104 protein-coding genes, 20 tRNA genes, 2 rRNA genes, 1 riboswitch and 2 other annotated features (2 of these 129 cut by a window edge) are annotated in these 115,343 nt (G+C 42.3%); of the genes, 90 read left to right on the top strand and 36 right to left on the bottom strand.

Translation table 11 applies throughout. From position 1 onward, the window contains the following. The 22 genes from ACR42H_RS22645 to ACR42H_RS22540 form a co-directional block, all read left to right on the top strand. A 23S ribosomal RNA gene (locus ACR42H_RS22645) occupies window positions 1-1,416 on the top strand; it begins 1,520 nt to the left of the window's first position. Window positions 1,417-1,668: 252 nt separating this feature from the next. Beyond that, window positions 1,669-1,785: ribosomal RNA gene (gene rrf / locus ACR42H_RS22640) — 5S ribosomal RNA — on the top strand. A gap of 9 nt (window positions 1,786-1,794) precedes the next feature. Further along, window positions 1,795-1,870: transfer RNA gene (locus tag ACR42H_RS22635), tRNA-Val, on the top strand. Between the two features lie 20 nt (window positions 1,871-1,890). After that, window positions 1,891-1,966: transfer RNA gene (locus ACR42H_RS22630), tRNA-Thr, on the top strand. A 57-nt stretch (window positions 1,967-2,023) separates the two neighbouring features. Next, a tRNA-Lys gene (locus ACR42H_RS22625) sits at window positions 2,024-2,099 on the top strand. A gap of 15 nt (window positions 2,100-2,114) precedes the next feature. Continuing rightward, window positions 2,115-2,199: transfer RNA gene (locus tag ACR42H_RS22620), tRNA-Leu, on the top strand. 8 nt (window positions 2,200-2,207) lie between these two features. Beyond that, a tRNA-Gly gene (locus tag ACR42H_RS22615) sits at window positions 2,208-2,282 on the top strand. 6 nt (window positions 2,283-2,288) lie between these two features. Beyond that, a tRNA-Leu gene (locus tag ACR42H_RS22610) sits at window positions 2,289-2,377 on the top strand. 15 nt (window positions 2,378-2,392) lie between these two features. Continuing rightward, window positions 2,393-2,469, top strand: a tRNA-Arg gene (locus tag ACR42H_RS22605). 7 nt (window positions 2,470-2,476) lie between these two features. Then, a tRNA-Pro gene (locus ACR42H_RS22600) sits at window positions 2,477-2,553 on the top strand. 9 nt (window positions 2,554-2,562) lie between these two features. After that, window positions 2,563-2,638, top strand: a tRNA-Ala gene (locus tag ACR42H_RS22595). 18 nt (window positions 2,639-2,656) lie between these two features. Further along, window positions 2,657-2,733, top strand: a tRNA-Met gene (locus ACR42H_RS22590). A 17-nt stretch (window positions 2,734-2,750) separates the two neighbouring features. Continuing rightward, a tRNA-Ile gene (locus ACR42H_RS22585) sits at window positions 2,751-2,827 on the top strand. A gap of 13 nt (window positions 2,828-2,840) precedes the next feature. Next, window positions 2,841-2,933, top strand: a tRNA-Ser gene (locus ACR42H_RS22580). A gap of 12 nt (window positions 2,934-2,945) precedes the next feature. Continuing rightward, window positions 2,946-3,019, top strand: a tRNA-Met gene (locus ACR42H_RS22575). Window positions 3,020-3,022: 3 nt separating this feature from the next. Beyond that, window positions 3,023-3,099, top strand: a tRNA-Asp gene (locus tag ACR42H_RS22570). A 24-nt stretch (window positions 3,100-3,123) separates the two neighbouring features. Next, window positions 3,124-3,199: transfer RNA gene (locus ACR42H_RS22565), tRNA-Phe, on the top strand. A gap of 14 nt (window positions 3,200-3,213) precedes the next feature. Then, a tRNA-Gly gene (locus ACR42H_RS22560) sits at window positions 3,214-3,287 on the top strand. Between the two features lie 4 nt (window positions 3,288-3,291). Then, a tRNA-Ile gene (locus ACR42H_RS22555) sits at window positions 3,292-3,368 on the top strand. A 14-nt stretch (window positions 3,369-3,382) separates the two neighbouring features. After that, a tRNA-Asn gene (locus tag ACR42H_RS22550) sits at window positions 3,383-3,457 on the top strand. A gap of 5 nt (window positions 3,458-3,462) precedes the next feature. Continuing rightward, window positions 3,463-3,553 (top strand) — tRNA-Ser (locus ACR42H_RS22545). Window positions 3,554-3,560: 7 nt separating this feature from the next. After that, window positions 3,561-3,632 (top strand) — tRNA-Glu (locus ACR42H_RS22540). Window positions 3,633-3,719: 87 nt separating this feature from the next. On the opposite strand, the gene ACR42H_RS22535 is transcribed toward ACR42H_RS22540, so the two are convergent. Further along, the gene (locus tag ACR42H_RS22535; protein ID WP_113885583.1) at window positions 3,720-3,917 is read right to left on the bottom strand and encodes a hypothetical protein; all 198 of its coding nucleotides are present in this window, start codon (window positions 3,915-3,917) and stop codon (window positions 3,720-3,722) included. A gap of 223 nt (window positions 3,918-4,140) precedes the next feature. Here ACR42H_RS22535 and glgB point away from each other — a divergent pair, with 223 nt between their 5' ends. From glgB to ACR42H_RS22505, 6 genes are all read left to right on the top strand, one after another. Continuing rightward, on the top strand, window positions 4,141-6,087 hold the full coding sequence (gene glgB, locus ACR42H_RS22530) for a 1,4-alpha-glucan branching enzyme (protein WP_436373353.1): 1,947 nt from the start codon (window positions 4,141-4,143) through the stop codon (window positions 6,085-6,087). After that, complete coding sequence (locus ACR42H_RS22525) at window positions 6,029-7,174, top strand: glucose-1-phosphate adenylyltransferase (protein WP_436373351.1); 1,146 nt, start codon at window positions 6,029-6,031, stop codon at window positions 7,172-7,174. Before glgB ends, ACR42H_RS22525 begins: the two co-directional genes overlap by 59 nt. 54 nt (window positions 7,175-7,228) lie before the next feature. Then, a complete protein-coding gene (locus tag ACR42H_RS22520; protein WP_113885580.1) occupies window positions 7,229-8,257 on the top strand; it encodes a sugar phosphate nucleotidyltransferase in 1,029 nt (342 codons plus the stop codon). Continuing rightward, a complete protein-coding gene (gene glgA, locus ACR42H_RS22515; RefSeq protein ID WP_436373349.1) occupies window positions 8,254-9,705 on the top strand; it encodes a glycogen synthase GlgA in 1,452 nt (483 codons plus the stop codon). The genes ACR42H_RS22520 and glgA overlap by 4 nt, the downstream gene beginning before the upstream one ends. Continuing rightward, window positions 9,695-12,109 carry a glycogen/starch/alpha-glucan phosphorylase gene (locus ACR42H_RS22510; RefSeq protein ID WP_436373347.1) on the top strand — a complete coding sequence of 805 codons (2,415 nt, stop codon included), beginning with the start codon at window positions 9,695-9,697 and terminating at the stop codon, window positions 12,107-12,109. Before glgA ends, ACR42H_RS22510 begins: the two co-directional genes overlap by 11 nt. Before the next feature lie 65 nt (window positions 12,110-12,174). Continuing rightward, complete coding sequence (locus ACR42H_RS22505; protein WP_436373345.1) at window positions 12,175-12,333, top strand: hypothetical protein; 159 nt, start codon at window positions 12,175-12,177, stop codon at window positions 12,331-12,333. 240 nt (window positions 12,334-12,573) lie between these two features. Here the strand turns inward: ACR42H_RS22505 and ACR42H_RS22500 are convergent, their stop codons facing one another. Further along, complete coding sequence (locus tag ACR42H_RS22500; RefSeq protein ID WP_113885577.1) at window positions 12,574-13,422, bottom strand: dimethylarginine dimethylaminohydrolase family protein; 849 nt, start codon at window positions 13,420-13,422, stop codon at window positions 12,574-12,576. Window positions 13,423-13,576: 154 nt separating this feature from the next. Between ACR42H_RS22500 and ACR42H_RS22495 the strand changes: the two genes are divergently transcribed. Then, window positions 13,577-13,789, top strand: a complete 213-nt coding sequence (locus tag ACR42H_RS22495) for a hypothetical protein (protein WP_436373343.1) — start codon at window positions 13,577-13,579, stop codon at window positions 13,787-13,789. 67 nt (window positions 13,790-13,856) lie between these two features. Here ACR42H_RS22495 and ACR42H_RS22490 read toward each other — a convergent pair whose 3' ends face one another. The 3 genes from ACR42H_RS22490 to ACR42H_RS22480 are packed head-to-tail and all read right to left on the bottom strand — an operon-like array spanning window position 13,857 to window position 15,839. Then, a complete protein-coding gene (locus ACR42H_RS22490) occupies window positions 13,857-14,612 on the bottom strand; it encodes a TraR/DksA C4-type zinc finger protein (RefSeq protein ID WP_436373341.1) in 756 nt (251 codons plus the stop codon). A gap of 48 nt (window positions 14,613-14,660) precedes the next feature. Further along, entirely contained in the window at window positions 14,661-14,867 is a 207-nt protein-coding gene (locus ACR42H_RS22485; RefSeq protein ID WP_113885574.1) for a hypothetical protein, read from the bottom strand. A gap of 39 nt (window positions 14,868-14,906) precedes the next feature. Then, entirely contained in the window at window positions 14,907-15,839 is a 933-nt protein-coding gene (locus tag ACR42H_RS22480) for a 1,4-dihydroxy-2-naphthoate polyprenyltransferase (RefSeq protein WP_113885573.1), read from the bottom strand. A 407-nt stretch (window positions 15,840-16,246) separates the two neighbouring features. Here ACR42H_RS22480 and ACR42H_RS22475 point away from each other — a divergent pair, with 407 nt between their 5' ends. The 6 genes from ACR42H_RS22475 (at window position 16,247) to menC (ending at window position 23,815) form a co-directional block, all read left to right on the top strand. Beyond that, complete coding sequence (locus ACR42H_RS22475; RefSeq protein WP_113885572.1) at window positions 16,247-17,653, top strand: isochorismate synthase; 1,407 nt, start codon at window positions 16,247-16,249, stop codon at window positions 17,651-17,653. Then, window positions 17,650-19,395, top strand: a complete 1,746-nt coding sequence (gene menD, locus ACR42H_RS22470) for a 2-succinyl-5-enolpyruvyl-6-hydroxy-3-cyclohexene-1-carboxylic-acid synthase (protein ID WP_436373338.1) — start codon at window positions 17,650-17,652, stop codon at window positions 19,393-19,395. Before ACR42H_RS22475 ends, menD begins: the two co-directional genes overlap by 4 nt. Before the next feature lie 6 nt (window positions 19,396-19,401). Beyond that, the gene (gene menH / locus ACR42H_RS22465) at window positions 19,402-20,241 is read left to right on the top strand and encodes a 2-succinyl-6-hydroxy-2,4-cyclohexadiene-1-carboxylate synthase (RefSeq protein WP_436373336.1); all 840 of its coding nucleotides are present in this window, start codon (window positions 19,402-19,404) and stop codon (window positions 20,239-20,241) included. Window positions 20,242-20,316: 75 nt separating this feature from the next. Beyond that, window positions 20,317-21,138: a 1,4-dihydroxy-2-naphthoyl-CoA synthase gene (menB, locus tag ACR42H_RS22460; protein WP_113885570.1), complete on the top strand. Its 822-nt coding sequence runs from the start codon at window positions 20,317-20,319 to the stop codon at window positions 21,136-21,138. Window positions 21,139-21,219: 81 nt separating this feature from the next. Next, complete coding sequence (locus ACR42H_RS22455; RefSeq protein WP_436373334.1) at window positions 21,220-22,707, top strand: o-succinylbenzoate--CoA ligase; 1,488 nt, start codon at window positions 21,220-21,222, stop codon at window positions 22,705-22,707. A gap of 1 nt (window position 22,708) precedes the next feature. Then, window positions 22,709-23,815: an o-succinylbenzoate synthase gene (menC, locus tag ACR42H_RS22450; RefSeq protein WP_436373332.1), complete on the top strand. Its 1,107-nt coding sequence runs from the start codon at window positions 22,709-22,711 to the stop codon at window positions 23,813-23,815. Window positions 23,816-24,192: 377 nt separating this feature from the next. Here the strand turns inward: menC and ACR42H_RS22445 are convergent, their stop codons facing one another. From ACR42H_RS22445 to ACR42H_RS22430, 4 genes are all read right to left on the bottom strand, one after another. Beyond that, window positions 24,193-24,351, bottom strand: a complete 159-nt coding sequence (locus ACR42H_RS22445) for a DUF1540 domain-containing protein (RefSeq protein ID WP_113885567.1) — start codon at window positions 24,349-24,351, stop codon at window positions 24,193-24,195. A 139-nt stretch (window positions 24,352-24,490) separates the two neighbouring features. Further along, window positions 24,491-25,519: a cytochrome d ubiquinol oxidase subunit II gene (locus ACR42H_RS22440; protein WP_436373330.1), complete on the bottom strand. Its 1,029-nt coding sequence runs from the start codon at window positions 25,517-25,519 to the stop codon at window positions 24,491-24,493. A 13-nt stretch (window positions 25,520-25,532) separates the two neighbouring features. Next, complete coding sequence (locus ACR42H_RS22435) at window positions 25,533-26,894, bottom strand: cytochrome ubiquinol oxidase subunit I (RefSeq protein ID WP_436373328.1); 1,362 nt, start codon at window positions 26,892-26,894, stop codon at window positions 25,533-25,535. A 133-nt stretch (window positions 26,895-27,027) separates the two neighbouring features. Beyond that, entirely contained in the window at window positions 27,028-28,068 is a 1,041-nt protein-coding gene (locus tag ACR42H_RS22430) for a metal ABC transporter solute-binding protein, Zn/Mn family (protein WP_113885564.1), read from the bottom strand. A gap of 325 nt (window positions 28,069-28,393) precedes the next feature. On the opposite strand from ACR42H_RS22430, the gene ACR42H_RS22425 reads away from it, so the two are divergent. Further along, window positions 28,394-28,957, top strand: coding sequence for a beta-class carbonic anhydrase (locus ACR42H_RS22425; RefSeq protein WP_113885584.1), 564 nt, complete (start codon window positions 28,394-28,396; stop codon window positions 28,955-28,957). Here the strand turns inward: ACR42H_RS22425 and yidD are convergent. Beyond that, the gene (gene yidD / locus ACR42H_RS22420; RefSeq protein ID WP_113885563.1) at window positions 28,954-29,193 is read right to left on the bottom strand and encodes a membrane protein insertion efficiency factor YidD; all 240 of its coding nucleotides are present in this window, start codon (window positions 29,191-29,193) and stop codon (window positions 28,954-28,956) included. The genes ACR42H_RS22425 and yidD overlap by 4 nt on opposite strands. A gap of 141 nt (window positions 29,194-29,334) precedes the next feature. On the opposite strand from yidD, the gene ACR42H_RS22415 reads away from it, so the two are divergent. Further along, complete coding sequence (locus tag ACR42H_RS22415) at window positions 29,335-29,808, top strand: S-ribosylhomocysteine lyase (RefSeq protein ID WP_113885562.1); 474 nt, start codon at window positions 29,335-29,337, stop codon at window positions 29,806-29,808. 71 nt (window positions 29,809-29,879) lie between these two features. Here ACR42H_RS22415 and cls read toward each other — a convergent pair whose 3' ends face one another. Both cls and ytzI read right to left on the bottom strand, forming a co-directional pair. Continuing rightward, window positions 29,880-31,328, bottom strand: a complete 1,449-nt coding sequence (cls, locus tag ACR42H_RS22410; RefSeq protein ID WP_436373325.1) for a cardiolipin synthase — start codon at window positions 31,326-31,328, stop codon at window positions 29,880-29,882. 90 nt (window positions 31,329-31,418) lie between these two features. Beyond that, entirely contained in the window at window positions 31,419-31,601 is a 183-nt protein-coding gene (gene ytzI, locus ACR42H_RS22405) for a YtzI protein (protein WP_113885560.1), read from the bottom strand. 127 nt (window positions 31,602-31,728) lie between these two features. Between ytzI and ACR42H_RS22400 the strand changes: the two genes are divergently transcribed. Then, window positions 31,729-32,166: a Dps family protein gene (locus ACR42H_RS22400; RefSeq protein ID WP_113885559.1), complete on the top strand. Its 438-nt coding sequence runs from the start codon at window positions 31,729-31,731 to the stop codon at window positions 32,164-32,166. A gap of 198 nt (window positions 32,167-32,364) precedes the next feature. Here ACR42H_RS22400 and ACR42H_RS22395 read toward each other — a convergent pair whose 3' ends face one another. Further along, entirely contained in the window at window positions 32,365-32,622 is a 258-nt protein-coding gene (locus tag ACR42H_RS22395) for a DUF6154 family protein (protein ID WP_035330414.1), read from the bottom strand. A 276-nt stretch (window positions 32,623-32,898) separates the two neighbouring features. On the opposite strand from ACR42H_RS22395, the gene ACR42H_RS22390 reads away from it, so the two are divergent. Next, window positions 32,899-33,228, top strand: coding sequence for a hydrolase (locus tag ACR42H_RS22390; protein WP_436373322.1), 330 nt, complete (start codon window positions 32,899-32,901; stop codon window positions 33,226-33,228). Window positions 33,229-33,348: 120 nt separating this feature from the next. On the opposite strand, the gene ACR42H_RS22385 is transcribed toward ACR42H_RS22390, so the two are convergent. Further along, window positions 33,349-34,227 carry a DUF6612 family protein gene (locus tag ACR42H_RS22385; RefSeq protein ID WP_436373320.1) on the bottom strand — a complete coding sequence of 293 codons (879 nt, stop codon included), beginning with the start codon at window positions 34,225-34,227 and terminating at the stop codon, window positions 33,349-33,351. 154 nt (window positions 34,228-34,381) lie between these two features. On the opposite strand from ACR42H_RS22385, the gene ytkD reads away from it, so the two are divergent. Continuing rightward, window positions 34,382-34,849, top strand: a complete 468-nt coding sequence (gene ytkD / locus ACR42H_RS22380; RefSeq protein WP_113885556.1) for an RNA deprotection pyrophosphohydrolase — start codon at window positions 34,382-34,384, stop codon at window positions 34,847-34,849. A 27-nt stretch (window positions 34,850-34,876) separates the two neighbouring features. Here ytkD and ACR42H_RS22375 read toward each other — a convergent pair whose 3' ends face one another. The 3 genes from ACR42H_RS22375 to ACR42H_RS22365 are packed head-to-tail and all read right to left on the bottom strand — an operon-like array spanning window position 34,877 to window position 37,473. Beyond that, on the bottom strand, window positions 34,877-35,686 hold the full coding sequence (locus tag ACR42H_RS22375) for an ABC transporter permease (RefSeq protein ID WP_436373317.1): 810 nt from the start codon (window positions 35,684-35,686) through the stop codon (window positions 34,877-34,879). Then, the gene (locus ACR42H_RS22370; RefSeq protein ID WP_113885555.1) at window positions 35,664-36,443 is read right to left on the bottom strand and encodes an ABC transporter ATP-binding protein; all 780 of its coding nucleotides are present in this window, start codon (window positions 36,441-36,443) and stop codon (window positions 35,664-35,666) included. The genes ACR42H_RS22375 and ACR42H_RS22370 overlap by 23 nt, the downstream gene beginning before the upstream one ends. 34 nt (window positions 36,444-36,477) lie before the next feature. After that, window positions 36,478-37,473: an ABC transporter substrate-binding protein gene (locus tag ACR42H_RS22365; protein ID WP_436373315.1), complete on the bottom strand. Its 996-nt coding sequence runs from the start codon at window positions 37,471-37,473 to the stop codon at window positions 36,478-36,480. A gap of 166 nt (window positions 37,474-37,639) precedes the next feature. On the opposite strand from ACR42H_RS22365, the gene ACR42H_RS22360 reads away from it, so the two are divergent. Together ACR42H_RS22360 and ACR42H_RS22355 are read left to right on the top strand one after the other, a co-directional pair. Next, a complete protein-coding gene (locus ACR42H_RS22360; protein WP_436373313.1) occupies window positions 37,640-38,425 on the top strand; it encodes an alpha/beta hydrolase family protein in 786 nt (261 codons plus the stop codon). A gap of 79 nt (window positions 38,426-38,504) precedes the next feature. After that, window positions 38,505-38,747: a DUF2584 domain-containing protein gene (locus ACR42H_RS22355; protein WP_019383007.1), complete on the top strand. Its 243-nt coding sequence runs from the start codon at window positions 38,505-38,507 to the stop codon at window positions 38,745-38,747. A gap of 267 nt (window positions 38,748-39,014) precedes the next feature. Here ACR42H_RS22355 and pckA read toward each other — a convergent pair whose 3' ends face one another. Continuing rightward, window positions 39,015-40,601: a phosphoenolpyruvate carboxykinase (ATP) gene (gene pckA, locus ACR42H_RS22350; protein ID WP_113885552.1), complete on the bottom strand. Its 1,587-nt coding sequence runs from the start codon at window positions 40,599-40,601 to the stop codon at window positions 39,015-39,017. Window positions 40,602-40,820: 219 nt separating this feature from the next. Between pckA and ACR42H_RS22345 the strand changes: the two genes are divergently transcribed. The 3 genes from ACR42H_RS22345 (at window position 40,821) to asnB (ending at window position 45,138) form a co-directional block, all read left to right on the top strand. Next, on the top strand, window positions 40,821-41,195 hold the full coding sequence (locus tag ACR42H_RS22345; protein ID WP_436373310.1) for a thiol-disulfide oxidoreductase DCC family protein: 375 nt from the start codon (window positions 40,821-40,823) through the stop codon (window positions 41,193-41,195). A gap of 105 nt (window positions 41,196-41,300) precedes the next feature. Further along, window positions 41,301-41,417, top strand: a riboswitch (SAM riboswitch). 325 nt (window positions 41,418-41,742) lie between these two features. After that, window positions 41,743-42,936, top strand: a complete 1,194-nt coding sequence (gene metK, locus ACR42H_RS22340) for a methionine adenosyltransferase (protein WP_113885550.1) — start codon at window positions 41,743-41,745, stop codon at window positions 42,934-42,936. 297 nt (window positions 42,937-43,233) lie between these two features. Further along, the gene (gene asnB, locus ACR42H_RS22335; RefSeq protein ID WP_113885549.1) at window positions 43,234-45,138 is read left to right on the top strand and encodes an asparagine synthase (glutamine-hydrolyzing); all 1,905 of its coding nucleotides are present in this window, start codon (window positions 43,234-43,236) and stop codon (window positions 45,136-45,138) included. Window positions 45,139-45,327: 189 nt separating this feature from the next. On the opposite strand, the gene ACR42H_RS22330 is transcribed toward asnB, so the two are convergent. Next, window positions 45,328-46,176, bottom strand: a complete 849-nt coding sequence (locus tag ACR42H_RS22330; RefSeq protein ID WP_113882523.1) for a C39 family peptidase — start codon at window positions 46,174-46,176, stop codon at window positions 45,328-45,330. An 81-nt stretch (window positions 46,177-46,257) separates the two neighbouring features. Further along, on the bottom strand, window positions 46,258-46,779 hold the full coding sequence (locus tag ACR42H_RS22325; protein ID WP_113882524.1) for a gamma carbonic anhydrase: 522 nt from the start codon (window positions 46,777-46,779) through the stop codon (window positions 46,258-46,260). Between the two features lie 178 nt (window positions 46,780-46,957). Between ACR42H_RS22325 and ACR42H_RS22320 the strand changes: the two genes are divergently transcribed. Together ACR42H_RS22320 and ACR42H_RS22315 are read left to right on the top strand one after the other, a co-directional pair. After that, window positions 46,958-47,761, top strand: a complete 804-nt coding sequence (locus tag ACR42H_RS22320; RefSeq protein WP_113882525.1) for an alpha/beta hydrolase — start codon at window positions 46,958-46,960, stop codon at window positions 47,759-47,761. Between the two features lie 82 nt (window positions 47,762-47,843). After that, on the top strand, window positions 47,844-48,938 hold the full coding sequence (locus ACR42H_RS22315; RefSeq protein ID WP_113882526.1) for a tetraprenyl-beta-curcumene synthase family protein: 1,095 nt from the start codon (window positions 47,844-47,846) through the stop codon (window positions 48,936-48,938). Between the two features lie 27 nt (window positions 48,939-48,965). Here the strand turns inward: ACR42H_RS22315 and ACR42H_RS22310 are convergent, their stop codons facing one another. Together ACR42H_RS22310 and ACR42H_RS22305 are read right to left on the bottom strand one after the other, a co-directional pair. After that, window positions 48,966-49,538, bottom strand: coding sequence for a class I SAM-dependent methyltransferase (locus ACR42H_RS22310; RefSeq protein WP_113882527.1), 573 nt, complete (start codon window positions 49,536-49,538; stop codon window positions 48,966-48,968). Further along, window positions 49,535-50,503, bottom strand: coding sequence for a TIGR01212 family radical SAM protein (locus tag ACR42H_RS22305; protein WP_113882528.1), 969 nt, complete (start codon window positions 50,501-50,503; stop codon window positions 49,535-49,537). Before ACR42H_RS22305 ends, ACR42H_RS22310 begins: the two co-directional genes overlap by 4 nt. Before the next feature lie 204 nt (window positions 50,504-50,707). Here ACR42H_RS22305 and ACR42H_RS22300 point away from each other — a divergent pair, with 204 nt between their 5' ends. The 3 genes from ACR42H_RS22300 (at window position 50,708) to ACR42H_RS22290 (ending at window position 52,839) form a co-directional block, all read left to right on the top strand. Beyond that, complete coding sequence (locus tag ACR42H_RS22300) at window positions 50,708-50,971, top strand: YtzC family protein (protein WP_009333375.1); 264 nt, start codon at window positions 50,708-50,710, stop codon at window positions 50,969-50,971. A gap of 14 nt (window positions 50,972-50,985) precedes the next feature. Continuing rightward, on the top strand, window positions 50,986-51,168 hold the full coding sequence (locus ACR42H_RS22295; RefSeq protein WP_009333374.1) for a hypothetical protein: 183 nt from the start codon (window positions 50,986-50,988) through the stop codon (window positions 51,166-51,168). Window positions 51,169-51,657: 489 nt separating this feature from the next. After that, on the top strand, window positions 51,658-52,839 hold the full coding sequence (locus ACR42H_RS22290) for an MDR family MFS transporter (protein ID WP_113882529.1): 1,182 nt from the start codon (window positions 51,658-51,660) through the stop codon (window positions 52,837-52,839). Between the two features lie 48 nt (window positions 52,840-52,887). Here ACR42H_RS22290 and ACR42H_RS22285 read toward each other — a convergent pair whose 3' ends face one another. Next, window positions 52,888-53,238, bottom strand: a complete 351-nt coding sequence (locus ACR42H_RS22285) for a hypothetical protein (RefSeq protein ID WP_113882530.1) — start codon at window positions 53,236-53,238, stop codon at window positions 52,888-52,890. Between the two features lie 144 nt (window positions 53,239-53,382). Between ACR42H_RS22285 and ACR42H_RS22280 the strand changes: the two genes are divergently transcribed. The 6 genes from ACR42H_RS22280 to ACR42H_RS22255 all read left to right on the top strand — a co-directional run bounded on the left by ACR42H_RS22280 (window position 53,383) and on the right by ACR42H_RS22255 (window position 61,220). Next, window positions 53,383-54,744, top strand: coding sequence for a sigma-54 interaction domain-containing protein (locus ACR42H_RS22280; protein WP_113882531.1), 1,362 nt, complete (start codon window positions 53,383-53,385; stop codon window positions 54,742-54,744). Between the two features lie 490 nt (window positions 54,745-55,234). Beyond that, the gene (locus tag ACR42H_RS22275; RefSeq protein ID WP_113882532.1) at window positions 55,235-56,554 is read left to right on the top strand and encodes a GntP family permease; all 1,320 of its coding nucleotides are present in this window, start codon (window positions 55,235-55,237) and stop codon (window positions 56,552-56,554) included. A 57-nt stretch (window positions 56,555-56,611) separates the two neighbouring features. Next, complete coding sequence (locus ACR42H_RS22270) at window positions 56,612-57,388, top strand: 3-hydroxybutyrate dehydrogenase (RefSeq protein WP_113882533.1); 777 nt, start codon at window positions 56,612-56,614, stop codon at window positions 57,386-57,388. 110 nt (window positions 57,389-57,498) lie between these two features. After that, window positions 57,499-57,722, top strand: a binding site (T-box leader). A gap of 328 nt (window positions 57,723-58,050) precedes the next feature. Next, complete coding sequence (gene leuS, locus ACR42H_RS22265) at window positions 58,051-60,468, top strand: leucine--tRNA ligase (protein WP_113882534.1); 2,418 nt, start codon at window positions 58,051-58,053, stop codon at window positions 60,466-60,468. Between the two features lie 163 nt (window positions 60,469-60,631). After that, the gene (locus ACR42H_RS22260) at window positions 60,632-60,937 is read left to right on the top strand and encodes a rhodanese-like domain-containing protein (RefSeq protein ID WP_436377045.1); all 306 of its coding nucleotides are present in this window, start codon (window positions 60,632-60,634) and stop codon (window positions 60,935-60,937) included. Between the two features lie 100 nt (window positions 60,938-61,037). Beyond that, window positions 61,038-61,220, top strand: a complete 183-nt coding sequence (locus ACR42H_RS22255; protein ID WP_009333366.1) for a sporulation protein Cse60 — start codon at window positions 61,038-61,040, stop codon at window positions 61,218-61,220. 27 nt (window positions 61,221-61,247) lie between these two features. Here ACR42H_RS22255 and ACR42H_RS22250 read toward each other — a convergent pair whose 3' ends face one another. Further along, entirely contained in the window at window positions 61,248-62,516 is a 1,269-nt protein-coding gene (locus ACR42H_RS22250) for an NAD(P)/FAD-dependent oxidoreductase (protein WP_436373299.1), read from the bottom strand. Between the two features lie 396 nt (window positions 62,517-62,912). Here ACR42H_RS22250 and ACR42H_RS22245 point away from each other — a divergent pair, with 396 nt between their 5' ends. Both ACR42H_RS22245 and ACR42H_RS22240 read left to right on the top strand, forming a co-directional pair. Further along, entirely contained in the window at window positions 62,913-64,529 is a 1,617-nt protein-coding gene (locus ACR42H_RS22245) for a putative polysaccharide biosynthesis protein (protein WP_436373297.1), read from the top strand. A 315-nt stretch (window positions 64,530-64,844) separates the two neighbouring features. Further along, on the top strand, window positions 64,845-65,564 hold the full coding sequence (locus ACR42H_RS22240) for a pseudouridine synthase (RefSeq protein ID WP_436373295.1): 720 nt from the start codon (window positions 64,845-64,847) through the stop codon (window positions 65,562-65,564). 64 nt (window positions 65,565-65,628) lie between these two features. Here ACR42H_RS22240 and ACR42H_RS22235 read toward each other — a convergent pair whose 3' ends face one another. After that, window positions 65,629-65,850: a DeoR family transcriptional regulator gene (locus ACR42H_RS22235; protein ID WP_026041817.1), complete on the bottom strand. Its 222-nt coding sequence runs from the start codon at window positions 65,848-65,850 to the stop codon at window positions 65,629-65,631. Window positions 65,851-66,308: 458 nt separating this feature from the next. On the opposite strand from ACR42H_RS22235, the gene ACR42H_RS22230 reads away from it, so the two are divergent. From ACR42H_RS22230 to dat, 5 genes are all read left to right on the top strand, one after another. Beyond that, window positions 66,309-67,583, top strand: a complete 1,275-nt coding sequence (locus ACR42H_RS22230) for a M48 family metallopeptidase (protein WP_436373293.1) — start codon at window positions 66,309-66,311, stop codon at window positions 67,581-67,583. 107 nt (window positions 67,584-67,690) lie between these two features. After that, a complete protein-coding gene (locus tag ACR42H_RS22225; protein ID WP_113882539.1) occupies window positions 67,691-68,407 on the top strand; it encodes an ABC transporter ATP-binding protein in 717 nt (238 codons plus the stop codon). Continuing rightward, the gene (locus tag ACR42H_RS22220; RefSeq protein ID WP_436373291.1) at window positions 68,361-69,575 is read left to right on the top strand and encodes an ABC transporter permease; all 1,215 of its coding nucleotides are present in this window, start codon (window positions 68,361-68,363) and stop codon (window positions 69,573-69,575) included. Before ACR42H_RS22225 ends, ACR42H_RS22220 begins: the two co-directional genes overlap by 47 nt. Before the next feature lie 102 nt (window positions 69,576-69,677). Then, the gene (gene pepV / locus ACR42H_RS22215) at window positions 69,678-71,096 is read left to right on the top strand and encodes a dipeptidase PepV (RefSeq protein ID WP_113882541.1); all 1,419 of its coding nucleotides are present in this window, start codon (window positions 69,678-69,680) and stop codon (window positions 71,094-71,096) included. Between the two features lie 88 nt (window positions 71,097-71,184). Next, entirely contained in the window at window positions 71,185-72,054 is an 870-nt protein-coding gene (dat, locus tag ACR42H_RS22210) for a D-amino-acid transaminase (RefSeq protein WP_436373288.1), read from the top strand. A gap of 56 nt (window positions 72,055-72,110) precedes the next feature. Here dat and cysK read toward each other — a convergent pair whose 3' ends face one another. After that, entirely contained in the window at window positions 72,111-73,043 is a 933-nt protein-coding gene (gene cysK, locus ACR42H_RS22205) for a cysteine synthase A (protein WP_436373286.1), read from the bottom strand. Between the two features lie 254 nt (window positions 73,044-73,297). On the opposite strand from cysK, the gene thpR reads away from it, so the two are divergent. The 5 genes from thpR to ACR42H_RS22180 all read left to right on the top strand — a co-directional run bounded on the left by thpR (window position 73,298) and on the right by ACR42H_RS22180 (window position 79,670). After that, complete coding sequence (gene thpR, locus ACR42H_RS22200; protein WP_113882544.1) at window positions 73,298-73,876, top strand: RNA 2',3'-cyclic phosphodiesterase; 579 nt, start codon at window positions 73,298-73,300, stop codon at window positions 73,874-73,876. 274 nt (window positions 73,877-74,150) lie between these two features. Continuing rightward, the gene (locus ACR42H_RS22195) at window positions 74,151-75,128 is read left to right on the top strand and encodes an NERD domain-containing protein (RefSeq protein ID WP_436373284.1); all 978 of its coding nucleotides are present in this window, start codon (window positions 74,151-74,153) and stop codon (window positions 75,126-75,128) included. Then, on the top strand, window positions 75,118-76,107 hold the full coding sequence (locus tag ACR42H_RS22190; RefSeq protein WP_113882546.1) for a diacylglycerol/lipid kinase family protein: 990 nt from the start codon (window positions 75,118-75,120) through the stop codon (window positions 76,105-76,107). The genes ACR42H_RS22195 and ACR42H_RS22190 overlap by 11 nt, the downstream gene beginning before the upstream one ends. Before the next feature lie 59 nt (window positions 76,108-76,166). Then, window positions 76,167-78,317, top strand: a complete 2,151-nt coding sequence (pulA, locus tag ACR42H_RS22185; protein WP_436373282.1) for a type I pullulanase — start codon at window positions 76,167-76,169, stop codon at window positions 78,315-78,317. A 579-nt stretch (window positions 78,318-78,896) separates the two neighbouring features. Continuing rightward, window positions 78,897-79,670, top strand: coding sequence for a phosphotransferase (locus ACR42H_RS22180; RefSeq protein ID WP_436373280.1), 774 nt, complete (start codon window positions 78,897-78,899; stop codon window positions 79,668-79,670). 3 nt (window positions 79,671-79,673) lie between these two features. On the opposite strand, the gene ACR42H_RS22175 is transcribed toward ACR42H_RS22180, so the two are convergent. Beyond that, window positions 79,674-79,952 carry a YtzH-like family protein gene (locus ACR42H_RS22175; protein ID WP_009333350.1) on the bottom strand — a complete coding sequence of 93 codons (279 nt, stop codon included), beginning with the start codon at window positions 79,950-79,952 and terminating at the stop codon, window positions 79,674-79,676. A gap of 234 nt (window positions 79,953-80,186) precedes the next feature. Here ACR42H_RS22175 and trmB point away from each other — a divergent pair, with 234 nt between their 5' ends. Then, on the top strand, window positions 80,187-80,825 hold the full coding sequence (trmB, locus tag ACR42H_RS22170) for a tRNA (guanosine(46)-N7)-methyltransferase TrmB (RefSeq protein WP_436373278.1): 639 nt from the start codon (window positions 80,187-80,189) through the stop codon (window positions 80,823-80,825). A 166-nt stretch (window positions 80,826-80,991) separates the two neighbouring features. Further along, the gene (locus tag ACR42H_RS22165) at window positions 80,992-81,834 is read left to right on the top strand and encodes a YtnP family quorum-quenching lactonase (RefSeq protein WP_113882550.1); all 843 of its coding nucleotides are present in this window, start codon (window positions 80,992-80,994) and stop codon (window positions 81,832-81,834) included. A gap of 216 nt (window positions 81,835-82,050) precedes the next feature. Here the strand turns inward: ACR42H_RS22165 and ACR42H_RS22160 are convergent, their stop codons facing one another. Then, the gene (locus tag ACR42H_RS22160; protein ID WP_113882551.1) at window positions 82,051-82,365 is read right to left on the bottom strand and encodes a PepSY domain-containing protein; all 315 of its coding nucleotides are present in this window, start codon (window positions 82,363-82,365) and stop codon (window positions 82,051-82,053) included. Between the two features lie 234 nt (window positions 82,366-82,599). Here ACR42H_RS22160 and ACR42H_RS22155 point away from each other — a divergent pair, with 234 nt between their 5' ends. Further along, window positions 82,600-83,673, top strand: coding sequence for a M42 family metallopeptidase (locus ACR42H_RS22155; protein WP_436373276.1), 1,074 nt, complete (start codon window positions 82,600-82,602; stop codon window positions 83,671-83,673). 54 nt (window positions 83,674-83,727) lie between these two features. Further along, on the top strand, window positions 83,728-84,240 hold the full coding sequence (locus ACR42H_RS22150) for a DUF84 family protein (RefSeq protein WP_113882553.1): 513 nt from the start codon (window positions 83,728-83,730) through the stop codon (window positions 84,238-84,240). A gap of 22 nt (window positions 84,241-84,262) precedes the next feature. Here ACR42H_RS22150 and ACR42H_RS22145 read toward each other — a convergent pair whose 3' ends face one another. Next, window positions 84,263-84,709, bottom strand: coding sequence for a YtoQ family protein (locus ACR42H_RS22145; RefSeq protein ID WP_009333344.1), 447 nt, complete (start codon window positions 84,707-84,709; stop codon window positions 84,263-84,265). Window positions 84,710-84,871: 162 nt separating this feature from the next. Here ACR42H_RS22145 and ACR42H_RS22140 point away from each other — a divergent pair, with 162 nt between their 5' ends. From ACR42H_RS22140 to murC, 8 genes are all read left to right on the top strand, one after another. Beyond that, on the top strand, window positions 84,872-85,384 hold the full coding sequence (locus ACR42H_RS22140) for a hypothetical protein (protein WP_113882554.1): 513 nt from the start codon (window positions 84,872-84,874) through the stop codon (window positions 85,382-85,384). 178 nt (window positions 85,385-85,562) lie between these two features. Beyond that, the gene (locus ACR42H_RS22135) at window positions 85,563-86,585 is read left to right on the top strand and encodes a PTS transporter subunit IIC (protein ID WP_113882555.1); all 1,023 of its coding nucleotides are present in this window, start codon (window positions 85,563-85,565) and stop codon (window positions 86,583-86,585) included. After that, window positions 86,582-86,899, top strand: coding sequence for a thioredoxin family protein (locus ACR42H_RS22130; protein WP_243856048.1), 318 nt, complete (start codon window positions 86,582-86,584; stop codon window positions 86,897-86,899). Before ACR42H_RS22135 ends, ACR42H_RS22130 begins: the two co-directional genes overlap by 4 nt. 188 nt (window positions 86,900-87,087) lie before the next feature. After that, window positions 87,088-87,888 carry a DUF1444 domain-containing protein gene (locus ACR42H_RS22125; RefSeq protein WP_436373272.1) on the top strand — a complete coding sequence of 267 codons (801 nt, stop codon included), beginning with the start codon at window positions 87,088-87,090 and terminating at the stop codon, window positions 87,886-87,888. A 335-nt stretch (window positions 87,889-88,223) separates the two neighbouring features. Further along, a complete protein-coding gene (locus tag ACR42H_RS22120; protein ID WP_436373270.1) occupies window positions 88,224-91,343 on the top strand; it encodes a DNA translocase FtsK in 3,120 nt (1,039 codons plus the stop codon). Window positions 91,344-91,509: 166 nt separating this feature from the next. After that, complete coding sequence (locus ACR42H_RS22115) at window positions 91,510-92,607, top strand: nicotinate phosphoribosyltransferase (protein ID WP_113882559.1); 1,098 nt, start codon at window positions 91,510-91,512, stop codon at window positions 92,605-92,607. Window positions 92,608-92,644: 37 nt separating this feature from the next. Beyond that, window positions 92,645-93,298 carry a hypothetical protein gene (locus ACR42H_RS22110; RefSeq protein WP_113882560.1) on the top strand — a complete coding sequence of 218 codons (654 nt, stop codon included), beginning with the start codon at window positions 92,645-92,647 and terminating at the stop codon, window positions 93,296-93,298. A 201-nt stretch (window positions 93,299-93,499) separates the two neighbouring features. Continuing rightward, entirely contained in the window at window positions 93,500-94,795 is a 1,296-nt protein-coding gene (gene murC, locus ACR42H_RS22105) for a UDP-N-acetylmuramate--L-alanine ligase (protein ID WP_113882561.1), read from the top strand. Between the two features lie 127 nt (window positions 94,796-94,922). On the opposite strand, the gene ACR42H_RS22100 is transcribed toward murC, so the two are convergent. Further along, a complete protein-coding gene (locus tag ACR42H_RS22100; RefSeq protein WP_113882562.1) occupies window positions 94,923-96,038 on the bottom strand; it encodes an aminopeptidase in 1,116 nt (371 codons plus the stop codon). Window positions 96,039-96,265: 227 nt separating this feature from the next. Here ACR42H_RS22100 and ACR42H_RS22095 point away from each other — a divergent pair, with 227 nt between their 5' ends. The 3 genes from ACR42H_RS22095 (at window position 96,266) to ytxJ (ending at window position 97,704) form a co-directional block, all read left to right on the top strand. After that, window positions 96,266-96,751 (top strand): DUF948 domain-containing protein, encoded by a 486-nt coding sequence (locus tag ACR42H_RS22095; protein ID WP_113882563.1) that lies wholly within the window; start codon window positions 96,266-96,268, stop codon window positions 96,749-96,751. A gap of 21 nt (window positions 96,752-96,772) precedes the next feature. Beyond that, window positions 96,773-97,276 carry a YtxH domain-containing protein gene (locus tag ACR42H_RS22090; RefSeq protein ID WP_113882564.1) on the top strand — a complete coding sequence of 168 codons (504 nt, stop codon included), beginning with the start codon at window positions 96,773-96,775 and terminating at the stop codon, window positions 97,274-97,276. Between the two features lie 98 nt (window positions 97,277-97,374). After that, complete coding sequence (gene ytxJ, locus ACR42H_RS22085; RefSeq protein ID WP_113882565.1) at window positions 97,375-97,704, top strand: bacillithiol system redox-active protein YtxJ; 330 nt, start codon at window positions 97,375-97,377, stop codon at window positions 97,702-97,704. A 493-nt stretch (window positions 97,705-98,197) separates the two neighbouring features. On the opposite strand, the gene pilM is transcribed toward ytxJ, so the two are convergent. Continuing rightward, window positions 98,198-100,375 (bottom strand): pilus assembly protein PilM, encoded by a 2,178-nt coding sequence (gene pilM / locus ACR42H_RS22080; protein WP_436373266.1) that lies wholly within the window; start codon window positions 100,373-100,375, stop codon window positions 98,198-98,200. 279 nt (window positions 100,376-100,654) lie between these two features. Here pilM and ACR42H_RS22075 point away from each other — a divergent pair, with 279 nt between their 5' ends. From ACR42H_RS22075 to motS, 4 genes are all read left to right on the top strand, one after another. Beyond that, window positions 100,655-101,731: a bifunctional 3-deoxy-7-phosphoheptulonate synthase/chorismate mutase gene (locus tag ACR42H_RS22075; protein ID WP_113882851.1), complete on the top strand. Its 1,077-nt coding sequence runs from the start codon at window positions 100,655-100,657 to the stop codon at window positions 101,729-101,731. Between the two features lie 251 nt (window positions 101,732-101,982). Then, entirely contained in the window at window positions 101,983-102,981 is a 999-nt protein-coding gene (ccpA, locus tag ACR42H_RS22070) for a catabolite control protein A (RefSeq protein WP_113882567.1), read from the top strand. A gap of 143 nt (window positions 102,982-103,124) precedes the next feature. Then, complete coding sequence (gene motP, locus ACR42H_RS22065; RefSeq protein WP_113882568.1) at window positions 103,125-103,943, top strand: flagellar motor protein MotP; 819 nt, start codon at window positions 103,125-103,127, stop codon at window positions 103,941-103,943. Then, window positions 103,933-104,670 carry a flagellar motor protein MotS gene (gene motS / locus ACR42H_RS22060; protein ID WP_436373263.1) on the top strand — a complete coding sequence of 246 codons (738 nt, stop codon included), beginning with the start codon at window positions 103,933-103,935 and terminating at the stop codon, window positions 104,668-104,670. The genes motP and motS overlap by 11 nt, the downstream gene beginning before the upstream one ends. 84 nt (window positions 104,671-104,754) lie before the next feature. Here the strand turns inward: motS and ACR42H_RS22055 are convergent, their stop codons facing one another. From ACR42H_RS22055 to ACR42H_RS22045, 3 genes are all read right to left on the bottom strand, one after another. Continuing rightward, complete coding sequence (locus tag ACR42H_RS22055) at window positions 104,755-105,927, bottom strand: acetoin utilization protein AcuC (protein WP_113882570.1); 1,173 nt, start codon at window positions 105,925-105,927, stop codon at window positions 104,755-104,757. After that, complete coding sequence (locus ACR42H_RS22050; RefSeq protein WP_436373260.1) at window positions 105,924-106,571, bottom strand: acetoin utilization AcuB family protein; 648 nt, start codon at window positions 106,569-106,571, stop codon at window positions 105,924-105,926. Before ACR42H_RS22050 ends, ACR42H_RS22055 begins: the two co-directional genes overlap by 4 nt. Window positions 106,572-106,681: 110 nt before the next feature. Continuing rightward, entirely contained in the window at window positions 106,682-107,314 is a 633-nt protein-coding gene (locus ACR42H_RS22045; protein ID WP_436373258.1) for a GNAT family N-acetyltransferase, read from the bottom strand. 222 nt (window positions 107,315-107,536) lie between these two features. Here ACR42H_RS22045 and acsA point away from each other — a divergent pair, with 222 nt between their 5' ends. Further along, window positions 107,537-109,255 carry an acetate--CoA ligase gene (gene acsA, locus ACR42H_RS22040; RefSeq protein WP_113882573.1) on the top strand — a complete coding sequence of 573 codons (1,719 nt, stop codon included), beginning with the start codon at window positions 107,537-107,539 and terminating at the stop codon, window positions 109,253-109,255. 171 nt (window positions 109,256-109,426) lie between these two features. Here acsA and ACR42H_RS22035 read toward each other — a convergent pair whose 3' ends face one another. Continuing rightward, window positions 109,427-112,309: a transglycosylase domain-containing protein gene (locus ACR42H_RS22035; RefSeq protein WP_436373256.1), complete on the bottom strand. Its 2,883-nt coding sequence runs from the start codon at window positions 112,307-112,309 to the stop codon at window positions 109,427-109,429. A gap of 158 nt (window positions 112,310-112,467) precedes the next feature. Further along, window positions 112,468-112,693: a binding site (T-box leader), on the top strand. 77 nt (window positions 112,694-112,770) lie between these two features. Here ACR42H_RS22035 and tyrS point away from each other — a divergent pair. Further along, a complete protein-coding gene (tyrS, locus tag ACR42H_RS22030; protein WP_436373254.1) occupies window positions 112,771-114,030 on the top strand; it encodes a tyrosine--tRNA ligase in 1,260 nt (419 codons plus the stop codon). A 95-nt stretch (window positions 114,031-114,125) separates the two neighbouring features. Here the strand turns inward: tyrS and rpsD are convergent, their stop codons facing one another. Then, window positions 114,126-114,728, bottom strand: a complete 603-nt coding sequence (gene rpsD, locus ACR42H_RS22025) for a 30S ribosomal protein S4 (RefSeq protein WP_009333317.1) — start codon at window positions 114,726-114,728, stop codon at window positions 114,126-114,128. 587 nt (window positions 114,729-115,315) lie between these two features. On the opposite strand from rpsD, the gene ACR42H_RS22020 reads away from it, so the two are divergent. Beyond that, window positions 115,316-115,343: the 5' portion of a sensor domain-containing diguanylate cyclase gene (locus ACR42H_RS22020; protein ID WP_113882576.1), read on the top strand. Its footprint extends 1,841 nt past the window's final position; only the first 28 of its 1,869 coding nucleotides appear in the window; the start codon lies at window positions 115,316-115,318; its stop codon lies off the right edge, out of view.

Raw genomic sequence — 115,343 nt, 5'->3', positions numbered from 1 at the left:
CAAGCAGTTAGGCCGGTAACGAGGCAAATCCCGTTACCACATAGGCTGAGCTGTGACGGCGAGGGAAATTTAGTACCGAAGTTCCTGATTCCACACTGCCAAGAAAAGCCTCTAGCGAGGGAAAAGGTGCCCGTACCGCAAACCGACACAGGTAGGCGAGGAGAGAATCCTAAGGTGAGCGAGAGAACTCTCGTTAAGGAACTCGGCAAAATGACCCCGTAACTTCGGGAGAAGGGGTGCTCATTAGGGTGAATAGCCCTGATGAGCCGCAGTGAATAGGCCCAGGCGACTGTTTAGCAAAAACACAGGTCTCTGCGAAGCCGCAAGGCGAAGTATAGGGGCTGACGCCTGCCCGGTGCTGGAAGGTTAAGAGGAGAGGTTAGCGCAAGCGAAGCTTTGAATCGAAGCCCCAGTAAACGGCGGCCGTAACTATAACGGTCCTAAGGTAGCGAAATTCCTTGTCGGGTAAGTTCCGACCCGCACGAAAGGCGTAACGATCTGGGCACTGTCTCAACGAGAGACTCGGTGAAATTATAGTACCTGTGAAGATGCAGGTTACCCGCGACAGGACGGAAAGACCCCGTGGAGCTTTACTGTAGCCTGATATTGAATTTTGGTACAGCTTGTACAGGATAGGTAGGAGCCTGAGAAGCCGGAGCGCTAGCTTCGGTGGAGGCGTCGGTGGGATACTACCCTGGCTGTATTGAAATTCTAACCCGCGCCCCTTATCGGGGCGGGAGACAGTGTCAGGTGGGCAGTTTGACTGGGGCGGTCGCCTCCTAAAAAGTAACGGAGGCGCCCAAAGGTTCCCTCAGAATGGTTGGAAATCATTCGCAGAGTGTAAAGGCACAAGGGAGCTTGACTGCGAGACCTACAAGTCGAGCAGGGACGAAAGTCGGGCTTAGTGATCCGGTGGTTCCGCATGGAAGGGCCATCGCTCAACGGATAAAAGCTACCCCGGGGATAACAGGCTTATCTCCCCCAAGAGTCCACATCGACGGGGAGGTTTGGCACCTCGATGTCGGCTCATCGCATCCTGGGGCTGTAGTCGGTCCCAAGGGTTGGGCTGTTCGCCCATTAAAGCGGTACGCGAGCTGGGTTCAGAACGTCGTGAGACAGTTCGGTCCCTATCCGTCGTGGGCGCAGGAAATTTGAGAGGAGCTGTCCTTAGTACGAGAGGACCGGGATGGACGCACCGCTGGTGTACCAGTTGTCTTGCCAAAGGCATCGCTGGGTAGCTATGTGCGGAAGGGATAAGTGCTGAAAGCATCTAAGCATGAAGCCCCCCTCGAGATGAGATTTCCCATAGCGTCAAGCTAGTAAGATCCCTGAAAGATGATCAGGTTGATAGGTCAGAGGTGGAAGCGTGGCGACATGTGGAGCTGACTGATACTAATCGATCGAGGACTTAACCAAAACGAAAAGCGGAGGCGACTGTTCAACTTCGAGAGACGTTGGAGAGCCGGCCATTCAAATCCTGGTTTTGGGATTTGGAGGGACGGATCGAAACGGCCGAGAAGTTAGGAGCCGAAGCTAGACAAGTCATTGGTGAATACTCGGCAAATGCTTCTTCATACATTATCTAGTTTTGAGGGAATGAAAAATATGAAATTTCCTCTTGAAAAATCTTAAAAAGACGGTATAATAAAACTTGTCTTTGAAAAATAGTCTGGTGGCGATAGCGAGAAGGTCACACCCGTTCCCATACCGAACACGGAAGTTAAGCTTCTCAGCGCCAATGGTAGTTAGGGGCTGTCCCCTTGTGAGAGTAGGACGCTGCCGGGCGTTAATAATGGAGGATTAGCTCAGCTGGGAGAGCATCTGCCTTACAAGCAGAGGGTCGGCGGTTCGATCCCGTCATCCTCCACCATTAATTTAAATGTACAAGCTGCCGGTGTAGCTCAATTGGTAGAGCAACTGACTTGTAATCAGTAGGTTGGGGGTTCAAGTCCTCTCGCCGGCACCACTTCAATTCTTTTAGAAAATAAAGCCATTCAAGCTTTAGGAAGTCTCATAAAAGTATGAGCCATTAGCTCAGTCGGTAGAGCATCTGACTTTTAATCAGAGGGTCGAAGGTTCGAGTCCTTCATGGCTCACCATTTTAATTTCATATTGCGGGTGTGGCGGAATTGGCAGACGCACCAGACTTAGGATCTGGCGCCGCAAGGCGTGGGGGTTCGACTCCCTTCACCCGCACCATTCTTTATGCGGAAGTAGTTCAGTGGTAGAACATCACCTTGCCAAGGTGGGGGTCGCGGGTTCGAATCCCGTCTTCCGCTCCATTTATTGCCGGGGTGGCGGAACTGGCAGACGCACAGGACTTAAAATCCTGCGGTAGGTGACTACCGTACCGGTTCGATTCCGGTCCTCGGCACCAGTAGAATTTAATAATGCGCCCGTAGCTCAATTGGATAGAGCGTTTGACTACGGATCAAAAGGTTAGGGGTTCGACTCCTCTCGGGCGCGCCATTATATACGGGGAGTAGCTCAGCTTGGTAGAGCACTTGGTTTGGGACCAAGGGGTCGCAGGTTCGAATCCTGTCTTCCCGACCATTTAATACTGGGGCCTTAGCTCAGCTGGGAGAGCGCCTGCTTTGCACGCAGGAGGTCAGCGGTTCGATCCCGCTAGGCTCCACCATGAATATTTTAACATTTCGGCGGTGTAGCTCAGCTGGCTAGAGCGTACGGTTCATACCCGTGAGGTCGGGGGTTCGATCCCCTCCGCCGCTACCATTTCATTCATCGATGCTGGACCTTTAGCTCAGCTGGTTAGAGCAGACGGCTCATAACCGTCCGGTCGTAGGTTCGAGTCCTACAAGGTCCACCATTTTCATTTATACGGAGGAATACCCAAGTCCGGCTGAAGGGATCGGTCTTGAAAACCGACAGGCGGGTCAAACCGCGCAGGGGTTCGAATCCCCTTTCCTCCTCCATAATATTATTGTCGCGGGGTGGAGCAGTCCGGTAGCTCGTCGGGCTCATAACCCGAAGGTCGCAGGTTCAAATCCTGCCCCCGCAATCTGGTCCGGTAGTTCAGTTGGTTAGAATGCCTGCCTGTCACGCAGGAGGTCGCGGGTTCGAGTCCCGTCCGGACCGCCATTTCTACAAAAAAATTAATAATATGGCTCAGTAGCTCAGTCGGTAGAGCAAAGGACTGAAAATCCTTGTGTCGGCGGTTCGATTCCGTCCTGAGCCACCATTTTAGAACCCTATGCGGGTGTAGTTTAGTGGTAAAACCTCAGCCTTCCAAGCTGATGATGAGGGTTCGATTCCCTTCACCCGCTCCAAAATGGGCCTATAGCTCAGCTGGTTAGAGCGCACGCCTGATAAGCGTGAGGTCGATGGTTCGAGTCCATTTAGGCCCACCATTTTATATTATTGTTCCGCAGTAGCTCAGTGGTAGAGCATTCGGCTGTTAACCGAACGGTCGTAGGTTCGAATCCTACCTGCGGAGCCATATATGGGGAAGTACTCAAGTGGCTGAAGAGGCGCCCCTGCTAAGGGTGTAGGTCGGGTAACCGGCGCGAGGGTTCAAATCCCTCCTTCTCCGCCATATTATTGGCCCCTTGGTCAAGCGGTTAAGACACCGCCCTTTCACGGCGGTAACACGGGTTCGAATCCCGTAGGGGTCATACAAAAAAGCTGTCAACAATTTGTTGGCAGCTTTTTTGTTGTCTTTTCTGTTCCAGCTTACCCTCGGTTAGTTGCTTCTCTGTTTTTTAATCAAACATCTCTTCTTCCTTACTTAATTTATTGCCCGGGTTATTCAAATCAATTTCAGAAGATATCCCCGTATAAGGGCCTCTAAACATATCCCCTATGGCCATAATCTTGCCATCCGGTGCTTCAAATAATGGAATTCTTATTTCATTTTTTGATGCCTCGTTTAATAAAAACTCCTCTTCTTTATTGCTCAAAATATTATTCTCCTTTCATTTTTTGCTTGCATACTTTGTTTTATCTTGTCTAAGTTTACCGGAGATTATGTCGAAGGCTGTTAAATTGGGCAGAATGCTATCAGTTTTTAGCGGGATTTGAATGTTGTTGTCACAAAATTAAAAAAACTTTTACAAGGATTTTTCTCACCTTCCACGAATATAACAGGAAAGTCAAAAGAAACGACACTGGGTGGGGAGAAGGATGGTAGTGGATACTTTGGTTCCAACCGATTATCAGCTGCATTTGTTCCATGAAGGGACATATTATGAGAGTCACCAGTTATTTGGTGCACATGTAGTTTCAAATGGTGGAGAAGTGATTACCCGTTTTTGCGTGTGGGCACCGAACGCCGAAATTATCAGATTAGTCGGTGATTTTAATGATTGGAATGGAGAAGGCTATACCTTACATAGAGTGAATAATGAAGGTGTCTGGTTTATTCAGCTGGATGGAAACATGGAAGGTGCCTTGTATAAGTATGAAATTGAAACAAAGAAAGGGGATGTGATACTAAAGGCTGATCCTTATAGCTTTTTTTCAGAAGTAAGGCCCAATACAGCATCTAAAGTATATTCGCTGGACGGATATCAGTGGAATGACAGCAAATGGATGCAAAAAAAAGAAACGAAGCCTATTTATACTGAGCCTGCAGTCATTTATGAAGTCCATCTGGGTTCGTGGAAGCAAAAAGAGTCTGGAAGTCTGTATACATACAGGGAGCTTGCAGATGAACTCATTCCTTATGTGGTGGAGCATGGGTTTACGCACATAGAATTGCTTCCTCTAATTGAGCATCCGCTCGACGCTTCCTGGGGCTATCAGGGAACAGGTTATTACTCTGTTACAAGCCGTTATGGCAGCCCGCATGATTTTATGTATTTTGTTGATCAGTGCCATCAGCAGGGTGTTGGGGTCATTCTGGACTGGGTACCGGGGCACTTCTGCAAAGATGCCCACGGTCTTTACCAGTTTGATGGTTCGTATTTGTATGAGTATGAAACAGAAGGCGACAGAGAGAACAGAGTATGGGGGACTGCTAATTTTGACCTCAGCAAAAATGAAGTGCAAAGCTTTCTTATTTCCAACGCTGTTTTTTGGATGGAAAAATATCATATTGATGGCTTCCGGGTTGATGCGGTGGCTAATATCATCTATTGGACTAACCGGGATGGAAAGACAGAAAATCCATTCGGCACCCGTTTTCTGCAAAATTTAAATAAAGTTGTTTCTCAATATGACTCCTCCTTTCTTATGATGGCAGAGGATTCAACAGACTGGCCGCAAGTGACTGCACCAGTCCATTATGGGGGGCTGGGTTTTCATTACAAGTGGAATATGGGCTGGATGAATGACGTTCTTACATATATGGAAACAGCACCTGAGAGGCGATCTGATGTTCATGGAAAGATGACGTTTTCGCTTTTGTATGCTTTTACAGAAAACTTTGTACTGCCTTTTTCACATGATGAAGTTGTCCATGGGAAAAAATCACTGCTTGATAAAATGCCGGGAGATTACTGGCAAAAATTTGCGCAATTCAGGCTCCTGCTTGGCTACATGATTGCCCACCCCGGCAAAAAGCTTCTTTTCATGGGGAGCGAACTTGGGCAGTTTTCCGAATGGAAAGACAAAGAACAGCTTGATTGGCATCTGCTTGATTACGAGATGCATAAAAAAGCAAATGATTATGTGAAAGAATTAATAAAGATTTATAAACGTTCAAAGGCTCTTTTTGAGCTTGATCACCTTCAGGATGGCTTTGAATGGATTGATTGTCATAATGCAGACCAATCCATCTTTTCTTTTATCAGAAAAGGCTCAAAAGTGGATGATTTTCATGTGATTGTCTGCAATTTCACACCTGCTTACTACCCTAATTATCGTATTGGGATTCCAAAGGCGGGGTCTTATAGGGAAATACTCAACAGTGATAAGGATAGCTTTGGAGGATCAAATTGCACCAATAAGAGGGTCCTCAAGACTGAGGAAAAAGAGTTTCATGGCAAGCCGTTCAGTTTGGAAATGTCTGTTCCGCCATTTGGCATTTCAATCTTACGCCCTGTAAAACATCGGAAGGAGAGGAAGGAAAATGGGAAAGAAAAAGTGCGTCGCAATGTTATTAGCAGGAGGGAAAGGGAGCAGGCTTAGTTCTCTGACAAAAAGTCTTGCGAAACCCGCAGTTCCGTTTGGAGGGAAATACCGGATTATTGATTTTACATTGAGCAATTGCACTAATTCCGGTATTGATACAGTAGGTGTTCTTACCCAATATCAGCCGCTGGTTCTGAATTCGTATATTGGCATAGGAAGCGCATGGGATCTTGATAGAAAGAACGGCGGTGTGACAGTGCTGCCCCCTTACAGCGAATCATCGGAAGTCAAGTGGTATACAGGAACAGCGAGTGCCATTTATCAGAACCTCAATTATCTAAAGCAATATGATCCAGAATATGTCCTGATTTTATCCGGTGATCATATTTATAAGATGAATTATGAGCTGATGCTGAATTATCATATTGAAAAAGGCGCCGATGCCACTATTTCTGTAATTGAAGTGCCTTGGCCGGAGGCAAGCAGGTTCGGAATCATGAACACGGATAAGGAGATGCGGGTCGCAGAATTTGAGGAAAAACCAGCATATCCCAAAAATAATTTGGCCTCTATGGGAATATATATTTTTAATTGGTCTGTTTTAAAGGAATATCTGGAAATGGATGACCGCAATCCGGAATCAAGTCATGATTTTGGCAAGGATATCATTCCATTAATGCTTGACGAAAATAAAAAGCTGTTCGCATACCCGTTCAATGGCTACTGGAAGGATGTCGGTACAGTCAAGAGCCTGTGGGAGGCAAATATGGATTTATTGGATGATGAATGCGAGCTGAATCTATTTGATCATGATTGGAGGATCTATTCAGTGAATCCGAATCATCCTCCACAGTATATTTCAACTCAAGCAGAGGTTGCGGAGTCTTTAATAAATGAAGGCTGCACAATTGAAGGGGAAGTTGAAAAGTCAGTGCTATTTCAAGGGGTTCTGGTTGGGAAGAATACTGTGATCCGTGAATCGGTCATCATGCCTGATGCTGTAATTGGTGAAAATGTCTATATTGAAAAGGCGATTGTGCCAAGCGGAATGAACATACCTGATGGCGTTGTGATTAGTGCTTCCGAAGAAGATGATGAAATTATTCTGATAACACAGGAAATGATACAGGGAATTTGTTCTTAATTCACAGCCTGGATGCCAAAACGGCGCCTGGCCAATAAAACGGGAGGTAATGTCATGAAGAAGAGAATGCTTGGTGTGATAGACGCAACAACCTACCATGAAGATTTAGAGGAATTGACAGTACACAGGTCGCTCGCAGCTGTTCCGTTTGCAGGCCGCTATAGGCTAATCGATTTTGTTCTCTCCAATATGGTCAACTCGGATATTGAAAGTGTTGCCATATTTCCGAAGTATCAATATCGCTCTTTAATGGATCATCTTGGTTCGGGGAAAAACTGGGACCTAAATAGAAAAAGGGATGGGCTATTCTTTTTCCCATCTCCTTTGCTGGATAGTCCAAGTAAAGGTATTGGATCTTTCAATCACTTTGCTGCTAATTTGGATTATTTTTATCGCAGTAAACAGGAGTATGCATTGATCTCAAACTGTTTTACCGTTTTTAATATGGATTTCAGGCCTGTTCTAGATAGACATATTATGACCGGTTGTGATATTACAGTTGTTCGGCAGGATGGGCGCTCCCTTGAAATGTACCTTGTAAAAACTTCGCTGCTCGTTAGCTTAATAGAGAATAGAAACGAAACTGGATACACATGCATGAGTGATGTCGTTACAGACATCCATCATTCCTACACGATATGCAATTATGAATATGACGGTTTGGCCGTCATGATTGATTCCATTGAAAATTACTTTGCTGCCAGCATGGGGCTATTGGAACCAGAAGCATGGAATAATATTTTTCTGCGCAGCCAGCCGATTTATACAAAAGTAAAAGATGAACCGCCAACCCGTTATATGAAAGGTGCAAGCGCAAAGAATTCGATGATTGCGAATGGATGTATGATTGAAGGGACAGTTGAGAACAGCATTATCTCCCGCGGGGTGAAAATTGGCAAAGGTTCAGTCGTGAAAAACTGCATGATTATGCAAAAAACCCAAATTGGAGAAAACTGTGTTTTAGACTCCGTTATTTTAGATAAAGATGTTAAGGTAGAATCCGGTGCCAGGATTGAGGGAAGACATGAAATGCCTCTGGTTATTCGCAAAGGTACCGTACAAGGAGCGCTGATGAACTCGTGAAAGTATTGTTTGCTGTTTCTGAATGTGTTCCATTCGTTAAATCCGGAGGTCTTGCCGACGTAGCCGGTTCTCTTCCAAAAGAACTTGCAAAGCAGGGGACTGACGTACGGGTTATTCTTCCTAAGTATGGTTCCATATCAGATGATTTAAAAAAGAAAATGTCTAAAAAGTGCGAGTTTACAGTTCAAGTAGGCTGGAGAAACCAGTTTTGCGGAATTGAAGAACTTGAGCATCAGGGAATCGTATTCTATTTTGTTGATAATGAATACTACTACAACCGTGAAAAATTATACGGGTATTATGATGATGGAGAGAGGTTTGCCTATTTTAACCGGGCCGTGCTGGATGCTCTTCAGTATATTGATTTCTACCCGGATGTCATTCACAGCCATGATTGGCATACTGGGATAATTCCTTTTCTGCTTAGGGTTGAGTATCGTTCGAAAAAGGGGTATGAGTTCATTCGGACAGTCTTCACCATTCATAATCTTCAGTTTCAGGGAATCATGCCGGGGAGTGCTTTAGGGGATCTATTAGGGCTTGACTATAGCCACTTTCATCCAGATAAGCTTGAATTCTTCGGAAATATCAATTTTATGAAGGGCGGACTTGTTGCTGCTGATAAAATTACAACAGTCAGCCCTACTTATAAAAATGAAATTCAAACGAAATATTACGGAGAGAAACTGCATGATTTGCTGAAGCGCAGAGCTTATGATTTGGAAGGAATCTTAAATGGGATTGATGATGAGTTTTATAATCCTGAGAAGGATCCATTTATAAAAGAGAACTATGCCGTTGAAAAGCTTCAGATTAAAAAAGAGAATAAGATGCATCTTCAGAAAAAATTCAGCCTGCCGGTAAAGGAAGAGGTTCCTCTTATAGCCATGGTTACAAGGCTGACAAAACAAAAGGGCCTGGATCTAGTTAAATGTGTGCTCCATGAGCTTATGCAGGATGATATACAAGTTCTTGTTTTGGGAACTGGGGATCCTGAGTTTGAGCAATTTTTCAGGGAGATGGAAGCGGGGTACCCAGATAAGTGCAAAGCATTTATTGGGTTTGATGAGGGGCTTGCACATGAATTCTATGCAGGATCCGATTTATTCTTAATGCCTTCACAATTTGAGCCCTGCGGTTTAGGGCAGATGATCGCAATGAGGTATGGATCCATTCCCATCGTCAGGGAAACAGGCGGATTAAATGATACTGTTCATTCTTATAATGAATACACAGGAGAAGGCAACGGCTTTTCCTTCAGCCATTTTAATGCCCATGATATGCTGTACACTATTAGAAGAGCAATAAGCTTTTACGGTGACAGCAAAGTATGGGAGCAAATTATGAAAAATGCAATGGGAATGGATTATAGCTGGGCGCAATCTGCTTTCAAATACAATCAGCTATATGCAGGCCTTGTTTCAAGGAGTGAAAGCCATGTTTTCTGATCGTGATGAGTTCAAAGAGGAATTCCTGAAGAAACTGGAGATGTCCTGCGGTAAAAGCTTTGGTGAAAGCACAGAAAGAGATCATTACTTCACGCTCGGAAATATGATCAGGGAACATGTGAGCACAGAGTGGATTAATACAAATGAGCGGTACCGCATCGACCGTGAAAAGCAGGTGTATTACTTATCCATCGAGTTTTTATTAGGGCGCCTGCTTCATCATAATCTGATAAACCTGGGAATTGAGCAGGTTGTCAAGGAAGGTCTGGCAGATCTGGGAATTGACTTGAACCGCCTTGAAGAAATCGAGGCAGATGCAGGGCTTGGAAACGGCGGGCTGGGACGTCTGGCAGCTTGCTTTATGGATTCACTGGCATCCTTGAATCTTCCCGGCCATGGCTGCGGAATTCGTTATAAGCATGGACTATTTGAGCAGAAAATTGTGGATGGCTATCAGGTGGAGCTTCCGGAGCAGTGGCTGCGGAACGGTCATGTCTGGGAAGTAAGAAAAGCAGACCTGGCAATTGAAGTTCCTTTTTGGGGCAAAGTCGAAACGGCAGAGGACGACGGCAGGCTTGTTTTCCGCCATGTGAATGCTGAGACGATTTCGGCTGTTCCTTACGATATGCCTGTCGCTGGATATAAAACAGATACCATTAACACTCTTAGGCTTTGGAATGCTGAACCCTCTCCTTATCCTGTAAATCATGATATTTTAAAATATAAACGGGAAACCGAATCTGTTTCGGAGTTCCTATATCCTGATGATACCCATGATGAAGGGAAGATTCTAAGGCTGAAGCAGCAATACTTTCTGGTTTCGGCCAGTATCCGTTCCATTGTGCGTTCCTATCGAAAGCAGCATAATAGTTTAAGAGACTTCCATGAGTTTGTGAGCATTCATATTAATGATACACATCCGGTCCTTGCGATTCCTGAACTTATGAGAATCCTGCTGGATGAAGAAGGAATGGGCTGGGAGGAAGCCTGGGACATTACCGTCCGGACGATTGCCTATACGAATCATACAACTCTTTCGGAGGCGTTGGAGAAATGGCCTGTCCGCATTTTCCAGCCTTTGCTTCCGCGGATTTATATGATAGTTAATGAAATCAATGAGCGCTTTTGCCGCGAACTTTGGGACAGATATCCGGGTGACTGGAAGCGGATTGAGGATATGGCGATCATCGCACATGACCAGGTTAAGATGGCCCACCTTGCCCTTGTCGGCAGCTCCAGTGTAAATGGTGTTGCCGCACTTCATACAGAAATCTTAAAGAATCGGGAAATGAATCAGTTTTATGGAATCTTTCCTGAGAAGTTTAATAATAAAACTAATGGGATCACACATAGAAGATGGCTCCTGAAAGCCAATCCGCTTTTGTCCGATCTTATTAATGAGGGCATTGGGGCTGGCTGGATTCGGGAACCGGAAAAGCTTCACGAACTGGCAGTTTATAAGAATGATAGAGTTTTCCTTGATCAGCTGCATCAGGTTAAACAATTGAACAAGGAAAGATTGGCGAAGCGCATTCAGGAGCAGCAGGGCATTGTGGTTGATACGTCTTCCATTTTTGACATTCAGGTTAAGCGTCTGCATGCTTATAAACGCCAGCTGTTAAATATTCTTCATGTTATGCATTTATATAATAGGCTGAAGGAAGACTCCAATTTCCGCATGCACCCGCGGACATTTATTTTTGGGGCAAAAGCTTCGCCAGGCTATTACTATGCAAAGAAAATCATTAAATTAATTAATACCGTCGCTGCAAAGATAAACAATGACCCGCAGACAAGAGATATTCTTAAGGTTATCTTCCTGGAAAATTACCGGGTTTCACTGGCGGAGGAAATTTTTCCGGCTGCGGATATCAGTGAGCAAATTTCAACGGCAAGCAAGGAAGCTTCCGGTACAGGCAATATGAAATTCATGATGAATGGCGCTTTGACAGTGGGCACGCTGGATGGAGCCAATATTGAGATAAAAGAAAAAGCAGGAGATGACAATATTTTTATCTTTGGCCTAACGGCAGATGAGGTTCTCAGCTATTACCAAAATGGCGGATATAATTCCAGAGAGTATTATCATCATGATAAGCGAATCCGCCAGGTTGCCGACCAGCTCGTGAATGGATATTTCCCGGATGCCGATGATGAATTCGAGCCCATTTTTGACTCACTCCTGATGGAAAATGACCAATACTTTGTGTTGAGAGATTTTGCTTCCTATGTCAATATCCAGAAAGAAGCTGGGAAAGCATATGAGGATCGGGAACATTGGCTGAAAATGAGCTTAATGAACATTGCCGGTTCAGGATATTTTTCTAGCGACCGAACAATCAGCGAATATGCAAGGGAAATCTGGAAAATCAAGCCCGCTGGCGTTGAGATGATTAATAAGTAAAAAGGAGAACAGCCCTTCAATGAGAAGAGGCTGTTTTTTGTTAATTAGTGCAAATAACGCCCAAAATGAAGGTGCTTAAGAGAAAATGGGAGTTAATCAGGAGGAATACAGCCCAAAATGAAAGTGCACGAGAGAAAATAGGAGTAAACAATGGGAATAACGCCCAAAATGAAGGTGCTCAAGAGAAAATGGGAGTTAATCAGGGGGAATACCGCCCAAAATGAAAGTGCACAAGAGAAAATAGGGGTAAACAATGGGAATAGCGCCCAAAATGAAGGTGCTCAAGAAAATCAGGAGTTAGTCAGCGGGAATAACGTCTAAAATAAAGGTACTTAAGAGAAACTGGGAGTTAATCACGAGACTAACTCCCAAACAGCAGATGTCAAGAGAAAACAGTAGTTATTCACAAAAAGGCGGTTTCTAAGAGAGTTTATCAATTATTCCGTTTCATTGAGGCAGGAGATCTACCCTTTACTGCGCCTAACCGGCATCGTGCAGCAGCGGAAGGCACCTCCGGATTTAATGATTTCAGTAATGTCTACCTCAATGACTTCATAGCCCCTGGACCTGAGCTCTTTATTGACATTCTTATTAATCGGAAGACTGAAGATTTTTTTATTGCCGATAGAAAGGACGTTGGTTCCGAGCGTGAATTGCTCCTCTTCCGATACTTTTATTAAATCATAGCGTGATTCCAGCATTTTGATTTTTTCCCCGTGGATCTCTCCTGGAAAGATAAGAGCTTCCTCCGGTGAAATAATATTGAATACACAATCAAGATGCAGATATGTATCAGTGAAAGGAATGGATACGACATCATAATCGGTCATAAGGCTGCGAAGATGCTCGATCGCTTCTTCGTGGGTACGGCTGCTAACTCCAGCATATATGGTTTGGCCATCGATCAGGACGTCTCCTCCCTCTATGCGGTCTCCCGTAAGATTGTAAAAAGGGACCTGGTTTACTTCCAGCCATTGTTTCAGAACATTTTCTTCTCCTTGCCGAATATCTGCCGCCATTTCAGCAACATATACCTTTTCTCCAAGTGTAAATCCGATATCACGGGTAAAAACCTGCTCAGGATATTTTTCAAGCGAGGGCAGCAAAACCACATTGATTCCCTGATCCTTTAATGCACTGACAAAATGTCTGTGCTGTTTCATGGCTGCGTCTATATTAATTCCTTCTTTTTCATAATGCTTTTGTGTTTCATTAATGGTATCTACAATCGTCATGTACTTCGGTTCACATAACACTACTTGTTCAAGTTTGTCATATTCTGAAAAGCATGCAGCTTTTATTTGTCCAGACATTGTGATCCTCCCAGCGATATATTCTTAAGATAATATTGCCTATGAGAAGCGGTTTTACTCCGTAAAGTGCAAATATTAACAAAAATTCCCACTACAAAAAAGGTTTAAAAACCCTGATAATGAAATCATTAGATATAAAGGGGGTAGCTGTTAAATGTACCAAATCGAGAAAGGATCAATGGAAGAAGTTTTGCTGCATCTTCAAAATATTGGACTGCAACTAAATGTATTCGAGAAAACAAATGATTCTATTCCGGTGAAAAATTATAAAGAACTGCTGGAATTCAGCATCTCCATTGCCCGCCGCACAAACGATGTTTCTGATACGATTGATGAGATTATCCAGGATATGGAATCCAAACTATAAATATATACAAGGGTATCTTATTTTGCCATTTGACATAAAAAAGCGATGCAGCTGCATCGCTTTTACTTTAATCCTTATCTTCATCCACATAGCCGTCAGTCTCATGATAAGGCACATCACCATAAGGTGCTTCGATATCATTCTCATCCAGCATCGCTTCATACTCTTCCTGTTTCTTGGAAGGATAGACTTTTCTCTCCTTGCCTTCAAGGTCATTTCCGATAAACGTCTCATAATCTTCTGTAAACCCTTCGTCATCATGCCCTTCATTATAAAGGGAGTTATAATCTTCATAGTCGCCTCTTAGGTCAGAGGGTGTCTCAGAAGTGCCAAAACGGGCAACTTCCTGGAAGCTGTCTTCGTTATCCACGACTTCTCTGAATTGATGATGCTGAAAGGTATTCCCATGCGCAGGCTCAAGTACATCTTCTTCGACAGGACGGTCTCCGGGCACGTTTTGCTCTGGACTATGTTCCTTGCAGTAAAGGGTTGCTGGAATCACTTCAAGCCGCTCATATTGAATTTCGGAACCGCACTCTTTGCATTTGCCGTATGAACCATCTTCAATTGCCTGCAGAGCTGCATTTACTTTATTCAGTTCAGAGTCATGATGTTCTTCTAAAGCAAAATCCTTTTCACGCTCATAAAGTTCAGAACCCATATCGGCTGGGTGGTTGTCATAAAGAGATAGCTCTCCTACTGTGTCTCTGGCACTTGCACCTTCCAGGCTTCCTTCTTTATTGCCCTGAAGCTGGGATTCCAATGATTTTTTTTCATCATTCAATTCTTTTTTCAAACGGCTGATTTGTTCATTGGTCAACATATTATGTCACATCCTTGGATTTGATAAATTTTATAAAAAGGCCTCTGATTAAGTCTTGCCCAAAATTAAGCCGAGCTCTGCCGTTCTTGCTCTGCCGAGTTTTAAAAATCTTAGTCCATATGGGTTTAGTATGGACGTAGTTGGCAAAATCATAACGGAAGAAAAAATTTTAGGGTCAAGCATCTTCCTTAAATAAAAAATACCCGTTAAGAATGGGATGAAACCAAGAGGGTGATTTCTGCTGTTTTTTTCCAAACAAAAAACCCCTGCTATAAAAGCAGAGGTTCCTTTGAATTATAAAAGATATCCGATAAACAAGCCTACTGATAAAAGAAAGCCAAAGATTGTATTTGTCTGGGCAGTGGCTTTCATTGCAGGCATCATTTGCATAGGCAGTGTTTTTCCAATGAACCCTTTCGTTGCTTTAATGGCCTTAGGTGCACTTAGAACAACGATAGCAAGCCATGGTGTTATGATGTTCATGGCGATTAATATGAAAACCCATGCATACGAAACGATGAACATTGCGGCAAGGAGCTTGATTGCTCCTTTTTTTCCTAAAAGAATTGCCAATGTTTTGCGGCCGAATTCCTTGTCGCCCTCCAGGTCTCTGATATTATTGGCCAGCAGAATGGCGCCAACAAGAATCAAAATTGGGAAGGAAACTAAAACACTTGTTGCTGTTACGGTTCCTGCCTGAATATAAAAAGAAATTAGGATAATTAGCATTCCCATGAAAAAACCTGCAAATAATTCACCAAAAGGTGTGTACGCTATCGGAAGAGGACCGCCTGTATATAAATATCCAACTGCCATGGAGGCCAGTCCAATTGCTGCAATCCACCAGCTTGTGTTCATGCAGATATAGAATCCAAGCAATATCGAAATTCCATAAAGGCCAAAAGCCAGGTTCAGAACCGTTTTTGGCTTGATTCCTTCCCGGACAATAGCTCCCCCAATTCCGACAGAGTCTTCCGTATCAAGCCCTCTTTTAAAGTCATAGTATTCGTTAAACATATTAGTGGCAGCCTGAATCAGCAGGCTTGCTGCCAGCATAGCAAAAAACAGGCCAAAATTTATTTCAGTAAGTTCCATTGCAAGAGCTGTTCCAAGCAGAACCGGCACAAAGGCAGCGGTAAGAGTATGTGGCCTGGTCAGCTGCCACCAGACCCTCCAGTTCTTTGAGTTGGAAGCAGGCGGAAAATTTGTCTGTGCTTGTGGTTGCATGATAACTCTCCCCTTATTTATCTATTCTGTAATGATATCATTAATTGCATCATTCAAACTTGTTTATTTTAACCGATTACCAGGGTATTGTCAAAGTACGGCTATATACCAAACAACTTAAGTTTAGGTAAATAATCCAAGAGTGTCAACGGATTATAGCCGTAAACAGAACCGGTATTTTCCATGAATAAAGGAAACTTAAAGCAGCACTTCCCGAAGTTAACTGTGCTAAATGCTCAATTGAGTTCAATTCATATTATAGATGCCTAAAGTAAGCTATAATATAATAAGGATGCAAAATGGAATGACGTGATTGACATCATTGACATTCCCTGAATCACAGGTGTATCTTAGAATAAGTTTAAAGTAGGATAACGGCAATATAAGCTGTTATTGGAGGGATTTTTTTGGTTACGATACAAGATACGGAACTAAAAGAAGGGATCCAAGAGGCAATTGAGAGGGCCAAAGCCTTATCAAAGCCTGTTTTAGTGAGCGAAGTTCAAAAAATAAATCATATAGACCCCCTTTCTTTTTATGCGGCAGGAAAGAGCCGTTTTTTTGGTGAACGCTTTTTCTGGAAGGATCCTTCTGGAGAAACTTATATAATCGGGCTTGGGATTTGCAAGCAAATCCAGTCAGATCAAAGTACCGGCAGATTTAATCGCGTTGAAAATGAATGGAAGCGTTTTATTAATAACAGCATTATTTTTAACCCTTATGATAAAAATGCTACAGGGCCCGTGATGTTTGGCGGCTTTTCTTTCGATCCGCTAAAGAAGAAAACAAAACTTTGGTCGAAGTATTCTGATTCCCTTTTTCATGTGCCGACTTATATGTACAGTGAAATGAATGGACAGGCCTTTTTAACAACAAATGTTGTCTGCACTCAGCATGACGGTGATACTCTTTTTGAAAAGATAGTGGCCGAACGGGGCATGATAATGGCTTCAATCAGCGATTTTCATCCTGAGAATTCAAACACTCTTCAGGAAGAAGCAGATATAAATCCGGAAAAATGGATGGAGACAGTAGATGCGGTTGTAGATGTACTTAAATCAGGATCATTAAAAAAGGTCGTGCTGGCCCGGGAGTCCAGGCTTATCTATGAAAAGCCGATTGAGATTGAAAGAGTACTCTGGAACCTGATGGAAATGCAGAGGGAAAGCTTTATTTTTGCTTTTGAATCGAACGGTGACTGCTTTATTGGAGCCTCTCCTGAACGGCTTATAAAGAAATATGGAGAAAATGTTTTTACAACTTGTCTGGCAGGTTCCATACCAAGAGGCAAAACAGCAGAAGATGATCATATCCTGGGCGATACTTTATTGCATGATCAGAAAAATTTAACCGAACATCAATATGTGGTTGATATGATTAAGGAGGCAATGGAGGAATCCTGCTTAGAAGTTGAATTGCCGGATGAGCCGCAGCTGATGAAGATGAGAGATATTCAGCACCTGTATACTCCTGTGAGAGGAAAAACCAAGGGAGATGCTTCCCTTCTAGCTTTAGTTGACCGTCTGCATCCGACTCCTGCTCTTGGAGGTCTTCCTAAAAGAGAAGCTGTGGAAAAAATAAGAGAAGCAGAAGAACTGGACCGGGGCTTTTATGCTGCTCCATTAGGATGGATGGACTTCAGAGGAAATGGCGAATATGCTGTTGCAATCAGATCTGGTCTTATTCAGGGAAATGAAGCATCCTTATTCGCAGGCTGCGGAGTGGTGCAGGATTCAAATGCCGAAAGCGAGTATCAGGAAACAAAAATTAAATTCCGGCCAATGCTTACGGCTCTTGGGGGTTATGAAAAGTGAATCATCAGGAAGCTTTAACTTCATATATAGCCGCATTTGTGGCTGAATTAGTAAAAAGCGGGGTGGAGGATGTCGTGGTCAGTCCCGGCTCCCGTTCTACCCCAATGGCTATGGTAATGGCAGAGCATCCGGAGCTTCGTGTACATATCCATGTGGACGAGCGCTCGGCTGCCTTTTTTGCGTTGGGGATTGCTAAGGCATCCCAAAGACCAGCTGCTTTGCTGTGTACATCTGGAACGGCTGCAGCCAATTACTATCCTGCCATTGTGGAAGCCCGGTATTCCAGAGTGCCCCTAATCGTGCTTACTGCGGACCGGCCTCATGAACTTAGGGATGTTGGTGCTCCACAGGCGATCGATCAGATCCATTTGTATGGAAAAAATGTAAAATGGTTTGTTGAGATGGCTCCTCCTGAGAATACAGCAGAAATGCTTCGTTATGCCCGCACAGTTTGCGCAAGAGCAGCTTCTGCTGCCCAGAGCTCACCAGCAGGTCCGGTTCATCTTAACTTTCCTTTCCGTGAGCCTTTAGTACCGCAGCTTGACCGCAATGATTTATTTGAGCTGAGTGAGCGCACCGAAGGTTATGTGAATATCCATAGTGGCCAGATTGGTTTGCCTAATGAAGAGTACAAGGAAATGGCACAGATATTAAACTCTGCACAAAAAGGGATTATTGTCTGCGGTCCTTTGGAGAAAGCTGACTTCCCTGCAGCCGTGATTAAGCTGGCGGAAAAGCTGAACTATCCAATCATTGCAGATCCATTATCCCAGCTAAGAAGCGGGCTTCACGAAGGAAGCTTCATTATTGATGCATATGATAGCTTTTTGAAAAATGAGGATGCAAAAAAGGCGCTCAAGCCGGATGTCATTATACGCTTTGGTGCTATGCCTGTATCGAAGCCGTTGACCATTTTTATGAAAGAAAACAGCACTGCCCGACAAATTATTGTTGATGGAGGCGGCGGATGGCGGGACCCTTCACTGCTTTCGACCGAAATGATGCATTCTGATGAGCTTCTATTCTGCGAGTCTGTCACGTCATATTTAAACACTCCAGAGAATGATGAGTACATTGCTTTATGGAGAAAAATCAATGATCTTACCCGATCAAGGCTTGCGGATATTAATGAAGTGGGTGAATTGAGCGAGGGGAAATTATTTTTCCAGCTGGCGGAATGGCTGCCGGAAGGCTCTACCCTATTTGTAGGAAATAGTATGCCTATACGGGATCTGGATACATTCTTCCATTATAATCAAAAGAGCATTAGAATAATGGCCAACAGGGGAGCAAATGGCATTGATGGCACCGTATCAACTGCTCTTGGTGCTGGTATGGCATCACAGCCGCTGTATCTAGTGCTTGGTGATTTAACCTTTTTCCATGACTTAAATGGCTTAATTGCCTCTAAGCAGTATGGGATAGATATCAATATATTGCTGATTAATAATAATGGAGGCGGAATCTTCTCATTCCTGCCGCAGGCAAATCACCCCAGAAATTTTGAAAAACTGTTTGGAACACCTCTTGATCTGGATTTCAGCCATGCCATTAAAATGTTTGGCGGTCATTATGATTTAATCTCAGATTGGGATCATTTTATTTCCGCCTTCCAACAGAGTATGGACAGATCAGGAATAAAGGTAATGGAAATTACGACAAATCGGGACAGGAATTTAACCGAGCATCGAGAATTGTGGGAATCTGTTTCCCGGGAAATAAGTCGATTGCTGGAAGGGTGAATGCCGATGAAATATGTCATTAATGGAGTTCGATATCATGTCGATACATGGGGAACGGGATTTCCGCTTCTGCTTCTCCATGGCTTCACAGGAAATAGTGAAGGATGGAAAGAATTCGCTCCCTTCTGGAAGAATCATTCGAAGACAATAGCTTTGGACATCATCGGCCATGGTAAGTCTGCATCACCACCTGATATTGGCCATTATCAAATAGAAGAGTCGGCCGCAGTGATTAACAGTCTACTAGAAAAGATGGGAATCGGGAAGATCGATGTTCTTGGATATTCTATGGGAGGGCGCCTTGCGCTAACTTTTGCGGTTAATTATCCTGAAAAGGTCCGCACGCTGATTTTGGAAAGTGCATCTCCAGGTCTTAGAACGGAATCGGAAAGGTATGAAAGAAGGATTCAGGATGAAACATTGTCTAAAAGAATCCGGAAGGAAGGCATTAAAAATTTTGTTGACTATTGGGAGAACATTCCTTTATTTCAAAGCCAAAATAGTCTTCCAGCAAAAATTCGAACCAGAATAAGAAGCCAGCGTTTGGCCAATTCCATTGATGGTCTGGCAAACAGCCTGAATGGCATGGGCACTGGCGTGCAGCCATCCTGGTGGGATGAGCTTGCACATCTCGAAATGCCAGTCCTTCTAGTTACCGGAAACCTGGATCAAAAATTCTGCAGAATTGCGGAAGAAATGTCAAAAATTTTGCCAAATGTCCAGTGGAAGACCGCTGAAGATGCTGGACATGCAATTCATGTGGAGAAACCTGAATTATTTGGTACAATAGTAAGTGGGTTTTTGTCGCAGACAGGGGAGAATAATACAAATGGCAGCAAAGATTGAGGAATGATGTCATTTGCTGCTGCAAATCTGTGCGGCAATTAACGCTTTCTAATACATATTAAGGAGGATTCATGTATGTCAGCTGTTGAATGGGTTGCAGGAAAACAGTACGAAGAAATCATTTATGAAACATACAATGGAATTGCGAAAATTACGATTAACAGACCGCAAGTCCACAATGCCTTTACTCCAAGAACGGTAATGGAATTAATTGATGCATTTGCGTTCGCGCGCGATGATGAAAATGTAGGTGTTATTGTCCTGACGGGTGCCGGAGACAAGGCATTTTGTTCAGGCGGGGACCAATCTGTCAGAGGACATGGCGGATATGTAGGCGACGACCAGATCCCTCGTTTAAATGTACTGGATCTGCAGCGCCTGATCCGTGTCATTCCTAAGCCGGTTATTGCAATGGTAAAAGGCTATGCGATTGGTGGAGGACATGTCCTTCATATCGTATGTGACTTAACGATTGCAGCAGATAACGCTGTATTCGGACAAACTGGACCTAAAGTAGGAAGCTTCGATGCAGGTTATGGTTCAGGATATCTTGCAAGAATCGTAGGTCATAAGAAAGCACGCGAAATTTGGTATCTGTGCCGCCAGTACGGGGCTCAGGAAGCTTTGGATATGGGGCTTGTCAATACAGTGGTACCGCTTGAGAAGGTGGAAGAAGAAACAATTAAGTGGTGTGAAGAAATTCTTGAGAAGAGCCCGACGGCTATCCGCTTCTTGAAGGCTGCCTTCAATGCCGATACAGATGGACTTGCAGGAATCCAGCAATTCGCCGGGGATGCAACGCTTCTATACTATACAACGGAAGAAGCAAAAGAAGGCCGTGACGCATTTAAAGAAAAGCGCAAGCCTGACTTCGGCCAATTCCCGCGTTTCCCTTGATTGAATATTAATTTTTTCAGCTTGATGGCTTGCCATCAGGCTGTTTTTATATGAAAAATCGCATGAAATGAGGAGTATATAATGGAAGCGCAAATAGTTCCTAATTTTCTTCAAAAGCGGGCTTTTTTAACCCCGGATCGCCCTGCCCTTTCCTTTTTGGGGAAAACCTATACATTTACTGAAGTATATGAGCGTGCATACACGATAGCAGGGCAGCTGCAGGCAGCTGGATGCGTGAGAGGACAGTTTGCAGGTGTCCTTCTCCGAAATCATGAAGACACTGTTTTTATTCTTTTGGCCCTGCAGCTGCTCGATGTAAAAGCCGTCATATTAAATAACAGGCTGACTGCTGAGGAATTGATTTGGCAAATGAATGATTCGAAGTCCGCTTTCTTTTTAACCGAGAATACTTTTAATGAGGTAACCCAAAAAGTTGTAAATTCTTTAGGGGAAATTTCGGCTATCTATAAAGAAGATCTATTCAGGAGAGATCCTGATGGGCCGTCAGTAGTAGATGAAATAAGTCTTGATGAGGTTTGTACGGTCATGTATACATCCGGTACAACCGGCAACCCGAAAGGTGTTCTGCAAACATACGGAAATCATTGGTGGAGTGCAGTGGGCTCTGCATTGAACTTAGGTTTGAATGAAAACGACAGCTGGCTGTGTGCTGTCCCGATTTTTCATATTAGCGGCTATTCCATTTTAATGCGAAGCATTATCTACGGCATGAAAATGGTTCTTTTTGAATTTTTCCATGAAGAAAAAGCCATTGAAGCCATTTCCATCGAAAAAGTGACCATTATGTCTGTTGTAAGTACGATGCTCACCAGGATCGCAGATGAACTTAAAGATGAAAAGCTGCCTGTGTATTTCAGATGTATGTTATTAGGGGGAGGGCCTGCAGCGAAATCTCTTCTTGAAGATTGCAGAGAGAAGGGAATTCCTGTATACCAGACTTACGGAATGACAGAAACTTCGTCCCAGATTGTTACACTGGCTCCGGAATACAGTCTCAGCAAATTGGGTTCGGCCGGCAAGCCTTTATTTCCTTCCCAGCTGAAAGTTGCTGTTCCAAATGGAAAGCATGCTGACCCCGGAGAAGCGGGCGAAATTTTTGTGAAAGGTCCAAATGTAACAAAAGGGTATTTAAACCGAAAAGAGGAAACAGCGGAAAAACTAAAGGGTGGCTGGCTTTCAACTGGAGATATTGGATATGTGGATAAAGAAGGATTCTTATATGTGCTTGATCGGCGGTCAGATTTAATCATTTCAGGCGGTGAAAATATCTATCCGGCTGAAGTCGAGGGTGCGCTTGTTTCACACTCCCAAATATCGGATGCAGGGGTTATCGGCATGAAGGACGATGTTTGGGGTGAGGTGCCTGTCGCCTTTATTGCTGGAGACGAGAATCTGGATGAAAAAGAAGTGATGAAGTATTGCTCTGAGAAGCTGGCAAAGTATAAAGTACCTAAAAAACTTATCATCATTAATGAAATCCCCAGGAACGCTTCAAAAAAGATACTAAGAAGAAAACTTCGGGAGCTGCTTGAGGAAAGCGGGAATTAGCATGAATATTAAGACAATTACTTTATATAAAATCGCGATGCCTTTGAAAACACCTTTTTCCACGCATTTAGGGACAGTGAAGGATAGAGAAGGTATTATTATTGAGGTAATCGATCAGGAAGGACGGAAAGGCTACGGGGAAGGAGTCGCTTTTTCATCACCCTGGTATACGGAGGAAACGGTTGAAACGAGCTATCATATGCTAAAAGAATTCCTTATCCCAATAATGCGTAATGCGGATATAAAGCATCCTTCAGAAGCAGGACAGGTTTTTGACGCTTTCAGAAGGAATCAAATGGCGAAAGCATCACTTGAAACGGCATTATGGGACTTGGCAGCCAAAAAAGAGGATATTTCTCTATCAAAATATATAGGCGGCCAGCGGGAATTGATTCCATCCGGCGTGGTTGTTGGCGCTAAAACAAAGGAAGAAGCAATAAGGCAAATCGAATACTATCTGGAGAGCGGCTATCAAAGGGTCAAAATAAAGATCAGTCCCTCTAACGATTATGAATTGATTTCAGAAATCCGCCGCTTTTTCCCCGACCTTCCAATCATGGCAGATGCTAATTCAGCTTACTCATTGGACGATATTGAACATTTAAAAAGGCTAGATGATTTCGGGCTGCTGATGATTGAACAGCCGCTGGAATATGATGATATTGTTGATCATGCAAAGCTTCAGAAGGAGCTGAAAACGCCAATTTGCCTGGATGAGAGTATTGTCACCTTTAATGATGCCAGGAGAGCTGTCGAGCTGGGAAGCTGTAAAATCATCAACATTAAGATTGGCCGTGTTGGGGGTCTGGGAACAGCAAAGAAGATTCATGATTATTGCCTGGATAAAGGAATCCAAGTCTGGTGTGGAGGCATGCTGGAGTTCGGAATCTCCCGTGCACACAATATTGCTCTTGCCTCTATGAAGGGCTTTTCCATTCCCGGTGATATTTCAGCGTCGGGCAGGTATTGGGAAGAAGACATCATTCTGCCCGAAGTCACTGTGGAAAATGGGATGATAAAAGTTCCTGATAAACCGGGAATCGGTTATGAAATTAATGAAAAAAGGCTGAATGAAGTTTCCACCTCAAAAGAAAGCATTGCTTTATAAGTAAAAACCGCAGTTCTGCATTTGGCAGAATTGCGGTTTTCGTTATATTGCAAAAAAATAAGACGCATTATCAGCGCCCTTTATAATAAATTATTGTGTTATTTCGTCTTTAATAAATGAATCCTCTTTAATGGCAAAGGAGCTTAATCCAGCAGCAGCGGCAAAAGCAGCTCCAAGCAAAATAATGGTTGATAACATATGTATCACTCCTACAAGTTGTTGTTACTCTATACATTCCCGGTAGAAATCTTAATAAACTTGTTTTTATAAAAAACACAAAAGCGATGCATAAAATGCACCGCTTTTGCAGCATTTCGCCTAACTCAATTAAGTGCAAGACCAGCAATCCGATAACCCCCGGAAGGTGCTGTCACCTATTAAAGGTCATGAGGCTCGAACGTTTTGCAGTCTGTTTCTTTGCTGTTGTCTGCAGTTTCGCCAGTATGGCTGACTACATATATTTGATCTGCACTGCATCGGTTCCCATTTTTCCAGAAAGTGCAGTTGTTAACTTCACATAAAACGTCTTTTGCCATTTTCTAACACCCCTTACCAGAAAATTGTGACCACGTTGAAATTGAAAAATTTGCGGAGAATGTCACTTCTTTATTTTCTGCAGTGCTTTTTTGTTCAGTCATGGCATTTGCAGGAATATCATGCCGGGTCTTTGGTTTGTTATTGCCGCAGATATCGTTTGTCGTTCATGAAAAGGCTCCAAAAGTATACGAACCCGGGGAAAAGGATAAGGAATCCTGCAATATAGGTGGCAAATATGGCACGGAATGAGCTCGGATCTGTAAACGCAGAAGCAATAGTCACTTCAGGGTATACGATATAAGGAAGATGAGCTTTTCCATATACATAGCTGGCTGTTAGGTATTGGAGAGTTATGGCAATAACAGCCAATCTGGGAATACCCCTAACTCCTTTTTTGTTTATGGATGGAAGGAACAGTGCAAGTCCTCCTATCACAAACAAGCCAAGAGACAGCAAAAGCAAAGGCAAATCATCTATCATATTTTCATAAATCCAAAATGCTTCCCTTTTTAAAGTAAACATAATAAGGAATGCCATTATAATTGAAACTGGTCCAAGCATGATTGCATCCCTGCGGTACACTGTGTAAGCTTCCATTTCTTCCGAGGCTTTTGAGTAGTCGGCGAGAAGAAGGGAAGATAAAAACAATGTGCTGCTGATTGAAAAACCAATAAAAGCATATTCATTCGGGCTAGTAGAAAGATGGGCAAGGTCCAGAGATTGCCTGCCATCACTAAATTCAACAAAATCACCATGAGTGATGGGCAAAACGCTAATCAGCAATCCGGGGATAAGGATTCCGGATAGGCCTGAAATATAGGTGAGCGGCTTCCTGTATTCTTCGGCAATATTGGAAAACACCAGAAATGCACTGCGTATTGCCAGTAAGAGCAAAATGATGCTGCCCGGAATAAGAAGTACAGTTCCCAGTGTATAGGCAGCAGTCGGAAAGAGGCTGTAAACAGCGACTACAATGGCGACAATGAATGTATTCGTCACTTCCCAGGTAGGAGACAAATAACGATTAGCCACATTCGTCGCCTTAATTTTAGGCCGATTGAAGTAAATCATGGACCAGAAGCCGGCGCCAAAATCCATTGTTGCCATTACTGCATATATGAAGACGAATCCCCATAACACAGTTATGGCCAGTAATTCTTCAGCCATTGGATTCACTCCTTCAAGTATTTGATCCGTAAAGTGGAACGTTTTTCTGTTCAGCTCTATTAATATCTTCGATTACAGTGTTCTTTTTAAAGTAATAAAGCATAACAAAAACAACAGCCACTCCAAGCACTACATACACCAGGGCAAAAAGAATAAATAAAATTCCCAGGTTTTCAGCTGTTGTAACAGAATCAGCGGTAGACAGCACCCGGTAAATGGTCCAAGGCTGGCGTCCAGTACAGGCAAACACCCAGCCGAATTCTATTCCAAGAACTGCTAGCGGCCCTGAAGCAACAAATGCCCACATGAGGAACCGCGGAAAATGCTCTTTTTTCAGAAACTTATTCCATACGAAAGCAGTCAAGGATAAAAATATCAGCAATGAACCAATTCCGACCATCGCATTAAAAAGAGTGTGAACAAAAAGCGGAGGCCATTCTTCTTCCGGAAAATCATTCAGTCCCACTACAACGGTGTCAAAGCTGTTACCCGCCAAAAAGCTTAGTGCCCATGGAATTTCGATTCCCCACTTAACCCTCTGTGTTTCACGGTCTGTAAATCCGCCGATTGCAAGGGGGGCATAGGATTGTGTTTCAAACAGCCCCTCTGCTGCTGCAAGTTTTTCCGGCTGATACTCATGCAGATATTGAGCCGATTCATGGCCGTTTAAAGCTGTTAAAAATGAAAAAATTCCGCCGGCAATCAGGCTCAGCATAAGGGCTTTCTTATGAAAGTTATATACTCGTGTTCCAAATGGAGTTCTCAGCATTTTGAAAGCAGCAACTGACGCTACAACAAATGCGCCTGTTGTATAAGCTGATAGTGCCACATGGCCAGCTGTAACAATAAAACTTGGGTTAAAAAATGCAGCCCATGGATCCACATCGACAATTTCCCCATCGACAATCCTGAAGCCCTGTGGTGTTCCTTCAAATGCATGAACATTTGTTATCAGAACAGCAGAAGCGAAAGCGCCAAAAGCAACCAGTACAAGGCTTGATATACGCATCCATGGAGGAATTCTTTCGGCAGCATACACATAAATTGACATAAATAAAGCTTCAATAAAGAAAGCGTATATTTCAATCTGGAATGGCAAAGCCATCACCTTGCCGATAACCTCCATAAAACCAGGCCAGAGAAGGGAAAGCTGTGTTCCTGCTATGGTTCCTGTCGGAATTCCTACTCCAAGAAGCACTGCAAATGCCTTGGTCCACCTCTTGGCCATAATGACGTAATCATGATCCTTGGTTTTTTGGTAAAGAAGTTCCGCTGTCAGCATCATCAGCGGCAAGCCAACTCCAATCGTTGCAAAAATAATATGAAAGCCCATTGTCGTCCCAAATAAAGACCTCGCAATCAATAAATCACTCATTGCATTTTCATCCCTTCAATCTCTTCAATGGAAATAGTTTTTTTCAAAAACCGGACAACTATGTAAACTTTTCCTGAATTAGATATATTAAGGGAACGAAAAAAACCTCCCAATGAGGGAGGTTAGTGAGAACTTATTCAATTAGCGCTTTTTTCAATGAAGCCAGATTATCTTCCATAAGTGTAAAATATGTTTGATTTTCTGTTATATTTTCTTCTGTAAGGACCGATAAATTATGAAGCATTAACGGTTCTGCGCCGATTTCTTTTTGCAGAATTTCAGTCAGTCTTGAGCTGACATTCTGTTCAAAAAAGACGTATTTCAAGTCATGTTCTTTAGCTTCCGCAATGATTTTCTGCAGTTCTTTCTGAGTAGGCTCGCTGGAAGAATTTAAACCCGATACACTGATTTGATCTAAACCATATCGTTCTTCCCAATATCCATATGCTGCATGTGAAACAATGAATTCCTTATGCTCAGCATTTTGAACTGTCTGCTCAAAGTCATTATGGAGTTGGTCCAGCTCCTGGGCAAGCTCCAGATAATTCTGTTCAAACTGCTCCTTCTGCTCAGGCATCTGTTCAACTAAAGCATCTTTAATTGATTCAGCCAATTCTTTGGAGTATAAAGGATCCAGCCAAACATGGGGGTCGATATCTCCATGATTATGATCATGACCTTCTTCAGATTCTCCTTCATGTTCATGGCCATCTTCAGATTCAGCTCCGTGTTCATCAGCAGCATGTTCTTCTTCATGCTCAGCTTCATCAGCATGTTCTTCTTCTTCATGCGCAGGATCATGATTTTCATCTGAGTGAACAAACTCTATATTTTCTCCTGCTGCCACCATTTTAACTTTCTCATTTTTCAATGTTTCTTTTGCTTTTTCCACAAAGCCTTCAAGACCGAGTCCTATAAAAATAAAAAGATCAGAATCAGCCAGCTTCATCATATCTTTTTGTGATGGTTCAAAAGTATGTTCATCCGATCCGGGAGGATAGATGGTTTCCACTTCTATTGCTTCTCCTCCGATTCGTTCAGTAAAGTATTGAAGCGGATAAACTGTTGTATAAACTGTAGTTTTATTGCTGCTGTTATCCTCTGGCTTTTCATCTGTGCAGCCTGATAGAATAAGGATTAAGCCTAGCATAACTACTAAAAACTTCTTCTTCATTGTTTCTCCTCCTTTTTTAAAGCGTAGTTATTACGATTTAAAGCGCGGACTGTATTTTAAAAAATATTTATCTAGGGCAGTTAAGTGCCGAGTCAGCGTCCAAAATGATGAATAATACGTAATCATTACGATTTCCCTTAGTAATCTTACAAAATTTCCAGCCAAAAAGCAAGGATAAAAATTTGTTTGAAGCTTCTGCTTTATGTATCATAAATATAGAGGCCTGTTAAAGGTCATCATTAGTATTGACATCTTTTTGTCAAGTATTGCAGCATTTATGCCTGCTCAAAGTAAAGGAATACATAAAAGTCAGGGAGTGGAACAATTGAAACTTTTAGAAGAAATCTTAAACCATAACCAGCAGTTTGTTGAAGAAAAAAAGTATGAAGAGTTTGAAACAACGAAATTCCCTAATAAGAAAATGGTTATCTTGACTTGCATGGACACTCGTTTAGTGGAGCTTCTGCCAAAAGCGCTCAATGTAAGAAATGGTGATGTGAAAATTATCAAAAATGCGGGAGCTTTAGTAACACATCCGTTTGGAAGTATTATGAGGAGCATTTTAGTAGCTGTTTACCAGCTGCAGGCAAAAGAAGTGTTTGTTATTGGCCATCATGACTGCGGGATGAGCGGAATGAAGGCTGATGCAGTTGTCAGCAGCATGAAGGAGAGAGGCATTACGGAGGATGCATTGGACACGGTGACATACTCAGGAATCGCTGCAGAAGACTGGCTAAGAGGCTTTGAAAATGTAGAGGATAGTGTGTCCCATAGCGTCCATATGGTGAAAAAGCATCCATTGATGCCGGCAGATGTGCCTGTGCATGGGCTTGTTATTCATCCTGGCACAGGCAAGCTTGACCTGGTAGTGGACGGATACGAGGGTTAATTCTTTTTCTTTTTAGGCCATTCCTCAGGAACAAGGTCAACACCGCCCGGATGAAAGGGATGACATTTAAGGATCCGTTTTATAGTCAGCCATCCGCCCTTTAATGCGCCGAATCGCTTAACAGACTCCAGCCCATAATGGGAACATGTCGGATAAAACCGGCATGTTGGAGGCTTCAGCGGGGAAATCGCTATTTGATAGAAACGAAATATCGAAATCAATAATTTTTTAAACATGGCATTACCTTTCCTGGTTAAAACATATTTTCTTTTAAAATAACATATAATCGTGAAAACGTCATAATTTTCATATTAATTTGATGAATTTAGTCGGATATTGCGTTATAATAAAAGGAAAACTTTAGGGGAGTGTTTTAAATGCCTTCAGTAGAAAGTTTCGAATTGGACCACAATGCTGTTAAAGCTCCATACGTGAGGCACTGCGGTGTCCATAAAGTGGGAAGTGACGGATTAGTCAACAAGTTTGATATCCGTTTCTGTCAGCCAAATAAGCAGGCGATGAAGCCGGATGTCATTCACACACTTGAGCATCTGCTCGCTTTTAATATCCGTACACATGCAGAGAGATATGATCATTTTGATATTATTGATATTTCCCCGATGGGTTGCCAGACAGGCTATTATTTAGTGGTTAGCGGCGAGCCGTCAGTTGAAGAAATAATCGATCTGCTTGAAGCTACAATGCAAGATGCGGTTGAAATAACCGAGATTCCTGCTGCAAATGAGAAGCAATGCGGACAGGCAAAGCTTCATGACCTTGAAGGCGCAAAACGTCTTATGAGATTCTGGCTGAATCAATCGAAGGGTGAATTGAAACAGGTTTTTGCATAATGAAAACGGGCTGATTATTCAGCCCGTTTTTATAATAAGATAAGTATTTTGTACGTCGATAACTGCATTTCTTATAATATCGGCGATAAAAGTCTTGAAATGGATTCTTTTAATTTGATTTTTAAGGCTCTATTTCTGTAATCTTCTGCAGTCAGGTTAGTTGATAGCTGGACATCTTCCTGAAAGCTCTCAGTCAGTTCTTTCGAAACGTCCTCATCATATATAAAGGCATTTACCTCAAAATTCAGCCTGAAGCTTCTAACATCTATATTCGCGGTTCCAACCGATGAAACTTTCTCGTCAACAATCAAGGTTTTTGCATGGATGAAGCCATTTTCATATATATAGATGTTCGCATTAGCTTTTAACATTTCCCCTATATAGGAGTAGGTTGCCCAATAAACAAACATATGGTCAGGTTTGTTCGGTACCATAATGTTCACTTCCACCCCTGATAATGCAGCTATTTTCAACGCATCCAGAAGACTTGCGTCCGGAATGAAATAGGGAGTTTGGATATAAATAGATTTACGGGCCGATGAAATCATTTTTATATACCCATTTTTAATCTGTTCCCATTCCGAATCAGGACCGCTGGTAACAATTTGCATCCCTACACTATCGCGAGACTCGGCCAGCGGAAAATACTCAGGAGCATAGTAAATATCATGGCGATGCGAAGCCTGGTTCCAGTCGAGGATAAAGCGGGTCTGCAGGGAATGGACAGCACTCCCTCTAATTCTTAAATGAGTATCACGCCAATACCCAAACTTTGGATTTAGCCCGAGATATTCATCTCCGACATTAAACCCGCCAACATATCCAATTCGGCCGTCAATAATGGCAATCTTGCGATGGTTCCGGTAATTAATTCTCAAGTTGATAAAGTGCAGCCGGGAAGGGAAAAAGGCTTCAATTTCCCCTCCTGCCGCAATCAGCTCTTTAAACACCCTTTTATGCAGGCTTCTTGAGCCCAGTTCATCATAGAGAAGCCTTACTTTTACGCCTTCCCTTGCCTTTTCCGTCAAAAGATTGATTAAGCTTTTCCCCAGATTATCTCTCTTGAAGATATAATATTGGAGATGGATGTGATCGGCTGCATTTTTGATATCCTCCACAAGCGAATTGAACTTCTCTTTCCCATCTGTGAAAATCCTGACCTCGTTGTCCTGGGTCAATACCGAATCATTATTGACAAGATGCATATATATAAGATCCTTGGATTTTTTAATTATGTTATTTCGAAAATGGAAATCCTTTTCCTTGATTCCTTTGATTTGATTGTTCAGCAGTTCATCAATTCCAATTTTTTTGCGGTCTTCCCATTGGAACATCTTTCTTCTGGTTAAATTCTGCCCAAAGAAGAGGTACATGAAAAAACCAAGAAGAGGAATAAAGAATAAAACCATGAGCCATGCCCATGTGGCACCTGCATCTCTTCGCTCCAGAAAGATAACAAATACAGCCAGGATAATATTTAATACTAGAAATACTGTAAGCATCATGGAGTTTATATCCATCTCAATGTCCTCTCCACATATATATTATTTCCGTCCATTTAAAAGGAAAACCTCCGGCTATACGGAGGCTGTATATATAATAGCGTATGCTTATGAACGGTTTTGGTTATCCTCTTGTTCTTCTTTAGCCTCTTTTTGTCCCTGCTCACTGTCAGGAAGCGGATCAGCTGGGTCTACCGTATGCTTGAATTGGTAAGCTTTTGAAGTGGTAATGACGCTTAAAAGCAGTACCACGATCACAATGATAATCGATATGACTAATACCGTATACATGTTTCTCCCCCTTTTCTCTCAATATTTTACCATGAAAGCAGCTCTTTCATGAAAGATTTCGCTATGGCCAAGGTACAGGTTTGATTTTTGCTATTGTGGGTAATCTATTGTTGGGAGGATGATTTATATGAGTAAAGAATTAGTAAAAGCTGTTAACCAGCAAGTAGCAAACTGGACAGTTCTATATGTAAAGCTTCACAATTACCACTGGTATATTAAAGGGAAAAACTTTTTTACCCTTCATGCAAAATTTGAAGAACTTTATAATGAAGCCAACGTACATGTTGATGAACTGGCTGAGAGGATCCTGGCTCTTGAGGCCAAGCCGGTTGCGACTATGAAGGAAGTTCTAGAGACCAGTTCTCTCGAAGAAGCGACAGGAAAAGAAAATGAAGAACAGATGGTCCAATCTGTCGTTGATGACTTTGAAAAAATGGTGGACGAGCTTCAGGAAGCAATTGAGCTTGCAGACGAAGCCAAAGATGAAGGAACAGGCGACATGCTGATTGCAGTAAAGCAAAGCTTAAAGAAACATATTTGGATGCTAAAAGCATACCTTGGCTAATAAACAAAGACTGGCTGGAAAGCTGGTCTTTTTGTATGCAAAAAGAAATGGAGGTAGCACCTTCGTGACAAACCTAAACCGGGTGCTTCCTTTGTGCTTACCCCCTGCTTGTAGGCGATGGAGGTGGGCAATAAAACAAAAAGCGGCTTATCGCCGCCTTAAATAATATGGATAGATAATAATTCGGATATGTATAGTTTAGTGTATATTGCGGTGATGAATGATCGGGCTTCTGCGCTGGCCGTAATTCTCACTGGCAAATTTCCCTTTCAAGCTCTCAATCAGATAAAGCCCCATTAAATCATATAATTCCTGATTATCAAGATCCTTGATGATATTCAGCAGGTCTTCTCTGTCCATTTCTTCTAAGAAGGCAAAAGCGAGCATATCGATATCCTCTTCATCACCTGTCAGCTTATTCCTGTATAGTTCATATAGCTCATCAATCAGTTTCATGATAACACCTCCTTAAAAATTCTCCTGTTTTATTAGTATACTTAAATTAATACCCCTGATGCAGGAAAATATTCACCGCAGATAAATTGAGAAGCTGTTTCTCAATTATTTAACTTAGTATATGTAAGCTTATGAAGAATGATCGTAATTTCGTATAATTTTATCATAAAAGTGGGATACGATAACTATAGAAATGAAAAAGTAATGATATTTATGATAAAGCAGCCGGTGTTGAAGCTGCGTCCGCAGGAATGAACAAAAAAGGGGCTGACATGATTGGAAGGGAATAAAAAGACGTATTATGTAACGCTTGGTTCTGGGGAGATTTCACAAAGTGCCACTGGCTCAACATGGAATTTTAAAATAGAAGCAACAGATGATGAAATCATTGCCTTAAGAGAATATTTTGATCAGAACTATTCAACTGAGTGGCAGAATTTTTACAGAGCCCATGTTCCTTATGTTCAATACCACTATGACCGTGAAAATGATGCGTATGATGATACAATGAAGAAAATATATGGAATGATTTATGAACTTGGAGATGATGAAGCAAGAAAGCATATTGAAAGCATGGGGATCCTCACCGAAGAGGAACATAAATAAGAAAACGGAAGCGCCTTGCTCCCGACACCTCGGTGGGGCAATCTGGAAATCTCTTGAAGTGCCAAGTAATATATACTGTAGTATAAAAAAGCTGAGGCGGATGCCTCAGCTTTTCTAATTCTACATTTCCATTTCTACAGCTGTATCAAGAACTTCCTGCGGAACAGCAATAGCCTCAACCTTATTGTAGTTTGCGTATTGGCCGTTCATGTTCTGCTTCATGGAGATGGTCTGGCCTTCAGCCGTGATTTCCATTTCCATAATCATATTCAGCACACTTGGATAAAAATTTTCTTTATCAATTACGATTTCGTATTCCACGCCGTTAATTTTCATGTTATCAAGCATTTCTCCATTGGCGGCCAGTTCAGGCGGGAGTGTTTCTGCTGCTGTTTCCTTCACAAAGTCATTGAATTTTTCTCCATCGGCTTTCAATTTTAGGATATAGCTTTTTGCGTTCTGTTCAAACGTAAAGTCGTCCACGAACTCCTGCAATTTCTTTAGTTCTTCACCAGGATTCGTCTGCTGGCTGGACATTTGAAGCAAATCGTCCGACATTTCTTTAGGGAACTTCATCCACTGCTTACCGGCGGCGTCATAAAGGAACATGCCTTCTTCAGTAAAATAGCTTTCGATATCATATGACTCTTCTGTGCCGTCCATCGACATTGTCATCTTTTGGTAGAAGGCCATTGGATCTGTTGTAACATCCATGTCAATGACAGAATCGATATTCATATTTTCCCCTTCAGTGCCTGAACTCATTTCCTGGCTCATATCCATATTTACGGAGAAGCTTTTAAGCTCTTCTGAAGCCTCGGTTGATTTCGTTAAAACTTCCTCCAGTGTCAATTCTGAAGCTTCTTCTGCTTTGGTTTCTTCCTTGTCTGTGCCGCCATCAGATTCATTTACAGGTTTGGCTGTCTCACTGCATGCAGCCAGCATTAGAATCATTAAGAAACCAGTAAGGATTGCAAGGGACTTTTTCAAGGTATACACTCCTCTATTTGGGTTAGTCAGCTAATTTTACGGGGGAAAAAGGAAAAAGTTTCAAAAATATGTAATTCGATACTTTTGGCCCATTAGTTTTTAAATAAATAATTAACCTTTATAATGATATCAACAGAATTTTATTATCGAGTGAGGGAAAAGTATGGAAACCTTTTTGGATGCGAACGGCGGGGAAGTGAAATTTTCTTTTAATAAAAGAGCTTTTGGAACAGAGCCAAGACATGTTCTGGTCATTTGCCGCTATGGCGATCAATGGCTGCTGACGAATCATAAAAAGCGGGGGTGGGAATTTCCGGGCGGTAAGAGAGAACAGGGTGAGTCTCTTGATGAGGCAGCCAGAAGAGAGGTTTATGAGGAAACAGGAGCAGACCTAGAGAATTTACATTTTATTGGTGAATATGAAGTAAACTTGGGAACGGAGAGTTTTGTCAAAGCTATTTTTTTCGCAGAGGTGAAAAGCCTTAACAAAACGGATCAATATTTTGAAACAGACGGTCCCATCCTGACAGGGGGAAACCTGCTGGAAGACAGGTGGAACAGTCAATACAGTTTTATCATGAAGGATAAAGTGGTTGAAAGATGCCTCGAAAAAATCATGAAGGAAAAGTAAAAAACGGCAATGCACTGTGCCGTTTTTTTAAGATCCATTTTTAATCAGTTTTCGCTCGAGAAGTTCGACGAGCTGATACATCACTGTTGCAAAAACAGCAATTACCAGCAATGACAGCATGACAAGGGTGAAGTTGAATACTTGGAAGCCGTAAATAATCATGTATCCGAGACCTTTTGAGGATACGAGGAATTCGCCGACAATGACTCCGACCCATGATAGCCCGACATTCACCTTTAAAGTGGAGATGATGGTTGGGAATGACGCAGGCAAAATGGCTTCTCTGAAGATTTGAAAACGATTTGCCCCAAAGGTCTGAAGCACTTTAATATAATTGGGGTCTACTTCTTTGAAAGATGTATACACGACAATGGTTGTGATGATGATGGAAATAATCGCCCCCATGGCTACGATTGATGTAAAACTGGGGCCCAATGCGACGATTAATATCGGGCCAAGAGCAACCTTTGGCATTGAATTCAGAACAACCAAATAGGGATCCGCAATTTTTGATAGCCTCGGTGACCACCAGAGAATGGATGCAAGCAGTGTGCCTAAAAAAGTGCCCAAAATGAATCCAAATACGGTTTCTGACAACGTATAGCCTAAATCCACCATCAAGGTACCATCCTGGATTTTGGTTAAAAATAACCCCCATACTTTAGAAGGCGAACTGAAAATCAGCGGGTCAATCCATTGCTTTTGGCTTGCAAGCTCCCACCCTGAAAAAAACACGATAAAGATGACAGCCTGATAGAAGCGGACCCATTTTTTTTCACGGTTCAACGACTGGATATATTTCTGGTGGAGGAATTTAACGTTCTCCTGCGGGCTCAAGGGACTCCAGCTCCTTCCATATAGTTTGAAAAATTGCTGGATATGCTTCATGATTCCTTGCGTTAAAAGGGGTTTCATCTCTTAATTCTTTTGGTATTACAAACGTTTTATGAAGCTGTCCGGGCCTTGCGGAAAAGAGAAAAACACGATCACTCATGCTGATTGCCTCACCAATATCATGGGTAACCAGTATGGCTGTTTTACCGAATAATTTAAGCGTATTAGAGACCAAATCCTCAAGCTTCAGCTTGGTCTGATAATCTAATGCGGAAAAGGGTTCATCAAGCATGAGCAGCTTTGGTTCAGTTGCAAGCGTTCTTACAAGGGCAACACGCTGACGCATTCCGCCTGAAAGCTGCTTTGGAAATTGTGACTCTACACCTTTTAATCCCATCTCTTTAAGGAGCTGCAGTGCATAAGCTTTTTTGTCGGGAGTAAGGCTGTTCCCGATTTTCAGCCCCAGCAGGATATTTTCTTCAATCGTTTTCCAAGGAAAAAGATAATCCTGCTGCAGCATATAGCCCATCTCATTTTCTGCCGTTTCAACCTGCTTTCCTTCAAGTGTTACAGTGCCTTCTGTGGGTTCAAACAGGCCTGCAATGATGGAAAGCAAAGTTGTCTTGCCGCATCCGCTTGGGCCGAGAAAGGAAACAAATTCTCCTTCCTCCACTTCAAGCGAAATATCGGAGAGGGCCGTGACAGCAGAGGTTTTGGTAAAATAAGTGTGGTGGACAGCATCTACCTTTAGAAAATTCATGTCGGCCTCCTCTTTCGTTTATTTATTTATTTATTTATTTCATTACACCTTCAGCGATTTCTGTGTTGACAAGTGTGTCATGCTCTATGCGCTTAGGGAGCTCTCCTGCTTCGTCCATGATGTTTTGCAGGTTTTCCCATTCTTCAGTGTCCAGAATAGGATCTGTGGCAAATGACCCCTGACTCTTGTAGCGGTCCACTACCATTTCAATGACGTCGAGCTCAGTATTGTCAAAATAACCGTGAATGGCTTCAGCCGTCTCTTTCGCACTGTGTGTCTCAACCCATTGCTGAGCTTTATAGATTGCTCTTGTGAATTTCTCAACTGTCTCTTTATTTTCATCAATATAGCTTTGTTTCGTCATGAATGTGGTATATGGTACATGTCCGGATTCGGTTCCAAAAGAAGCAACAATATATCCTTTGCCTTCTTTTTCAAAGACACTTGCAGTAGGTTCAAACAGCTGAACAAACTCGCCTGTTCCTGAAGCGAAGGCCGGAGCGATATTGGCATAATCAATATTTTGAATCAAATCCATATCTGCGTGAGGATCAATTCCGTGTTTTTTCAAAACAAATTCGCCAACCATCTGCGGCATGCCGCCTTTACGCTGGCCAAGGAATGTTTTGCCTTTCAGCATATCCCAGGAAAAATTGTCGATTTTATTGCGGGAAACTAAAAATGTTCCGTCTGTCTGGGTTAGCTGTGCAAAGTTGATTACCGGGTCATTGGAGCCCTGTGCAGATACGTAAATCGATGTTTCAGAGCCAACAAGCGCCACATCAGCGCTGTCTGAAAGCAAGGCTGTCATCGTTTTATCCCCGCCTGCTGTAGTCGTGAGCTCTACTTCAAGCCCTTCTTCTTCAAAGAAACCTTTTTCAAGGGCTACATATTGCGGAGCATAGAAGATGGAACGTGTCACTTCGGCAATACGCACGTTTTGCATTTCATCCTTGCCGCAAGCGGCCAAAGGAACAATAAGTATCGCTGTAAGCAAAAGAAGTATGCTTACTTTCATCCATTTTTTCATAAGCCATAAGACCTCCCTTATGCTAAAAAAGTCAGATTTAAAAACCTAGGATATCGTATGAAAATCGAAAAAATGTGTGAATGCCCATGGAAACATTTTTAGGCGGAGGTCATGAAGCTCATACTATTAGTCGTATTCAGATTTACTTCAGGAGGGGGATGAGGACATGGAATTCCAAAATGGACAAATTATAAATAAACAGAGATTTCCTTCGCCAAATCCGGCAATCGAATTATCTGTTGTCACGTATCATGCAAATGGATTACATATAAAAGGCCTGCTGGCAGAGCCAAAGGGGGAGGAGCTGTATGATGGATTCCTATACCTGAGAGGTGGGATAAAAAATGTCGGAAAAGTAAGGCCTTCCCGGATTGTCCAGTTTGCCTGTGAAGGCTTTATTGTATTCGCGCCTTTTTACAGAGGCAATCAAGGGGGAGATGGAAATGAAGATTTTGCAGGGGAGGACAGACAGGACGCGTTTGCCGCTTTCACTCTTCTTCAAGAGCATGACCGGGTAAAAAGGGTCCATATATTTGGCTTTTCCCGCGGTGGTGTAATGGCATTGCTTACTGCAATCGAGTTTCCGGAAGCTGCGTCCATTGTAACATGGGGAGGGGTCAGTGATATGTTTCTCACTTATGTGGAGCGCAAGGATCTTCGGAGAATGATGAAACGTGTAATAGGCGGAACCCCGACAAAGTTTCCGGAACGGTATAAATATCGCACCCCGCTTTTTCGATTGGAGAAGCTGCAGGCGCCTGTCTTAATCATCCATGGAGAACAGGATCATAATGTTTCGGTGGAGCATTCCTATCGCCTGGAAAAAAGGCTCAAGTCTCTAAATAAAGAAGTAGGCAGCTGGTATTTCCCTGAATATACCCACTACTTTCCGCCAGCCGTGAACCGGAAGACGGTAGAGGATTTAAGTGCGTGGATGAAAAGCAAGGGGTAGATAAAATTAAGGACTTTCAGAGCGGAAAAAGGTGGGGTAAAATAGAGGTAAGGATATTAAGAATGAAGGAGAGATACCGATGGGTATGCCTTTAGAGCTGAACACAATGATCGTGACAAAGGGAAGGGAAAAAAGACTTGATGAAAATTTCTTTTCACTTGTCAAAGACGGATACAGATTATATCCGCTGGATATCCCGGTCGAGGTAAAAAGAACAATAGACGGTGACCTGAATGGTATGGGTGTCATCAGAAAAGTGGAATGGGAAAACAGCCAGACACTCATTACTTACCAGCTTGTTTCCCTAAACTCAACAAACTAAAAGAGCGCCTGGACGTAGTCCGGCGTTTTTTTGTTCAAAGCTTTTCTGCAGAGTACAAGTGTGAAGTGCTTTAAAATGAGGGAAAGAGAAAGAAGCCCGAAAGGAACTAATAGGTGTGAATAGTGCCGGTGGGTGAGGGCAAGGCATCGCAAAGGGAACTAATCGATCAACGACTATAAGTCTAGAAACTTATTCGTTCGAGCGGACTGAATTACACAATAAAATATCAAAAAGGAATTACCGCTTTGCGGCAATTCCTTTTCTGTATTATGCGATTGGTCCGCCTTTTTCTTCAATTTCAGAAGAAACGCTAGTGAATTTCTTGAAGTTTTCGCGGAATTTTGCAGCGAGTTCTTTTGCTTTTGCTTCATAAGCAGCCTGATCTGCCCATGTTTTATTTGGCTGAAGAACTTCGTCAGGCACACCCGTAACGTGCTGCGGAATTTCCAATCCGAAAATTTCGTCTTTGACTGTTTCAACGTTGTTTAGTTCGCCTTCAAGTGCCGCTTCCACCATAGCACGAGTGTAAGCAAGTTTCATGCGTTCACCGGCTCCGTACTCTCCGCCAGTCCACCCTGTGTTTACAAGGAAGACTTTTGCATTATGCTCATCGATCTTCTCGCCAAGCATTTCAGCATAACGGTTTGCAGGAAGCGGAAGGAAAGGTGATCCAAAACAAGTTGAGAACGTTGCCTGCGGTGAAGTAATGCCGCGCTCAGTTCCTGCAAGCTTGGAAGTATAGCCGCTTAAGAAATGGTACATTGCCTGCTCTTTTGACAGTTTAGAGATTGGAGGCAATACGCCAAATGCGTCAGCTGTTAAAAATACGATTGTATTAGGATGTCCGGCAATGCTTGGATCAACGATATTATCGATGGCCTGAAGCTGGTATGCCGCACGTGTATTTTCAGTTAAAGTGCTGTCATCGTAATCAGCAACCCGAGTTTCGCTGTTTACCACCACATTTTCCAATACAGCCCCAAAGCGGATAGCATCAAAAATTTGCGGTTCTTTCTCGCGGGATAAGTTAATGCATTTCGCATAGCAGCCGCCTTCGATATTGAAAACACCATTTGCCGACCAGCCATGCTCGTCATCCCCAATCAGCTTGCGGTTAGGGTCTGCAGATAAGGTTGTTTTCCCTGTTCCGGATAAGCCGAAGAATAAAGCGACATCTCCTTCACGACCAACGTTTGCGGAACAGTGCATCGGAAGAATCCCGTTTTCTGGAAGCATATAGTTCATCACAGAGAAAATGGATTTTTTCATTTCGCCTGCATATTCAGTACCGCCGATTAAAACAGTGCGGCGCTCGAATGAAATGATGATGAATGTTTCGGACTTTGTGCCGTCAACTGCAGGGTCAGCTTTGAAATTAGGAGCAGAAATGACTGTGAACTCTGCTTGATGATCCAATAGCTCGTCTTCTGCCGGACGAATGAATAATTGATGTGCGAAAAGATTGTGCCAGGCATATTCATTAATTACCTGGATTGGCATGCGGTGCTTTTTATCGGCACCTGCGAAGCCTTTGAAAACAAATACTTCTTCTTTTTCTTTTAAGTAGTTGATTACTTTATTATAAAGATTAGAGAATGCTTCTTCAGAGATAGGCTGGTTTACGCTGCCCCAGTCCATTTTATCTTTATTTGATGCTTCTTCAACAATGTATTTATCTTTAGGAGAACGTCCTGTATACTTTCCTGTAGTAGCGCGTACGGCACCAGTAGAGGTAAGGGACCCTTCATTGCGGTTTAAAACTTTTTCGACAAGCTGAGGAACGGATAATTGCACTTGAATGTTGCTGCCATTTAATAATTCGCTCAATTCGTTTGATATGCTTACAGAGTTCATCTGATGAATACCTTCCTTTTTCCCGATTTTTTTATGAAAGTGATTACATCTCGAAATTAGTATAACACATTAAAACGATTAGTCTATACTATTACGAAACTTTTTTATTCATGTTATAAAAATGTCATAATTGGACATGTAATCCCATTTTAATCAACTTATAACTGATATATGTTAATATAGAAGAAAGTGTTAATTTTAACATGGGACTGATCTAAAATGAAGACAATTGCCCTCTATGATGAAACTTGTTCTTTATGCAGGGAAACAAAGAAGATATTTAATAAACTTGATTGGCTGAATAAAGTGGAATGGATTTCTCTGCAGGAGTATGAAAAAATCCCGGATTCCCTCTCGTTTTCCAAGATTGACTTGCGCAGAGAGCTTCATATTATTACTCCGGCGGGTGGCTTGAAAAAGGGTTATTCTGCAGTAAGGAGACTGCTGTTCCTCTTTCCTGCCTCCTTTTTAATTAGCCTCCTTTTATATCTCCCAATGACGCCAATACTGGGCGATCCGGTATATAAATGGATTGCTAAAAACAGGCATAAATTTCTAAAGAAAAAATGTGACGACGGAAGCTGTTCGCTGTAAGCATGGATTATAATTTTCAATGCTGAAATTTTACTGTGAAAAATAATGAAAACTTGTTGACATGATTCGCTAAAATACGGTATGATTCAACCTTGAACGGATACTCTCTTATCCCGAGCTGGTGGAGGGACAGGCCCTATGAAACCCAGCAACCTGCTAAAAGGCAATAATCAGCAAAGGTGCTAACCTGACGCAAGGACGTAATTCCTTGAACGATAAGAGTGAAAGGCGCGAATCGATTTGCTTTCAACCTTTTCACTATTGAGAAGGTTTTTTATTTTGCACAGGCAATGGGATGAACGGCTTTTGGAATGTACTATTTATGTGAGTTTTTAGCAGCTTGCAGAGATGCATAAGAAAAAACGGATGCCTGGCTTTCTGGCCAGCAATGCCTATTTTTCTAATAAAAACTCCATGTTTATTTCATACTACTAAGGGAATGAGTTCCGTATCAAACAGAGATCCATGAAATGATAGGGTAAAGTTATTTTCCGCTTCCCCATTTCTTAATTCTCGCTCAATTTTCTATTTATAAGGAGGAAGCCAGATGTCAACAAAGCGTCGTTTGTTTACTTCTGAATCAGTTACTGAAGGTCATCCGGATAAAATCTGTGACCAAATTTCTGATGCAATCTTAGATGCGATTTTAGCTAAAGATGCGAATGCCCGTGTTGCTGCAGAGACTTCTGTAACAACTGGACTTGTATTAGTTGCAGGTGAAATCACAACATCTACATACGTAGATATTCCAAAAATCGTTCGTGAAACGGTAAAAGAAATCGGTTATACCCGTGCTAAATATGGTTTCGATTCCGAAACATGTGCAGTTTTAACTTCCATTGATGAGCAGTCAGCAGATATTGCAATGGGTGTTGACCAGGCCCTTGAAGCACGGGAAGGACAAATGAGCGATCAGGAGATTGAAGCAATCGGTGCAGGGGACCAGGGCTTAATGTTCGGTTTTGCCTGCAACGAAACGAAAGAGCTAATGCCTCTTCCGATTTCTTTAGCACATAAACTTTCCCGCCGCCTGACTGAAGTTCGTAAAGAAGAAATCCTTCCTTACCTTCGTCCGGACGGAAAAACTCAGGTAACGGTTGAGTATGATGAAAATGACAAGCCAATCCGCATTGACACAATCGTTATTTCTACTCAGCATCACCCTGAGATCAGCCTGGAGCAAATCCAGCGCAATCTTAAGGAACATGTTATTAATCCGGTTGTTCCAAAGGAATTAATTGATGAGAATACGAAATACTTCATTAACCCAACAGGACGTTTTGTAATCGGCGGACCTCAAGGGGATGCAGGCCTGACCGGCCGCAAAATCATTGTTGATACTTACGGCGGATATGCCCGTCATGGCGGAGGCGCGTTCTCCGGTAAGGATCCTACAAAGGTTGACCGCTCCGCTGCTTATGCTGCTCGTTATGTAGCGAAGAACCTTGTAGCAGCAGGTTTAGCAGAAAAAGTTGAAGTTCAGCTTGCTTATGCAATTGGTGTAGCACAGCCTGTGTCGATTTCAGTTGATACATTCGGAACAGGCAAAGTGGAAGAAGATGTACTAGTTGATCTAGTAAGAAAACATTTTGATCTTCGCCCTGCAGGAATTATTAACATGCTTGGACTTCGCCGCCCAATTTACAAGCAGACAGCTGCTTACGGACATTTCGGACGTACAGATGTTGATCTTCCTTGGGAGCGTACGGACAAAGCCGAAATCCTTCGTTCTGAAGCTTAATAAAAAGAAAGCGGGAGTTGCATTAATCAATGTAACTCCCGCTTTCTTTTTTGCGTCATTATACATAAAGGGTGTTTATTCACTTTTCGGTCTTTATGCTCTTTAGTCGTTTATAATTTTATGTTATCGTATAAACTTCGGATAATGGCTTAATTTTCCGCACATATTTTTTTTATTATCCACGTGCTAATTATAAATGATTAGTGGTAGTATTATAGGGTATGTTTTCTAAGGACAAAGGAGCCGTTAAGGCTGTATCTAAATATTGAGAATAGAATGGAGTAGGTGACGTACATAATGTGTGGCTTTATTGGTTGTGTACATGAAAAAGCACAAAATTACCGTGACGCAGATAAAGAACAATTTCAAAATATGAATGATATCATTACCCATCGGGGTCCGGATGATTCAGGATACTATTTTGATGATCATATTCAATTCGGCTTTCGCCGGTTGAGCATTATCGATATTGAAAGCGGACACCAGCCGCTGACTTACGAGAATGAGCGTTATTGGATTATCTTTAATGGTGAAATCTATAATTATGTGGAACTTCGTGAAGAACTTCTCAAAGCTGGCTTAAGCTTTGAAACAAGCTCCGATACAGAAGTGATAATTGCCCTTTACAGCCATATGAAAGAAAAGGCTGTTGAAAAATTACGCGGCATGTTTGCATTTGTCATTTGGGATAAACAGGAGCAGTCACTATATGGAGCCAGAGATCCATTTGGGATTAAGCCTTTCTTTTATTACGATAAGGGAGACCGCACGTTCTTTGGATCAGAGAAAAAGAGCATTCTTTTGGCGCTTCAGAATGATGTATTAAACTATGACTCCCTCCAGCATTATCTGACCTATCAGTTTGTGCCTGAGCCAAACACGATGTCAGAGGGAATCCATAAGCTGGAGCCTGGTCATTATTTTACTAAAAAAATTGGTGCTCCGATGGATATTAAGCGATATTGGAAAGCTGCTTTCCATCCAGTGCAGAAGTCAGAAGCTGATTTCACGAAAGAAATAAGAGATGTTTTGTTCGACTCAGTCAAGATGCATATGCGTGCCGATGTTCCGGTAGGTTCATTCCTTTCAGGCGGAATTGATTCTTCCATCATTGCTTCCATTGCGAAAGAATTCCATCCTGCAATTAAAACATTCTCTGTCGGATTTGAACGCAATGGCTTCAGCGAGGTGGATGTAGCGAAAGAAACAGCTGAAAAGCTGGGTGTCGAAAACATCAGCTACATCATAACTCCTGAGGAATACATGAATGAGATTCCGAGAATCATGTGGCATATGGACGATCCGCTTGCTGACCCGGCTTGTGTGCCCCTTTATTTTGTGGCAAGAGAAGCAAGAAAACATGTAACGGTTGTACTTTCAGGTGAGGGAGCCGATGAGCTATTTGGCGGCTATAATATTTACCGCGAACCACAATCCCTGGAAGTCTTCAATAAAATTCCTGCTATAGGCAAAAAGCTTCTTCGCATGATTGCTAACATGATGCCAGAGGGAATGAAGGGGAAAAGCTTTATCGAACGCGGTGTAACGCCAATGGAAGAGCGCTACATTGGAAATGCAAAAATGTTTACAGAGCAAGAGAAGCGCAGCCTGCTTCATGTATATAAAGACAGCTTAAATTATACGGATATCACTAAACCGCTATATGAAGAAAGCCGCGGCTATGATCCGGTTGACCGCATGCAGTATATCGATATTCATACGTGGATGCGCGGAGACATTCTATTGAAAGCGGACAAAATGACGATGGCTCATTCTCTCGAGCTTCGTGTTCCGTTCCTTGATAAAGAAGTGTTTGAAGTGGCTTCCAAAATACCGACCAGCCTGAAAACGGCAAATGGAACTACGAAGTATATTCTTCGCAAAGCTGCTGAAGGAGTCGTTCCAGACCATGTGCTGAATCGCAAGAAGCTTGGATTCCCTGTGCCAATCCGTCACTGGCTGAAAGACGAGATGAATGAATGGGCGAAAAATATCATTCGTGAAAGCAGCACAGATCATCTAATTAATAAAGATTACGTATTGCAGCTGCTTGAAGACCATTGTCAGGATAAAGCGGACAACAGCCGCAAAATCTGGACAGTTCTTATGTTCATGGTTTGGCATCAGGTATATGTGGAGAAAAAGTATTCTTTTGAAAAAGAGTATTTGTTAAATAAAGACTTGCAGCCACTTAAAGGCTAAAATAAAAACGTCCATCAGGTGAAAATCTGGTGGACGTTTTTATTTAATTATAGGAATGTATAGAATTTCACCCGCAGGATAAGGAAGGCTTCGTTAGCATAAACATCGCATGGCCGAAAGCGACAGCTTTTGGGAGGACGTGGCGATCCCAGTCTGCGTTCCTTCTTGGGCAAGGCGCTTCCGCCTTTCTTATCGGAGATAGGTAATAGCCTGTTTGCCCATCTGCACCCATGCTTTTTCAAAATCATTTTTGAGTGCTTTTTTATTTTTCTCACCTGTGAGCGGGTCGTTGAAATACATGTATTCCTGATCATAGCCTGTGAGCAGGACTGAATGCTCTTTATAGGTAACCTGGATTTTTCCGCTTGGCGTATGCCAGGTCTGGAAAAAGTCATCAGAAAGCTGTTTATAGGCTGTGTTGATAATAACCCAGACAGGCCTGCCGTCTGACAGATGGATCTTTAAGTCTTCAAAATCGGATCCGGTAAGGTCTTCAATGGAGCCAGGCATGTACTTTTCCGCAAGCTCTTTTACGGGTTTATGATAAACACCGAGACCTGGATTATCAAAGGAATACATATCGCCTATGAATCCGTCATTCGGGTGCCCGAAGTAGATTTTTCCGTTTTCTATGCGATAAGGCTCAGGATTTTTCTTTATTTCTTTAGCGAGTGTCATTTTATCAGCCTGTATCCCTGCATGCTGAAGGAGCATGGATAAGCTCGTCACTTCGCATCCTCTGGGGAGCTCAGGAAACTGATTGACTGCGGGTGCATTTATAATTGTTTCTTCCTTGATCTTAATTACGGCAGTGTTGTGTCCAAGGAAAGAGCTGGCTTTCTCAGCAGGTTCAGACAGCCATGATTTAATTTGATTTACAGCTGAAGCAGGCTGGCTGCCTGAAAGGTTGTCATAAATAAATGCACCAGAAATCAGGATGAAGACAAGTAAAAACATTGGTGCCGTTTTTAACATGGTTTTTCTGAATATCACTATTAAAAATAAGAAAAGAACAATTGCCGCAATATAAATCTTCAATTTCTTCACCCGCCCATTGGTATTGCCTTATGTTTATTATCGGCTATTTTCCCATTCTATTAATAATAGGGGGCAGGTGAGTTATTCAGGCTTTTTCTGCAAAGACTTATAGTACTGCCCTTTTTCGGCGTATTCTCTGCTGATCCTTTCCATATCTTTGATATCTTCTGGCGTCAGCTCGCGGATCACTTTTGCAGGCCTTCCGAAAGCAAGTGTATTGGGAGGGATTTTCTTTCCCTGTGGAACAAGGCTCCCTGCACCAATGAATGCTCCCTCACCGATTTCAGCCTGATCTAATACAATTGAGCCCATTCCTATTAAAGCCCTCTTGCGGATAACACAGCTATGAAGGATTACCTGATGGCCAACTGTCACTTCATCTTCCAATATCAGGGGATTATTCGGGCTTTGATGCAGGACGGAATTGTCCTGGATATTGACTTTTTTGCCGATGATTGTTGGTGCTACATCTCCGCGTATAACGGAGTTGAACCAAACGCTGGAATCCTCGCCAATTTCAACATCGCCGGTAATGGTAGTAAAATCTGCAATAAATGCGGATTCTGCAATTTTAGGTTCTTTATCTTTATATGGATAGATCATGTGAAACACTCCTATATGCAGTTTGATTATTTTGATTTTATCATAAGAGGCATGATAAACGTTGTTTTGGCAAAAAGAATTCCAATTTTACAAAGGGCTGATTCATGAACAATTTTAGCATCTAGGCTATAATATATATACATAAGACAGTACGGAAAAAAGGCTGGGAGGATTGACTATGTGGAAATGGGAAACTGAAGGAGATGCAAATGGCGTTATTGTCATGGTGCATGGGGCAATGGAGCATCACCGCCGTTATGGCTGGCTGATTGAAATGTGGCGCTTGGCCGGTTTCCATGTCATTATGGGAGATCTTCCTGGCCAGGGGATGACTTCAAGGTCCAGAAGAGGCCATATTGATTCCTTTGATGAATATATACTTGAAGTTCAGGATTGGGTACACGCTGCCTATGAATTTGAATTGCCGGTCTTTCTTTTAGGGCACAGCATGGGCGGTCTGATTGCCATTCGCCTGCTGCAAGAGGAAAGAATGAATCTCGCTGGAGTAATTTTGTCTTCTCCATGTTTAGGCTTGGTTCAACAGCCTTCGAAATTCCTGAACTTCTTATCGCTTGGACTCAATTCTGTGATGCCAGGCCTGAAAATGGATGCCGGATTATCCGTGGACATGGCGACGCGGAATCAGGACGTCCTTGATGCTGATTTAAATGATTCTCTTTATGTGACAAAAGTGTCGGTCAGGTGGTACAGGGAACTTGTTTCTGCAATAAAGCTTGCTTTTGAGAATCTTGATAAAATCCAGGATGTGCCCCTCCTCGTATTGCAGGGCGGCGATGATAAAATCGTGAATAAAACAACTGTCAGAGAATGGTTTAACCTTGCGCCCTTCTCAGAGAAAAGGTTCAAAGAATGGCCTAAATGCTACCACGAAGTCTTTAATGAACCTGAACGTGAAGAAGTCTTTGAATACGCAAAGGATTTTGTGAACAGCCAATTAAAAGCGCTTGGCTATGTGGTTTAAGGACGGGGTTTTAATTATGGAGGGTGCAGGCATAGCATAAGAACTGCTCACCTATCTTAAGCAAAAGGAGGTTTATCATATCATGAGTGTCCCTTCCATGCCAATTAGCTTAATGTCACATGTCTACAGGAAGGTTCTTCCTGCTGTACATAAGGAACTAGCATATTGGAAAAGCAGAGCGGAAGCAATTCCTGATCCGGAGTTAAGAAAGCAGGCTCTTGCCAGCATTGAGCATAAAACCTTCCACTGTGAAGGCGGAGCTATTATGTCATTAATGGCCAAGGAAAAATATGAACAAGCGGTTAAGTTCATCGTCGCATATCAGACAATCAGTGATTATTTGGACAATCTCTGCGACCGGAGCACCTCGCTTGATCCCCGGGACTTTGCGGCACTGCACGAGTCAATGGAGGATGCCCTCGATACGGATGCTGCAGATAAAAATTATTATAGGCTGAGAAATGAACAGGATGATGGAAACTATCTTGCAGATTTGGCAGGAGTCTGCAGGGAAGTGCTGTCCAGTCTGAGGCATTATACACATATAAAAAGCCATCTGCTTGAATTATGCCGTTACTATTGTGATCTGCAAATACATAAGCATGTTGTGGTGGAAGAACGAGTTCCCCGTCTTCAGAATTGGTTTGACCAATATCGGTCTGATATTCCTGAGATGGAATGGTATGAGTTCTCTGCTTGCTCGGGTTCAACTTTGGGTATTTTTTGCCTTGTTTCCTACGCACTGAGAGATGATTTTGAAGCGGAGCATGCGGTAAATATACGAAATGGATATTTTCCATACATCCAGGGTCTCCACATTCTTCTTGATTATCTGATTGATCAGGAGGAGGACAAAGCCGGTGGAGACTTGAATTTTTGCTTTTACTATGAAAACGAAGAAAAACTGTTTTCGAGATTGAAGCATTTTGTTGCCGAAGCAGATAAGCATACCGAAAAGCTGCCTCATAAACATTTCCATAAACTGATTAATCGAGGCTTGCTCGGGGTTTATCTATCTGATGAGAAGGTCCGGAATCAGCGGAATGTCAGAAGACTAGCCAAAAGCATGATCAGAACAGGCGGCATGGTAAGCTTTTTCTTTTATGTGAACGGCAGAGCTTACCGTACTTTGCAGAAGATGATGCCTGCTGGCTTTTCAGGAGCAATTGAAAAATAATATAAAGCCTGCTTTTTTTGCAGGCTTTTACCGTTTTTCAATGGCTACAATAAACGGAGGGTTATTTTTTTGATTAATAAACTGATACTGCAATACATGGACGATGCTTTGATCCAGCTGCCTTACATATCTGAGCAGATAATCACGCTCAACAGCTCCCTCAATATGGCCGTGATAAATCACTAAAAGGATAACCCCTTCCGGAGCCATTAGTTCCAAAAGCTGATCGATGGCAGAAATGGTTGTCTGCGGACGGGTGACAATATCTTTATCACCGCCGGGCAGGTAACCTAAATTAAAAATGGCTGCGGTTATTTTTCCATGATGCACAGGCGGCACATTCTCAAGAATGAATTCATGTCCTGTATGGAAAAGGGTAGCCCTGTCTGACAGGTTATGATCAGCCAGGCGTATTTTTGTATTCTGGACAGCCTCTTCCTGAATATCGAAACCGTAAACTCTTCCATTATGTCCTACAAGATCCGCCAGAAATACTGTATCATGTCCGTTGCCCAAAGTGGCATCAATAACGATATCTCCCGGTGATACTGCTTTCTCAAGCAGCTGTCTTGCATAAGGTAAGATTCTTTCAAGCTTCATGACAATGCCTCCATTTGGCTTGGGTTGTAAAGTTTTCCTTGCCAGCTGTTTCTTCGCTTTAATTCCGCATCAATGCTATTTAGCACTTCCCACTTATTTACGCTCCACATTGGCCCGATCATCAAGTCGATTGGCCCATCTCCTGTTATGCGGTGGACAATCATTTCCGGAGGTAAAATCTCCAGCTGGTCACATACTAAGTTTACGTACTCATCAAGAGACAGAAACTCAAGCATACCTTTTTCAAATTGTTTAACCATTGGGGTTCCTTTTAATAAATGAAGGAGATGAATTTTAATCCCTTGCACATCCAGCTTAGCAATTTCCCGTGCGGTTTCCATCATCATAACCGGTGTTTCAAGCGGAAGGCCATTAATGATGTGGGAACAGATGCGGATGCCATGTTTGCGGAGCTTGTTTACTCCCTCCACATAGCATTGATAATCATGAGCGCGGTTAATTAAAAGGGCAGTCCGTTCATGCACAGTCTGTAAGCCCAGTTCTACCCAGAGATAAGTCCGCTGATTAAGCTCTGCCAGATATTCGACTACATCATCAGGCAAACAGTCTGGCCGGGTCGCAATAGACAGTCCGACTACTCTGTCCTGCTCAAGCACTCTCTCATACATATCACGAAGCACTTCCACAGGGGCATGAGTATTCGTAAAGGCCTGAAAATAAGCCATATATTTTCCGTCTTTCCATTTATGATGCATTTTTGTTTTTATTGCATTAAATTGTGTTTCCAAATCATCAGCACGGTTCCCGGCAAAGTCTCCCGATCCGGCTGCACTGCAGAATGTACATCCTCCATGTGCGACCGTGCCATCACGGTTGGGGCAATCAAATCCGCCATCGAGTGCCACCTTGAAAACTTTATGTCCAAATTCATTACGCAAATGATAATTCCATGTGTGGTACCGTTTATTATCGGATGCATATGGAAAAGGATTTACTTTATCCACAATTATCCCTCCTTTTTCAAAGAGTAATCTATAAGGTAAAAATAAATATGAAGGATTTCATAAAATTAATCTTAACATGACCCAAAACCTTATCCAAGGGGGAATTGGCAGGAAATAGAGTGGTAAGGATTACGGAAAAATGAACAAACTAATTATTGAAGCATGCAAGCTTCTAGACCCATTCTTTAAGGAGGGGAACAGATAATGGCAACCCGTGAATCGATGGATACACTTCTGCAGCAGTGTGAGGATGCAATCCGTTTTGCCCAGGAGCAGTTTGAATCAGGCAGGACACAGGAGCATTACAATGATAACGAATACTCCAATGCACTTCAATCTTTGGAAGCTGCTTATAATGATATAACCCAGATGGCCCACAGCGCCAACTCCCAGCAGCGGGAACAGCTTCACCGGATGAGGCTGCAACTGCAGCAGCTCCAAAATCAGATGATAATACTTCCTCATTAAGGAGTGGTCCACAGATGGTAAAAAAGCGCTCAAAACAAAACAATCCGGAACAAAAGACCCGCAATGGCGCCAATAGTCAGGACGTTGAACTTGGCCGGGATTTTGATGCGGTAAAGCAGTCGAAAAAGAACTATGAAAAGTCAGGCGGCCAGCCTGTAAAATCAAAATTTCACCCTGAGCCGGAACAATCATCATAAGGAAAGCGGAAGTCCACCCCCGCCAGCCTCAGCAAGACAAACCGAAATGTGGAGGCGGCTGCTCAGGGGCGACAAGCATAGTCGAGCCCTGCAACTATGAGCCGCAACAAGACAAGCTTGTGACCCCGGGGGGGAGAGGCGCTCTCCCTAAGCGCTTTTAGATGATAAAGCTGTCGAAGCATTCCTTATGGAGCTAGACAGTTATCGACATTCAAACTCTAATTATTTTATGAAATATGGAAAGCCCTGATTTTTCAAAATCGGGGCTTTATTTTTGTGCCGTTTAACGAACTATTCTTAATAGGTGCATTCTAAAAATCCACATTCAGCTTCAACTATAAAAGAAGAAGTATTCTGTCTATTAAAATCGAATGAAAACCTATTGCAAGGACATGAAAAACCAACTAAAATTATTTTGGATTTCGAAATAGTACCGGCTGGTAATATGCCGGCTGACATAAAAAAATTTGGAAAAAGGGGCGTAATCTTATGCCGCGGACCTTATGGCTTTTAATTATTGGGATGGCAGTGAATGTAACCGGATCTTCTTTTTTGTGGCCTCTTAATACAATTTACATTCATGACCACTTAGGCAAGTCCTTATCGGTTGCCGGCCTGGTTTTGATGGTGAACGCAGCTGCCAGCGTCGCAGGAAATTTAATAGGGGGAAGCCTATATGATAAAATAGGCGGCTATCGTTCAATTCTTCTTGGAATTGTCATCACGGTAATGGCGCTCCTCGGTTTAACCTTTTGGCACGGCTGGCCTGCATACGTGGGGTTCCTCACCTTTGTTGGATTTGGATCTGGCATTGTTTTTCCTTCTATGTTTGCGATGGCGGGATCTGTCTGGAAGGAAGGCGGCCGCAAAGCTTTCAATGCCATTTATGTAGCTCAGAATGCCGGTGTTGCCATTGGTGCTGCTCTCGGCGGTCTTGTGGCTTCGTACTCTTTTCAGTTGATTTTTCTGGCCAATACTGTCATGTATATCGTTTTTTTACTGATCGCTGTTTTGGGATACAGGGGAATAAATACTGTTTCAGGTCAGCAGACCTCCATCCTTCAGGAAAATCGGAAGGTTAAAAATCATACCAAGCTTTATGCGCTGCTCATATTATGTGCAGGCTATTTATTGTGCTGGGTCGGATATGTGCAATGGCAATCGACTATTGCTGCTTATACACAGGAATTGAATATTTCTTTAAAGCAATACAGCTTGCTGTGGACTATAAATGGAGCCCTGATTGTATTGGGTCAGCCGTTTATCGGTGCTTTGGTAAAATGGTTTAAAACACTTAAGGTTCAGATGGTCGCGGGCATGGTCATATTTATAGGTTCATTTGCTGCTGCAGCAAGTGCCGAGCAATTCTCAGCTTTTATCACAGCCATGGTTATTCTGACGATTGGCGAAATGCTAATATGGCCAGCGGTTCCGACTATTGCCAACCAGCTTGCTCCTAAAGGGCGGGAAGGTTTTTACCAGGGAATCGTAAACAGCACCGCTACAGGCGGAAGGATGATCGGGCCTTTACTGGGGGGAATTCTGGTTGACCTTTACGGAATCTCCATGCTGTTTGCTGTATTAATAGTTTTATTTATTTTTGCCATTCTGACAACTCTTGTTTATGACCGGAAATTGAAGGAGCCTAAAAAATTGGCGCATGTATCATAAGAAAGAAACCTGCAGTTGTGCGCTGCAGGTTTTTTGAAATTTTAATTCTTAACCGGCACCTTCAAAGTAATTTTCTTTTTTCTTATCAGCAAATACAACTTCATTGAAGAAGCTTTTCAAAATCAGCCATCTCGCTGGATAAGAATTGATAAAATCTTCGAGAACCTCTTCTGAATAAAGAAGCAGGACATCCAGATCTGCCTTCTTTTGCTTCAAATCATACAAAAGGGCATGAGGAATGGTGTAATATTCATTCAGCTGCCATTGATTTAGTTTCACTGTAAAAATATTATGGTCCTTAATATAGGTTTCCAGCGCCTGTTTTTGCACTTGAACGCATTCCTGTTTTGATTTGTTTCCATATTGCCAGTGCGGATTAATCAGATAGATGCCTTTCATCTGAAACACCTCCCATGTCTGCCGATTACTAATGTTATGGGCAGTAAAAGCAATAAGAATACCCATTGAAGTGAATTTGTTTTCAGAAAAATATGATAAAATGGTAATCATAAATAGTAGATTGTCCTAAATGAGGGGATTCAAATGAAAAGTGCATTATTCGATCTGCCTGTGGAGATTGTCGAAACCATTGTTGAGAACGCTTTTGGATGGCTTGTAGTTGTGAATAAAGAAGGAACGATTATTTACATTAATAAAAATTATTGCGATTTTCTGGAAGTGGAGAGGGAACAGGTTCTGGGGAAGCATGTGTCTGAGGTAATTGAAAATTCACGTATGCATATAGTGGCAGAATCAGGCAAGGAAGAAATTGCAGACCTGCAATATATAAGAGGCAACTATATGATAGCAAATCGCATTCCCATTTTTTCTGATGGCGAAGTAATTGGCGCTTTCGGGACAGTCTTTTTTAGAGATACAAAGGAATGGATGCAGATGAACAGCCATGTAAAGAGCATGCTGACAAAAATCCAGAGCTTTATCCAGGAAATTGATCCAAGTGTAAAATACAGCCTTGATGATATTCTGGGAAACTCGAGCCAGATTCATAGTCTTAAAGAAAAGGTGAAAATGGTGGCAGCCAGTGATATCTCCGTATTAATCCGCGGGGAAAGCGGGACTGGAAAAGAACTATTTGCACACAGCATACATCAGCTCAGCAACAGGAGCCATCAGCCATTTGTGAAAATTAACTGCGGAGCCATCCCGGAACATCTGTTGGAGTCTGAACTGTTTGGCTATGAAGAAGGTGCTTTTACAGGTGCAAAAAAGGGAGGTAAAAAGGGGAAATTCCAGCTTGCTGATGGAGGGTCCTTATTTTTGGATGAAATCGGAGATATGCCGCTTAATATGCAGGTGAAGTTATTGCGTGCCCTGCAGGAAGGCGAGATTGAAAGCGTGGGTTCGACTTCTCCGGTTAAAGTAGATGTCCGGATTATCGCTGCAACGAACAGACCGCTCGAAAAAATGATGGAAGAAAAGCGCTTTAGGGAGGATCTATTCTATCGGATTAATGTTGTGCCGTTCATGATTCCTTCTTTGCGCGACAGGATGGAAGATTTATCACTCCTAATCGATAGCTTTATCAAGAAAATAACAAAAAAATCGGGAAAGAGAATTAGTGCAATTGAAGACGAGGTAATTGAAAAGTTTCATCAATATAGCTGGCCCGGCAATATTAGGGAGCTTGAAAATGTAATTGAGGCATCCATTCATTTAACAAGCAATGAAAGTATCACTACAGAATCATTGCCGGATTACATGAAAGAATCTGCTGTTTATCCCGTTGGAAAAAAGAACTTGAAGGACATTCTGGAAGAAACAGAAAAGCGGATATTGACCCAAAGTTTGAGCAAATATAACCAGGACCGATTAGAAGCTGCAAAAGCTCTAGGCATCAGTAAATCTTCTATGTATGAAAAACTAAAGAAATATGGAATTGAATAAGATTAACAGTCCAGAAATTCGGAATATGTTCCAGAATTCTGGACTGTTTTCATTCTAGTAATTTTATGTACACTTAGTCCCAGTATTAGACGTAATTATCAGAAAACTAGTCTATTATATCAGTGGACTTGTTCCCTGTGTATTCCAGAATCCTGGAAAAAGGATTCACTAATTGTTCACAATTCCCTTTATCTGCAAGCATTTCAAGTTGGCACGACTCTTGCATTATCTTTTCTCAGCAAGTTATTTTTCTGATTTTTTCTGCAAACGTTTTCAAAGAAAGGGGATGAAAAGTTTTTCTTATTTTTAGGCTCTTTTCGTATAAATTGTTGTTTTTCGCCTATTCATGTTGTCCGTTGATTTCCGCTCCAGGCTGCTCGCTTTCCGCGAGGTCTCTCCTGTCCCGCTGCAATCAACTCAGTAAATAGTATACAAATAGCAGCAAACCTTGCGAAAACAGCCTATTTTTAAAAACAAAGGGGGAAATGAAATGCTAAGTATGATTGGATTAATAGGCGGGCTTGCCCTGCTGATTTTCCTGACTATGCGGGGAATGAACCTGCTGGTTGTCGGGCCGTTATCTGCCTTGTTTGTAGCTCTTTTTAGCGGCATGCCATTATTTCCGCAGCTGGCAGGTGAAGGAGAGGCCAATTTGGTCGGGAACTATATGTCCGGCTTTTCAGGGTTTGTTACATCATGGTACCTAATGTTCCTATTGGGTGCAATTTTTGGGAAGGTAATGGAAGACAGCGGTGCGGCTGACAGTGTATCCAAAATGGTAGTGGATAAGCTCGGAATGAAATATGCCGTTCTTGCCATTGTCGCTTCCTGTGCTATTTTAACTTATGGCGGAGTCAGTTTATTCGTAGTTGCTTTCTCCGTATATCCAATGGCATTAAGTTTATTTAAACAGGCAAATCTTCCAAGAAGGTTCATCCCAGCAGCACTTGCCTTTGGATCTGTAACTTTTACGATGACTTCTGCGGGTTCACCGGAAATTCAAAACTGGATTCCGATTGAATTTCTTGGAACGACTCCATATGCAGGCTGGGAAGTCAGCTTAATTGTCGCTGTGTTCATGATGATTTTTGGCTACTGGTGGCTGAAGCGCATGATCACAAAGGCTGTAAACAAAGGAGAAACCTTTGAATCCCGCAAGCAGGATCCTGTAACTGAGAATAAGGAATTACCGCACCCTCTTATGGGAGTTCTCCCATTAGCTGTCGTTTTAATTATCTCATTTATATTCCATGACTCTCTTGCACAATCTGCACTTATTCTTGCATTACTGGGCGGAGTTATTGCCACATATCTATTGAATAGAAAGTATTTCACAAATTTCTGGAATGCTGTGTCTGATGGGACATTAGGCGCATTGATAGCGATAGGGAATACAGCTGCTGTTGTCGGGTTTGGCGGAGTGGCAAAGGCAGTGCCTGCATTTGCCACAGCTGTAGATTGGATGACAAGCATTCCTGGAAGCCCGCTGATAGGCGGTGCCATAGCAGTAAGTGTTATCGCCGGCATGACCGGTTCAGCTTCAGGCGGGCAGGCCATTGCATTGCCGATTCTGGCCCCGCATTATATGGACATGGGCGTCAATGCAGAAGCCCTGCACAGAACGGTTGCCATTTCATCTGGTGCCCTGGACTCTTTGCCGCATAATGGCTATGTTGTTACCACTGTACGGGCTATCTGCGGGGAATCTCATCAGGCTGCATATGGGGCTGTGGCTGCTGTAACGGTAATTGTTCCACTAATTGGGTTAGCATTGGCTATTATCTTATTCTCACTTGGTCTGGGAATCTAATTTCGGCAGGGGCCCATACAATGGAGCCCCGGCTTTGTTTTTGAAAGGAGCTTATTCATGGTACAAAATAAAGTAGTTTTTATAACCGGTGCAGCGCAGGGAATTGGCTATGAAATTGGCAAGAGATTTGCTGAACACGGCTCGAAAATTGTTCTGACAGATATTCAGGAAGAGGCCGTGAAAAAAGCTGCAGAAAATTTGCAGCATGAAGGTTTTGAAGCAATCGGGCTTAAATGTGATGTGACCTTAGAGTCTGATATACAAGCGGCCATCAATGAAACTGTCAGCCAATTCGGTGCCTTGGATGTGCTCATTAACAATGCAGGGCTGCAGCATGTTTCCTTTATTGAAGACTTTCCTACTGAGAAATTCGAGTTTCTGATCAAAGTAATGCTGACTGCACCGTTCATGGCCATTAAACATGTCATACCCGTTATGAAAAAACAAAAGTCCGGCCGTATTCTGAACATGGCATCCATTAACGGTCTTGTTGGATTCGCGGGGAAAGCAGCTTATAACAGTGCCAAGCATGGCGTTATAGGCCTTACTAAAGTCGCAGCATTGGAAGCTGCTGAAGATGGCATTACGGTTAATGCCATTTGCCCGGGCTATGTAGATACACCACTCGTAAGAAATCAGCTGAATGATCTTGCTAAAACAAGAAATGTACCTATTGAAAAAGCGCTGGAAGAAGTTATTTATCCCTTAGTGCCGCAAAAGAGGCTGCTGACGGTAGAAGAGATTGCGGATTATGCTATTTTTTTGGCTGGTGACGGAGCTAAAGGAATTACAGGACAGGCGGCAGTTATCGATGGAGGATATACTGTTCAGTAAATACAATCACATTTCGAAAAGCATTGCATATTCTAGTTATTAAATTCCTGTCAGGATAAGCCTACTTGCATCCTGGCGGGAAATTTATTACAATAGTCATATTCTTATACTAAAATGCTTAGATAAGGAGCAGTAGTGGTGCAACAGCCCGTTTTAGAGAGTTGACGGAAGGTGCAAGTCAGCCGGGCACATCATGAACTCGCCTTGGAGCAGCAAGTGTGAAGGACCAGTAATGCTTGCCGTTTTCCGCGTTAAGGATGAATGAAGCGAGTGACATGTTCACTAATGTGGGTGGTACCGCGGGAGATTTATACATAATCCTCTCGTCCCTTTTTTGGGATGAGAGGTTTTTTGTTTTATTTTTTAGGCTGATTTGTAAAGTTCGTTGCTTACAGACTAAGTTTAACTATCTGAGTTGATTGTAGCGGGGGGCACTTGATCCTCGAAAATGCTGACGCATTTTCTAAGTGCGGTGCTCATTCAATTCCTGCGGGAAGTGAGAGAAGTTAGAGACCCCGCAGGCGAAGCCGAGGAGGCTCTCCTCTCTCCCCGCGGGTTCGCTAAGTGCTTCCTGCTAAAATCAACGGGCAATATTCATAAGCCAAAAAACGGTTTACAAGAAAAGAGCCTGATTTTATTTTCAATAATAGGAGGAAACAAAAATGAGTTTCAATCATCAGGAGATTGAAAAAAAGTGGCAAGGCTACTGGGAAGAAAATAAAACTTTCAAAACAACTGAAGATAAAGGCAAGCGCAAGTTTTATGCGCTTGATATGTTCCCTTATCCTTCAGGCGCAGGACTTCATGTCGGTCACCCGGAAGGATATACGGCAACAGACATCCTTTCCCGTATGAAGCGCATGCAGGGCTATAATGTCCTTCACCCAATGGGCTGGGATGCATTTGGTTTGCCTGCCGAGCAATATGCCCTTGATACAGGAAACGATCCTGCTGAATTCACAGAACAGAATATCAACACCTTCCGCCGCCAGATTAAGGCTTTAGGTTTTTCATATGACTGGGATCGTGAAGTAAACACAACAGACCCTGAATACTATAAATGGACTCAGTGGATATTCTTAAAGCTTTATGAAAAAGGACTTGCATATATCGATGAAGTAGCTGTTAACTGGTGTCCCGCACTTGGAACAGTACTTGCAAATGAAGAGGTCATTGACGGAAAAAGTGAACGCGGAGGCCATCCGGTAGAACGCCGTCCAATGAGGCAGTGGATGCTTAAAATTACGGCTTATGCGGATCGCCTGCTTGAAGATCTTGATTTATTGGATTGGCCAGAGAGCCTTAAAGATATGCAGCGAAACTGGATCGGCCGTTCTGAAGGAGCAGAAGTAACGTTCAATATTGAAGACCATGATGGCACGTTCACTGTTTTCACCACAAGACCTGACACATTATATGGTGCAACATATGCTGTTCTTGCTCCAGAACATGTGCTTGTTGAAAAAATTACAGCAGATGGGCAGCGTGAGGCAGTTCAGGCTTACATTGACAAAGTAAAAAGCAAGAGCGATCTAGAGCGGACAGATCTTGCTAAAGAAAAAACAGGTGTCTTCACTGGCGCTTATGCGATTAACCCGGTCAATGGCGAAAAAATGCCAATCTGGATTGCAGATTATGTTTTAGTCAGCTATGGAACTGGGGCCATCATGGCGGTACCAGCTCATGACGAGCGCGACTATGAGTTCGCCAAGCAATTTGATCTTCCTATTAAAGAAGTCGTTGCCGGAGGAGATGTTGAAAAAGAAGCGTACACTGGCGATGGCGAGCATGTAAACTCAGATTTCCTTGATGGATTAAACAAAGAGGAAGCGATTGAGAAAATGATCGAATGGCTTGAAGAGAAAGGCATTGGCACTAAGAAGGTTACTTATCGTCTTCGTGACTGGCTATTCAGCCGCCAGCGCTATTGGGGCGAGCCGATTCCAGTGATCCACTGGGAAGATGGCACAATGACTGCCGTGCCGGAAGATCAGCTGCCATTAGTGCTTCCAAAAACAACGGAAATCAAACCATCCGGCACTGGAGAGTCACCATTAGCCAACATCGATGAGTGGGTTAATGTCGTGGATCCTGAAACAGGCAAAAAAGGCCGCAGGGAAACCAACACAATGCCGCAATGGGCAGGCAGCTGCTGGTACTATATTCGCTATATTGATCCGAAAAACAGTGAAGCTCTTGCAGACCCTGAGAAATTAAAAGAATGGCTTCCGGTTGATATTTATATCGGCGGAGCTGAACATGCGGTTCTTCATCTCCTATATGCCCGTTTCTGGCACAAGGTCCTTTATGATGTGGGAGTTGTCCATACGAAGGAACCGTTTCAAAAGTTATTTAACCAAGGTATGATTCTTGGGGAAAATAATGAGAAAATGAGTAAATCAAAAGGCAATGTCGTTAATCCGGATGAAATTGTAGCAAGCCATGGTGCTGATACTCTTCGTCTATACGAAATGTTTATGGGACCTCTTGAAGCTTCCATCGCATGGTCTACAAATGGATTGGATGGTTCAAGAAGATTCCTTGACCGGATCTGGCGTTTGTTTGTGGAAGAGACTGGTGAATTAAGTCCGAGAATTAAGGACATCGAAGAAGGCAGCAGCCTTGAAAAGGTTTACCACCAAACGGTGAAAAAAGTAACTGAAGACTACGAGGGGCTGCGTTTCAACACAGCTATTTCTCAAATGATGGTATTCATCAATGAAGCATATAAAGCAGATGTACTTCCAAAGACCTTTGCAGAAGGCTTTGTTAAAATGCTTTCACCTATTGCTCCTCACATGTCCGAAGAGCTTTGGTCTAAATTAGGGCATGGTGAATCCATTGCGTATGAAGCTTGGCCTGCATATGATGAAGCTAAAATGACAGATGATGAAGTCGAAATCGTTATCCAAATCAACGGCAAAGTTAAAGCAAAGCTTATGGTTCCAGCCGATGCCAAAAAAGATTTATTGGAGCAAATCGCAATGGGCGATGATAAAGTAAAAGAACAAATTGACGGAAAAACCGTCCGTAAAGTCATCGCTGTGCCAGGTAAACTTGTGAATATCGTTGCAAATTAAGGTATACCAGATGAAACCGCCTCTATTTGTCAGAGGTGGTTTTGTATTTGTGTTATAGAAACTTCCTATTTATATTTTTCGTCCCATATAGGGTATTATAGGAGTGGCAGCATTATTTAATGCTAAGTTCTATTTAAAAGGCTTTTCAGAAAGGGTGTTAGGATTGGAACGTATTGAAGAGATAACAACAGAAGAATTGCAAAAAAAGCTTGAAGAAGGGGAGAAACTTGAGCTTGTCGATGTAAGGGAAGATGAAGAGGTTGCATCCGGCATGATTCCAGGGGCGAGACATATCCGTATGGGCACGATACCTGAGAATCTTGATAAATTTGATAAAGATACGGAGTACATTATTATTTGCCGTTCTGGCAATCGCAGCGGAAACGTATGCCACTATTTGCAGGACCAGGGATATAAAGTCCGCAATATGACCGGGGGCATGCTGAACTGGCAGGGTGAAACAAAATAGAGAAGAGCGGAGCCGCAGCAGGCTTCGTTTTTTTGTGTTTTAGTTTTAAAAATTCAGAAAATTGGACAAGCTGATAAAAAAATCTGAAAGGAAGTTTCCTGTGATTAAGGTAAAGTTATTTGATCATGAACATGAAAAAGATCTGGAAAAGGATATGAATCATTTTCTGGAGAAGATTGAGGAAAAAAAGCTGCTGGATATAAAATATAATGTTGCCGCAGTGCAAGAGGATGAAGATGAACAAATTTATTGTTTCTCTGCCATGGTTATATATAGAGCCTGATGTCTGAGGAGCATCAGGCTCTCTTTATTATACGATCCTAGCTGAAACTGCTGCGTTTAATCCGGCTAACCTGCCTGTTACAAGTGCGGATGTGATATTATACCCGCCTGTGTAGCCGTGGATGTCCAGAATTTCTCCGCAGAAGAAAAGTCCTTCCATCAACTTTGAAGCCATTGTTTGCGGTTCAATTTCTTTTACGGAAACCCCTCCGCCGGTAACAAAGGCTTTATCGAGAGGCAGCGTCCCATTTACTTTAAACTGAAAAGATTTACAGGCTTTTACAAAGCTTCTGATCTTTTCGTTTGAAATCGAAGCTCCCTGTGAGGACGGATCAATTCCGTTCTGCTCAAGAAGAAACAAAAGATATCTTTCGGGCAGCATCCCTTTTAAGAGATTTTTAATACTTTTCTTTGGCTCTTCTTTGATCTTTTTGGACACATCCTGAAAAAGAGGCTCTTCTTTCATATCCGGGATTGCGTCTAAATTCATGACCACTTCTTTTAAGTTCCACTTCTTCATCGCTTTCACCGCATATTGGCTGCAGCGCAAGACGGCCGGGCCGCTAATGCCAAAATGGGTAAAAATCATATCCATCCGATGGGTTATGAGCACTTTTCCTTTAGGGTTTAAAACACTAAGCGCCACACTCCGGAGCGACAATCCCTGTAGCATTTTCTCTTTAATAAAGTTCTCAGAAGATGTCAGCGGAACCTCGGTTGGGAAAAGCTCTGTAATCGTATGGCCAGCTTTTTGCGCCCATGCATAGCCGTCGCCAGTTGAGCCGGTATGAGGGACTGATTTTCCTCCGACGGCAACTACAACTGAATCTGCTTCATATACATCGCCTGTTTTTAATTCTACCGATTTCACCCTGCCATTTTCATAGTGAACATCCTGGATAGGGCTGTTCGTTTTGATATCGACTTTCAGCTCCTTCAGCCTTGAGATCAAGGCATCAACAACAGATTGTGCTTTGTCGGTAACAGGAAACATCCGCCCGTGATCTTCTTCCTTCAGCTTAATTCCTAAATTCTCAAAGAAGCGGATAATATCCTCATTGCTGAAAATGGAGAATGCACTGTACAAAAAACGGCCATTGCCGGGAATATGCTTAATGATTTCATCCACTGGAAGCCTGTTGGTGACATTGCACCGGCCTCCTCCGGAAATGGCAAGCTTCCTTCCAAGCTTGTTTCCTTTGTCAATCAGAAGAACTTTTGCCTTCTGTTCCGCAGCACCGATTGCTGCCATCAATCCCGAAGGACCCCCGCCTATAACTATTACATCATATTTCATATTTTCACCAACTTATCTTGATTCGCTATAAAAGCAATAGCTACATTATAAATCAAATATCCTATTTCTAAAAATAATGCCCCATAATACGGTATTGCAAGTGGAATTTCCTCTGTAAGAAGAGTACACTACAAATAGTGTGTCTAAAAAGATAGAAAATTGACGAACTTACTGCGAATTGTTTTGGCAATCACAGGCTGTAAAAGCCTGCATGCTTTAGTTTTTTAAATAAGAGAGAAAGCTTTGAAAGTCGATTACTGTCCAGCTCAAAAGGGAACGCTTCGACAGCTTTATCATCGCTCGACTAAAAGCGCTGGCTTTTAGGAGGAGCGCCTACCCCCTCGAGATGTCGGAGGCTGGCAAGGCGCTTCCGCATTTCATAAAGGAAGGGATTATATGTCATCTAAGCTCTTAAAGGGAACCTTCATCCTTACGCTTGGCACCATTATCTCGAAGGTTCTTGGTTTGTTTTATGTTATTCCTTTTTACCAGATTGTGGGGAAGGAAGGGACAGCCCTTTATTCCTTTTCGTATACACCTTATACAATCTTTATTAGTGTTGCAACAGCGGGGGTTCCGCTTGCTGTTTCAAAGTTTATCTCTAAATATAATGCAATAGAGGAATATGCAGTCGGACGAAAGCTGTTCAAATCAGGTCTGGCTGTCATGACGGCAAGCGGAATCATTTCATTCCTGATCCTGTTCTTCCTTGCTCCAGCAGTTGCCGAAATGACACTGGCCGGGAAAGACGTTGAGGTTAGTGTTAAAGATGTAACAACTGTAATTAGAGCGGTATCATTTGCCCTGATTATTATTCCGTTCATGAGTTTGATAAGAGGGTTCTTTCAGGGACATCAGTCAATGGGTCCTACTGCCGTTTCACAGGTTGTGGAGCAGATTGTCCGCATCCTGTTCGTTCTTGCAGGTGCATATGTCGTTTTAAATGTAATGGAAGGTTCACTGACTGCAGCGATCAGTGTCGCCACTTTTGCTGCCTTTATTGGCGGACTCGGAAGCCTCGGGGTATTATTCTGGTATTGGTATAAACGTAAGCCGCATTTGGATAAACTGCTTGAAGAAGATAAAGGAACCGTTGATATTTCCTTAAAGGAAATATATAAAGAAATCATTCTTTATGCCGCACCGTTTGTATTTGTGGGTCTCGCGAATCCTCTCTTTCAGTTTATCGATCAGATAACATTTACCAGAGCGATGGATGCCATCGGTGAATCGAAAAATGCAGTAGCAGCCTTTTCTGTCCTGAACTTTGAGACGCATAAGCTGGTCATCATTCCTGTCTCGCTTGCCACAGCCTTCTCGCTGACGCTTGTGCCAAGTGTGACGAAAGCATTTATGGATGAAGATAGGTCAGATTTAAACCGCCAGCTTAACCAGACTTTCCAGGTGCTTCTTTTTCTGACTCTTCCTGCCGTAGCAGGATTATCCCTGCTTGCTGAGCCGGTTTTCACCCTATTTTATGAGCATAAAGATTTGGGTACTGAGGTGTTGAGAACTTATGCACCAGTGGCGATTCTCTTTGCTTATTATTCGGTAACTGCAGCCATTCTGCAGGGAATCAATGAGCAGCGTTTTACAATCTTAAGTTTGCTGACAGGCCTGCTGGTAAAGCTATCATTGAATATTCCGCTCATAAAACTGTTCGAAACACAGGGAGCCGTATTTGCAACCGCTCTTGGCTATATCGTAGCTATTTTAATTAACCTTTTCGTAATTAAAACATTTTCAAAATATCCCTTCAAGCTTGTCTTAAGACGAGGAATGCTGATTGTATTATTTACTGCATGCATGTACATTGCTGCAGGAGTGGTTTATAAAATCACAACTGCCTTCTTATCGCCGGCATCCAATTTTCAGGCTATCATCATTGTCATCATCTGCGCAGCAGCTGGAGCGGGAGTCTATTTCTACCTAAGCTTCAGAACTAAATTAATCTATCTCCTGTTCGGATCAAGAGTCGATAGAATGCTTAAGAAATTAAGATTGAAGGCATAAAAATAGAAGGTCTCCGTGATGGGGGCCTTTTTTAAAGAACGTTTTAGAAAACAATATACAAAGCACTGAGTTGATTGGAACGGAGGGTACATGATCCTCGAAAAATGCTGGTGATTTTCTTCGTGCGGTGTTCAGTCGAGGAAGTTTATTCAATGTCCTGCGGGAGCAGCGGGACAGATGAGACCCCGCAGAAAGCAAGTGCCCCGTGCTGAAATCAACGGACAGAATATTTACTAATACAAGAAAAAGAGAACCGTTTAATAACGTGATATTAATTTAAACCAGATTAATTATGATTAAAAGGGAGGGGCAGCCATGAGAATTGACAAAATGCTGGCCAATCTGGGCTACGGCAGCCGTAAGGATGTTAAAAAGCTATTAAAGGATGGAGCTGTAACGGTTAATGAGGAAAAAGTAAAGGATCCCAAGCACCAGGTCGATCCTGAACAGGATGCTGTCATCATTAATGGCGAAAAGGTTGAATATAAGGAATTCATTTATTTGATGATGAACAAACCGCCAGGCGTCATCTCCGCAACAGAGGACTCTCAATTTGAAACCGTGGTGGACCTGCTCGGGATGGAAGACCTTGTTTTTTCTCCTTTTCCAGTAGGGCGCCTTGATAAGGATACAGAAGGGCTTTTGCTGCTGACCAATGACGGCCAGCTGGCCCATCGGCTGCTTTCTCCAAAGAAGCATGTTCCTAAAACCTATTTTGCAGTCATAGACAGGGAAGTCACAGCTGATGATATTGCCGCATTTAAAAAAGGGGTTATATTGGATGACGGCTATGAAACCAAGCCTGGGGAGCTGGAAATCCTTAAATCCGGCATGACATCTGAAATTGAATTAACCATTACAGAGGGAAAGTTTCATCAGGTCAAAAGAATGTTTGAGGCAGTGGGCAAAAGAGTCATCTATTTAAAGAGATTATCAATGGGCCCGCTTGAGCTGGATGAAACATTGGAATTGGGTGAATATCGGGAATTGACTGATGAAGAGCTTGATAAGCTGATGAATTATGAAGTGAGATGAGACGGAAAAATCGCCCTGACAGCAGGGCGATTTTCTATTTATTAGGTTGGTTATGCTTTGATTGTTAAGATGACATCTTTACTTTTTTTTGAGTTATGGTCCATTTGCCTCTGCTCGGACTCTTAACCAAGTCATTGTAGGCGAGGACATTTAAATCTCTTTGAATGGTGCGAGGAGTAATACCAAATTCCTCTACAAGCTCCTGAGTTGTTACAGTTCCGCGCTTACTTATAAACATGTAGACGGATTTTACACGGTTTAACATCCGGTTAGTTGAAGGTTTCAAAAAACCACTCCCTATCCTTTTTTCAAACCCCATGGCAATTTCCTGCAACCGACAGCTACATTGAAGGATTTTCCTTCAATCATATGTAGTTTTCTTTTCCCCAGACAACCCCTTTGTATTCTGGTTATTTTAGTCAAGATGTCATACCTCTGACTATATTGTAACGCTATTATCTGATTATTTCTACTTTAAGGATACAATTTTACAAAATATTTATAATGCTGCTTGTATTTTAGTCTTTACGTTTCCCTCCTTTTTAATGTATGTTCAATTCCCTAATTATTTTCGATTAAACCTCGATAGGAAAAGGGACTATTACTATACCTTATGGCAGATGGGGCTTAAATTATGTACTGAAAATTCAAATAATCAATCAGGGAAGTTTCTATATCCTAAAATTTGTTTTTTGATTATAATCAATTGGTATATTTAAAAGAGATTGAAAGGAAGAAAGTGTAATGGAAACTCACTCGCTGAGAGATCGCCTGGTATACCCGAAGGAAAATATTTATTTTGCATTCGTTGCTTTATTTAGCATTTTGTCTTATATTTTACTGGCATTCTCTATTATTGGGATTGTGATTATTTTGGCATTAATTCTTGTATCTCTTCTGTTCCATGGGATTATGGTGGGCGGCATCAGAAGAAACGGAGTAAGAATAAGTGAGAAGCAATTTCCGGAGATTTATGAAAAAGCAGTGCTAACTTCGAAGGAAATGGGTCTGCAAGTTTTGCCGGATATATACGTGATTGAGTCTGAAGGTGTCTTAAATGCCTTTGCTACAAGGTTTTTCAGAAGAAATATGGTTGTCTTATATTCTGGTATTTTTGAATTGACTGCTCGGGGAGCTGAAAAGGAAGTACTGTTCGTCCTGGCCCATGAGTTTGCTCATTTAAAAAGAAAGCATGTTATTATAAACCTTCTTCTGCTCCCTGCTATGTGGGTTCCATTCCTTGGGAATGCGTATTTAAGAGCATGCGAGTATACATGTGATCGTTATGCTGCCTTTTATATAAAGTCGTTTGAAGCATCTAGAGATGCCTTGACGATGCTTGCCATTGGAAAAGAACTTTATCCTAAGGTCAATAAGCAGGCGTACATGGAGCAGCTCCAAACGGAAACTGGATTTTTTGTCTGGCTGAATGAGAAACTTTCCACCCATCCTCACCTGCCAAAAAGAATTTATGCTTTATCAAAAGTTTTTGCTGAAGAATCTGCAGTTGAGTTAAAAGAACCAAAGGGCAGGATATGGCTGGGGATAGCAGGATCAGTCCTGACGCTGACTATTCTTTCCGGCGGACTTTGGATTGGGTATAAATCACTTGAAAAAATGGATTTGTGGACTGAAACAGTTATGGGCATTGAAGGAACTACCGCTCTAATGAATGCAGCGAGTGAAAATGATACTGAAATGATCCACACTTTACTGGCTGATGGGGAGGATACTGAGGAAATGGATGCAGATGGCAATACTGCCTTACACTGGGCTGTTTCTTATGGCCAGTATGACAGTGCTGCCCTTCTGCTGGAAAATGGAGCAGAGCCTAATACGGCAGATAACTATCAAACCACTCCTTTAATGAGTGCAGTATTTAATGAGGATACTGAAATGGCCATGCTTCTCCTGGAATATGGTGCAGATCCCGCTGTGAAAGATGCGGATGGCTATACAGCCTATAATTACGCTGCAGACTTTGAAAATACAGAATTAATGGATATCCTCCAGCCATAATAAACCTGCCCCTTTGAAGGGGCAGGTTTATTATGGTTTTAAAGAATATATGAAAAAGAGCAAACCTTTTCCAATTATATCCGTATGTATAGTCAGGAGGAGAGTATATGAACTTATTAAACGTCGATATTGCATCAGCAGGCTATGAAAATGGAAAACCGATCATACATAATATAAATTTTGATTTAAAAGCAGGGGAATTAATCGGCCTTATAGGACCTAACGGGGCAGGAAAAAGCACAACGATTAAAACAATCCTGGGATTATTGGAACATAAAAAGGGGACAGTGGAATTTAAGCAGGGAGTTAAGTATTCCTATATACCTGAACGCCCCATTTTTTATGATGAGCTGACATTGTGGGAACACTTGGATTTTACAGCTGCCGTAGAGAGACTGCCGGAAATCCAGTATAAGAAGAGGGCATCAGAGCTCTTGAAGGAGTATAATCTGTCTGAACACGCTTATAAATTTCCCGGTACATATTCAAAGGGAATGCAGCAAAAGGCCATGCTGATTCTTGCGATGATTGCCAAGCCGGATGTCTATATTATTGATGAACCGTTTATTGGGCTGGATCCTAATGCTATGAAACTGTTTCTGGAATCAATTGAAAGAGAGAGACAAAGGGGAGCAGGCATTCTTATGTCTACCCATGTACTTGATACGGCAGAGAAAGTGTGCAGCCGCTTTCTAATTGTGCATGATGGCCAGTTGAAGGCTTCCGGCTCATTAGACGATATCAGGCAGCAATGCGATCTTTTGGCTGGTTCGCTTTATGATTGCTTTCATCAGATTGCAGAGGGAAATGACAATGAAAAGTAGTTCGCTTTTTCTTGGAAGGTTAATCAATAGCTGGAAGTATCAGTTTGGTATTTTCCGTTCCATTGCAGATTGGACCATCATGGTTTATCTCATTGTCCCCGGTGCTGTCATCTTTGGAATGATATATCGCTCCTGGTGGTTAGAAACGCCGGAATGGATTGCAAACTTGCCAATGTTTCTCCTTTTCTTCCTGCTTTATATTTTTTCATGGCTGGGTAACTTTCGCCCATTTACACAAGAAGCTGATAAAGTGTTTCTGGTGAAAAATAAGAGCCTCTATTTGGGATTAAGAAAATGGGGATTTGGCTATTCACTTTTCTTCCAGGCAGTCAGTACAGGCACGATGATAGCTCTTCTTCTTCCCTTTCTGAAGAACAGTTATTTTTTGCAATGGAGTCAAATCATTGCTCTGCTGACATTTTTCATTACTCTGAAATGGGCGATTATGGCAGTTTCCTATTATCTGAAAGGGATTGAAGGGAAGTTTAGAAGATATGTAATTGGCTTTGTGCTTTTTGTATTATTGAGCTGGTTCAGCCAGCTCGTCTATTCACTGTGGAATTTCGGTGCAGACTTTCCGGTTTACATGATTTCGGCAGTGCTGCTTTCCGGCACCTTAACGAGAGTCTCCCAGATGCAGAAAAGGATATCGGCCGCAGACTTTGAAATTATGCTTGAGCAGGAGGAAAAAACAAAGTATATCAAATGGATATTTATGATGGCTCCAGAAATAGAAAAGCCTGCTATTTCAATGAGGACAAGACCTATATTATTCAGAAACTCCAGACGGATCTTTAAGAAGAGAACACCCATTAAGGGCCTGATAGAATTATTCATAAAGATTTTCATACGGAATCCTTCATATATTTTCAGTTATTTTCAAATCATTTCTGTAAGCGCAGCGGGGATTATTGCCATTCCTCCACTATGGATAAAAGTAATTGTGTCGGGTATCTTCCTTTTCTTAATGTATTCATGGCTTTCGATTACCTGGGATAAATCCATTATGTCCCATCCCTTTACGAAAAAATATAGTGATAAAGATTTCTATTTCACTGCAAGGAATAGAACGGTCATAGCCTTATTCTTCCTTGCCATTTTGATCTTAGGTCTGATAGTAAGCGTTTTGACAATCATCTTGGCAAGGTTCAGCATTCCTGGTGCATAATAAAGGTATGTTTTTATTACACAGTCCCATAAGCAAATTGCAGGCAAAATGGGTTATAATGGGTAATCATAGATGTTCAAATCAGGATAAGGAGGTAACTTTATGAACGTATTGGATTGGCAAAAAGAGGTTAATAACCGAAAAGACGCTTTAATTGAAGATACTCAAAAACTTTTGAGAATTAAAAGCCTGCTGGATGAAGAGAATGCAGCAGATGATGCACCCCTTGGTGAAGGTGTAAAGGAAGCGCTCGCTTTCATGCTTGAACTTGGAGAAAAGGATGGATTCACTGTCAAAAATGTCGGCAGCCTGGCTGGTCATCTGGAATTTGGCGAGGGTGAAGAAATTGTGGGTGTACTTTGTCATGTCGACGTAGTTCCTGAAGGAGATGGCTGGACTAGCGACCCATTTGGTGCAGAAATTCGCGATGGAAAGATTTTTGCCAGAGGGGCGATTGACGACAAAGGCCCAACGATGGCTGCTTATTATGCTATGAAAATTGTAAAGGAATTGGAGCTGCCTTTAAGCAAACGGGTCCGAATGATTATCGGAACAGATGAAGAAAGTGACTGGCGCTGTGTAGAGCATTATTTTAAACACGAGGAAATGCCAGCAATGGGATTTGCACCAGATGCAGATTTCCCAATCATCTATGCAGAAAAAGGCCTCTCTGATTTTGATCTCGTCCAAATTAGCCATACCGAAGAAACAGACAGGGAAGTATTGGCAGAGGTCGTGCATTTCCAATCAGGAAGAAGATATAACATGGTTCCTGATTTTGCAAAAGCCAGTCTTGTAGTCCATCTAGAACACACTGAAGTGGTGCAAAGGTATATTGATTTCCTGAAAAAGACTGAGCTTGAAGGAAAGTATTACATAGATAACGGCGAACTGATTCTGGAGCTTCAGGGAGTATCGGCTCATGGGATGGAGCCTGATAATGGGAAAAATGCAGGTATTTTAATGGCATCATTCCTGGCATCCCTTCAGCTGGATGAGAAAGCATGCCAATATTTTCAGTTTGTATCACGATACTTATGTGATGATTCCAGAGGAAGAAAGCTTGGCATCGCCTGTACGGATGAGATTACCGGTGATTTAACCGTTAATGTAGGAAAACTTTCATATACGAAAGAAGATGGCGGCCGTTTAGGCTTTAATGTACGTTATCCCATCAGTAACAATATGGAGGATACAAAAAATAAGCTTCAGTCATTGATTGAAGAAGAACATTTCAGATTAGAGAATTTCACTGATGCCAAGCCGCATCATGTGGAAGAAGATGATTTTCTTATCCAAACCCTGAAAAAAGTGTATGAACAGCAGACTGGCGAAAAGGCAGAGCTTTTATCAATTGGCGGGGGCACATATGCACGTTCCTTGAAGTCTGGTGTGGCGTTTGGCCCGCTTTTCCCTGGCAGGGAAGACGTGGCACATCAAAAAGATGAATATGTGTTTATTGAGGATTTAATAAAAGCTGCTGCTATTTATGCACAGGCGATTTATGAACTTGCGAAATAGCTCTAAAACCTGATATGATGGCTGAAAGATTTTACATAAACAGCTAATAGATTAGACAAACAAACCACTTACAGGGAGTGTCAGAGAAATGGAATATGTAATTTTGAACGGTGACTTGATCGAGCGCTCTGAAGCGAAAGTAGATTTCGAGGACCGGGGCTATCAATTTGGTGATGGCGTCTATGAAGTAATCCGCGTCTATAACGGAAAAATGTTCACGGCAGATGAGCACCTCGAAAGGCTGCTTGAGAGCGGAAGGAAAATAGAGCTCGATATCCCTTATTCTATAGGGCAGCTTAAACAGATGCTTGCAGAGATGATCGAAAGGAATAACCTTGAACTGGGAATAGTATATATGCAAGTTTCCAGGGGGACTTCTCCAAGAAATCATGCTTATCCTGGTGCAGACGTTGCACCGGTGCTTACCGCCTATACCCGTGAAACCTCAAGACCTGTTGAGAGCATGAGAAATGGTGTTAAGGCTATTTTGATTGAAGATATACGCTGGCTGCGCTGTGACATAAAGAGTCTGAACTTGCTTGGCAATATCATGGCAAAGCAAAAAGCAGCACAATCGGGCTGCTTTGAAGCAATTCAGCATCGCAGAGATACGGTGACTGAGGGAAGTTCTTCCAATATAGCGATTGTAAAAGATGGGACACTATATACGCACCCTGCAACAAATCTGATCCTAAATGGCATTACCCGCCGTAAGATCAATGAGATCTGCATGGAAAATGGAGTATCACTTGAAGAATCTGCTTTTACAAAGGATGATCTGCTGGACGCGGATGAAGTCTTTATGTCCAGTACATCAGCTGAAATTACTCCGATTACAGAGATTGAAGGAAAGCCGGTTGGTAATGGAAGTCCTGGTCCAATCACAAATAAATTACAGAACCTTTTTGAAGAGGCAATTGAAAAACAGTGCGGCAGTTTGACAGTTAAAATTAGATAGTTCTAAAACAAACGGACCCCAGGAGTAATCCCTGGGGTCTTGGTCTTTTAACTTACTTATTCAAACTGAAACAGATCGCTTGAAAGGTATCTTTCTCCTGTATCGCAAACGATGAATACCACAACATCGTCCGGCTTTAGCCTTTTTGCAACCTGGATGGCAGCATAGCAGGCTGCTCCTGAGGATGGACCGACTAAAATCCCTTCTTCTCTTGCCATTCTGCGCGTCGTATCATATGCTTCTTCATCTTTGATTTGATGGATTTCATCATAAACATCCGTATTGAGAATTTCCGGAACAAATCCGGGACTTGTGCCAACAAGCTTGTGCCTGCCAGGCTTTCCGCCCGATAGGACAGGTGAGCCCTTGGGCTCTACAACATGTACTTCCAACCCTGTATAATGCTCTTTCAGGACTTCTCCTGTGCCGGTAATCGTGCCGCCGGTGCCTGCCGTGGCAACAAAGGCAGAAAGTGGTTTGCCGATGTCCTTCATGCCCTCAATAATTTCGACTGCTGTTGAATGGCGGTGTGCATCAGGGTTAGCGCTATTTTCAAATTGCATCGGTACAAAGCTGTTTGGGATTTCCTTAGCCAGCTCATTTGCTTTTTTTATTGCACCGGGCATTTTGTCATCTCCAGGAGTCAGGACAACTTCTGCTCCATATGCTTTCAAAAGGTTGATGCGCTCTGCCGTCATGGTATCAGGCATAACCAGAATGGCCTGATAGCCACGTGCTGCTGCATTCATTGCAAGCCCGATGCCGGTGTTTCCGCTGGTTGGTTCAATAATGGTTGAACCTGGTTTCAATGAACCTGCTTTCTCAGCTTCGACAATCATATTATAAGCCGCGCGGTCTTTTACACTGCGGCTTGGATTGTAGAATTCGAGCTTAGCATAGATGCTTGCTCCATTTTCAGGGGCGAGCTTGTTTAATTTTACTAGTGGAGTATCTCCAATTAAGTCCGCGAGATTGTTGACAACTTTCATCTGACTCTCCCTTTCAAATAAGACTGTAATAACAAGGAAGTTTAATACTTTGTTATTTTACGTCCATCTGTTTATTTTCATCCTAACAAAGGAAATCTATAACTATTCATAATATATCCATCATACTAAAACAGACTATTCCAATCAAATCAAAAGGAATTGGAAGAATACTTAAAATAGGAGGTCAAACAGAAAGTATCTGCCAATTTTAACTGATGTTTGTTAAAATAAGTGAAAATATGGAGGAATCTTAAGTGTCCAAACAAATGAATGCTCATTTTTTCTTTGCGTTGAAATTACCGGTTGAAACAAAGGGTAAGTTGAAAGAATACTGTGGAATTTTAAGTCCAGAGCTGCCTTTTAGCCGCTGGGTCCATCAAGAGGATTATCATATTACACTAGCATTTCTTGGGTCTGCACCGCAGGGAAAACTGCAGAAAGCAGCCAAGCTTGTCGCTGCCTCAATCAGAAACGAAAAAAGATTTCCCTTGCATATCTGCAAACTTGGCGTATTTGGAAAACAAGACGCACCAAGAATTTTCTGGTGTGGAACACAGCAGGAGAAACATCTCCAAGATTTAAGATCGAAAGTATATTCAGCATGTCAAGAAGCGGGCTTTGAATTGGAGACAAGACCATTTAAACCTCATATCACTATGGCAAGAAAATGGGCTGGCACTCATCCATTTCAGGAAAGCATGCTGTACGCTAACAGTCCATTCAAGGAGGGGCCCCTTGAATTTGAGGCTTCAGAAGTCGTCCTATACCAGACCCATCTGGATAAAACACCGAAATATGAAAGCATTGCCATCTTTCCGCTCCTGGCGGAATAAAATAAATACATACTATTAATGAATAACGGCTTAGGTGAAATTGCTGCTATTGAAAGAATATAAAATATTTATCACTGAGTTGATTGGAGCGGAAGGTGCGAGATTCCAACGGGAGTAGCGCACCAGGGGAGATCCCGCAGACGCGTCGCGTCGAGGAGGCACCCGGCAGCCCCGTGGAAAGCGAGTGCCTGCAGCGGAAATCAACGGGCAAAATAAAAAGAACATAAATGAATAATTAGAGATAGAAAGTATAAACGAAAGCAGGGCTAGGAGAATGGGACAGTTAATTAAATTGCAGGATTATGTTTCACGTTACCAGCAGGACATTTTTGTATATCCTTCCCGTTTTGTCAGACTAAAAAAACAGCAGTGGGATAAATGGCATAAAGCATGGGAAGCAAATGAATCATTTAATCCTGAGTCCGGGCAGCGATATACAGCCGGCACAGCAGAGTGGCTTGAAGAAGAAAAAGAGCCGCTGATGGAAAAGCTAAAGGGTTTATTAAAACGGGGGAAAAATGAAGAATTAGAGGAATATGAGGCTGTCGGGGATGAGGTGACAAAGGAAGAAGACGTCCTTGAATTTGAAGCCTCCTTTGCCGTGCGTCCAGAAACAATTGATAATTTAAAACACCAGTTTCTAGACCAGCTTTACCGATTTCAGATGAAATGGGCAACCTCCACATTAACGGAAAAATCATTTCCCGATAAGCATTACTATTATGATGAAAAGCTAAAGTATTTTCTGCAGAGATATCCGGATACGTATCTTGTCATGTTCAATCCGATCTTTCTGCTGAAAAAGGCTCCTGTGGAAACAGAAATCATTGTTATAAGCCCGACAGAGGTATGGTGCATCAGCTTTTTGGAGGAAGAAGATTCAGCAGTATTCTCAGGTTCGAAGGATAGATTCTGGACAAAAAAGGGAAAAGGGGAAGAAAAGAAGGTTCTGAATCCGCTGCTTGCATTAAATAGGACTGAAAAAATTGTCCGAAAAATATTTGAAATTCATTCTATTGAATTGCCGATTAAAAAGGCTTTACTTACCCGAAATGGCTATATTGAATATCCGGCAGCTCCTATTGATGTTCAGCTAATCGAGAAAAGGACCTATGATCAATGGTTTCAGACAATGAGAAGCCAGCGTTCGCCTCTCAAGCATGTTCAACTAAAAGGAGCACAGGCACTGCTTCAATATTGCCAGACTGCATCAGTCAAAAGGCTGGAGTGGGAGAATCGGGATGAATCATGAAGATTTCCTCGAGGATAAAGCCCATAGCAGGGAAGAGCTTAAGTTCATTATTAACCCGCAGGCGAAAAATGGCTCCTGCCTGAAAGTCTGGAAAAAAGTTGAGCAGATGCTGAAAGAGGAAAATATCCCTTTCTCTGCAGCCAGGACAGAATATCAGGGCCATGCCAGGGAATTGGCAAAAATCTATGCAGAACAGGCGGGCGGGCAAAGATTATATCTTGTTGCTGTGGGAGGAGACGGGACGGTTCATGAGGTTATGAATGGCGCTGTGGGTCATCAGAATGTGACCGTTGGATTTATTCCGGGAGGATCTGGGAATGATTTCTCGCGGGGCTTTGGAGTACCTAAAGACCCGGCAGAATCTTTAAAAGCAATTCTTAAAGGGATCAGTCATTCTTCTGTAAAAGCTGATATCGGAATGATTAGGCACATAGATGGGAAAAAAACATATTTTATTAATAATATGGGTGCTGGATTTGATGCACTGATTTCCCGGAAAGTAAACAGTTCAAAGGTGAAAGGTATTTTAAATCAGTTATCTCTGGGCAAATTTGTATACGCTCTCTTTCTTGTAAAAGAGCTGTTTACCTATAAATGCTCTAATCTTGAAATCGTCATTGATGGCAAAAAACTCCATTTTGATTCTGCCTGGTTTATTACTATTTCCAATCAGCCATTCTATGGAGGCGGTATGATGATTTCCCCTGATGCAAATCCTTTTGATGGAATTCTAAATGTTACGGTCGTCCACAATATATCAAGAATAAAAATTTTGTTTGTATTTGCCTCCGTCTTCAAGGGGCGTCATATAGAATTTAAAGAAGTCACAGTTCTTCAGGGCCAGAATGTCATTATTAGATCTTCACACCCCATTCCTGCTCACGCAGATGGCGAGGCTTTAGGCAGCACACCGATTTCAGCCTCTGTTTGCCCCGGAGCCCTTCCTGTAATTATAGGCAACGTAAAAGATGGGTGTTGATTTTGGGAGAGAGCTGCTCTTAAAATACCGTCCGACTAAGTAAAGGAGATGAATTCGGAATGATAACGATTGAACGGACTTTTAATGCATACTTAGACGAAATGCACATCATTACGATCATACTTCCTTTCAGCTATCATCAGGGACGTTCTTCCGGGTTCTCTCTCCTTACTGACTGGGAAGAAGAGTTTCCTGTTGAAATATTGAAAAGCATGGCGATTGAGGATGCCGTTAAATATACATGCAGAATAGACCATGAAGCGGAATTCGGGAAACAATATTGGATAGTGGATGAATATGGGGGAAAAACAGATCTGCAAATTGGTGCTGTTATTCGTACAAGTGATTTTGATGAGAAATTCTATTATGACGGTCCGCTGGGCTTCTCGTACAGCAAAGAAAAGACGCATTTCAGGCTCTGGGCTCCGACAGCTGCAAAGGTAAAGCTGAAGCTTAAAGGAGCATTGGAGGAGGAAGCTGAGCTTATTCCGATGAGCAGAGAAGAGAGAGGAGTCTGGAGCTGTGATGTAAATGGCGACCTGGATCGTTTTCTTTATTCTTTCCTTGTATGCATTAACCTGGAGTGGAAAGAAGCTGCTGATCCATACGCAGTCTCTTCGGCTATAAATGGGGAATATGGTGCGGTAGTCAATCTGGAAAATACAAAAATTAAAAAGCCGGAGCTTCCGCCGCTTCTGCAGCCCACAGATGCCATCATATATGAAACGCATATTAGGGATTTTACCATTCATCCTGCGAGCGGGGCAGTACAGAAAGGCCTCTATTTAGGAGCGGGAGAAACAAATACCGTTGGCAGAGATGGGGAGCCTACATGCCTGTCATATGTCAAGCAGCTCGGCATTACTCATATTGAGTTTCTGCCGGTCCATGACTTTGAAGGTGTGGATGAAAAAAGTCCAAAAGAAGAATATAACTGGGGTTATAACCCGCTACATTTTAATGTTCCAGAAGGAAGTTATTCTACAGATCCTCTAGATCCCTATTCGCGGATCAGAGAATTGAAAGCCTTAATTCAGGCTGTTCATTCCCAGGGACTTAGAGTCATTATGGACGTAGTCTATAATCATGTTTATATTCGCGAGCATTCTTCTTTTGAAAAAATCGTACCGGGTTATTTCTTCCGGCATGATGAATATGGAATGCCATCAAATGGCACCGGTGTTGGAAATGACTTTGCTTCTGAACGCATGATGGCCCGGAAATTTATTGTTGACTCCGTATCATACTGGATGAAGGAATATCAAATTGATGGGTTCAGGTTTGATTTGATGGGTATACTCGATATTGAAACGATGAATGAAGTTCGCCAGAATGCGGAATTGATTGACCCGTCTGTCATTATTATTGGTGAGGGCTGGGATTTGAATACCCCTATACCGGATGACAAAAAAGCAAGCATCCGCAACCAGGAAAAGCTGCCGGGAATCGGCCAATTCAATGACTGGTTCAGAGATTCCATCAAAGGCAGTACGTTTAATTTATATGATAAAGGTTATGCATTGGGGAATGAGCATTACTATGATGCGGCAAAGCAGGTATTGGCTGGAAGCATTGGCCTTGAAAAAAAGGAAAAAGGCATTTTCCTTTCCCCTTCCCAATCTGTAAATTATGTGGAATCGCATGATAATCATACCCTATGGGATAAAATACAGGTTTGTTCTGAAAATGCGGATCCTCTTGTGCAGCAGCATAAGCACCGCTTGGCAACAGCGATGGTTCTTCTTTCCCAGGGAATTCCATTTTTGCATAGCGGACAGGAATTTTTTCGGACCAAAGAAGGAAATGGAAACAGCTACCGTGCTCCAGATTCCATCAATAATCTGGACTGGGAAAGGAAATCCCATTACTTAAATAATGTTGAATATATTAAAGGCCTGATCAGCATAAGAAAGTCAATTCCTCTTTTCAGGCTTGCCAATGCAGAAATGATCCGGAATTCCATGCAGTTTCTGGATATTAAAAAACCGCTATTAGGTTATGTGTTAACAAGCAGTGATCAAAATACCGAGAGCAGCCATGCAGCCGTTATTATCAATCCTTTAATGACTGAAGAAGAAATATTTCTCCCGGAAGGGGATTGGGACCTTATTGCGGATGGACGTGAAGCCGGTATTTCCACTATTCGCAAGATTAACACCAGATTTGAAATACCGCCATTATGTTCATATGTATTGGTTTGCAGAAGATAGAAGTACTACTGTTCAGTACTATTATTTCAAATATTATCCTTAAAAAGAAAATACTGATGAATCGACCAGAAAAATCTTCATTTTTTCAGATGATATTCCGTAAACCTAAATAGATGCACTTGACGAAAAAAGCCAGTAAGAATAAAATTTATAAAGATGGCTATTGTGAGGGACTAACATCAATAGCTTTTTTTTTATTTTAAAGTCCCCAAACATTGCTGGTTTGTCTTTGCTGATTACTTTGTGCTTATAGGTGCTTTACTTAATTAACCTGATAAACAGCTATATTGGCGAAAATGCATTATAGTCGAATAGAACTAAACATTATTAAGCAACGGCCTTTTTATTGGCCATGGCAAAATAAGTCTTGCTGCAAAAAACAGGGCTTATTTTTCAACTTTTTATTATTTGAACTTCGAGAATTGTCTAGCGCAAGCAGCCTACCCCCTCGAGCTCACAAGCAGATTCCCCTAAAAAGGCAAAAGACGCCTTTCTTGGAGGCCTGTCTTGTGCTTGTCGGGGGTGGGCAAGGCGCTTGCGCTTTTCTACAATGGCTTACTAAATTGCAGGTGAACAATTTTGGAACATTTATTTGGACATGACTGGGAGATTGTTCCCGCCGGAGGGGCGACAGGGGAAGCCTTCTATGCAAAGCACGAAGAGCAGAGGCTCTTTCTTAAAAGAAACTCCTCTCCTTTCCTGGCGGTTCTGTCTGCGGAAGGAATCGTCCCGAAACTTATCTGGACAAAAAGAATGGAAAATGGGGATGTTATAACTGCCCAGCAATGGCTTAATGGAAGAGAGCTAAAAGCCTCTGACATGAATCAGGAAAGCGTGGCAAAGCTTTTGAGAAAAATTCATTCTTCAAAGCCGCTGCTTGGTATGCTGACAAGAATGGGGAAGTCTCCACTGCAGCCCGAAACCCTATTGTGTTTGATTGAGGAAGAACTGGATTGTGATCTGAAGGAGCAGGCTGCTGTTATTCAGTCAGTCGATTTCCTGAAGAAAGAGGTTTCGCATATCCACTGTGAGGAAAATACGGTGTGCCATTGCGATGTGAATCATAACAACTGGCTGCTTTCGGAAAACAACCAGCTGTACTTGATTGATTGGGATGGAGCCATGATAGCGGATCCGGCCATTGATCTGGGAATGCTATTGTATTGGTATATTCCTAAAGAAGAATGGCCAAATTGGCTTGAGCGGTATGGTATTCAATTGACAGATAATTTGCTGCTCCGCATGAATTGGTATGTGATTGCACAGACTTTGACATCGATCCAATGGCATAAAAATAAATTCAGATACCAGGAAATGGAAAAATGGCTTTCCTATCTGGATGAGCTCCTTTAATATTTACGAAAATTGATCTATATCCTGTACCCATTGTGATAATTCATTCTGATGGGATTCAATGTGAGTATCCAATTGGGAAGAATTAATCCCGTGCTGACTGTATTCATAAATTTCTTCTAATACTGTTTTTACGTTTTGATTAATATTTCCGTTGATCATTAATGATTTAACCAATCGTTCCAATTGTTCACATTCTGAAATAGAGCCACAGCAATCTGTCTGATGATTGCTTAAAATATCTTTTAATAAATTTAATTGATCCTGGTGTCCAAGCGGCATGAAAAGCACCCTTTCTATTGAAGCTGAAAATAAAAACAAAAGGAATTCACTTTTAGGTTGTGGATTCCTTTTTTTATTTATTCATTGGCGGATGGTAATTTAGATGTTTGAGTGCCATTGGGTTAAACTACAAACAAGGGATGAACGACTTTAGTAATCCCCCTGAAAATAAAGTTGCATCACTGCGATAGGCATGATATTGTTTGAACGATATTAATTTTTAGGAGTGTCAACATGCGACAGCGAAATAAACCTTGGGCGAAAGATAAATTAGCCGAATATCCACAATACGTAATTTCAGAACCTGAAAAATATAAAGGAAAGTGGAAGGAAGCCTTCGATAAAGATCAGCCCCTTCATATAGAAATTGGGACAGGAAAAGGCCGTTTCATAACTGGAATGGCAAAAGCAAACCCGGAAACCAACTATATTGGAATTGAACTCGCTGACAGCGTCATCGTTACTGCTCTGGATCGTATCATCGAGGATGAACTTCCAAATGTAAAGCTTCTGAATGTAAATGCCAATGATCTTCGGGATTACTTTGAAAAAGGCGAAGTCAATCGTGTCTATCTCAATTTCTCAGATCCATGGCCAAAGAAACGCCATGCAAAACGCAGGCTGACTTATAGAAGCTTCCTGGAGATTTATGAAAATATCCTTGGGGATAAAGGGGAAATACACTTTAAGACTGATAACCAGGGATTATTTGAATCGTCTCTTATGAGTTTCTCCGAGTATGGCATGCTTCTTACATTTGTCAGCCTGGACCTTCATAATAGCGATTATGAAGGAAACATCATGACCGAATATGAAGAGAAGTTTTCTTCAAGGGGAAGCCGTATATTCAGATGTGAAGTTCAATACAAATAAGCTAGTCTATCCCGATGGATAGGCTTTTTTTTGGTATTGCTATATTTCGCTGTTTGCTTGTGCGTGAAATAATTTAAATATTGCTACAAGTAAGCGCTTAAATGTTAATATGAGATAAGGGGAAAGCGAGCGCTTGCTCAGAAAAACTTAAATGGAGGAGATAATGATGGAAGCATTGGAGTTAAAGAACATAAAGCTGTACTGGCTTCGCGGAGGTGTAACACATCTTGATGGCGGAGCCATGTTTGGAGTCGTCCCTAAGCCTTTGTGGTCTAAAAGATATCCCTGCAATGAAAATAATCAGATCGAACTGAGAACAGATCCCATCCTTATTCAATTTGACGGTAAAAATATTTTAGTCGAATCGGGTCTTGGAAACGGGAAGCTGAATGATAAACAGAAGAGGAATTTCGGAGCCCTTGAAGAGTCTTTTGCTGAACAGGATTTAGCAAAGCACGGCTTGTCACCCGAGGACATCGATTATATCCTTATGACGCATCTTCATTTTGATCATGCCTGCGGTCTGACAAAACCGGAAGAAGGAAAATTTTCTTCTGTATTTCCAAATGCCAGAATCATTGCATCACGAGTGGAATGGGAAGAAATGAGAAATCCTAATATTCGTTCAAGGAATACATATTGGAAAGAAAACTGGGAGTCCATCCAGGATCAGGTGGAAGTCTTTGAAGGAGAGTGGGCGCTCGGCCCTATTAAATTGGTGCATACAGGCGGCCATAGTGATGGACATTCTATACTTGTTATCGAAGATGAGGATGAGACCGTCATTCATATGGCTGATATCATGCCAACTCATGCCCATGCGAATGTACTTTGGGTTCTTGCTTACGATGACTACCCGATGGATTCCATAAGTGCTAAGGAAAAATGGATGGGATACGGGCTGAAAAGAAATGCATGGTTTACTTTTTACCATGATGCTTTTTACAGGGCAGTCAAGTGGGATGAATCAGGAAATATTGCTGAGAAGGTGGAAAAGAAACAAAGTTAAAAAAATCCCCATCCGGGGATTTTTTTAATACACTTTGAACGTCGATAACTGTCTAGCGCAAGCAGCGTCCCCTTCGAGGTCACAAGCTTGTCTTGTTGCTGCTCCTAGGAACTCGGGTCAAAAGCCGTTTTCTTTTAGAAGGAAAAACACTTCTTTTTGGGAGAACGTGGCGTTCTTAGTCTGCGTTCCTTCGTGGGCAAGGCGCTTGCGCTTTTCTTAATGCAGTGGAAAAACGTCCAAAATGGTTCCAGTCTCTGCGTCGGCAATGAATTCATATTGCTCGGCTTCTTCACCCGAAAACTTCGAAATGCCGCCCTTATAAACCTGATATTTTAAATGTCCTTTTTCATAAGGTTCAGCTTTCATATGAATCCATGATCCGCTTATCGGCCCTTCCTGTTTAAATGCATCCTTTGCATTTGCCAAAGCTTTCTCAGGGGAAACAGCAGTTTTTTGCGACAGTAATTCCCTGGCTGCGTATCCGCTTGCCAAACCAACCCCAACACCTAAGATAAATGACTTCCAATTCATAATTGCACCTCCCCAGGCTGATGATATAAGCAGTACATTTTTACAAATTTTTCTGTTTTCCAATTCTATCTTATCAAAAATAGGCTTGAACTAAAATAAATAATACACAGCTTAAATTTCGCCAATCGAAGTTTCCTGCCTGTAATGCTGGAAAGACGTATGAAAGTTCTGTAAAATGAAATTATACATATCTGCATAGCCAATTAATTTGGAAATTGATAAAGGAGAATAATAATGAACGAAAAAACATTGCAGCTTTTTAAAACATTGACAGAGTTGCCAGGGGCGCCTGGAAACGAGCATTTAGTACGGAAATTCATGCGCGAACAAATCAGCCAGTATACAGAAGAAGTCGTTCAGGATAAGCTTGGAGGCATCTTTGGCGTGAAAAGAGGAGATCAAAGCGGCCCGACTGTTATGGTGGCAGGCCATATGGATGAAGTTGGTTTCATGGTCACTTCCATAACAGATAATGGCATGATCCGTTTTCAGACACTGGGAGGCTGGTGGAGCCAGGTTTTGCTGGCACAAAGAGTCCAGATTATTACAGATAATGGACCGGTGACAGGAGTTATCGGTTCAATTCCTCCGCATCTTTTAGACGAAGCAAAGCGCAGCAAGCCGATGGAAATAAAGAATATGCTGATTGACATTGGTGCAGATGACCATGAAGATGCGAAAAGAATAGGCATTAAGCCAGGACAGCAAATTCTGCCGATTTGTCCATTTACACCAATGGCAAATGAAAAGAAAATCCTGGCGAAAGCATGGGATAACCGTTACGGCTGTGGTTTGGCTGTGGAACTTTTAGAGGAAGTCCAGAGTGAATCACTTCCCAATATTCTCTATTCCGGAGCAACAGTTCAGGAAGAGGTTGGCTTAAGAGGTGCACAGACAGCAGCAAATATGATTAATCCTGATATTTTCTTTGCTTTGGATGCAAGTCCTGCCAACGATATGACCGGGGATAAAAACGAGTTCGGCCATTTAGGCAAAGGAGCACTTCTGCGGATACTGGACCGTTCAATGGTAACACACCGCGGCATGAGGGAATTTGTTCTGGATACAGCTGAAACGAACAACATTCCTTATCAGTATTTTGTCTCGCAAGGCGGAACAGATGCAGGTAAAGTTCACATATCCAATGAAGGTGTTCCAAGTGCAGTAATCGGCATTTGCTCCCGTTATATTCACACACATGCATCCATTGTGCATGTCGATGATTATGCAGCAGCAAAGGAATTGCTTGTTAAATTAGTAAAAGCCTGTGACCGTTCAACAGTAGAAACCATCCGTAAAAACAGTTAAGCAGATGAGACAGCAGAAGCTGTCTCTTTTTCCTGTAATAAGAAAGGAGCTCTCATGAAAGTCATCATTGGTTCAAAAAATCCCGCAAAGATTTTGGCAGTACAAACTGCTTTTAGCCATTATGAAGCTGTTATTATGTCCGAAGATGTGCCCTCAGGAGTGAACGACCAGCCATTCTCGGATGAAGAAACCATAAAAGGGGCCATCAACAGAGCATATGGATCACTCCAAGCATCCCGCGGACAAATTGGTATTGGCCTCGAGGGCGGTGTGCAAAAAACAGAATACGGGCTATTTCTCTGTAATTGGGGGGCTCTGGCGGAAAAAGGGCAGCCTCCGATTATTGCTGGCGGAGCCAGGATTCCTCTACCTGATGGGGTTGCAGCCCGGCTTTTGGCTGGCGAAGAACTTGGCCCTGTAATGGATGATTACGCAAAAAAAGAAAATGTCCGCAAAAATGAAGGAGCTGTTGGGATTTTTACAAATGGGCAAATTAATCGTGCTGACATGTTCTCACATGTCATGAAGCTTCTTATTGGACAATATGAATATAGAAAAAGGGGCTAGCATAGTGCTAACCCCCTTTTTTCTATTCGGTTTCGAAGATGTACGACAAAACTTTCAAGGCCTGGTTGACCGTTTCAACTGTAACATTTGCTTTACTTGACAGCTCCTTTAAAGGGTGATGAAGCTCATTGGGACGGATGAGGATCAGCGGTTTTCCAAGTGCAGCAGCAGCACTTGCGTCCATGGCAGTGTTCCATTGTTTATACTTTTCACCAAACAAAGCAATCACCAGATCTGATTTTTGCATAAGAAGCTGTGTTCTTAAGTTATTGATGCTTGAAGCGGCTTCATCGCGGAAGATTGCATCCGGCTGCTTCCCGAGAATTTCCTCTCCGATCATATCAGAACGGTCATGGTTTTCCATAGGGCCTGTAAAATGAACAGGCAGCTGAAGTGATTTAGCTTTCTCCTTTAATTCATTGCGCCAATTGGAATGTATTTCACCTGCTAAATAGACGGTTATTTCCATTCTATTTCCTCCTTTATGCAATATTCTTATATTTTAACATTTCTTCTAAGAAGTAACGCAGTGAAAAGGCTCTCAATCCTTATATGAAGGGTTGTCAGACTATTAAGAAGAAATGTATGATAGGGAAGAATATGAGATTCCATGCAAGGAGGGGACTTTATTATGTATAAAAGATTCACCGCAGCCTTGCTCTTATTAATTTCATTTATACTGCTCAGTGCCTGTTCAGCATCCTTGGAAGAAGAGCAAGCTGCCGCAAAGAATGCTGCAGAGGAAGCATTTAACCTATCACCTGAAAAGACAAATCATGAGTTTGAAGATATAGAATATTATTTGCCTTTCGGCTACGAAGTAGAAGAGGAAAGTCCAAATAACATCATTTTAAAAAATGGCTCCAAACGGTATATCCTTTTTTACAACCAGCACGAAGGTCCGGACAGCAAGGTTGTATATGATGCTACCATAAAGCAAAAAGATGAATATGAAGTTAAAGAGACGTATACAAAAGATGGACATAATGGCTTCCTGTTAATCAACAGCGGGAAAAAAGACGAGCATGAATTGGTAGTCGGAATTGGCGGAGTAAAATTATCTACGCAGGCTGGGACCAGAAATTTATCCTCAGAGGCCGCTGCAATGATGGAGATTGCTAATTCTGTCCAGGTGAAGAACTAAAGCGAAGGGCAATGTCCTTCGTTTTTGTTTTGCATTTTTTTAAAAGAATTTATTTTTAATAAATTATGATAGAAAACCCCTATTATAAAGAACAATAAGAATACAAAAGATTTTATATTACAAGTGTCTTTACATGTGTTATCTTATAGTTGCAGAACTTTTACATAGGGGGAAAATAATGAGAGCCTTTCTGAATAGAAAAGGGGTAACCCTTTCACCTAAAGTATATTTTATAGATGCACTGAGCAGCATGGCCCTTGGATTATTCGCTTCGCTGATCATTGGGCTAATTATTAAGACAATTGGACAACAGACAGATTTCAAATATCTGCAGGATATGGGCACTCTGGCTATGGGGCTTATGGGACCTGCAATTGGTGTTGCAGTTGCGTACGGACTTAATGCGCCGCCTCTGGTTATCTTTTCTGCTATTGCCAGCGGGGCTGCCGGCGCGGCACTTGGCGGTCCGGCAGGGAGTTTCGCGGCTGCCCTTATTTCCACAGAGCTTGGAAAACTGGTCAGTAAGGAAACAAAGGTTGATATCATTGTAACACCGCTGGTTACAATTATGGCAGGTTATATCGTTTCAACATTAATTGGCCCTGGGATCGATTATGGAATGAAGAGCTTTGGCAGCCTGATCATGTGGGGGACAGAGCAAAGGCCAATCATCATGGGCATCATTGTGGCGATATTAATGGGCCTTGCCTTGACGGCTCCCATTTCTTCAGCCGCCATTGCGCTTATGCTTGATCTGCACGGAGTTGCAGCAGGAGCTGCCACGATTGGCTGTGCAGCACAAATGGTCGGATTCGCAGTGAGCAGCTTCAGGGAAAATAAAATGGGCGGATTAGTAGCGATTGGAATAGGAACATCCATGCTGCAGGTAGCTAACATTATTAAAAATCCGCGTATTCTTATTCCTCCTACCCTTGCAGGTGCGGTCCTGGCACCCTTCGGAACGACCGTCTGGCTAATGGAGAACAATGCTGCAGGAGCAGGCATGGGAACAAGCGGGCTGGTTGGCCAGATAATGACTTTTACAACGATGGGCTTTGGTTCAGATGTTTGGATGAAGGTCATTATATTGCATTTTATTGGACCGGCGCTTATCAGCCTGATATTATCTGAATATATGAGGAAAAAAGGCTGGATCCAATTTGGAGACATGCATATCAGCACAGGGGGCGAAAAAAAGTGAAAAAACTGGAATCAGCAGAGCAATTTAATGAGATGCGCAGCAATGGGAAACATATTTTCATGTTTTCAGCTGACTGGTGTCCGGATTGCCGGGTTATTGACCCGGTATTGCCTGAAATTGAAGCAAAATATAAGGAATACACTTTTATTTATGTAGATCGCGATCAATTCATTGATCTTTGCATTGAGCTTGATGTCTTTGGGATCCCAAGCTTTATTGGATTCAGGGATGGCCAGGAACTTGGCCGCTTTGTCAGCAAAGACCGCAAAACCCAGGAAGAAATTGAAAACTTTATTGAAACTCTTGAACAATAAGCCTGCGTACATTTAGTGTTCAAATTTTTACTTAGATTACTGTCTAGCTCCAGCTCCTGCCCTCTCAAGGTGTCGGGGGTGGGAAAGGAGCTTCGGCTTTTAGGCCCTCCTGCATCTCTTTTGAGCAGGAGGGTTTATTAGTGTAAAATGATAGTCGGAAATCAATCCCCATAAGGAGGGGCTTATATATGAAAATGGATAGCAAAAAGATGAAAAATGAATTGGAGCAGCGCTTAGCAAAAGAAAACCGGACTTTCTCTTTTGACAGGGAAAAAGATCAGCTCAGAATCGAAAATAAGGACACTGGAAAAGGAATTACTATCTCTCTTCCGGGCATTATTGCTAAATGGCAGGAGCAAAAGGAAAAAGCGATTGACGAAGTCGTTTATTATGTGGAGGAAGGCCTGGAAGCAATGGTGGAGGATGCCCATTTGTCGGGACATGAAAAAAATATTTTTCCTGTCATCCGATCAACCTCATTTCCAGTTGAGTCACAGGAAGGCATTCCTTTTTTGACGGATGAACATACGGCTGAAACACGAATTTACTATGCGCTCGATCTCGGAAATACGTATCGCCTCATTGATGCAAAGCTTATGGAAAAAGAGGGCTGGGATCCGGAAAGAATTAGAGAAACGGCTCTTTTCAACGTAAGATCCCTGTCGACAGATATGAAATCGGATACTGTTGCAGGCAATACTTTCTATTTCTTAAACAAAAATGATGGATATGATGCAAGCAGAATACTGAATGATTCCTTTATTAAAGAAATGGACAGGAAAGCAGAAGGATCCATGGCTGTTGCCGTTCCGCATCAAGACGTATTGATCATTGCTGATATAAAAAATGAAACAGGCTATGACGTTCTCGCCCAAATGACTATGAGTTTCTTTGCGAGCGGCAGAGTGCCGATTACTTCCCTGTCATTCCTATATGAGAATGGAGAGTTTGAACCAATATTTATTTTGGGTAAGAATAAAAAGAAGTAGGTTTTTAGGGTCACAGCAATGTGGTCCTTTTTTTGTTTAACGCACTGATTCTTCCTGAAAACAAGGCAATAAACCTCCAGGAGTCATTACCGAATGATTTATATAGATCAGTTATTTTATATGAATGTTAAACAGTTCCTTGTAAATCTCTACTTATGAACCTTTAATCACCCGCCTGAGTCGAAAGTATGTCTGTAGCCTTTAGTTTGTTTGTAAATTTACCCATTCTGTCTTTATAAGGACTCATTCTCGGATTTCTTATTCAAAATCTGTGAATAACTGCTAAAATAATATAGAAAGTCTAACAAAGTTTTTAATAGAAAGAGTTGATATAAATGAGCTGGATTAAAAAGCTATTCCATGTGTTTAAAAGTGATGAGGAAGAATATGAGGAATTTGAAGAACATGCAGATGAGCCTAACTATGAAAAGCAGCCGACTTCTAAAAGAACAAAAGAAAGTTCAAGAGACATAGATGCTAAAGTAGTCTATCAATACCCTAAAGGCCAATTCCGTTTTCCGGTCATACCTGACCATGAAGCAGAACGGGGGAATAAGAGGCAGCAAAGACAGGATCATAATCGACAGGATCATAATCGTGGGAAGCCTGTAAATAAAACTGAAAAACGGAAATCCAGGGCAGGAGAAACGGAATGGCAGAAAAAGCCTGTGGATACTCCAATCCATGAAAAAAGGTCTCCTCGTTCCGCAGATAGGGAGCGGCAAAGGAAGTCTGCGCCAGCACCTGCCAGTGAAGAAAAAATTCTGACCCGTAATGAAAGAGAGGCTGCGAGCAAGAAAAGGCCTTTCCAGCCAACAGAAATTCCATCTCCGATATATGGATTTAAGAGACCACGGCCAAATGCCCAGAAAGATAATTCAGATAACGGGGAACAGGAATATAACCACAGGGAACTTACATACGATGAGGTTATGCGCAAAATTCAGCAGACTCCTCCCAATCGGCCGAAGGTAACCGATCCTGTTTCGGTTGAAGAAAGAGAAACTGTCATTTCCGATAAACAGAAAGCTTTCCAGGCACAGGCTTCTGCATTGGAAACAGAGGAACCTGCAGCAAAAAGATACAAAATAGGTGAAGCGTCTGAATTAATGTTTGAAGTACCTGAAGATTACCAAAAAACAGAGCAGCATGAAGAAGCACATCCTGCCTGGCAAGATCATAAGGAACCTGCCATACAGCTTGGATCTTCCAGGCCAGACGATGAATTTCCCAGCAGTGAGGATCGCATAGGTCATAAAAAAGAATCGGAAATCAGCAGATCGCTCGCAAACTTGATTGAAGAGGCTCTGCACGAAGAAGAAGAAGAAAAAGAAGAAAAAGAAGAATACACAGCAGAACTCTCAGGAAAGAGCGAATTGAGATCTGATGCGATCCTTGAGATTGAAGCTGAAGAGGATGCAGAAAAAAATGAATTCCATAACGATTTAGGGATTGATGCTAAAAGTGACTCGGAAAAGTTTATCCATATAAACTTAGAAGAAGGAAACTCACAAGCAGAAGGACCGGAGACGCCTGATAAAGCTGAATTAAGTTCTGATCCTGAAGATAACGGGGAAATAACAGGCTCGTTCTCTTCTCAGGCTGAGCTGATTTCTGATACAAACAGGGCTGAAGATGCAGAGGAAAAACAGACTGCAGATATAAATGAATACCTAGAAACGGAAACAAAGTCTGCTGCTACAACCCCGCAGCAGGAAGAAAATGTCCAGGAAGAGAAGAATTCTTCATCAAGAGGGTCAATTCCATTTAATGTCATCATGCTGAATAATGACAGAAAAAAACTGAATCAGCAGGATAAGATGGCAAGACCGTCAGATGAAAAAAAAAATAATATCGCTATGTTTCCGCCAGAAAATATCCAGCAGTCTGCTGCTGCAGCAGAAAAGATCGAGGATCATCCACCGGAGAACCATTTGCCTATGGAAGAACCTGCAGAGCAGTCGCCGCCTGCTTCAGAAATGGACCGATTTGAAGATAAACAGACATATCAGGATGACGAAGAAATTTTTTATTACCATTTCCCTTCCCAGACATTGCTGACATCGCCAGTAATCATGGAGGAAGCTTCCGATTGGCTTTACGAACAGGAACAGATGTTAAACTCTACACTGCAAAATTTCAATGTCAGGGCGAGGGTGGTTAATGTTACTCAAGGACCTTCTGTAACAAGGTTTGAAGTACAGCCTGAACCAGGTGTCAAGGTGAATAAAATCACGAACCTCTCAGATGATATAAAGCTGAGTCTGGCAGCAAGGGATATTCGGATCGAAGCGCCAATACCAGGAAAGCATACAATCGGCATTGAGGTTCCAAACCAGAAAAGCCGTCCGGTATTTATTAGTGAGATCATCAGCACCCCGGAGTTCCAGACTGGCCAATCCCCATTAACGGCTGTGCTGGGGCTTGATATCTCAGGGAAGCCGATTGTGACGGATTTACGGAAAATGCCTCATGGTTTGATTGCCGGTGCAACGGGGTCGGGGAAAAGCGTCTGTATTAACACGATCCTGGTAAGCCTGCTGTATAAGGCGAGTCCCGATGAATTGAAGCTTCTTCTGATCGACCCAAAAATGGTCGAACTTGCACCATATAATCGAATTCCACATTTGGTCAGCCCGGTTATTACCGATGTAAAAGCAGCAACGGCAGCCTTGAAGTGGGCTGTCGAGGAGATGGAACGCAGATATGAGTTGTTTGCCCATGCAGGTGTGAGAGATATAATCCGTTTTAATGAGCTGGCAGAAGAGCATCAGCAATATTCAGAGAAGCTGCCATTTATGGTCATTGTGATTGATGAGCTGGCTGACTTAATGATGATGTCGCCGGCCGATGTGGAAGAAGCCATTTGCCGGATTGCACAAAAAGCCCGTGCCTGCGGAATTCATCTGATTATCGCAACCCAGCGTCCTTCCGTGGATGTTATTACCGGTTTAATCAAGGCGAATGTGCCTACAAGAATTGCATTCTCTGTGTCATCCCAAATCGATTCAAGAACAATCATTGATATTAGCGGAGCTGAAAAATTGCTTGGCCGGGGAGATATGCTTTTCCTTGAAAACGGCTCCTCAAAGCCAGTGAGGCTGCAGGGGACATTTGTTTCAGATAAAGAAATTGATGATGTGGTTGCTCATGTACGGAGGGAACGCGATCCTGACTATTTATTTGAGCAGGAAGAACTTCTGAAAAAAGCTCATGCAATAGAAGAAGAGGATGAGTTATTTTTTGAAGCATGCGAGTTTGTTGTTGATCAGGGAGCAGCTTCCACTTCAAGCCTGCAAAGAAGATTTAAAATAGGCTATAATAGGGCAGCCAGGCTGATTGATTTGATGGAAAAACAAGGGTTCATTTCTGAAAATAGAGGCAGCAAGCCAAGGGATGTCCTCATTACAGAAGCTGATCTTGAATCTATACAAGAGACTAGTACATTAAATTAATCCATGGTATTCTTTATTTGCATGTTTAAAATAATATGAATAACAACTACGATAAACGAAGAAAGCATTCTTAAGCTGGCGGGCTGCCGGCATAGAGGCCTGCTCCTTGCAAACACAAGTCAGCAGGCGCACCTGCTTTCTTTAATGTTTCTAAGGAGCTTTAGGGATGAAGGAAATTGAAATGAAGGTTAAAGGAGAAATCAAACGTCTGACAAACCAGACTTTTAAATTCGATGAACGTGTAAGAGATGGCTGGTTTTCAGCGGTTTACTTCCTTAAGACAAGAGAAATTGTTAAGAAATTTCACGAGGATAAAATCGTAACCATGCAGTTTTTCCAAAAAAATCATGCCGTTCTATGCGGTACGGATGAAGTCATTGCGCTGCTAAAAACATTTGCGGACCGCCCGGATGATCTGGAAATCCATTCATTAAAAGACGGTGACAAGATTTCACCCTTTGAGACAGTTTTAACCATAACAGGAAGATATCAGGATTTCGGATATCTCGAAGGAATAATTGACGGCATATTGGCCAGAAGAACTTCAGTTGCTACGAATGTCTATAATGTGGTGAAAGCAGCAGGTGTTTCTGGTGTTCAAAAGCAGGTCATCTTCATGGGGGACCGGGATGATCATTATATCACCCAGGCAGGAGATGGCTATGCAGCCTTTATTGGGGGTGCAACAGCCCAGGCCACGCATGCCATGAATGAATGGTGGGGCAAAAAAGGCATGGGAACAATGCCGCATGCATTGATCCAAATGTTCGAGGGAGATATCGTTGCATCTACTAAGGCTTATCAGGAGACGTTTCCTGAAGACGATTTAGTAGCTCTGGTAGACTACAACAATGATGCCATCACCGATTCCCTGAAAGTGGCAAGAGCCTTTGGCAAAGAGCTTAAAGGTGTCCGGGTTGACACATCAAGAACCATGATTGATCAATATTTCTTAAGAAATCAGCATTTGCTGGGAACGTTTGACCCGCGCGGGGTCAATGCAGAACTGATTTTTGCTTTAAGAAAAGCACTGGATGATGAAGGGTTCCAACATGTGAAGATTGTGGTGAGCGGCGGTTTTACTGAATCCCGAATCCGTGAATTTGAAGAACAGGGTGTTCCTGTTGATACCTATGGAATTGGAAGCAGCCTGCTGAAGATCACCACAGGATTCACTGGAGACAATGTAATGATTGACGGTAAGCATGCAGCTAAGGCAGGACGCCGTTATCGTCCAAACCCCCGCCTTGAAAAGGTTGATTAACAGAACGCTATTTACAAGAAAGTAAGGAGCATCCTAAATGGATATGGACGGCTCAATTCTGGATTTACATTCTTTCCGTAAAGCTAAACAGGTTCAGGGAGAGAATAATGCTCTGCGTTTATACACATTAAGCAAGGATTATACGGAACGGACGGCTAATATCAGAGAGAAAGTCCGGGCAAAGCATTTATTTCGGAAAACGCTCGGTCTTGCTCCTGAAGCGGCTTTTTCGCCTATTCAGCAGGAAGTTTTTCAGGATTGGTTTCTCTTTGATTATAAAACCATTCAAGGCTCAACTATGTTTAGTCTGTTCTTAAAGAACAATTACAGGCAGCTTTCAGAGTCAGATCTCATTCAGGGGGCTCTCTTTTTAACATCAGTCATGGAACCCATCCGGATTTTAGATGTAAGTCAAGAGAAAATCTCCGCCTCTGGTGTGGAAGATAACACTTCTTTCCTCTTAAGTCAGCACGGGGTGTTCCAGCCGGACCTGTCAATAGGGTGGTATTTTATTAGAAGAATACCAATCCAGATGTATGATCTTCCTATTGGACCATTTATTTCTATTCAAAGTAATGAGGCGGTTAACCGTTTAACGAGAGCCTTTTCGAAGTCAAAATTAAAGGTTCCTGACCTTACGTGGAGAGCCTTCCTGAAATCTAATGTTTTATTTTTTATTTCTGGGGAATAAATAGCTGGCAATACGTTACATAGTTTTTAGAATCGATTAATGATATAATGATTCAATACATTAAAGTGTAAGTAAATAAAAGTGACAGCGGAAAAGCTTAGCAGCACAGTCATGGAAGCATGTCTTCTTAGGGGATATGCGCAAAACTAGATATATGTCATATACTGTTTTACAGATATACGATGGTTGGAGGTTCTTTATATGACTATTTACCATTTCGTAGGTATTAAGGGGTCTGGAATGAGTGCATTGGCACAAGTTCTGCATGATATGAATTATCAGGTTCAAGGCTCCGATTTTGAGAAACACTTTTTTACTCAGGTGGCACTTGAAAAATCCGGAATAAAGATCCTTCCCTTTCAAAAGGAAAACATACAGCCGGGCATGACGGTAATCGCCGGGAATGCATATCCGGACACACATGAAGAGATTGAGGAAGCAATGAAGCTTGGTTTGCCTGTTGTGCGTTATCATCGCTTTTTAGGTGATTTCATGAAGAATTTTACGAGCATTGCTGTGACGGGAGCTCATGGGAAAACATCCACTACAGGCTTGCTTGCGCACGTAATGCGAGGCGCAAAACCAACTTCATTCCTTATTGGAGACGGTACGGGCAAAGGGGACAAGGAAGCGGAATATTTTGTTTTCGAAGCTTGTGAATACAGAAGGCATTTCCTTTCTTACTATCCTGATTATGCAATAATGACGAATATTGATTTTGACCACCCTGATTACTTTGCCAACATTGAAGATGTGTTTTCTGCTTTTCAGGAAATGTCATGGCAAGTGAATAAGGGGATTTTCGCATGCGGTGATGACGAGCAGCTGCAAAAAATCCAGGCAAAAGTGCCCGTGGTATTCTATGGTTTTGGAGAAGATAATGATTTTCAGGCACGCAATGTAGTTAAAACTACAGAAGGAACAACATTTGATGTATTTGTCCGCAACACCTTCTATGAGACTTTCTCTATCCCAGCTTATGGAGACCATAACGTGTTGAACTCTTTAGCTGTTATCGCTCTTTGTCATTATGAAGAGATCGATGCGAAGATTGTCCAGGAACAGCTTCTTTCCTTTGAAGGGGTGAAAAGAAGATTTTCCGAGAAGAAAGTGGGCTCTCAGGTAATTATTGATGACTATGCCCACCATCCGACAGAAATTAAGGCAACAGTAGAAGCTGCCAGACAAAAGTATCCTGAAAAGGATGTGGTTGCAGTTTTCCAGCCGCATACATTTACGAGAACCCAGGCCTTTCTTGATGATTTTGCATCAAGTCTTAATTTGGCTGACAAAGTTTATCTTTGCGAAATCTTTGGCTCTGCCCGTGAAAACCATGGAAAACTTACGATTGATGACTTAAAGGCCAAAATTCCCAATGCACAAATTCTAAATGAAGAAGAAACGGCTGTACTAAGGAATCATGAAGATAGCGTAATTATGTTTATGGGTGCCGGGGATATCCAAAAATTCCAGCAGGCATACGAAAACCAAATATAAAATCATAAAAAAGGATGCTCCGGTAAGGAAGCATCCTTTTCTATATGATTTTTGAATGTTGATACCTGTCCAGCTCCAGGCGCCGTCGGCTCATGGGTCAAGCCCGATGACACCTGAGGCTTTTTTATTACTTTAAATTCTCCGGATTTAATGCTTCAAGTTCACTAATGACAAATCGCCCGTCTTTACGGATTAATACCTCATCAAAGTAGATTTCACCCCCGCCATAGTCAGGGCGCTGGATGTTGACCATATCCCAATGAATATTGGATTTATTGCCATTATAGGCTTCGTCATAGCATTGTCCAGGTGTGAAGTGGAAGCTTCCGTCAATTTTTTCATCGAACAGAATGTCCTGCATCGGATGAAGAATGTATGGATTAACCCCGATAGCGAATTCACCAATATAGCGCGCACCCTCATCCGTATCAAAGATTTTATTGATGCGTTCGCTGTCATTGGCTTCCGCTTCAATAATTTTCCCGTCTTTGAATGTCAGTTTTACATTTTCAAATGTAAAACCATGGTACGGAGATGGAGTGTTATAGGTGATGACGCCGTTGACAGACTCACGTACAGGGGCAGTATAGACTTCTCCATCAGGGATATTCATTTGGCCTGAGCATTTGATTGCCGGAATATCCTTAATCGAGAAGGATAGATCTGTTCCAGGGCCAGTTATTCTGACTTTATCGGTTTTATTCATTAATTCCATAAGGCTGTCCATTGCTTTGTCCATTTTGCCGTAATCCAAATTGCAGACATCAAAATAGAAATCTTCAAATGCCTCTGTACTCATTTTAGCCAGCTGGGCCATGGAAGCATTAGGATAACGCAAAACCACCCATTTCGTTTTTGGCACGCGGATTTCTCTATGCACTTTTTGTCCGATGGTTGATCCATGGATCTTCATTTTATCATCCGGCACATCAGCCTGCTCGTTGATGTTCTCCCCGGAGCGCAGTCCTATGTATGCATCCATTTTGCTCATAACATTTGCTTCAAACTCAGCCATCATATTGAATTGCTCCTCCTGTGCCCCTAAAAGCAGGGAACGATCAACCTGATGATCTTTTAAGGAAACAAACGGGTATCCTCCAGCTGCATATGCTTCCTTAACCAGCGCGGTCACTAATTCCTTCTGCAGTCCGAAATTTTCAATAAGGACCTTCTCGCCTTTCTGAAGTCGGACTGAATAGTTAATTAAATTTTTTGCCAGTTTTGCAATACGGGGATCTTTCATCGATAAATACCTCCAGTAAATTTATTTTTCCGACAACTAATATTGTACCCGAAATGAAAGGTTTTGTTTAACCTTTTCCAATTGTGCTAAAATTTACTTTAACTGATGAAAATACCTGTTAGAGAAGGAATTTGGACTTCACAAGTGGAATCTATTAATGTACTCCTGGTTTAGAGGCAGTGCATCTGGGTAAAAAGTTAGTATACAGACAACCGGAGGTGTAAGAATTGGAAATTATTTTATACTTAAGTGTAGCAGTCATTGCTATAGCATTTCTTGTTTTGGTCATATATCTGGCGAAAACGTTAAAATCCTTACAAGGGACATTAGATAACGTATCACACACATTGGCAGGCCTTGAAAGGCAATTAGATGGTGTCACGAAGGAAACCACAGTCCTGCTGCATAAAACTAATTCACTGGCTACAGACATTCAGCAGAAATCTGAAAACCTGAACAGTGTCGTGACTGCGGTAAAAGAAGTTGGTGACTCCGTCCGCAAATTTAATGGATCTATTCAGAAAATCACATCTTCTGTAAACACACAGCTTGAACAGAATAAAGATAAAATCTCACAGGTGGTACAGTGGAGCAATGTTCTCCTTGAAATCAAGGATAAGTGGAAAATGAGAAAAGAAGACCCTTATCAGTACAACGTCAGCGAGAAACAGATGCTTCCGCCTGAACGCCAGAGAGAAAGATCAAGATACTAGATTTAAAGGAGGAAAAGGAGAATGAATAGCCAAGACCGTACTCAATTTGATTCAAATCAGGCCAAAACAGATGAAAATATCAATACGAAAGATTTCATGATTGGTGCCTTAATCGGAGGCATGGTTGGCGCAGCTACCGCTCTGTTCCTGGCTCCTAAATCAGGCAAAGAGCTTCAGAGCGATTTAAGCGAAAAGGCTGCCCTATTAAAAGAAAAGTCGGGACAGTACCGTGAAACAGCTATGACAAAAGGTACCGAACTGGCTAATGCTGCAAAAGAAAAAACAACTGTGCTGACCCAATCGGTGACAAAGCAATCCAATGAACTCGTTAATAAAGTAAAAAGCATGAAAGACGCTCAAAATGGACAAGCTGCTGCAAACGGGGGAGCTGAAGAAAATGGAGAGGCCATCTCTAACGAGACACTCCAGGCAGAAGGGAACGCACCAGTAAATGATGCGGAAATCCAAATGAAGCTGGAGGAGACGAAAAAGGCTTTTGACGAAACCGAGCAAAAGTATAATTAATTATAATTGTTTAAGCAACGGTGAAGTGGTACGATTACTTCACCGTTATTTAATTTAAAGAGCGAGGCTTTGCCTGGCTTAGTTGAGGAGGCAAGAAAATGAAAAAATTTGATAGCCATGAATCCTTTAATCAAGCAGTAGAATCGGGAGAACAGCTGCTGGTTTTAAAACACAGTTCCACTTGCCCGGTGAGCGGCGCAGCGTATGAAGAATACGAAAGCTTTGTAAAAGATCATCAAGATGTAAATGCTTATTACTTAGTTGTACAGGATGATCGTCCTTTGTCAAATCACATTGCAGAAGCTTTTCATATCAAACATGAGTCTCCTCAGGCCATACTATTTAATAATGGAGATGTTGCCTGGCATGCATCACATTGGAAGATTACATATGATTCCCTGGTGAATGCTGTTAAGGAAAACAGATAAAACCCATCCAATCGGATGGGTTTTTGCTATCAAACAAGAAAATATAAAGTTTTTACACCTCGATAACTGTCTAGCGCAAGCAGCCTGCCCCCCTCGAGGTCACAAGTTTGTCTAGTTGCGGCTCCCAGGGACTCGGGATCAAAGCCGTTCCCTTCCAAAAGGAAAAACGGCCTTCTTGCAGGAACCGTCTTATGCCTGAGGACCACAGGACAAGGAAGGCTTCGTCAGCATAAACATCGCACGACCGAAAGCGAGAGCTTTTGGGAGGATGCGGGTCATGCAGACGCTGCCACAGGACGGGCGCTCTTAGTCTGCGTTCCTTGAAAGGGCAGTCGCCTCAACATTTCGAGCAATCCTCCGAAAAAGGCAATGAACGCCTTTCCGGAAGGCTTAACCTGTGCTTGCCGGGGGTGAGCACCAGCGTAGAGCTTCCTTGGATGTTCTTCGCAGGAAAAAGCGTTTTTGGCTTGTTCCGAAGGCACTTCCGCTTTTCTTATATATACTTCACATTTGAATTTTTATTATTTATGGCAGGCCACACGATTTTGAGGTGATCACCAGGCTCTATAGGTTCATGAAAAGATGCCTTTTCCCCATTTTTCAAGAGAACGAAGCTTCCAGAAGATGCTGCAGGCATATCTATACTAACATGGCTGAAGATATCTTGGAAAATAAAGGGGGACCTTGGTTTTTTCACGATTGTTATCGCGTCTCCAGCATGGATCGCATCATCTTCGGTTAGGACAGCTCCTTCCCTCTGAAATTCAAGTATTCCTCTGGAAAGCTCTAATTTCTTACCGTTAAACATGACCGGGATCCTCTGATGTAGTTCCAGCTGCTTTATATCTGCTAATTCCTTTACTGATAATGTGCCTCTTTTTTCAATTCGCAGATTGTCACCATCGTCTACTATGCTATGATAATTCGCCTCAAGGCCGTTTTTAAAAAGCTTTCCGGTATGGCGAGGGAGAAATGTCTCCTTTTCATTAATGCTGATTCTAAAAGGCGTAAGCTCGTTTAATAAAAAGTTTAGGTTCAAGTTTCTTAAGACTTCTTCAAATGTGTCCGGAATTCTGCACTCCACCTTATCACGATCAGCAATGATTTGTTCAAGCGGGACAGCTTTTTCATTACAGGTAATAGCAGGCTGGATTGTGTACTGCTTTTCGTTAATAGTGATAGACTTTTCCGGAACCTCATCAATCAAATCTTTTATGCGGACTTCTGCAGGCAATCCGTCACGTCCTCTTGAAACAGTGATGATATCCCCTGATTTGATTTCTTCATCCAAAGCACTTGTAAGGCTGTTGCGTTTAATGACAGGAGCTTCTCCATGGCTTCCTGGAATCGTAACGCTTTGCCCATTTAGTTTGACTATCATGGCGAGTCCGGGTTTCCCGTAAAGCTTATTCATTTTAATGCCTGCTGCCAGGAGACAATCCCCAACTGTCAGGTTCTTGACCTCGAATAGCCTGACAGGCTGATCGTTGACGTAAACTGTACAATATTGGACCGGAGCTTTTTTAGCAGCGATGGCTATTCCTATTGGGGTGACAAGTTCAGGGCCTTTGTCTGTAAAATCCGGTAAATTAAGCCCGCTTATGGCGTCAATTCCCCTAATTGCAACTCTATTCGCCGGAAGGCCCAATCTTTGCGCTATCCTTTCAGGAAGTCCAGGTGTTAAGCTCCCGCCCCCTACCAGCATGACAGCTTTGGGCGGCCTATTATTCAGCTGCAGAATTTCATCGCAGATGGAATTTGTCAAACGTTCAAGCGCAGGAGAAATTTTTTCAATTGTCTCATCCCTGCTGACTTCTGTCTGAAAGCCGAGAATATCCTTGACAGTAATTGTATCCGATAAATGCAAATCTCTCTTTGCCTTTTCGGCTAAAGGAAAGTCCAGGAGAAGCTGGTCACTGATTGCCTCAGTTATCTCATCGCCTGCTACAGGCACCATTCCATAAGCTGTAACTGTGCCCATATCTGTAATGGCAATATCGGACGTTCCGGCACCGATATCAACAAGAGCAACATTCAGCCTTCTCATCGAAGGAGGGATTAGTACATTAATAGCTGCGATTGGCTCAAGTGTCAAAGCTTCCATTTCCAGGCCAGCCCTGTGAAGAGCTGAGATTAGTGATTCCACTACAACCTTGGGCAGGAAGGTAGCAATGATTTCAACGGATGCTTCATCCCCCTGCTGATCAATCAGACTGCCGATTTCTTCTCTATCAAGACGATAGTATAAAACGGAATATCCAACACAATAGTAATAATAGCTTTTTTCAGTTTCATGTTTTTCTGCAGCCATTGCTTGTGCCTGCTGAACTGCACTTAATTCAAGGTGAAGTATATCCTGCTTTTGCATCATCGGTTTTCCTTTAATACTGATAGCTGTTTCAGATCTTTCTGTTTTTAAAGCCCTGCCTGCCGCTGCAACGCACACCTTTTTTAATGGGCCGTGTTTTGCTTCCAGTTCATTCCTGATTTCTGCTATAATTTTTGATACAGCGAGTACATCATGGATCTGTCCGTCTAGCATGGCCCTTTCTGCATGCTCCTTAATCACGATGTCTTTCACATGAAATTGCCCGCCGTTTTCCTCGAGAATAATTCCAACCACCGTGCGGGTGCCGATATCCAGTGCAAAAAGCTTTTTCTGTTCGTCCAAAGCAGTACACCTTCTTTGTAAAATTGTCATAGAATGTTTAAATAATGCCCTGAAATCGCTTTATCACTTAAAAGCGTTTAATTAATAAAGAAATTTTTCGTGACATGTCTGAATAATTCATATATAATAACCCTAATTATAAAAAATGTATCACATATCCAGTGGCCGTAAAAGAGAAAGATGGAAATGTTTAACGGTGTTGCGCATTTAGAGGCGCGATATGTGCAAATCCTGAAACCAGCACGGCTTAAATTCAGATTCGAAAGGAAGGGACAGGAAATGAGCAATAAGGAGCTAGATAAACTTCGTGATCGAGTGGATGAGCTGAATCTCCAGCTTTTAGCTTTGATCAATGAAAGAGCAGAACTTGTTCAGGAAATCGGCAGAGTAAAGGAAACACAAGGGGTTTATCGTTATGATCCTGTCCGGGAACGCAAGATGCTGGACTTGATAAAAGAGCATAATGACGGTCCTTTTGAAAATTCAACAATTGAGCATATGTTCAAGGAAATTTTTAAAGCTGGTCTTGAACTTCAAAAAGATGATCATAGAAAGGCGCTTCTTGTTTCACGCAAAAAGAAGCCTGAAAATACGATTGTAGACCTAAAGGGTGAAAAAGTAGGGGACGGCAAACCTCATCTTGTTTTTGGCCCTTGTGCAGTTGAATCTTATGAGCAGGTGGCAACTGTTGCTGAAGCTGTTAAAGCAAAAGGACTTAAGCTCCTTCGCGGAGGCGCATATAAACCAAGAACATCGCCATATGATTTCCAGGGTCTTGGCCTTGAAGGTCTAAAAATCTTAAAAAGAGTGGCTGATGAATACGATCTGGCAGTTATTTCTGAAATCGTAAGCCCTAATGATATTGAAACGGCTGTAAATTATATTGATGTCATTCAAATCGGGGCAAGAAACATGCAAAACTTCGAGCTATTAAAAGCAGCGGGGGCTGTAAACAAACCGGTTCTTTTAAAGCGCGGGATTGCAGCTACAATTGAAGAATTCATCAATGCAGCGGAATATATCATGTCCCAGGGGAATGGACAGATCATCCTATGTGAGCGAGGAATCCGCACATACGAACGCGCTACACGCAATACACTGGACATTTCGGCTGTGCCTATTCTTAAGCAGGAAACACATTTGCCAGTACTGGTTGACGTTACCCATTCAACAGGCCGCAGAGATTTGCTTCTTCCAGCAGCAAAAGCAGCGCTGGCAATCGGCGCAGATGGTGTGATGGCAGAAGTTCATCCAGACCCGGCCGTTGCCCTATCAGATTCAGCGCAGCAAATGGACTTGAATCAATTTGATCAATTCATGGCTGAGCTTCAATCTTCAGCATTGCTGAAAGTATAGCTATATAAATATGGAGAGCCTTCTGCTAGTAGCAGGAGGTTCTTTTTTTACATTTAAAGTGCAAAATTAAGTTTTTTTCAAAAAAACAAGCCTTGACATTGCGGCAATTCCTGGACTGTCGTATGATTAAATACATAATTGTACATGTGTAACCACTCACAAATTAGGATAAAAAATGAGTAGGTTACGTCGTGTTGCTGTAAAATATAAAGTAATTGAAGTGACCGCTATTTAAAGAAGGAGTGTAAGTAATGAATGTAACAATATACGATGTGGCAAGAGAAGCGAATGTATCAATGGCAACGGTTTCTCGTGTTGTAAATGGAAACCCGAATGTTAAGCCTGCAACAAGAAAAAAAGTAATGGAAGTAATTGACCGGCTTGGATACCGCCCCAACGCGGTTGCAAGAGGATTGGCAAGCAAAAAAACGACTACGGTCGGTGTGATCATTCCCGATATTTCCAGCACCTTTTTTGCAGAACTGGCAAGGGGCATAGAGGATATTGCGACAATGTATAAATACAATATCATTCTCAGCAATTCCGACCAAAATATTGAAAAAGAACTGCACTTGCTCAATACTATGCTCGGGAAACAGGTGGATGGAATAGTCTTCATGGGCGGCAATATTACGTCCGAGCATGTTGAAGAGTTTGAAAAGTCACCTGTCCCGATTGTACTGGCAGGATCTATTGAAGAAACAGGCAAAATTCCATCTGTAAATATTAATTATGAACAGGCAGCATTTGATGTTACCAAGTCATTTATTGAAAAAGGCCATAAAAATGTTTCTATTGTGGTGGGACCCCTTCGCGAGCCGATTAATCAGGAAAAAAAGCTTGCAGGATATAAGCGGGCACTGGAAGAAGCTGAAGTTTCCTTCCGCGATGAATTGGTGGTTGAAGGAGACTATACGTACGATTCAGGTATAGAAGCTTTTGAAAAGCTGCTTGAGGCAGATCCGCGTCCAACAGCTATTTTTGCAGGATCTGATGAAATGGCATTGGGAATTGTCCACGGGGCGGAGGATAAAGGGTATAATATCCCGAAAGACTTTGAGGTCATCAGCTCTGACAATACCAGGCTGGCATTAATGGTCCGTCCACAGCTGACCTCAGTCGTACAGCCATTGTATGATATTGGTGCAGTTGCCATGAGATTGCTTACGAAACTTATGAATAAAGAATCAGTCGATGAGCAAATTGTTGTACTTCCTCACCGAATTGAAGAGCGAAGCTCAACAAAATAATGGACTTGCCGATATAAGAAGAAAGAGAAACGCCTTATTTAAAGGCGTTTCTTTCTGCCAAATTTTAAGCTATCGTACCTGTTTTCGGGGACATAAATAAACCATTACTAATGGCAATTCGCAATGGATCAGGGAGAGAGAGTATGAGAAAGGTTGATATTTTAACACCGGCAGGGTTAATGGTGGGGCTTGCTATGCTGATTTTTGGAATCATGTGGAATGGAGGAGCTGATGGTTTTTTATCCTTTGTTGACCCTTCTTCAATTCTTATTGTTTTGGGCGGTTTAATAGCCGGGCTGCTTGTGAGTTTTCCTTTAAAAGATATCAGGCATATGGGCACCGTTTTTAAGCAGGTTTTTTCCAGTGAAGAGCAAAGCGTTGGCGAGCTGATTGGAACTTTTGTCAAACTCTCTGAGCGTGCCCGGCGTGAAGGGCTGTTATCGCTTGAGGTTGAAATCGGGAAGGTGGAAGATCCTTTCATTCGAAAAGGCGTTTACCTGGCAGTGGATGGTATAGAGCCAGATGTCATTACTGACATTATGAATGCCGAAATTATGGCGATGGAAGAGAGACACAGAAAAGGGAGAAGCATTCTCGAAAGAGCCGGTGAGTACGCTCCGGCGTGGGGGATGATAGGGACCTTGATCGGATTGGTTCTGATGCTGAAAAATTTGAATGATCCTTCCACACTTGGGCCCAATATGGCTCTTGCCTTACTGACTACTTTATATGGCTCCCTGCTGGCAAATCTGGTTTTTCTGCCGATGGCAGCAAAGCTGGCTTTAAAGACAGAGAAGGAAGTTTTTTTGAAGCAGATTATTATTGAAGGGGTTATTGGTGTTCAATCCGGGCAGAATCCGAGAATATTGGAAGAAAAGCTGAGCGCCTTTTTATCCTCAGAAGAACGGAGAGATTTGGAGAAAGCTGTGAATGAGGGGGAGGCACTCGATTATGAAGCCTAGGAGAAGATCTCCGGAGCCTCAAAAAGGCTCTCCAAGATGGATGGTGACTTTCTCCGATCTCGTCACACTGATATTGGTATTTTTTATTCTGCTGTTTTCGATGTCCCAGATTGATTTAATGAAGTTTCAGGCATTATCCGATTCTTTCCGGGACAGACAAGTGCTGGATTTCCAGCCGTCCATCATTCCTGCAGAGAACCCGGAACAAAATGAAGAAATAAAAGAAAATGAAGATAGCGGGCAATCGGATGCGCTTGATGAGCTTCTGACGGAGATACAGTCTTTCTTGGATAAGAATGGATTAGAAAAAGTGATTGTGGCGAACAGGACGGAACGGGGGGTCGTTCTCGTTCTGCAGGAACAGGTTTTATTTGAATCTGGAGATGCAAGTCTGATAGACAGTTCATACTCTTTCCTGGATAAAGTAGGAACCCTTTTAGCAAACATGCCAAACCTTGTGAAGGTGGAGGGACATACTGATGACCGACCCATAACTACTTACAGATATCCGTCCAATTGGGAATTATCTGCAGCAAGGGCTAGTACTGTAATCAGATATTTAACAGAAAAGCATAATCTTGATAGTCATAGGTTTATGGCTATCGGCTACGGGGAAACCCGTCCTATCGTCCCTAATTCCGGACCGCAGAATTGGGAGAAAAACAGGCGTGTTGAAATCATTATTTCTGATCCGAAATTTAATGAAGATAACAATAATCATAATTGATAACAGGTCTGTCAATAGTCAGACCTGTTTATTTACATATGCAGAAATGAACAGCGGCCGGTAAAATGTTTCCGGCCGCTGTTCTTATAAAGATTCTGTCATTGTTCTGTTTCGGATCGGATAAAGAACTTTGTCAACTGTCCGGGCATTTTTTTCAGTTATTTCGCTCTTGCGGGGGATAGGCTTATATAAATCAGCAGGATCATCCCATTCCAGGGGAAGAGGCACAGGTGCGTGTTCTTTCCACTTGTTGATCCATTCCTCCGGTATATTGCCGTAACAATTAGAGTTTTCAGTCATTTCCAGCCATATCATGGCCCATGCCCGGGGAACAACCCTCCAAATATCATAACCCCCGCCGCCGACGGCAATCCATTTCCCATCACAATATTCATGGGCAATTTCATGGGCCAGTTTCGGAATTTCCCTATAAATCTTTATAGTAGATGACAAATGGGTAAGAGGATCAAGATAATGTGCATCAGCACCATTTTGCGTCAGAATCACATCAGGCTTGAAAAATTCTGCAACCTCCCGAAAAGCTGTACGGTATGCGTGAAGCCAGGAATCGTCTTCAGTAAATGCATCCACGGGAATATTAAAAGAGAATCCATATCCTTTCCCTTGTCCTCGTTCATTTACATTTCCGGTTCCGGGGAAAAGGTATCTGCCTGTTTCATGAATAGATAAGGTGCACACATCCGGGTCATCATAAAATGACCATTGGACACCATCCCCATGATGGGCATCTGTATCGACATAAAGAATACGGGCTTTATACTTTTCCTGAATATATTTTATGGCTACGGAGCTATCGTTGTAGATGCAAAATCCAGAAGCTTTCCCCCGAAAACCGTGATGAAGGCCGCCGCCAAGGTGAAGTGCGTGCTTAGCACGGCCGCTCATGACTGCATCGACGGCTGCCAGAGTGCCTCCTACTAAAAGAGAGCTTGCTTCGTGCATGTTTTGAAAAATAGGTGTGTCTTCTGTTCCAAGACCATAGTTTTCACAGATATCCTCTGGAAGATTTCCCCGGCCAGCGAGCTTGACAGCATTCACATAATTAGGATCATGAATCAAGTGAAGCTCTTCATCGGAAGCCTGGCGCGGAGGAATAATATGACAGTCTTCAATGGCATTGATGTTTTTGAGCAAATCGAGTGTCAGTTTCAGCCTTATCTGATTAAAAGGATGATTTTTGCTGAATTTGTAGTTCAGCAGGTCTTCCGAAAAAATAAATACTGAATCATGTATCATAGTGAAATCCCCGGCAGGCTGGGCCATAAAACATGATGGCCTGCTTTTTTCAAATCTTCTACTACAAGCGTAGGGTTCATTGTCTGTACCCTTATTACCAGTATTTTGTATTTATCATCCGTTTTGTTAGGGTAAACTAGGACACTCTGAATATTTGCTTTTCTTTTGCAGATGACTTCAGCGATTTCAAACAGCATGCCTGCCCTGTTTGGTACCTTTACTTCAATCTGCGAACCTGGCTGATGTGCTCCAGTCAATTGAACTAACGTATGAAGCAAATCGGTTTCTGTGACAATTCCGACCAGCTTATTATCGTTTAATATTGGCAGGCAGCCAATCCGCTGTTCATAAAAAACCGCAGCAATTTCCTCAGCGAAATCAAGAGGGTGTCCGGTAATGATATCTGTCTTCATAATCATTTTTAATGGTCTCTGCAGATCTTCCTTAAATAGTTCTGTATGAAAAATAGAAGGAGTGGCATCACGGATGTCCCTATCTGTTACAAGTCCCTGCAATCTGCCCGCTTCATCTGTTATAGGCAAATGCCGAATTCTTTTTTCGTTCATAATTCTTATGGCGTCGGCGATGGTGTCTTCTTTTGACAAGGCCGTGACATCCGTTTTCATAATTTCTTCAACAATCACTTTAAATGCCTCCTTATAAAATATATGGAGATACATCCATGCCGAAAAAATAGTCTGAATACAGGCATGAATTATGTATTGACGCTATTATTAAGATTTAATACATAAATTTAATACATAAAGCGATTCATAAAGCGCAAGCGGTCAAATTGCTGCACTGAATCCTGATACACTCTTTTTCCAATGCGGGCCATTAGGCAATTTGCAGGATGAGAACTGATTTCAGGGTCATCTGTGGCATACCATTCAAGACCGCCTGCATTCATCATCTTTTCCATGATTTTCCGATATTCCCATACATTCAGGCCAGTTCCTTTTAAATCCCAGTGCCAATAGTATTCAGTCGTTATAACAATATAGTCTTCCATTGCGTCATCCATCATGGATACTTTCAGCAGGTTCTTTCCTGTCCCTGAACCTCGGAAAGCAGGGATCACTTCTATTGCACCCAATTCTATTAAATCATCCATTTTTCCTTCAGACCAGCGCTCGAGAGGGTCTGGATACAAGTAAGTTACATAGCCGACAATGGTATGCCTGTCACGGGCCACTATAATTCTTCCCTCCGGCAATCCCGCAATTTCAACCAGGGCTTTATGCTGCTGAGCCGGAGGCCTGAAAGCAACAAGATCCTTGTGAAACTCATAATCTGCCAATTTTTCAGGTGAAATTGGCCCCTCAATGATTAATTTTCCATTGGCTGTTTTTAATTCTTTTGCATTATAAGTTTTTTTATGTTCCATTTATTCACCGCCATAGACATGATCAATGTAACTTCTATTATACATAAAAACACGGGGGATAAAGCGCTTTCACATAATTTTCTGTGTAATTTAAATCAGTTTGTGACAATTTATTATTTGGTTCATAAGTAATTTTTTCTCGCTATAAAATTTTAAAAATTGAGAAAATATAATGTTTATACTATAATAATATCAAATCTTAAATAAGGGGGATAATTATATATGAAAGTGGAAGCGCTGCCAGTAACACAAGGGGATTTCAATTTAAAAAGCTATAATGAGCTTTATGAAAATTTTAATTGGGCTGATGCAGAGAAAGAATTTTCCTGGAAAGAAACCGGCCGCATGAATATGGCCTATGAGGCCATTGACCGACATGCGGAATCTTTCAGAAAAAATAAGGTTGCCCTTTATTATCGCGATGGACAGAGAAATGAGAAATATACATTCAAAGAAATGAAGGAACTATCCAATAAAGCGGGAAATGCATTAAAAGCATATGGCGATGTTGAAAAAGGAGACCGGGTTTTCATTTTTATGCCGCGTTCTCCTGAACTCTATTTTGCCGTATTGGGAGCTATTAAGCTGGGAGCCATTGTGGGTCCTCTTTTTGAAGCATTTATGGAAGGGGCAGTCCGTGACAGGCTTGATGATAGTGAAGCAAAAGTTCTGATTACAACACCTGAGCTTTTGGAACGTGTGCCTGTTGACCAGCTGCCTGCCTTAAAGCATGTTTTCCTTGTTGGGGAAAATATTGAGGAAATTGGCCCATATGTGGACTTTAATAAAAGGATGGCTGAATCAAGCAGAAAGCTTCCAATTGAATGGGTTGACGGAAAAGATGGCCTTATTTTGCATTATACCTCCGGCTCTACAGGCAAGCCAAAGGGAGTTCTCCATGTACATAATGCCATGATTCAGCATTATCAGACTGCTAAATGGGTGCTGGACTTAAAAGAGGAAGATGTATATTGGTGCACTGCTGACCCTGGCTGGGTAACCGGTACTTCATATGGCATTTTCGGCCCGTGGCTGACAGGGACTTCAAACCTTATTGTCGGGGGCAGATTTAATCCGGAGACATGGTATAAAATGATTGAGGAGTATGGCGTTTCAGTTTGGTATAGTGCTCCGACCGCTTTCCGCATGCTGATGGGGGCAGGTGATGAGGTTGTTAAAAAGTTTGATTTAAGCTCCCTTCGTCATGTACTCAGTGTCGGCGAACCGTTAAATCCTGAAGTAGTCAGATGGGGCATGAAAGTATTCAATATGCGCATCCATGATACATGGTGGATGACAGAAACAGGTGCGCAGCTCATCTGCAACTATCCTTGCCTGGAGATTAAGCCGGGCTCCATGGGTAAGCCGATTCCGGGTGTTAGAGCAGCCATTGTCGATGATCAGGGAAATGAGCTGCCGCCAAACCGCATGGGTAACCTTGCGATTAAAAAAGGCTGGCCTTCCATGATGAATGCCATCTGGAATAACGAGCAAAAATATGAATCTTATTTTATGCCGGGTGACTGGTATGTTTCGGGAGATTCAGCATATATGGATGAAGATGGATACTTCTGGTTCCAGGGTCGTGTAGATGATGTTATCATGACATCTGGTGAACGGGTCGGGCCGTTTGAAGTGGAGAGCAAGCTTATCGAACACCCGGCTGTTGCAGAAGCTGGCGTTATTGGCAAGCCGGATCCTGTCCGAGGTGAAATAATAAAGGCATTTGTTGCTTTACGAGACGGACATGAGCCTTCTGAAGAACTGGTGGAAGATATCCGTCAATTTGTTAAGAAAGGCCTTGCTGCCCACGCAGCCCCGCGTGAAATAGAATTCCGCGACAAACTTCCAAAAACCCGAAGCGGCAAAATTATGCGCCGGGTGCTTAAAGCATGGGAACTGGACCTGCCTACTGGCGATTTGTCTACTATGGAAGATTAATAGAGGAGACCGCTGCATAAATGAGCAGCGGTCTTTGTTATTCTTTATAGGCTGATAGTTATAAACTTTTTTATATTATTGTTTAGCAAAGTATCCAGAATATATTTTTGGCAATGTTATTTTATAAAGAAAAAGCAGAATCCCAAGCCCTGTTTGGGATTCTGCTTTTCTTTAATTAGTTTCTTCACCTTCACCGGGTTCTGATGGTTTCTCAGCATCAGGCTTTTCCTCGGCTGGAGGAGGATCTTTTGGTTTCTCCTCTTTTGGCTTTTCTTCTTTAGGCTTTTCCTCTTTCGGCTTCTCTTCTTTCGGTTTTTCTTCTTCCGTTTTCTTGCCGATTTCTACTACATTGGAAGAAGCAGACTCTTTGCCGGCAATGTCAACGGCTGTTACATGGATCGAGCCGCTTCCAGCCTTGTAGTTTAAGGAAGAGCCGGCTTTTATTGTAGCAACTTTTTTACCTCCGCTGTAAACGCGATAGCCAATGACATCTTTTTCAGGATGTGCTCCCCACGTAATGGTTTGGCCTGAAGCTTTTATACTTGGGGCCGCTGGTGCTTTGCCATTGTCTTTGAGCTGATCTGCACTTGTCAGAATACTCTTCCAGCGTTCTTTATTCGGAATTAGAGTACTTAGATTTGCTTTAATGCCGAAAAGTTTTTGAATATAATCCGGATTTACTACCATTCCAGGTTCAGTAAACTCTTGTGGTGTTGAATCAAGTGCCATATATTTTTTATCGCCAATTCGTACAAGTTTTCCATTGCCAAGGCTATCATCAACTTTTGTTGGGACAAATTTGGCATTGAATAAATCAGTCTCGACTAGGCCAGCTTTAGAACATGCCTCTGAAGGCAGAAGGCCTGAAATGGCGCAGAACGAACGCCTTACGATTCCGCCCGGCATTTTAAAGCTATCGCTCGGATTAACAAGGTCAGGTGCGACGTCATATGCTGCATTCATCAAATCCGCCCAGAGATAGTTATTGCGCAAACTATAGCTTAACGGTCCAGGGGCTTTTAATGATTTAGGCGTATCATATCCTGACCATATGCCGAAAGTGACATTCGGGTTGGATGCCACGAACCATGCATCTATGAATTCAGTACCAGTACCGGTTTTCCCTGCCCAGTCGGAACTGAACTTCAATCTGCTCTTAATCGATGTGGCAGTTCCGCTGTTAATAACGTCTCTCATCATATCGATTGTAAGGTATGCTGTCTGCGGACTGAATACATCAACAGGCTCGGATTTATTCTGGAATATTATGTTCCCGTCTTTGTCTGTGATTTTTTCAATCATATAGGCGTCAATAAACTTCCCGCCGTTGGCAAATGTAGTAAAGGCATTCGTATTTTCTTCAACAGTTACCCCATATTCCAAAGAACCAATGGATGTAGACAAGTTTGTATAGTCAGGACCGATCAGAGAGGTAAAGCCCATCTTTTCCAGGTAAGCGGCAGGCCGCTGTCCGACTATATCCTTATAAAGCTTTACAGCTGGGACATTGTATGAATGCTTAAGTGCTTGTCTGGCTGATACGAGCCCGCTATAGGTATTCGTATAGTTCTTTGGCCAAGGCCTATTTAATCCTGGGCTTAGATATAGCGGCACATCAGGCAGAATGGTCCCGGGTGCTGCTTTTCCAAGTTCCATTGCTGGAGCATAGACTAAAAGCGGCTTCATGGTTGAACCATTTTGTCTTAGAGCGCTTGTAGCATGATTCAGCTGCTCGCGTTTGTGATCGCGTCCGCCGACAAAGCTGATGATTTTACCGGTTTTATTTTCAATTAAAATGGCTCCAACCTCTACGGGCTCCATGATTTGCTTATCTTCGCCGGTTTCTGGGTCCTTGATCGTCTCAGGTTTGTCTGGCCCATAATAAGGGTAGTTATTTTTCACCTGCTGCATTTTATCATAAATATCTTTGTTGATCGTCGAATGGATCTGGAAGCCATTCTGGCGGATCGTCCGGTCTGCCAGAGTCCTGTATTCCTCTCGGAGCTCGTCATCCTCTTTTAAGTCCTGCTCTTCGTATCCATCATTTTTTGCGAGAATTTTAGTCATGATGTTTACTGCACGCTCTTCAATTTCATACGTCAAATATGGATACTTTTCCAAGGGGCTTTCTGAAGGTGTAGTGAAATCCTTGGTCAGGTCGTAAGCCAGAGCTTCTTCGTATTGCTTCTGGTCAATCTTTCCGTCGTCATACATTCTTTTCAGAACGGTTTTCATTCTGGAGAAGCCTGGTTCCAGATTCTCTTTGACCGTTCCCTCCCTTGTAAAAGGAGTGTAGCCGAATGGACTCTGCGGCAGCCCCGCTATGAATGCGGCCTGAGGCAAGGTTAATTCTTTTGCACTCACCCCAAAAATGCCTTTGGCAGCTGCTTCAACTCCGGCAATATTACGTCCGGATGCATTTCTTCCAAAGGTAGATACATTCAGATATGCTTCCAATATCTCTTTTTTATCAAAGAATTTCTCCAGTCGCAAAGCAAGCAGGATCTCTTTTGCTTTCCGCTCGAAAGAGACTTCATTCGTTAAGATTTGGTTTTTTATCAGCTGCTGTGTAAGTGTACTTCCGCCGGATTGAACAGATGAATTAGTTACTTCCTGGAACAATGCGCGCATAATCGCTTTTGGCACTACTCCGTCATGCTCGTAGAAATATTCATCTTCAGTAGCCACAACTGCGTTAATTAAGTGTTCCGAAACCTCATCAAGCTTGACTTCCTCACGTTCAAGGTCTGTTCTCAGTTTTCCTAAATATACGTTATTTGCAAAGTATATTTGCGATGTCTCTTCATAGTCATAAATATCTTTTTTCATGCTTGCATAGGATCGGATGGGTTCATCCTTTACCAGCGACGCGAAATAACCAGCTCCCAGTCCTCCCGCGAACGCACCGCCAATAACAGCCAGTATGATAAAAAGCAAAGTAAGATTCCAGATAACCTGGTACGTTATACTCGCTCCTTTAGCTGCTTTTTTATTCCCGAAAAGGCCCGGAGTTTGCCTCAATTTGTCAAATAACATCTGAAACTTTTCTTTCATCGTATCAATCCCCCTAAAATCACATCTATTATAGCATATTGCGACATAGTAATATGACAAGGTTCGCCATTTATCTGAAATTTCCTTTTTTCGCATAGGCATTTGACATTTGGCTGATTTTTATGATAAAAATGTTTTATCTTAGACGTTAAAATATTTTACAGGCATTGATGGGAATCCAGTAATGCTTCTATCCCTGTTTCAGAAAGCCGGCGTTCGCTGCGAGCCGGTACAAATAGAAGGATGAATTACCTCCCTGAGCTTTCACTGTCAACCTGCCCAGCAGTTATAGCAGTGGACGGATTATCCGTTATTCTGAAAGAGTGGAGGACAGCTGTCCTCAATTTGGGTGGTACCGCGCAAAAATGATCATGCGTCCCTGCATATTTGCAGGGGCGTTTTTTGTATGGGTGATACCCTGTTAATGCCTTGAAAATAGCCGTTAATTAGGAGGAGTTAAGATGAGTTTACTTGAAGATTTGCAATGGAGAGGGATTGTTTACCAGCAGACAGATGAAGAGGGCATTGAGAACACACTCGGAAAAGAAGCAATCTCTTTATACTGTGGTGTAGACCCAACAGCTGACAGCATGCACATCGGGCATCTGCTGCCGTTTTTAACATTAAGGCGCTTTCAAAAGGAAGGCCATCGTCCAATCGTTCTAGTAGGCGGAGCCACTGGCCTGATTGGAGATCCAAGCGGTAAAAGCGAAGAGCGGAACCTGCAGACGCTGGAAACTGTACAGCATAATGTGGATTGCATAAAGAACCAGCTAAAAAGAATTTTTGACTTTGAAAGTGAAAATGGTGCAATCATGGTTAACAACTATGATTGGGCAGGCTCCATGGATATTGTTACATTCCTGCGTGATTACGGGAAACATGTCGGAGTCAATTACATGCTCGCTAAAGACACCATTTCCTCCAGACTGGAAACGGGAATTTCCTTTACTGAATTTACTTACACGATCCTGCAGGCCATGGATTTCCTTCATTTATATGAGAACCATAACTGCAAAATGCAGATTGGCGGAAGCGACCAATGGGGGAATATCACAACAGGCCTGGAGCTCATCCGCAAAATGGCGCCTGAAGGGTCCAAGGCATACGGCCTGACCATACCTTTGGTTACGAAAGCGGATGGAACAAAATTCGGCAAAACGGAAAGCGGAGCAATCTGGCTTGACCCGGAGAAAACATCTCCTTATGAGTTTTACCAGTTCTGGATTAACACAGCAGATGCGGATGTAATCAAATACCTTAAGTTCTTTACATTCTTATCCCGTGAAGAAATTGAAGGCCTTGAAAAAGCTGTTCAGGAAGAACCGCATCTCCGCAAAGCCCAAAAAACACTTGCTGAAGAAATGACACGCCTGATTCATGGGGATGAAGCATTGGAACAGGCTATCAAGATTACAGCAGCGTTATTCAGCGGAGAAATTAAAAACCTTTCTGCTTCAGAGATTAAACAAGGCTTTAAGGATGTTCCATCTTATGAGCATTCTGAAGGCGAAGAATTGGGGATCGTTGATTTGCTTGTTGCTGCCAAAATCTCCCCATCCAAACGCCAGGCACGTGAAGATGTGACGAATGGCGCTGTTTCAGTAAATGGTGAACGCATAACTGAGCTTGACTACACTCTTTCTGATAAGGACAAGATTGAAGGCCAATTTACTGTCATTCGCCGCGGAAAGAAGAAATATTTCCTAATTAAATACTAACTTAAAATCCCTCCTGTAACGGAGGGATTTAAGTTATCTCAGCGTTTTCCGGACAACAAAAAAACTGCCGAAATGCATCGGCAGTTTTTAAATTATTAACGAGAGTAGAATTCAACGATTAGAGATTCGTTGATTTCAGCTGGAAGTTCAGAACGCTCTGGCATGCGAGTGAAAGTTCCTTCTAGCTTGTCTGCATCGAAAGATACGAAGTCAGGTACAAAGTTGTTAACTTCGATCGCTTCTTTAACGATGTCAAGGCTGCGAGATTTTTCGCGAAGTGTAATTGTTTGACCAGGTGCTACGCGGTATGATGGAATATCAACGCGAGATCCATCAACCATGATATGACCATGGTTAACTAGCTGGCGAGCTTGACGGCGAGTGCGTGCAAGACCCAAACGGTAAACCACGTTGTCAAGGCGTGATTCAAGAAGAATCATGAAGTTTTCACCGTGCTTACCAGGCATTTTGCCAGCTTTATCGAATAAATTGCGGAATTGACGCTCATTTACTCCGTACATATGACGAAGCTTTTGCTTCTCCTGCAATTGTAATCCGTATTCAGATAATTTTTTGCGCTGGTTTGGACCATGTTGTCCAGGAGCGTAAGGACGCTTTTCTAATTCTTTACCAGTTCCGCTTAGAGAGATTCCAAGACGACGGGATAATTTCCAGCTTGGACCAGTATAACGAGCCATTTAAGACTCCTCCTTTTGTGTTTTTATTTGGGTAAAATAAAAACAGAAACAGATGCGCACAACAATCATGTCCATTTTGTTTTCATGTACCTTCGCCCTAGCAGCAGAGGGTTACACAGTACCCCATCCCCAGAAAACTCTGGTTGAGGAACAAAATGAGTGCATCAAGGTGCTCACATAGGCTGCAATATTTTACACAAGGAGTATTATATAATTTTTAGAGGATAAAAGTCAAGATGATTTTATTTTTTACTTCTTCATATTTAAAGGATGTTTAAATTATAAGCGAAGATTTTGTCCTGTGCCATAATTCACTTGAAATTAGAAAACTTAATAAAGAGTCAACTTGCAAGATATGATATAATAAAGAAAAAATTGGAATTATTAGATTAAAGGGAATGCAGCTTCGCTTTTTTTATTTTAATGTGTGTTTCTTGCTGCAATTACTTTTATTAAAAGTTATGAATTTAGGAAAGTTGAAACGAAATAGCCACATGTATGCCGAAAATAATAATTCTTATTCGTTATAATATACCTTATTGGTTTATAGATTCATGATCTGAGACATTTGATAGGTGATAATAAAGATGGATACACTTGAACGCCAAATCATAC

Origin of the sequence: Cytobacillus sp. BC1816, from assembly GCF_051353635.1 — a bacterium.
Classification (GTDB): Bacteria; Bacillota; Bacilli; order Bacillales; family Cytobacillaceae; genus Cytobacillus; species Cytobacillus oceanisediminis_C.
The sequence above is the reverse complement of the archived record's forward strand: the minus strand, read 5'-3'. Positions and strand labels throughout refer to the sequence as shown.

What these genes read in the sequence shown, in the direction of transcription:
- glgB (WP_436373353.1), top strand. Translation starts at nt 4,141, where the DNA reads ATGGTAGTGGATACTTTGGTTCCAACCGATTATCAGCTGCATTTGTTC.
- ACR42H_RS22525 (WP_436373351.1), top strand. Translation starts at nt 6,029, where the DNA reads ATGGGAAAGAAAAAGTGCGTCGCAATGTTATTAGCAGGAGGGAAAGGG.
- ACR42H_RS22520 (WP_113885580.1), top strand. Translation starts at nt 7,229, where the DNA reads ATGAAGAAGAGAATGCTTGGTGTGATAGACGCAACAACCTACCATGAA.
- ACR42H_RS22510 (WP_436373347.1), top strand. Translation starts at nt 9,695, where the DNA reads ATGTTTTCTGATCGTGATGAGTTCAAAGAGGAATTCCTGAAGAAACTG.
- ACR42H_RS22505 (WP_436373345.1), top strand. Translation starts at nt 12,175, where the DNA reads ATGAAGGTGCTTAAGAGAAAATGGGAGTTAATCAGGAGGAATACAGCC.
- ACR42H_RS22500 (WP_113885577.1), bottom strand. Translation starts at nt 13,422, where the DNA reads ATGTCTGGACAAATAAAAGCTGCATGCTTTTCAGAATATGACAAACTT.
- ACR42H_RS22495 (WP_436373343.1), top strand. Translation starts at nt 13,577, where the DNA reads ATGTACCAAATCGAGAAAGGATCAATGGAAGAAGTTTTGCTGCATCTT.
- ACR42H_RS22490 (WP_436373341.1), bottom strand. Translation starts at nt 14,612, where the DNA reads ATGTTGACCAATGAACAAATCAGCCGTTTGAAAAAAGAATTGAATGAT.
- ACR42H_RS22480 (WP_113885573.1), bottom strand. Translation starts at nt 15,839, where the DNA reads ATGCAACCACAAGCACAGACAAATTTTCCGCCTGCTTCCAACTCAAAG.
- menH (WP_436373336.1), top strand. Translation starts at nt 19,402, where the DNA reads ATGAAATATGTCATTAATGGAGTTCGATATCATGTCGATACATGGGGA.
- menB (WP_113885570.1), top strand. Translation starts at nt 20,317, where the DNA reads ATGTCAGCTGTTGAATGGGTTGCAGGAAAACAGTACGAAGAAATCATT.
- ACR42H_RS22455 (WP_436373334.1), top strand. Translation starts at nt 21,220, where the DNA reads ATGGAAGCGCAAATAGTTCCTAATTTTCTTCAAAAGCGGGCTTTTTTA.
- menC (WP_436373332.1), top strand. Translation starts at nt 22,709, where the DNA reads ATGAATATTAAGACAATTACTTTATATAAAATCGCGATGCCTTTGAAA.
- ACR42H_RS22445 (WP_113885567.1), bottom strand. Translation starts at nt 24,351, where the DNA reads ATGGCAAAAGACGTTTTATGTGAAGTTAACAACTGCACTTTCTGGAAA.
- ACR42H_RS22440 (WP_436373330.1), bottom strand. Translation starts at nt 25,519, where the DNA reads ATGGCTGAAGAATTACTGGCCATAACTGTGTTATGGGGATTCGTCTTC.
- ACR42H_RS22435 (WP_436373328.1), bottom strand. Translation starts at nt 26,894, where the DNA reads ATGAGTGATTTATTGATTGCGAGGTCTTTATTTGGGACGACAATGGGC.
- ACR42H_RS22430 (WP_113885564.1), bottom strand. Translation starts at nt 28,068, where the DNA reads ATGAAGAAGAAGTTTTTAGTAGTTATGCTAGGCTTAATCCTTATTCTA.
- yidD (WP_113885563.1), bottom strand. Translation starts at nt 29,193, where the DNA reads ATGTTTAAAAAATTATTGATTTCGATATTTCGTTTCTATCAAATAGCG.
- ACR42H_RS22415 (WP_113885562.1), top strand. Translation starts at nt 29,335, where the DNA reads ATGCCTTCAGTAGAAAGTTTCGAATTGGACCACAATGCTGTTAAAGCT.
- cls (WP_436373325.1), bottom strand. Translation starts at nt 31,328, where the DNA reads ATGGATATAAACTCCATGATGCTTACAGTATTTCTAGTATTAAATATT.
- ytzI (WP_113885560.1), bottom strand. Translation starts at nt 31,601, where the DNA reads ATGTATACGGTATTAGTCATATCGATTATCATTGTGATCGTGGTACTG.
- ACR42H_RS22400 (WP_113885559.1), top strand. Translation starts at nt 31,729, where the DNA reads ATGAGTAAAGAATTAGTAAAAGCTGTTAACCAGCAAGTAGCAAACTGG.
- ACR42H_RS22395 (WP_035330414.1), bottom strand. Translation starts at nt 32,622, where the DNA reads ATGAAACTGATTGATGAGCTATATGAACTATACAGGAATAAGCTGACA.
- ytkD (WP_113885556.1), top strand. Translation starts at nt 34,382, where the DNA reads ATGGAAACCTTTTTGGATGCGAACGGCGGGGAAGTGAAATTTTCTTTT.
- ACR42H_RS22370 (WP_113885555.1), bottom strand. Translation starts at nt 36,443, where the DNA reads ATGAATTTTCTAAAGGTAGATGCTGTCCACCACACTTATTTTACCAAA.
- ACR42H_RS22365 (WP_436373315.1), bottom strand. Translation starts at nt 37,473, where the DNA reads ATGAAAAAATGGATGAAAGTAAGCATACTTCTTTTGCTTACAGCGATA.
- ACR42H_RS22360 (WP_436373313.1), top strand. Translation starts at nt 37,640, where the DNA reads ATGGAATTCCAAAATGGACAAATTATAAATAAACAGAGATTTCCTTCG.
- ACR42H_RS22355 (WP_019383007.1), top strand. Translation starts at nt 38,505, where the DNA reads ATGGGTATGCCTTTAGAGCTGAACACAATGATCGTGACAAAGGGAAGG.
- pckA (WP_113885552.1), bottom strand. Translation starts at nt 40,601, where the DNA reads ATGAACTCTGTAAGCATATCAAACGAATTGAGCGAATTATTAAATGGC.
- ACR42H_RS22345 (WP_436373310.1), top strand. Translation starts at nt 40,821, where the DNA reads ATGAAGACAATTGCCCTCTATGATGAAACTTGTTCTTTATGCAGGGAA.
- metK (WP_113885550.1), top strand. Translation starts at nt 41,743, where the DNA reads ATGTCAACAAAGCGTCGTTTGTTTACTTCTGAATCAGTTACTGAAGGT.
- asnB (WP_113885549.1), top strand. Translation starts at nt 43,234, where the DNA reads ATGTGTGGCTTTATTGGTTGTGTACATGAAAAAGCACAAAATTACCGT.
- ACR42H_RS22325 (WP_113882524.1), bottom strand. Translation starts at nt 46,779, where the DNA reads ATGATCTATCCATATAAAGATAAAGAACCTAAAATTGCAGAATCCGCA.
- ACR42H_RS22320 (WP_113882525.1), top strand. Translation starts at nt 46,958, where the DNA reads ATGTGGAAATGGGAAACTGAAGGAGATGCAAATGGCGTTATTGTCATG.
- ACR42H_RS22315 (WP_113882526.1), top strand. Translation starts at nt 47,844, where the DNA reads ATGAGTGTCCCTTCCATGCCAATTAGCTTAATGTCACATGTCTACAGG.
- ACR42H_RS22310 (WP_113882527.1), bottom strand. Translation starts at nt 49,538, where the DNA reads ATGAAGCTTGAAAGAATCTTACCTTATGCAAGACAGCTGCTTGAGAAA.
- ACR42H_RS22300 (WP_009333375.1), top strand. Translation starts at nt 50,708, where the DNA reads ATGGCAACCCGTGAATCGATGGATACACTTCTGCAGCAGTGTGAGGAT.
- ACR42H_RS22295 (WP_009333374.1), top strand. Translation starts at nt 50,986, where the DNA reads ATGGTAAAAAAGCGCTCAAAACAAAACAATCCGGAACAAAAGACCCGC.
- ACR42H_RS22290 (WP_113882529.1), top strand. Translation starts at nt 51,658, where the DNA reads ATGCCGCGGACCTTATGGCTTTTAATTATTGGGATGGCAGTGAATGTA.
- ACR42H_RS22285 (WP_113882530.1), bottom strand. Translation starts at nt 53,238, where the DNA reads ATGAAAGGCATCTATCTGATTAATCCGCACTGGCAATATGGAAACAAA.
- ACR42H_RS22280 (WP_113882531.1), top strand. Translation starts at nt 53,383, where the DNA reads ATGAAAAGTGCATTATTCGATCTGCCTGTGGAGATTGTCGAAACCATT.
- ACR42H_RS22275 (WP_113882532.1), top strand. Translation starts at nt 55,235, where the DNA reads ATGCTAAGTATGATTGGATTAATAGGCGGGCTTGCCCTGCTGATTTTC.
- ACR42H_RS22270 (WP_113882533.1), top strand. Translation starts at nt 56,612, where the DNA reads ATGGTACAAAATAAAGTAGTTTTTATAACCGGTGCAGCGCAGGGAATT.
- leuS (WP_113882534.1), top strand. Translation starts at nt 58,051, where the DNA reads ATGAGTTTCAATCATCAGGAGATTGAAAAAAAGTGGCAAGGCTACTGG.
- ACR42H_RS22250 (WP_436373299.1), bottom strand. Translation starts at nt 62,516, where the DNA reads ATGAAATATGATGTAATAGTTATAGGCGGGGGTCCTTCGGGATTGATG.
- ACR42H_RS22245 (WP_436373297.1), top strand. Translation starts at nt 62,913, where the DNA reads ATGTCATCTAAGCTCTTAAAGGGAACCTTCATCCTTACGCTTGGCACC.
- ACR42H_RS22240 (WP_436373295.1), top strand. Translation starts at nt 64,845, where the DNA reads ATGAGAATTGACAAAATGCTGGCCAATCTGGGCTACGGCAGCCGTAAG.
- ACR42H_RS22230 (WP_436373293.1), top strand. Translation starts at nt 66,309, where the DNA reads ATGGAAACTCACTCGCTGAGAGATCGCCTGGTATACCCGAAGGAAAAT.
- ACR42H_RS22225 (WP_113882539.1), top strand. Translation starts at nt 67,691, where the DNA reads ATGAACTTATTAAACGTCGATATTGCATCAGCAGGCTATGAAAATGGA.
- ACR42H_RS22220 (WP_436373291.1), top strand. Translation starts at nt 68,361, where the DNA reads ATGATTGCTTTCATCAGATTGCAGAGGGAAATGACAATGAAAAGTAGT.
- pepV (WP_113882541.1), top strand. Translation starts at nt 69,678, where the DNA reads ATGAACGTATTGGATTGGCAAAAAGAGGTTAATAACCGAAAAGACGCT.
- dat (WP_436373288.1), top strand. Translation starts at nt 71,185, where the DNA reads ATGGAATATGTAATTTTGAACGGTGACTTGATCGAGCGCTCTGAAGCG.
- cysK (WP_436373286.1), bottom strand. Translation starts at nt 73,043, where the DNA reads ATGAAAGTTGTCAACAATCTCGCGGACTTAATTGGAGATACTCCACTA.
- ACR42H_RS22195 (WP_436373284.1), top strand. Translation starts at nt 74,151, where the DNA reads ATGGGACAGTTAATTAAATTGCAGGATTATGTTTCACGTTACCAGCAG.
- ACR42H_RS22190 (WP_113882546.1), top strand. Translation starts at nt 75,118, where the DNA reads ATGAATCATGAAGATTTCCTCGAGGATAAAGCCCATAGCAGGGAAGAG.
- pulA (WP_436373282.1), top strand. Translation starts at nt 76,167, where the DNA reads ATGATAACGATTGAACGGACTTTTAATGCATACTTAGACGAAATGCAC.
- ACR42H_RS22175 (WP_009333350.1), bottom strand. Translation starts at nt 79,952, where the DNA reads ATGCCGCTTGGACACCAGGATCAATTAAATTTATTAAAAGATATTTTA.
- trmB (WP_436373278.1), top strand. Translation starts at nt 80,187, where the DNA reads ATGCGACAGCGAAATAAACCTTGGGCGAAAGATAAATTAGCCGAATAT.
- ACR42H_RS22165 (WP_113882550.1), top strand. Translation starts at nt 80,992, where the DNA reads ATGGAAGCATTGGAGTTAAAGAACATAAAGCTGTACTGGCTTCGCGGA.
- ACR42H_RS22160 (WP_113882551.1), bottom strand. Translation starts at nt 82,365, where the DNA reads ATGAATTGGAAGTCATTTATCTTAGGTGTTGGGGTTGGTTTGGCAAGC.
- ACR42H_RS22155 (WP_436373276.1), top strand. Translation starts at nt 82,600, where the DNA reads ATGAACGAAAAAACATTGCAGCTTTTTAAAACATTGACAGAGTTGCCA.
- ACR42H_RS22150 (WP_113882553.1), top strand. Translation starts at nt 83,728, where the DNA reads ATGAAAGTCATCATTGGTTCAAAAAATCCCGCAAAGATTTTGGCAGTA.
- ACR42H_RS22145 (WP_009333344.1), bottom strand. Translation starts at nt 84,709, where the DNA reads ATGGAAATAACCGTCTATTTAGCAGGTGAAATACATTCCAATTGGCGC.
- ACR42H_RS22140 (WP_113882554.1), top strand. Translation starts at nt 84,872, where the DNA reads ATGTATAAAAGATTCACCGCAGCCTTGCTCTTATTAATTTCATTTATA.
- ACR42H_RS22135 (WP_113882555.1), top strand. Translation starts at nt 85,563, where the DNA reads ATGAGAGCCTTTCTGAATAGAAAAGGGGTAACCCTTTCACCTAAAGTA.
- ACR42H_RS22125 (WP_436373272.1), top strand. Translation starts at nt 87,088, where the DNA reads ATGAAAATGGATAGCAAAAAGATGAAAAATGAATTGGAGCAGCGCTTA.
- ACR42H_RS22120 (WP_436373270.1), top strand. Translation starts at nt 88,224, where the DNA reads ATGAGCTGGATTAAAAAGCTATTCCATGTGTTTAAAAGTGATGAGGAA.
- ACR42H_RS22115 (WP_113882559.1), top strand. Translation starts at nt 91,510, where the DNA reads ATGAAGGAAATTGAAATGAAGGTTAAAGGAGAAATCAAACGTCTGACA.
- ACR42H_RS22110 (WP_113882560.1), top strand. Translation starts at nt 92,645, where the DNA reads ATGGATATGGACGGCTCAATTCTGGATTTACATTCTTTCCGTAAAGCT.
- murC (WP_113882561.1), top strand. Translation starts at nt 93,500, where the DNA reads ATGACTATTTACCATTTCGTAGGTATTAAGGGGTCTGGAATGAGTGCA.
- ACR42H_RS22100 (WP_113882562.1), bottom strand. Translation starts at nt 96,038, where the DNA reads ATGAAAGATCCCCGTATTGCAAAACTGGCAAAAAATTTAATTAACTAT.
- ACR42H_RS22090 (WP_113882564.1), top strand. Translation starts at nt 96,773, where the DNA reads ATGAATAGCCAAGACCGTACTCAATTTGATTCAAATCAGGCCAAAACA.
- ytxJ (WP_113882565.1), top strand. Translation starts at nt 97,375, where the DNA reads ATGAAAAAATTTGATAGCCATGAATCCTTTAATCAAGCAGTAGAATCG.
- ACR42H_RS22075 (WP_113882851.1), top strand. Translation starts at nt 100,655, where the DNA reads ATGAGCAATAAGGAGCTAGATAAACTTCGTGATCGAGTGGATGAGCTG.
- ccpA (WP_113882567.1), top strand. Translation starts at nt 101,983, where the DNA reads ATGAATGTAACAATATACGATGTGGCAAGAGAAGCGAATGTATCAATG.
- motP (WP_113882568.1), top strand. Translation starts at nt 103,125, where the DNA reads ATGAGAAAGGTTGATATTTTAACACCGGCAGGGTTAATGGTGGGGCTT.
- motS (WP_436373263.1), top strand. Translation starts at nt 103,933, where the DNA reads ATGAAGCCTAGGAGAAGATCTCCGGAGCCTCAAAAAGGCTCTCCAAGA.
- ACR42H_RS22055 (WP_113882570.1), bottom strand. Translation starts at nt 105,927, where the DNA reads ATGATACATGATTCAGTATTTATTTTTTCGGAAGACCTGCTGAACTAC.
- ACR42H_RS22045 (WP_436373258.1), bottom strand. Translation starts at nt 107,314, where the DNA reads ATGGAACATAAAAAAACTTATAATGCAAAAGAATTAAAAACAGCCAAT.
- acsA (WP_113882573.1), top strand. Translation starts at nt 107,537, where the DNA reads ATGAAAGTGGAAGCGCTGCCAGTAACACAAGGGGATTTCAATTTAAAA.
- ACR42H_RS22035 (WP_436373256.1), bottom strand. Translation starts at nt 112,309, where the DNA reads ATGAAAGAAAAGTTTCAGATGTTATTTGACAAATTGAGGCAAACTCCG.
- tyrS (WP_436373254.1), top strand. Translation starts at nt 112,771, where the DNA reads ATGAGTTTACTTGAAGATTTGCAATGGAGAGGGATTGTTTACCAGCAG.
- rpsD (WP_009333317.1), bottom strand. Translation starts at nt 114,728, where the DNA reads ATGGCTCGTTATACTGGTCCAAGCTGGAAATTATCCCGTCGTCTTGGA.